Consider the following 115343-nt stretch of genomic DNA (forward strand, 5'->3'; position numbering starts at 1 on the left):
AGTAGCGGGTTAACCTATGACCGTATTTTTATGGTGACCGAACCTGACGGAACCTTTATTACGGCGCGTCAGTTTCCGGAGATGGTGCAGTTCACGCCGGCGATTACGCCAGACGGTCTGTTCTTACAGGCCCCCGACGGGAGCCAGTCACTCATTCGTTTTGCCGACTTTACCCATGCTGAGCAGCCCACGGAGGTCTGGGGCAATACGTTTACCTCACGAATCGCCCCCGAGACGATCAACCAGTGGCTGAGTGCGTTCTTTCCACGACCGGTGCAGCTACGCTGGGTCGGACCGCAGCCTTCACGCCGCGTCAAACGTTTTACCGATGTGCCACTGGGCTTTGCCGATGGATATCCCTACCTGCTCGTGAACAGTGCTTCGCTGCAGGATTTACAGCAGCGCTGTCCCGCCAGCGTGCGAATCGAACAATTCAGGCCAAACCTGGTCGTGAGTGGCGCACCTGCGTGGGATGAAGACAGCTGGGCGGAGATCGCTATCGGTCAGGTTAATTTCGCCGTTCCAAAACCCTGTAGCCGCTGTGTTTTTACCACGATTGGCGTGGAAAGTGGTCAGAAGCATCCTGAGGGGCAACCTTTGACCACGCTGCAGGGCTTTCGGACAGCGCAGGACGGCAGCGGGGACATTGATTTTGGCCTGAATCTGATCGCGCTCAACAGCGGTATTATTCGCGCTGGCGACGCCGTCAGGATACTGAAACGCCAGTCGCCGCGCGCCTATGGTCCAGGAGAGGTGACTGAAACACTGAAACCGCAACGGCAACCCGCCGCGCAGGTAACCATCACCTGGCAGGGCCAGCGTTTCAGCGGTGATAATCAGCAGGTCTTACTTGAGCAGCTTGAAGCCCAGGGCTTTCGCATCCCCTATTCGTGTCGGGCGGGTCTGTGCGGCAGTTGTAAAATAACGCTGGTTGCGGGAAAGGTGAACGCCTTAAAGCAAAGCGCCATCCGTCACGATGGCACTATATTGAGTTGCAGCTGTATTCCTGCAAGCGATATCGAGGTGCTCTGAATTACACCGCGCGCGCATAGCGCGTGGTTTTTTCCTGCTGGTGCGGTTGTAGCCGATCGTTCATCACTTTAATCGCATCGCCGAGCACCATCCCCTTGCCCGCCAGCGTCAGAGCGGGCTGTGCCAGTAAGCAGAGTGCGGCATTATCACCGTTTTCAACCACCAGCAGACGCGCCTGCTCGCCGCTGTCCGCCAGCGTCACCGCCACCATCTCACCCACCGCAGGCTGCATAGGCTGGCGGTGCGCGGAGAAATGCCAGCTTTTCGGCATCAGTGGCTTGAGGAAACGTGCGGCAACCAGCGCATTTAAAACCAGCTCGGCACGCTGGTCGCTGCTTAGCGGGCTTTGACGACACTTCTCTTCGAACGTGAAATAAAGAGCCGCATCGTCAACACAGAATCCGGATTCGGTGAAAGCATCAGGGGTTAGCATTTTACGTGCATAGCGGGAACGAAAAAGCATACCGTCAGCCAGATCGAGCATCATACGGTCGTGCTCTGCGTCGTAGAACCAACGCCATTTGTCATCGGGTTTAATTTTCATCATGTGCCCTGTATTTACCGCTGCGCTAAAGCTAAAAATCCATAAAATAAAAATGCATGCTGAAAAATCGTGCAACAGGACAAAATATAAACGAGCCGGAGGGATAAATAAACCCCCCAGCGCATTATTATGGCGAATGTCTTAGATATGGGTCACGATATCTTTAATTAAACTGGGCCCTTTATAAATAAAGCCAGAATAAATTTGAACCAACGTCGCGCCCGCTGCTATTTTTTCACGCGCAGCAGTAAGCGAATCAATACCGCCTACGCCAATAATGGGCAATCTTCCCTGTAACTCCTGCGACAGTCGCTGGATGACGGCGGTACTGCGCGACTGTACCGGACGACCACTTAATCCACCGATTTCTTCGCCATATTTCAGGCCCTTTACCAGAGAACGATCGAGCGTGGTATTGGTCGCAATGACACCATCAATTTGGTGACGTATTAAACTGTCGGCAACCTGGATCAATTCGTCTTCAGAAAGATCCGGCGCGATCTTAACAGCCACCGGCACATATTTGAGATGCCGTTTTTCCAGATCTTTCTGTTTGGCTTTTATGGAAATGAGCAGATCGTCCAGCGCCTCACCATATTGTAACGAGCGTAAACCCGGCGTATTGGGTGATGAAATATTGATCGCGATATAACCGGCGTGCGCGTACACCTTCTCCATACAGATCAGATAATCGTCTTTTCCCTGCTCCACGGGTGTGTCTTTATTTTTGCCAATATTGATCCCGAGTACGCCTTTAAAGCGGGATTTTTTTACGTTTTCAACCAGGTTATCAACGCCGAGATTATTAAATCCCATGCGGTTAATAATCCCTTCGGCTTCCACTAAGCGAAACATGCGTGGCTTGTCATTGCCCGCCTGCGCGCGCGGCGTGACTGTTCCGACCTCCACAAAGCCGAACCCCATTGCCCCAAATGCATCAATACACTCGGCGTTTTTATCCAGGCCCGCCGCCAGGCCAAGAGCATTGTCGAAGGTCAGCCCCATGCAGGTAACCGGACGCGAGGGTAAATGCTGGCGAATGATCATTTCCAGCGGCGTGCCGCTCATAAAGCGTAATTGCTGAAAGGTGAGATGGTGCGCACGTTCAGGATCGAGCCTGAACAACGCCGGTCGGACAATTGAGTAAAACATGCACTCTCCTGGAAGACGGAAGCGATGGTGAAAATCAGTGCACGGGAAATTGTGCGCCAGAATGGTAAGGTGCTCTGGCGCAAAAGTAAATCGCGGGGCGCTAAGTCGGAAGACTGTTTAAAGTCGTTTTGATCTTACACAACGGAATCGTTTGCTGTACGGGAATTCAGCCTGTCCGGGAAAGCATAGTCGCGCCAGATGTTATGCCGCACCATAATGCCGAAGATACCAATACAGACCAGCACCTCGGCCAGCACCATCGACCAGGCCGCACCGATGGCCCCAAACTTCCATGCCAGCAGACAGCACACCGGGACGTTAACCACCCCCGCAACCATCATTACCATCATACGTTGCCGCGCCAGTCCATGCGGAATCAAAATCTGCAGGCCCGCCGGATAGGCAATATTGCCAAACAGGAAGCAGAGTACAAAGACGCGCAGCACATCCGCTGACGGCAGGAAGTCTTTCCCTAACAGCAGTGCGACAACCTCATCGGCAAACAGCCAGGTGAAGATCACGATAGACAGGCTCAACGCAAACGACAGCATCAGGCTTTTGCGCGTCGCCGCCACTGCAGCGGCTTTATCACGCCCAAATAAGTGGCTTACGCGGGGGAAAAACGCGCTGCCAATCTGCTCCGGCACCGAGTTGGCGGCCTTGCGCAGCCTGTCCGCACCGTTATAGATCCCCACCATATAGTGCGAGGTAAACGACGCCAGAATCACGACGTTTACGCTGTTAAACAGATTGGCACCTGCGATGGCAATAAAGACATCGGCACTGTCGGTAATGCGCTGTTTGATTTCGCGTGGTTCAAAGCGATACGCGCCAATCACCTTCATTTCCAGCACAAACTTCAGCGTAATGATGGCATTGATGATCGATACCGCGCCCGGTATCAACGCAGCCAGCCAGGTATCGTCCGGCGTTTTAACCAGTAGGAACGTGAGGGGAATGGCACAAAAGTTACCAAAAGTGGCAATCACTGCGGTTTTGCCCAGCTTTTCGAAGCCCTGCATTAACCAACCAAACGAAAACAGTGAGCCGATTAAGGTGGTGCAGTTGGCCAGAATAATAAAGAACAGCGAATGCCAGGACGGATTAAACCACGTCGCAGTGAGTAACGTACCGCTGGTAACCAGTAACAGCATCAGCTTGGCGTTAAAGGTGGACCAAAAAAGCTGGGTAACACGTGCCTTATCGTCACGGTGATGGGCAATGTCCTTAGTGGTAAAAACATTGAATCCCCAGTCGGAGATGGTACTGCAGTAAAGGACGCAGGCAATCGCCAGCGCCAGAATCCCCATATGGTCCACCCCCAGCACGCGCGCCAGATAGGGGAGCGTCGCCAGCGGAAACAGGAACGAGGCTCCCCGGTACGCCAGCAAAGATAAGATATTCACTACTAAACTTTTATCGAGCACTTTTGCCATGTCGCAACAACCTTATACACATTGCATGTCTCACCTTCTCATTTCGCTCAGGTGCAAACAACATCAGGTCCCATTTTTAGGAATTACGGAACGCGTTTGAGTTCTTTCTTCACTTTATGGCTTTGCAATAAAATGAAGGTTTCCGGACGGTTAAGCAGCAGCCATTCTTTGAGGCTGCCGGCTTTAATTCGGCGCCCCAGATATCGAATCGCATTGAGCACATATTCCGGTACAGGCGTTTGATTGTAGAGCGACAGATAGATCATTAAACGGAAGGAGTGAATAAGGTAAGCTTTTTCCAGCGCCTTTTTTAATTCACTTTGGGTCTGCGCACAACATAAGGTGTCATAGGTAGCAATAAACGCATTGTAACGTTGGGCGAAAAAAGAAGGACTTTTACTGCTGTTAGTCAGTGATCCAACGCGGATACGCTGTTTGTAATACGTCTGGCGAGTGACCCATGCCTGTTGGCAATGCATAAATACCGATAAGGTAAATTTGTGATCTTCATGCACGCGATCGACGAAGCGCAAATGATGCTGCTGGATAACGGTTTTTCTTACCACATAATTCCAGGCCGCCGACGTATAGGAGCCATTATGCAGCAAACTTAGCAGGACATCCTGTGGCTTCTGAATGCCGGTCAGGTTATGCCTGACTTTAGGCCACGTCACGTCCGGTTTGTCTTCGCGGTAAGCGCTGGAATTAAAACAAAATAAATCGGTATCGGGATAATTGTCGACAACCTGGGCCAGTTCATTGACGAATCCTTCCAGCACCACATCATCCGGGTCGCAAAAGAAAACGAACTGCCCTTCAGCGACCTCAACGCCTTTATCACGCGCATTACCTGCGCCACCGTTGGCAATAGTGATCAGTTTCACCTGAGGAAGATGGCCATAGTGCTGTTCAATTAATGCCACGGTTCCATCGGTAGAACTGTCGTTAACAATGATAATTTCGTTTGGCGCGCTAATTTGTCTTAATAATGAATCCACACATTCGACAATATATTTTTCAACATTGTAAGTGGGAATAATGACCGATAACAGGATGTCAGACATACAGGTTTTCTCTGCTGTTAGAAAAGGACAAATAAATCCACCAGCCCGAGACAGGCACTGACCAAAGGCGAATAGTAATTTTAAAATAACAGGCGCTTACATTGAGCAGAGACATTTTACTGCCTGAATGACTAAAATGCCTGCCTCAATCTCAACAGGGTCCGAATGTGACAAAAACCATGGTTAGAAAATCTGAAGAATAGCTCGCTGATAATCATCTCCCCGTTGAGGAACCATTTAGGCACGGCCGTCTGTTCAGGGGGGTTTCAGGCCGGACATCTGTAACTAAAAATGAATTGTTGTTAAAAACTTCGCCAGACTGCTGCACTTAACACGCACCGCCTGATGCAACTATTCCTAATCCCCTCTCGCCATCGCGTTAAATAACGTTGAATTTTAATTCTTTTTTCTTTTTCCTTCCTCCTGTGAATTTAAAAAAGCGAAAGGCGTGTTTTTCGTTTCACCTGAATGTTTCACTTTTCTGATACTCAAGTAACCAAATGTACGGATTTCCAGGTTTAAACGAATTTTATTCACCCGTATTAATGTATCGACTCGCCCGTCCTGGCGTTTTTAAGATTTGTCGCATCAGGTCTTTCTCAGAGACGCGGCGGTCTCGCTTCAGGCCTTTTGCCGGTTTTCACCTTTAGATTGTCAGAAAAATCATTTAAGCCGTGCCGTCGCCTCTGCCAGGATGAAAGCATCAGTTCTCAACAAAAGATAATCAATAACTTTCAGTTATAAGGAGTCGTAATGAGAGTGCTCACCCTGGCAGGTAGTCCGAGATTTCCTTCACGGTCCACATCGTTATTAGCGCTGTGCCAGCGCAAACTGGAAGCATCCGGTGTTGAGGTTATTCCCTGGAATATTCATAACTTTCAGCCTGAGGATCTGATCAACGCCCGCTTCGATTCCCCGGCTATTCTCGCCCTGAGCGAAGACCTGGCTCAGGCTGATGGCCTGGTCATTGCCACGCCGGTTTATAAGGCGTCTTTCTCGGGCGCGCTAAAAACCGTTTTGGATCTGTTACCTGAACGCGCACTGGCCCACAAAGTGGTGCTGCCGTTAGCCAGCGGGGGCAGCGCTGGCCATATGCTGGCCCTGGATTACGCACTCAAACCCGTATTAAACGCCCTGAAAGCCGAAGAAGTGCTTCATGGTGTTTACGCCGAAGATAAACAAATTCATCACTATGATCGCCAGCCGGAACTGGATCCGGTACTGGCTACCCGTCTGGAGGAGGCGGTGCACACGTTCTGGCTGGCGCTGTCACGACGTCATCAGCCCGTTGCCCTGGCTGTGTAAGGAAACAATGATGAAACGAATAATCAGCGCGTGGTTAATGGCAGGGATGTTCGTGGCAGGCGCGCAGGTGAATGCCGCAGAACCCGCCCCTACACAGGTTCGCATCGGCTATCAAAAAGGATCGGTCAGTATGGTGCTGGCCAAGGAGCATCAGCTGCTGGAGAAGCGTTTCCCTGCTACCCGTATTCAATGGATCGAATTCCCGGCCGGACCGCAAATGCTGGAAGCGCTGAACGTTAACAGTATTGATATTGGCAGCACCGGTGACATTCCGCCTATTTTCGCCCAGGCAGCCGGGGCGGATTTGCTGTATATCGGCTCAGAGCCGCCTAAGCCGAAAGCTGAGGTCATCCTGGTCAGCCAGAACAGTCCGTTGAAGTCGGTTGCCGATCTCAAAGGCAAAAAGGTGGCGTTCCAAAAGGGTTCCAGCTCGCACAATCTGCTGTTGCGTGCGCTGGAAGAAGCGGGTCTCAGTATCAAAGATATCCAGCCGGTTTATCTGACGCCAGCCGATGCGCGCGCCGCTTTCCAGCAGGGTAATGTGGACGCCTGGGCAATATGGGACCCCTACTATTCTGCCGTACTGCTTCAGGGCAATGTCCGCGTGTTGAAAGACGGCACCACGCTGAACCAGACGGGGCCGTTCTACCTTGCAACCCGTCATTTTGCGCAGGAACACAATGACTTCGTCTTAGCGACGTTAAAAGCCTTTAGTGATGCCGAAGCCCTGACGCGTAGCGAACGTGACCAGAGTATTCATCTGCTTTCGACATCGATCGGTCTGCCTGAGGCCGTCATTGCCAGCAACCTGGACCACCGTCCACCCAGCCCGGTCAGTCCGGTCAGTGCGCGCACGGTTGCTATGCAGCAGAAAACCGCCGATCTGTTTTATGCCAATCATCTGATTCCCGTAAAAGTATCGATTGCCGAGCGCATCTGGCATCCCCAGGCCGTGACGCAATAAGGAGAGAAAAATGAGTGTTTCTGTATTCTGGTTCCTTCCAACCCATGGTGACGGCCATTATCTTGGCACGGCTGAGGGCGCGCGTCCGGTTGATCATGCCTATTTACAACAGGTTGCCCAGGCTGCCGACCGTCTGGGATTTGGCGGCGTACTGATCCCTACCGGGCGTTCCTGCGAGGATGCCTGGCTGGTGGCGGCATCGCTGATCCCCGTTACGCAGCGTCTGCGCTTCCTTGTCGCGCTGCGTCCTGGCGTGATATCCCCCACCCAGGCGGCGCGTCAGGCTGCAACGCTCGATCGTCTTTCCAACGGACGCGCGTTGTTCAACCTGGTGACCGGGGGCGATCCCGAGGAACTGGCCGGTGATGGCGTCTTTCTTGACCACCGTGAGCGCTATGCAGAATCGGCCGAATTTACCCGCGTCTGGCGCCGCGTGCTGGAAGGCGAAACGGTGGATTACGAAGGCAAGCACGTGCATGTACGAGGTGCGCGTCTGATGTTTAAGCCGGTACAGCAGCCTCGTCCGCCGCTGTGGTTCGGGGGTTCGTCAGAGCCCGCTCAGGATCTGGCTGCCGAACAGGTTGATGTGTACCTCACCTGGGGAGAACCGCCTGCACTGGTGAAAGAAAAAATTGAGCAGGTGCGGGCGAAAGCCACAGCACAGGGCCGAAAAGTCCGGTTTGGCATCCGGCTGCATGTCATCGTGCGAGAAACCAATGAGGAAGCCTGGCAGGCAGCCGATAAGCTGATCGCGAATGTGGATGATGCCACCATCGCCAAAGCGCAAAGTGCCTTTCAGCGCACCGACTCGGTAGGCCAACAGCGCATGGCCGCCCTGCACGGCGGACGCCGCGATAAACTGGAAATCAGCCCCAACCTTTGGGCTGGCGTTGGGCTGGTGCGCAGCGGGGCAGGCACCGCGCTGGTTGGCGATGCGCCTACCGTAGCGGCTCGCATGAAAGAGTACGAAGCCCTGGGCATTGAAACCTTTATTCTCTCTGGTTATCCGCATCTGGAAGAGGCTTATCGCGTCGGCGAGCTGCTGTTCCCCCATCTGGATCTGGCTATTCCCCAGATTCCCCAGCCTCGTGTTGTTCAGGCGCACGGTGAAGCGGTCGCCAATGATTTTACGCCAGAGAAAAAAGCCGCGCGGGCCTGAGGAGATAACGATGACCAGACTACGTCAATCCTTCTCAGCGGCGCTGGTGCCCTGGCTGCTGCCGGTGTTACTGGTGGTGGTCTGGCAAGTTGCGTCACAGACCGGCTGGTTGTCCAGCCGTATCCTGCCAGCGCCGGAAAAGATTGTGACGACCTTTTGGCAGTTGGCTGTCAGCGGAGAGCTCTGGCAGCATCTCGCCATCAGCAGCTGGCGAGCGTTACTTGGCTTCAGCATTGGCGGATCGCTCGGCCTGGTACTGGGATTAATCACCGGCACTTCGCGACTGGGTGAGCGTTTGCTGGATACCTCACTGCAAATGTTACGTAACGTGCCCCATCTTGCGCTGATCCCATTGGTCATTCTGTGGTTTGGCATTGATGAGTCAGCCAAAATTTTTCTGGTAGCGCTGGGTACGCTGTTTCCCATCTACCTGAATACCTATCACGGTATTCGTAATGTGGATCGTGGGCTGGTTGAGATGGCCCGTAGCTACGGCTTATCCGGCTGGAGCCTGTTTGTTCAGGTGATCTTACCGGGTGCGTTACCGAGCATCATGGTGGGCGTCCGCTTTGCTTTGGGGTTGATGTGGCTGACCCTGATCGTCGCCGAGACAATTTCGGCTAACGCAGGAATTGGCTATCTGGCCATGAATGCCCGTGAATTTCTGCAAACCGATGTGGTGATGGTCGCCATTATTCTTTATGCCCTGCTGGGAAAACTGGCTGATGTCAGCGCACTGCTGCTGGAACGCGTCTGGTTACGCTGGCATCCGGCCTATCAACGTCAGGAGAAAACAGCATGATAAACTCCGCCAGCCCGGCGCGTCTGAATGCGGGTACCCCCGTAGGTGTGAAGGGCGTCAGTAAAAAATACGGTGAGCGCACCATTCTGAATCATATTGATCTGCATATTCCTTCCGGCCAGTTTGTTGCCGTAGTGGGCCGCAGCGGCTGCGGTAAAAGCACCCTGTTGCGTCTGCTGGCCGGTCTGGAAAGCACGACCCAGGGCGAGTTGCTGGCAGGCAATGCGCCGCTGCAGACCGCACGTGAAGAAACCCGGTTAATGTTCCAGGATGCGCGACTGCTGCCGTGGAAAAAAGTGATTGATAACGTCGCTCTCGGCCTGCGTGGCAAGGCATGGCGTAAAGCCGCCCTGGAGGCGCTGGAAGCGGTAGGCCTGGCGGACAGAGCGCAAGACTGGCCTGCCGCTTTATCCGGTGGGCAGAAACAGCGCGTGGCACTGGCCCGGGCGTTAATTCACCGTCCCGGCCTGCTGCTGCTGGATGAGCCTCTGGGTGCGCTGGACGCCTTAACGCGAATCGAGATGCAGGAGCTCATCGAATCGCTGTGGCAGCAGTACCACTTCACGGTTCTGTTGGTCACGCACGATGTCAGTGAAGCGGTCGCGATGGCTGATCGGGTATTACTGATAGAGGAAGGCCAGATAGGACTGGATTTGCAGGTCGATTTGCCCCGGCCACGGCGACGAGGCTCGGCGCGTCTGGCAGAGCTGGAAGCCAAAGTGCTGGATCGGGTGATGCGCCGCGGCGCGGCAGAAAAGCCTCCCCGCTACGCGCAACAGCGTTAAAGAAACGGCGGGCATTTGCCCGCCGTTTCTTATCAGGCATTCAGTGCCTTGGTGATTTTCTCGTACAGATCGCCTGACAGTTTATCCAGTCCTTGTAACTGTTCCAGCGCCTGGCGCATCAGCGCCTGACGGTGGGCATCGTAACGTTTCAGACGAATTAATGGCTCAATCATACGCGAAGCCACCTGCGGATTGCGGGTGTTCAGATCCGTCAGCATCTCCACCAGGAAACGATATCCGCTGCCGTCTTCGGCGTGGAAGGCGGAAGGATTACCCGAAGCAAAAGCGCCAATCAGTGAACGGATGCGATTCGGGTTACCCATACTGAAGGAACGATGTGACAGTAAACGGCGCACGTTGAGTAAGGCATTCTGCGCCGGGCTGGTAGCCTGCAACATAAACCATTTGTCCATGACCAGGCCATCCTTGTGCCAGCGCTCATCATAGTCGGCTAACAGCGCATCACGGCAGGGTAACTGTGCCGCCACCGCAGCGGAGAGTGCCGCCAGGGAATCCGTCATGTTATTGGCATGGTGGTATTGCGCCTGCACCAGTTTATCCGCCAGATCCATATCACCAAACGCCAGATAGTACAGACAGATGTTCTTCAGCGAACGTTTGCCGATTTCCGCATGATCAACGTGGTACTCCGCCTGCTGATTGGCGTTATAAACGGCAAAGAATTCATCTGCCAGTTCCCGCGCCAGGGTACGAACCAGAGCTTCGCGCACCAGTGCAATTGCCTGAGGATCGATAATCTCAAACAGTTCGGCGATTTCGTTTTCGCCAGGCAGCGACAGAATCAGAGCGGTCAGCGCCGGATCGCTGTTGGCATCCAGCAGCACCGTGCGGAAGGCATCAGCGACATGCAACGGCAGCGACAGATGCTGGCCCTGCTGATGGCGCGCGACATTGAGGCGCAGGTAGGTTGCCAACAGACTTTGCGCCGCGTCCCAACGTGAAAAATCGTTGCTTGCATGACGCATCAGGAACGTCAGCTGCGCGTCGCTCCACTTGTAGTCGAGCTTCACCGGCGCGGAAAACTCACGCAGCAGCGATGGCACCGGCTGGAAGTAAACGTTGTCAAAAATAAAGGTCTGGAACTCTTCCGTTACGTTCAACACGTTATGCACCGGATGACCGTTGTGCTGCAACGGAATGACCTTACCCTGTCCGTCATACAGTTCGATGTCCAGCGGGATATGCAGAGGCAGTTTCTCTTTCTGCTCGGCCGTCGGCGGCGTGTGCTGCGTCACGTGAAGCGTGTACTGCTCCAGTTCCGGATTGTAGTCATCACGTACCGAGAGCGTAGGTGTACCTGACTGACTGTACCAGCGACGGAACTGGGAAAGATCAACGTTAGACGCGTCTTCCATGGCCTGAACGAAATCATCACAGGTCGCCGCGCTACCGTCATGACGTTCGAAATAGAGCTGCATGCCCTTCTGGAAATTCGCTTCGCCCAGCAAGGTGTGCATCATACGGATCACTTCTGATCCCTTTTCATACACCGTCAAGGTGTAAAAGTTGTTCATCTCGATAACCTGATCCGGGCGGATCGGGTGCGCCATCGGGCTGGCGTCCTCGGCAAACTGCGCGCCGCGCATAATACGCACATTATCGATTCGGTTTACCGCACGCGATCCCAGGTCGGAACTGAACTCCTGATCGCGAAACACGGTCAGCCCCTCTTTCAGGCTCAGCTGGAACCAGTCGCGACAGGTCACACGGTTACCGGTCCAGTTGTGGAAATATTCATGACCGATGACCGCCTCAATCCCCAGATAATCTTTATCGGTGGCGGTTTCGGCTTTGGCCAGCACGTATTTGGAGTTGAAAACGTTAAGTCCTTTATTCTCCATGGCCCCCATGTTGAAGAAGTCCACCGCAACAATCATAAAGATGTCGAGGTCATACTCCAGGCCGAAACGCTCCTCATCCCACTTCATGCTGTTCTTTAATGACGTCATTGCCCAGTCGGCACGATCCAGATTGCCGCGATCGACGAAGATCTCCAACGCAACATTCCGACCCGAACGCGTAGTAAAGCTGTCACGCAGCACGTCAAAATCGCCCGCGACCAGCGCAAACAAATAACAGGGCTTAGGAAACGGATCCTGCCACTTCACCCAGTTACGGCCCTTGTCGTCCTGACCGCTATCAATGCGATTTCCGTTAGACAGCAGGAAAGGATAACGGCTGCCGTCGGCAATGACGGTGGTCGTGAAGCGTGCCAGCACGTCAGGGCGATCTAAATACCAGGTAATATGCCGAAAGCCTTCGGCTTCACACTGGGTACAGAGCGCTTCACCCGATTTGTATAAGCCTTCAAGGGCACTGTTACGATCGGGATGAATGTCATTGACGATTTTCAGCGTAAAGCTGTCCGGTAACTGGCTGAGCACCAGGCAACCCGCCTCTTCACGCCAGGCCGCCCAGGCCTGTCCATCCACTTCCAGCGAGATCAGCGTCAGATCTTCGCCGTCCAGACGCAGTTCAGCCTGGCTGTCTCCCTGACGCTTAACCTGACTCACCGCCGTCACCCGCGTGGTGCTTTCATCGAGTTCAAAGGTTAAATCGATATCGGTGATGGTGTAGTCTGGTGCACGATAATCGTGTCGATATTTTATTTGTGGCTGCTGCGTCATATTCCGTCCCGCATTAAGTAGTTATTCATCAACGTCTTTGCATTATTCACTCAAGTATAAGCCCTACGCGTCAAACGTCTAAGCATGATGCGCCGAGCTTAGCATGCACAACGTGCACATCAGGTAAAATGGCTACAATTTGTTAACAATGACACATTTCGTCCTCGACTCGCTATCCTGAAATATGCTGTGATCGCTGTCTCTTAGTGATTTATACTTTTGCGTCTTTTACGACGTTTAATACACCGGGCTCTGCGCCACCGAACAGGATGCCGAAACGCGCCATGACAGGACATGCTTCCCCGATACTGACTTCGCTGCTGGATACGGATGCTTATAAGCTCCATATGCAGCAAGCCGTATTCCACCGTTACCATGATGTCACGGTGGCCGCGGAGTTTCGCTGCCGTAGCGACGAATTGCTGGGTTTTTATGCTGACGAGATCCGTACAGCCATTGACGCCATGCAGGCACTGGCGCTGACCGATGCTGAATATGCCTGGTTATCTGATCTGCCCTTCTTTGCTGATGACTACCTTAACTGGCTGCGAAATTTTCGCTACGACCCGCAGCAGGTAGAAGTTCGCAATCATCATGGCAAGCTGGCTATTCGTATCCAGGGCCCCTGGCGGGAAGTGATCATGTGGGAAGTCCCCCTGTTGGCCTTGATCAGTGAAGTGGTCCATCGCCACCGTACACCGGCCATCAGCAGCCAGCAGGCCGTGGATTTTCTGCATCAGAAACTCGCTGCCTTTAAGACTCAGGTTGCCGACACTGACATGTCACGTTTTCGCCTGATGGATTTTGGTACCCGCCGCCGCTATTCCCAGGATGTGCAGGAATCGATCGTCAGCACGCTGAAACAGGATTTTCCCTGGCTGATGGGCACCAGTAACTACGACCTGGCCCGTCGCCTCGCACTCACGCCAGTGGGTACCCAGGCCCACGAGTGGTTCCAGGCTTTTCAGCAAATCAGTCCGGTACTGGCGAACAGTCAGCGCGCTGCCTTACAGGCCTGGCTGGATGAATATGACGACAAGCTGGGCATTGCACTCACGGACTGTATCGCCATGGATGCCTTCCTGCGCGATTTCGGCCCTGTGTTCGCCCGCCGTTACCAGGGGCTGCGTCACGATTCAGGTGACCCGGTTGAGTGGGGCGAAAAAGCGCTGGCCCATTATCAGAAGTTAGGTATTGATCCGCTCACGAAAATGCTGGTGTTCTCAGATAACCTCAATCTGGATAAATCGCTGGCGCTGTATCGCCACTTTGGTCAGCGTACCAACGTCGTCTTCGGCATCGGCACGCGCCTGACTTGTGATATTCCTGGCGTTACGCCGCTCAATATCGTGATTAAGCTGGTGCAATGTAATGGTAAGCCGGTCGCCAAGCTTTCCGACAGCCCAGGTAAAACCATCTGTCAGGATAAAGCGTTCGTTAAGGCTCTGAGAAAAGCCTTTGATTTGCCACTGGTTAAAAAAGCCAGCTAGCGTCTTTGTTATCGGGGCGTTATCGCGCCCCGCCTTCCTGCAATAAATCGGTTATTCCCCTGAATTTTGCTTGTTTCCTGTTGACTCACAAGTAACATAGCTACACCCCAGTCTGGGGAATTCATTCACACACTTCTTCTATATAGAGAGATATTTATGAGCGTAGTGCCTGTAGCGGATGTACTGCACGGTCGCGTCGCGGTTGACAGTGAAGTCACCGTACGTGGTTGGGTGCGTACCCGAAGAGATTCCAAAGCCGGTCTTTCCTTTATCGCTGTCTATGACGGCTCCTGCTTTAATCCCGTTCAGGCTGTCGTCAATAATTCTCTGAATAATTATCAGGACGAAGTGCTGCACCTGACCACCGGCTGTTCCGTCATCGTCACCGGTAAGGTCGTTGCATCTCCGGGTCAGGGTCAGGCATTCGAAATTCAGGCGACAAAGCTGGAGGTCGTGGGCTGGGTAGAAGATCCCGACAGCTACCCAATGGCGGCAAAACGTCACAGTATCGAATACCTGCGTGAGGTGGCCCACCTGCGTCCGCGTACCAACCTGATTGGCGCCGTGGCGCGCGTTCGTCATACCCTCGCCCAGGCGCTGCACCGCTTCTTCCATGAGAACGGCTACTTTTGGGTTTCCACGCCGCTGATCACCGCCTCTGACACTGAAGGGGCCGGTGAGATGTTCCGCGTTTCGACGCTGGACATGGAAAACCTGCCGCGCAACGATCAGGGCAAAGTCGACTATTCGGAGGATTTCTTCGGGAAAGAGGCCTTCCTGACGGTTTCAGGGCAGCTGAACGGTGAAACCTACGCCAGCGCCTTGTCGAAAATCTACACCTTCGGCCCCACGTTCCGTGCGGAAAACTCCAATACCAGCCGCCATCTGGCAGAGTTCTGGATGCTGGAACCGGAAATCGCTTTCGCCTCATTAGACGATGCGGCAGCCCTGGCGGAAGCCATGCTCAAGTATGTCTTCAAAGCCGTGCTGGATGAGCGTGCAGACGATATGGCATTTTTTGCCGAGCGCGTAGACAACGATGCGATTAATCGCCTGGAGCGTTTTGTTACCACCGATTTCGCCCAGGTCGATTATACCGATGCCGTCGATATCCTGATGAACTGCGGGCAGACCTTTGAGAACCCGGTGTCGTGGGGCATCGATCTGTCCTCTGAACATGAACGTTATCTTGCCGAGAAGCATTTTAAAGCGCCGGTGGTGGTGAAAAACTATCCGAAAGATATCAAGGCATTCTATATGCGCCTTAACGACGACGGGAAAACCGTGGCCGCGATGGATGTGTTAGCGCCGGGTATCGGTGAAATTATCGGCGGTTCTCAGCGTGAGGAACGTCTGGATGTGCTGGATGCGCGTCTGGAAGAGATGGGGCTGAAAAAAGAAGATTACTGGTGGTATCGCGATCTGCGTCGCTATGGCACCGTGCCACATTCAGGGTTTGGATTAGGTTTCGAACGTTTGATCGCCTATGTCACCGGCGTACAAAATGTAAGAGATGTTATCCCCTTCCCACGGACGCCACGCAACGCGAGCTTCTGATTTTCAGAATTAAATATAAGAAATTCATATATATAAAGAGGTCGGCATCGCCGGCCTTTTTTTATTTTTGTAAATTTTGATATGACTCACAAAGTTCCGTTATTTTTACATTTTGTAATACATTTTTTATATCTGAAACAAGATTACGACTTTTGTAGCATTTTCGCAGTAGAATTACCCGATGGGGGATGGAAAGATGCGTGCAGACACAGGAGACACCAAACTTCTTTCAAGGTTCACGTAAAGTTTTCTTGACGGCAGTGGCAGGTGTCCAAATAACTCCAATGAGGGTAATAAATAATGATGAAGCGCAACATTCTGGCAGTGGTTATCCCTGCTCTGCTCGCCGCCGGCGCAGCCAACGCAGCAGAAGTTTATAACAAAGACGGCAATAAGCTGGACCTGTACGGTAAAGTGGATGCGCGTCACCAGTTCTCTGATAACGCAGGTGATGACGGCGATCAGACTTATATTCGCTTCGGCTTCAAAGGCGAAACCAAGATTAATGACCAGATGACCGGTTACGGTCAGTGGGAATACAACATTCAGGGCAATAACTCTGAAGGTTCTGATGCGCAAACTGACAACAAAACCCGTCTGGGCTTCGCTGGTCTGAAATTCGGTGATGCAGGTTCAATCGACTACGGCCGTAACTACGGTGTGGTTTATGATGCAATCGGCTGGACCGATATGCTGCCAGTATTCGGTGGTGACTCAGGTAACTCAGACAACTTCATGAATGGCCGTAGCGGCGGTCTGTTGACCTATCGCAACAGCAACTTCTTTGGTCTGGTTGATGGTTGGAACTTCGCGCTTCAGTACCAGGGCAAAAATGAGAATTCAAACCGCGCCGATCGTAGAGCAAATGGCGATGGCTGGGGTGCATCAACATCTTACACCTCACCTATCGGTGTAGGCATTGTGGGTGCATATAGCAGCAGCGATCGTACTGACTCGCAGGCTCAGGGTGTTGCAGCCAACGGTAATATCGTTGGTGCTGGCAAACATGCTGAAAGCTGGGCAACCGCTCTGAAATATGATGCTAACAATATTTATCTGGCAGCGATGTATGGTGAAATGCGTAATGCAGCACCAATTTCAATCGTTACTGGCCCAACAACTACCGCACCTGCCTTTGCAAACAAAGCTCAAATCATTGAGATGGTTGCTCAGTATCAATTTGATTTTGGTCTGCGTCCTTCACTGGCCTACGTTCAGTCTAAAGGCAAAGACATCGAAGGTATCGGCGATGCTGATATCTACAAATACTTCGATGTGGGCGCCACCTACTACTTCAACAAAAACATGGCCACCTACGTTGATTACAAAATCAACCAGCTGGACAAAAACAACCCACTCGGCATTCCTAACGATGACGTAGTTGGTGTTGGTGTGGTTTACCAGTTCTAAGTTTGTTGATGCAGTACAAAAAACGGAGCTTCGGCTCCGTTTTTTATTGCCGTTTCCTCGCACTCAGCCCCGCGCTATCCCACTGTTAACATTAGAACGGGTAATTCTGTCGCACAGACGATGAATTTTATCGCAAACGGTTGGCATTTCGCCGTGCTGACGTTAACCTGATGGTTCATTTGCTAAAGTTCACGCTACTGGACCCGACTCATGTTTGAATCGATCTCTGCTGCACCCGCTGACCCCATTCTTGGCCTGGCCGATCTCTTTCGTGCCGACGACCGCCCCAATAAAATCAATCTCGGTATTGGTGTTTACAAAGATGAAACCGGAAAAACCCCGGTGCTCACCAGCGTTAAGAAAGCAGAGCAGTACCTGCTTGAACACGAAACCAGCAAAAATTACCTGAGCATTGACGGTCTGCCAGATTTCGCGCACTGCACGCAGGAATTGTTATTTGGTCAAGGCAATGCCCTGATCGCGGCGGGCAGAGCCCGCACGGCACAGACGCCGGGCGGTACAGGTGCACTGCGCGTCGCCGCGGATTTCCTGTCTACTCAGACGTCCGTTAAGCGCGTGTGGGTGAGCAACCCGAGCTGGCCGAACCACAAAAACGTGTTTAATGCCGCCGGGCTTGAGGTATGCGAATACCAGTACTATGACGCAGCAAACCATACCCTGGATTTTGACGGCATGCTGGCCTCACTGAAAGAGGTGAAAGCCGGTGATGTGGTGCTGTTCCATGGCTGCTGCCATAACCCGACCGGTATCGATCCTACTGCAGAGCAGTGGCAACAGCTGGCACAGCTCTCTCTGGCTAACGGCTGGCTGCCCCTGTTTGACTTTGCCTACCAGGGCTTTGCCCGTGGTCTGGAAGAGGATGCTGAAGGTCTGCGCATTTTTGCGGCCAGCCATCAGGAACTGATTGTCGCCAGTTCTTATTCCAAGAACTTCGGCCTGTATAACGAACGTGTGGGTGCGATTACGCTGGTTGCGGGCGATGCCGCGACGGCCGACACCGCATTCAGCCAGGTGAAATACACCATCCGCGCCAACTATTCTAACCCGCCGTCACACGGTGCGGCCGTGGTGGCCACGATTCTGGGCAACGACGCGCTCCGCACTATCTGGCAGCAAGAGCTGTCTGATATGCGTCAGCGTATCCAGCGCATGCGCCAACTGTTTGTGAACACCCTGGCGGATAAAGGCGCGCAGCAGGACTTCAGCTTTATCATTAAGCAGAATGGCATGTTCTCGTTCAGTGGGCTGACCAAAGATCAGGTCATTCGCCTGCGCGAGGAGTTTGGGGTTTATGCCGTTAATTCAGGCCGCGTAAACGTTGCCGGTATGACACCAGATAATATGTCTGCACTGTGCGAGGCGATTGTCGCCGTACTTTAAGCGCATCGCGTATAAAAAAATGGGCCACTCTGGCCCATTTTTTATTGCAGGAAAGGATTGGTCAGACGTTCACGCCCCAGCGTTGACACAGGCCCGTGACCGGGTAAAAACGTCACATCGTCGCCGAGCGGCAGCAGCTTATTATTTATCGCATCGATGAGATGTTGATGATTACCCTGCGGGAAGTCGGTACGCCCGACGCCGCCGCTAAAGATCACATCACCTGAGACCAGTAAGCGGCCTTTGGCATCAAAAAATACAATGTGCCCCGGCGTATGTCCGGGACAGTGCAGCACATCAAGCGTGACCTGACCAACCTGAACGGTATCCCCCTCCTCCAGCCAGCGATCCGGCGTCAACGGGGCACAATATTCCAGCCCAAACATTTGGCTTTGAGTAGGTAAGGATTCCAGCCAGAAAGCATCCTGCTTTTGCGGGCCGACCAGCGGCACCTGCCAGAATGCAGCCAGTTCTGCCGCTGCCCCAACATGATCGAGGTGACCATGCGTAAGCAGAATCTGTGCAGGCTTCAAATCAAGCTGCGCCAGCGTTTGCCTGATGGTATCGGCATCGCCACCCGGGTCCACCAGGGCCGATTCACGCGTGGTTTCGCACCAGATAACCGAACAGTTCTGGGCGAAGGCGGTGACGGGGATAATGTGATAATTCATAACGCTCCATGGTCGGCACCCGCAGCGTTGCCGACGTTACTACCAGTGCCTGACGGGACCGGTATCAATATGTACAAAGTTGCTGCTGGGATAATATCCTACACCACCGGCACGCATTTTTAATGCGGCTTTGCGAACATTCGCCAGCGTCACCCCTTCAATGTGGAAATCCATCGCCTGGCCTTTGGTGTGATAACTGTGTTTTGCCACACCGGGCCCGGATTCCCGCAGCATATTGTTCGTCGCCAGTGAGCGATAGCCGGAGACGAGCTGGACGGGTTTGCGCGTTTCTAACAGCGCCTGAAGGCGATAGAGCTGGTCAAATAAGTGGGGATCGATACTTTTGGTTTTATTGGCACGGTAGTCGCGGAAAAAGTGGTTCAGGCGTGACAATTCACTTTTGTCGTAACTTTTACCGTTAAAGAATTCCGTTTTAAGGGTTTCACCAGTGTGAAGATTATTGAGCGTTAATATCCGCGGGCGTGAAGTGGAGAGTGAAGCCATCGCGGTCTCTGGCAGTAAGGCCAGGCCGGCAGCGGCACTTCCGCAAAGCAGCAGTTTGCGACGTAAAGAATCGATTGTAGACATGGAGCGGTTTACCTGAAAGCAGAGTCAAAGACATGTGCAAAAAACGTACTGGCGAACCATAACTTTATGGCGGTAGCACGTCAACCCATTATGGGCAAGTTTGGAAGGCGGCTCCGGATAAAGCCGCCTGAATGACAGGACTGAATAACGGACATACCGTACGACTAACGATTGAAAATCAACTATTAGAGTAATAACTGCTGCGCACGGCTTAAGACCTGGCTCGCCGAACGCGCCGTATTATCATAATTGTAAATATCTGTACGGAACTGCGTTTTGCCGTCATCCGCAACCCAGGCCGTTAAATAATACAAGTTAACCGGGATGCGATGCCGAATGGGTACATAGCGCGTATCGCCCTGCTTGAGCGTGTCAGAGATACGCGCGTCATTCCAGCCGACATCCTGCAACAAAATACCGGCCAGTTCCGAAGCTTTATTCACGCGCACGCAGCCCGAGCTGAGCGCACGAATATCGCGCTGAAACAGATTGTGGTTCGGCGTGTCATGCAGATAAATCGCATCCGAGCTTGGCATATTAAACTTATAGCGACCGAGTGAATTGGTTTGCCCCGGTGCCTGACGTATGCGGTAAGGGAAGGATGAGGCTGACACCATACTCCAGTCAATCATGCTGGGATCGATGACTTCGGAATCGGCGCTCCAGCCAGACAGCAGCGTGTATCCATGTTTATACAGATAGGTTGGGTCCTGTTTCACCTTAGGAATAATGTCCTGACGCACCAAATTGGTCGGCACATTCCAGGGCGGATTCAACACCACATTATTTAGTGCGCTTCGCATCAACGGCGTTTTACGATCTGGTCGTCCCACGATGACCCGGGAGGACAGCACTTTAGTGCCGTTGTTGTAATAATTCAGCGAATAGTTGGGGATGTTCACCATAATGCCGTTGTGCATATCATCCGGCAGCAAACGCAGTCGCTGGATATTCAGCGCCAGCAAGGCCGCACGCTGTTGGGGAGAGACATTCAGCCATTCCCGTGTACGCAGGCCAATCGCCCCATCGGCATCCAGCCCCTGCCACTGTTGAAAGCGTTTTACCGCCGCGACTAGCTCATCGTTATAAACATTCACACTGCCGGGCGCAGCGGGAGCATTCTGGACGTTACCCTGAACACCGGGTGCCGCAGCAGGTATATCGTTAACCGTGACGGCCGAAGGGCTGACGGCGACAGGCTGCTCACTGTGGCTGACGGCAACAGGTGCGGTGGGAACGGCATCCTCATTGGGCGCGGGTGCGGTTACCTGTGCACTCAGCATGCCGCTGCGGCGAAGAATTTCCCGCAACGCCGGCACATCGTCACTGACCTGTCCAGGTCGTAACGTGTCGCGATTTTTAATTTGTGGCCAGGGTTGTTTATCTTCAAGCAGGCTTTTCAGGGCCTTATGCATGAGTGGATACTGCGGATGCTGCGGCACCAATGAATTAACAAACGCCGCCGAACTGCCCGCATTGACGGCATTTTGCCAGGCATTGATCACGGATACAGAAGGCACAGCCAGCTTGTAGGGCGTGGTGCTGTACAGCCAGATTTCTCCCTGAGCAGGCACCGAGGAGACAAACTGCAAATAGCCCAGCATCGCATCAGACAACGTGACATCACGGGCAAAGCCTGTGATGTCAGGATCGGTCAGGCGATCGACCCAGCGGGTAAACTGCGGCTGCACGCCGGAGAGGGCAACCTCCGCCAGCTGCTGCTGAAATTTCTGTACGGCTTCATGATCCTGCCAGATCGGCTGCATGTTACGCGCGGCGTAGAGCGCGGCCAGAGAAGCTCCGTAAAAAGGCTGGCTGTCGCCTGAAAACGCCTGGCGAATCTTCTGCTGACTCTCACTGACGGATGTGGTGGCGTACGCCGCGTGCGTACCGGGCATCGCGGCGATGATCGCAGCCTGAGCCATTGCACAGGGAATGAGCGTGAGCGCTAGCGTCAGCCACGAACTAACCTGATGAATTTTGAAGCGTTTATACAGTAACATCCCTGCCCCCTTCATTGATCTACCGCGCAGCCTGTCAGGAAACAACTGCGATCGGGCTGTTACTCATATTATTGAGTATACAAATAAAAACGGCATTTGCCTCCTGTGACAAATGCCGTTACCAGATTAACTAATGGCGCTGTTTTTGACTATCTCTGCATCGTGAATATTATGTCGTGGTTTCACTCGCCGGATCGGCTTCGCTGCTGCGTTTCACGGGCAGTGGATCGGCCGCGAAGCCCCGCAATCCTACCACGTGAACGTGCTCGGTGTTGTTAAACACTTTACGCATCAGTTTATAGGTGGTGCCCTTCTCCGGACTGATATTTTCTGGCGCCGCGATCACCAGCTGCATCTCCAGTCGCTCACAGAGTTCAAACAGGGTCGCGATTGAGCGCGCATCCAGACGTGCGGCTTCATCCAGGAACAGCAGACGGCAAGGCGAAATATCTTTACCGCGCAGGCGACGTGATTCCTCTTCCCAGCTCTGCACCACCATGACCAGAATTGACATCCCCGTACCAATGGCCTCACCGGTGGAAAGCGCACCACTTTCGGCACGCAACCAGCCATCTGAACCCCGGTTGACCTCGACTTCCATCTCAAGGTAGTTACGGTAATCCAGTAGCTCTTCACCGATGGTTTGTGGTGTACGCTGCCCCATATCAATATGCGGATTCAGACGCTGGTAGAGTTTAGCCAGCGCTTCCGAGAACGTGAGTCGGTTGCTGTTAAACAGATCTTGATGCTGTTCGTGCTCTTCAGACAAGGTGTCCAGCAGCATGGCATGCGTTTCGCGCACGTTGACGTTTAGCCGGACGCTGCGCACCTGACCAAAGCTTACGGTTTGCAGCCCCTGATTCAGCTGGCGGATACGGTTCTGTTCACGCTGAATCGTTTTACGAATAATATTCGCGACGCTGCGTGAACTGATAGCCAGGGTCTGCTCACGGGCCGTCAGCTCTTCCGTCAGTCGATTGAGTTCAATCTCCATCTGCTCGATGGCTTCAACCGGATCGTCCGTGCGAATGATATCCTGGCGGATACGTTCGCGCAGATGTTGATACACGGCGATAAAAAACTGAATCTTACGTTCCGGGCGTTTCGGATCTTCAGACAAACGCAGCACATCGCGCAGATGTTCGTTATCGGCCACCGCCAGGCGCAGTGCGCCCAGTGCCTTATCCGACATGGAACGCAGTTCATCGCCACTGAGATAAGCCAGTTCACGACGATGCAGACGACGTTCAACACCGTTATCTTTCACCAGACGCAGCACCAGGCACCAGCCCGCCTTAGCACTCACCACCTGTTCACGGTTCTGGTGATAGTTACGTTCAAGCTGGCGCAGTTTTTTCTGCAGGTTGTCCATTTCTGCTTCGCAGAAAGTGAGCTGTTTCTCCAGCTGATTACGGCGGGCGCGGTTGTGACTTAACGCCGTATAAAGTTCATCCCGGCGGATACGCGCGCGTTCTTCCGCGCTGGCATCGGCCTGAACACCGATATCCTGCATTTCCTGCTGCAGCTCTTTCAGCATATCGCGCTTGGCATCGTAGGCGCTTTTAAGCGATGCCAGCACCTGAGAATATTGCGTCAGCTGCGACTGATGGGCGCGCAAACGCTCACGACAGCGGCTGCGCTCGGCTTCTGCCTGCTCCAGCCTTTGACGCAGTTTGTCGCTGAGATCGTTGTTGCCGCCCAGCATGCTGGCAGAGTCGTCATAGCCGAAATGCGCACGGCGCTGCACCACTTCGGTCAGAGCAAACGCCTGCTGACGCGCGTTACGTTGCTGTTGCTGCGCCTGCTGGTAATCCGCCTGCAACTGCTCATGCTGTTCAGGATCGCTTTGCAGTACCGCAAGCATCGGCTCCAGTCTGGCCAGTTTTGCGCCATGTAAATGGAGGAAACGCGCGGCCTCCTGTGCCTCTTCAACCTGCTCGCGAATCTCCTCACAGCGATCCGCCAGCGTCTCATCCCGCAGCAGACTGATGCGCGGCAGCAGGCGATTAAGCTGTGCAACGCCCTCTTTGGCCAGTTCATACTGCTGACGCTGTTGCTGATTATTACTTTCATGCTGATTGAGCGCACGTTCCAGCTCACCGCGACGGGCGCCGAGCTGACGGATTTGCGCTTCTGGGTCATCATCAAAGGCCACCGCAAGATGGCTGCCGATAAAGCGACTAAATGACTGATGCAGACGTTGCGTCTTTTGTACGTCAAACGACAAGGTGGCGTAACGTTCCGCCAGCCGGTCGCGCTCGTTATTGAGTAATTCAAGCTGGTTTTCGCGCGCCGCCCGACCAAACAGCGGGATTTTCGGGAAGCGGGAATAGCGCCACTGACGCTCGGCGACTTTTACCACGACGGCGTTCTGGAGCTCGTCTACGCTAAACACGCTGTCATCAAACGACTGCGGATCCCCTTCGATCAGGTACAGATCTTCCGGGCACTCTTCTAAGCCATCGAGTTGCTCGCGCACCAGCGACAGATCGGGTACGACAATGGCGTGGCGCGATGGGCCGTACAAGGCAGAAAAGTAAGGCGCATCGTCCAGCGTTACGTCATCATAAATTTCCGACAACAGTACGCCGCCAAATCGCTCAGCCAGCTGATTCAGGCGAGGATCTTCGGCACCGCCCGGTTGGCTGAGGCGTTCAATCTGCTGCTCAATTTCACGCTTGCGGGCTGCTACTTCGTCACGCTCAACGGTGGTTTCACGCTCGCGCTCCAGCAGCTGCTGCATGTATTCCGTCACATCCTGGCTGTTGGCCAGGTCCTGACCGGTTTGCTCACTGAGCTGAGTCAGGATTTCTTGCGCGGCCAGCCAGTGCGGCGCGCGCGCGGTCAGCGCGGTGATACGTTCGCGCAGTTGCTCAAGTTCCTGACGCATCATCATGCGCTGTTCGCCCGCGTCTGCCACGCTGCTGTCCAGCTGCTCGATTTGCGCTTCAAGCTCACGCTGAAGGCCTTCCAGCGCGTCAGGATCGTAGTGCTGCCCCTGACGTTTACAGAACTCTGCCAGCAGACGCTCGGCTTCCTGCTGCTCACGTAGGCGCTGTTCGAGTTCATTCAGGCGCAGGCGCAGGGAGGAAAGCTGATCGGCATGGTGACGTTGATTGCTGGCATCGCGCAGCAGATCGCGCCCGACCTGCCAGGCTTCTTTGCGGCTAACCTCACCGGCAATGCTGGTGACCAGTGATAACGCCTGTTCAAACTGGCTGTGGGCGGCTTCTGCTACGCTCAGCTTCTGCTCCAGATTCAGCAGTTGCCCGGTGGCTTCTTCTTCTTTGGCCTGGAAACTGGCCTGCCATTCGGCGGCATTATCGATGGTTAAGTCTGGCAACTGACAAAGCGTGCGGGCGCGTTCCAGCGCCTGTAATGCCTGTTGATACTGAATAGCACGGGTTTGCTGCACATCCAGCGCCTGCTGAAAATCGGCCAACTGGCTCTTCAGCTCATCCACTTCCAGTTCTGCGGCTTCGGCACGGGCCTCATTTTCTTCCTGGATTTCGCGCGCTTCAGCAACGACTTCGCTCTGCTCTTCCAGACGGATCGTAAGATCTTCAATATCGCTGTCATAGCGCGTAATTTTTTCCTGCTGGCGCATCGCCGTCTGCACCAGATTCAGGTGATCGCTCGCCGCCTGATAATCGACTTCGAGATCGTTTTCCGCCCCGCTATGTTCGGCCAGCTCGCGCGCCATCTCTACATGGCGGTACTGTTCAGAAGCCAGCTGTTTGCGACCGCTGAGCAGCTCATTGCGCAGCTGTAAGGCGCTGTCGAGGTGGATGCGTCGCTCGTTGGCATGACGCATATAATCCGCCGACACATAGCTGGTGGCCTCAGAAATAAGGTGCTTAAATAGGTCACGATCCGACTGGGTGACGCGGATCGCTTCCAGCGTCATACGGTTCTCGCGCAGCGCCGCTTCCATGTCCTGAAAGGCTTTACGCACGCCGCTGTTTTCCGGCAACAGATAATCACGTAGCGAGCGGGTAATCGCACTGGAGATACCGCCGTAAAGAGAGGCTTCAATCAGGCGGTAAAACTTGCTGCGATCGCTGGCCGAACGCAGACGACGCGGGACAACGCCGAGATCAAACATCATGGCGTGATAGTCGGTGACCGAGCTGTACTGACGGAACTGCACGCCTTCCAGCGCCTCAACGCGTTCTTTTACCTCATTAAGCGGTAACACGCGCGCCTGACGGCTGTTGAGGATTTCCGTCAGCATATCAGTAGGCAGCGTATCTGTAGGTAAACCATGAATACTGAAAGGTTTGATATCGACTTTCTTATCGCGTCCGGCGATCTGCTGCAGTCTGACGCCCGCCACCACGCGTTGGTGACGTGAATTGACGACGTCCAGCATGGCATAGCAAACACCGGCACGGAGTTTACCGTGCAGGCCTTTATCACGTGAGCCTGAGGTCGCACCCGCTTCGGTCGTGTTACGGAAGTGCAGCAGCGTTAAGTCAGGGATCAGCGCCGTTACAAAGGCCGCCATGGTGGTTGACTTGCCTGCCCCGTTACCGCCCGACAGCGTGGTGACCAGTTCATCGAGATCAAAGGTTCGGGCAAAAAAACCGTTCCAGTTGATCAGCGTTAGCGAACGAAATTTGCCGCGTTCAATCATGCCTGTTCTTCCTCCGCGATATCACCCGCATCGCTGTCATTCTCATCACTGTCATCAGCCTCAGTCGTGGCCGTGGCGTTATCCAGCAACATTGCCTCACCGTCACGAATCAGGCGCAGCTGCGCTTCCCGCGGATCGTCACCGCTGCGCACATCGGCGCCGAAGCGAAAAACGGACTCGATAATACGGAACTTGCTGCTGTCGTTGCCAAAAAACCACACCATGCCAAGACGGCGCAGGCGGCTTAAAGACGCACGCATTTTTTCCTGCAGCTTGGCGCGATCGAGATCCGAGCCGGTTGAGCGCTGGTTAACCAGTTTCAGCAGTTTACTTTCATCCGCCAGAGACAGCAGCTCGTCATAAAGTTCCTGCTGGGTAAAAATGCCTTCATTCGCCAGGCGTTCCGGGCTGAGATAGAGATAGCAAAGGATTTTACCGACCATCATATCCAGCTCAGACAGGACAGAACGGGGAATGAGCGTGGTTGAACGCGGACGCAGATAGAAGAATCCCTCTGGCGCGCGAATCAGCTCAACGTTGTAGCGGGTGTAAAACTCTTCCAGATACTGCTGGTAATCCATCAGAAAAGCGTGATTGTCCAGCTCTTCGATACCAATGTGGCGTCCGGCGCGTAACTGGCTGTCCAGCGCCGGAAAAATCGGATTTGCCAGTGCCTGTGCCAGTTTAACCGGCATCACTTGTTCAATATTTGTCGATGACATGTGCCTGCACCTTGGCTCCGTAATCATTAATGGCTTGCCATTCCACAGGCAAGCCGGCTAAATCGGCTTCCGCTACGCCGAGCCGCACGGCCTGATCCACCACAATACGCGCCAGGTCAAAGTGACGCGCGCGTGGATATTGAGCCAGATAGTCGCGCATCACAGCGGCGAGGTTGAGCGGTTTTTGCTGCGTTTTATAAATCTCTAAGGCTTCTTCAATCATGGCCGCCAGCTGCTCGCGAATTTCATTGAATTCTTCAAACTCCAGCTCGGCCGGCAATTCGCCCATAACTTCGTCATTGCGCAGCGTCAGTTCGTCGTCACGCATATCGTACAGACGTTCGGCGTTGGCATAGGTGAGCGCCCAGGGCGCATCAAAATAGTTCTGCACAGAAACACGCAAACGCTGGGCGAAAACGCGGTTTTTGTCCATATCGATGGCGGTACGAATGAATTTGTGCACGTGGCGATCGTAGCCAATCCAGAGATCGATGGCCTGTTGCCCCCAACTGGTAATGCGATCGAGTTTGCTTTGCAAATCGAAAACCAGTTTGTCGACAAAACCCAGATCCGGGCTGTCCAGCGTGGCATCCTGAATGCGCAGCAGATTTTCCTGCAGCTTATCGCCCGCTGCCTCCAGCGTATCCTGCAGTTCACGCAGCGTACCTGAGGTTTCCGACAGCAACATTTCACAGCTCGAAATCGCGGCTCGCCAGTCTTTGTTCAGCAGTTCGGCAATGTCCGTCTTAACCGCCTGCTGTTGCTCATCCATCAGGCGCTGCGTCATATCGATACTGTCGAAAATTTCGGCCACCGAATATTTCAGCGGCGCGAACACGTTGCGGTGCCAGTGAAATTCATCGCCGTTTTCCTGAGCCGCATCCGCGGCGCGCTTCAGCTCCGCCGCCACGATAGAAAGCTGCATTGACAGGCGCAGCGTGGAGAATTCCCGCTGGCGAATATAGTAATCAGTGATGCCAATGGCCAACGGGGTCAGGCGATAAATCGCATTGCCCTCGGTTAACTCACTGGTAAAGCGGTTTAACAGGCGCTGGCGCACCATATCGTTGATGGCGTTGTTGGCGCGTACCAACACCGTTTCACTGGTTTGCTCAAAGGCTTTGCTGACGTGACGAAACGCATCAATCAGGTCACCTTCGCTCATTTCACCGTCCATGCGTTCGCCATTTAGCGTGGCGATGGCCAGCAAAAAAGCCAGACGTTCAACTGGCAGCGCAAGCGAGAAGTCATTCTTGCGCGCCCAGGATACCAGCTCCGGTACCGTCTGGGAAAATTCACTCATAATTCGTCCTTCTGCCCGGGTTTGCGCGCGGTCACGTGGATGTAACGCCCTAAGCTTAAAAAGGGTTCCTGGCGGCAAAAGCGCCGCTCCATCTCAATAATTTCGTCGTCGCTCTTTGGCTCGCCTTTAGGCGGCTTCATATAATCGCTAAATACGCGAATCCCGGCACGCCGTTCAATCTGAAAACCACAGTTCTCCAGCCAACGATACACGTCATCGGGATCGCGGGGATAGTCCGGTGACAGCGTGCGCTTCTTGCGTTTGGTCAAGTTAGTGCGCAGATAACCAAAGTTGCCCAGCGTCAGGGTGCGTAATGTTAACCCATGCAGGTTGTAAAACATCAACGACAGCACGCCGCCGGGGCGCAGTGTATCAAACAAGGCTTTTAACACCGCTTCAGGTTCCGCAACCCACTCAAGCACAGCGTGAAACAATACCAGATCCACCGGCTTATCCAAATGTTCACCGACCTGCTGCGCGCTAATTTGTTTGAATTGCATGTTGTGGCTCACACCCAGCGCATCCGCATTTTCCTGGGCACGGCGTAACATCTCTCCGGAAAGATCGCACAGCAGTATCTGGTGGCCCCGCCCAGCCAGCCCGCTGGACATCTGACCGATGCCGCCGCCCGCATCCAGTACGTTCAGCGCGGAGGATGACAGGCTGGGAAGAATCGTTTCCAGCTCATCCCATAAGATGGCCTGACGCACCAGGCCTTTGGTTGTGCCGTAAATGTTTTGCGAAAATTTATCCGCGAGATCGTCAAAGTTACGATCCTGCATGGCGTGGGCTCCGGTATGCTGCGGTGAAACATATGCTATTTTGTCACAGGTACGGTAAGAATGAAGCTTTGATACCATTCTTGCGCTCTGGCTGCTGTTTTTTCGGACAACAAGAGGTTTTTTACATGGTTTTTATGCTGAAAAAGGCCGTCGGTAACCTGTTGCTGCCCTTGCCTTTTCTGCTTTTACTGATGGCGGCAGGCATTTTACTGCTTTGGTTCAGCCGCTGGCAGAAAAGCGGCAAAATACTCATCTCGGTGAGCTGGCTGATAATATTACTGATTAGCCTACAGCCTGTGGCAGACCGCCTGTTATTGCCGGTGGAGTCGCACTATTCAACATGGAATGGTAGCCAGAAAGTGGATTACATCGTGGTACTGGGTGGAGGCTATACCTACAATCCTGCCTGGGCACCCAGCTCAAACTTGTTGAATAACAGTTTGCCTCGCGTGACAGAGGGCGTGCGTCAGTGGCTGCGTAACCCGCAGGCAACGATGGTCTTTACCGGTGCTGCTGCAGGGCACAATCCCAAAAGTAATGCGTGGGTGGCCGCACAGGTCGCCGAAAGCCTTGGCGTACCTGACGCTCATATTCATATTCTGGATCAACCCAAGGATACTGAGCAGGAAGCGCGGGCGGTCAGCGCAGTGATCGGGCATCATTCCTTTTTGCTGGTCACATCAGCGAATCATATGCCGCGTGCCATGCGTTTCTTCCAGCAGGCAGGGCTTAACCCGATTGCCGCACCGGCGAACCAGTTGGCAATTACCTCCCCGCTCAACTGGTGGGAGCGGGCTTTTCCTTCTCCGCTGTGGATGGGCCACAGCGAACGCGCCATCTATGAAACGCTCGGCAGTGCATTGCAACGCATTAATCCCCCCGCCGAAACACCCGCTTCGTAACAGCGTTGAAGGATGCGCACGACGCCGCGCGCATCCTTCAATCGGGTAATCAGAAGAGCGGAGAGCCGTAGTCACGCCCTGAACCTGACGGATGACCTCAGCCGCGCATGGCAGCACGCACACGAATCAGGTCCTCTGGCGTATCGACCCCAACGCCCGGCACCGTTTTTGCTACCGCCACGTGAATCTTTTCGCCGTACCACAGCACCCGGAGCTGCTCGAGTAATTCAATCTGCTCAAGGGGACAAGGTGCCCAGTCGATGTAACGGCGAATAAAGCCTGCCCGGTAGGCGTAAATGCCAATGTGCCGGAGCAGCGTATCGCCGATGCGATCGCGTGATTCCGCATAGCGCTCGCGGTCCCAGGGAATGGTCGCACGAGAAAAATACAGCGCATAGCCTTTGGCATCCATAACGACTTTCACGGCGTTAGGATTAAAGGCTTCTTCTGCATCGGTAATGGGCACGGCCAGCGTCGCCATACCGGCCTCAGACTGCGCCAGATTATTCGCCACCTGGTGCACGATTTCGGCCGGGATCATAGGCTCATCGCCCTGAACATTGACGATAATTTGATCGTCTGCGAACTGATACTTCTCAATCACTTCGGCAAGGCGTTCTGTGCCTGAATGATGATCGGCGCGCGTCATGCAGACTTCGCCTCCCGACGCTTCCACTGCGCTGGCCACATCCGGGTGATCGGTCGCCACGATAACCCGGCTGGCACCGGATTCGCGCGCGCGTTCCATCACATGTACCACCATCGGCTTGCCATGAATATCGACCAAGGGTTTACCGGGTAGACGGGTTGAGGCATAACGAGCAGGAATGATGGCAATAAAACTCATGGATGGATCTCTTCAACCGACAACGTACGGGCTTCGTTTTCCAACAGGACCGGAATGCCATCGCGCACCGGAAAAGCCAGTGCATCGGGCTTGCAGATCAGTTCTTGCTGTTCGTTGTTGTAATACAGCTTGCCATTGCAAACCGGGCAGGCAACGATTTCGAGTAAACGGTGATCCATATATCCTCCATCACGGACCGATAGCGTAAGCGCTAAAGCATATCACAGCGTTGATAAGAGCGGGTAAACCACACCGGTTGTGGCATCACGAATTATCCAGAGACCATAACCGCGACCAGTGTGCCAGTAACGCCGGAGGAGCCTGCTGTAACACGACCGTCTCTGCACCCTGCCAGCGCGCGAAACGGGTAATTGCCCGTTGTGCATCCTGGAGAAAGGAGGTGGTGACAGAGACGTCGTGCTCCAGCCAGATATTTTTGATCTCCAACTGACGTGACGCGCGAATCATTCGTGCATCCAGCCGGGCTTTAAGCTGACCACGATGCAGCAAAGGTAAAACGAAGTAACCGTACCTGCGCTTTTCGGCAGGCGTGTAGCATTCGATACGGTAGTCAAAGTCAAACAGTTCTCGCGCCCGCTTTCGATCCCAGACTACGGGATCAAATGGGGATAACAGCGCGGTATGCGTCGCTTTCAAAGGCGTCGTTAATCCGGGCAGCGCGCTCTGGTGCAGCCACATCGCGCCCATTTCCTTGACCTCGACCGGAATAATGTCTCCCGCAGCCTGCGCCGATTGGATAAAGGCTTTGATCGGTGCCTGTTTCAGTCGGTAATAATCGGCCAGCCATTCACTGCGAAAAATCCCCAGGCTGCGCGCACTGTTCATCAACATCAATCGGATCGCTTCATCCTCGCCGATCGCGTGGATCGCATCCTGCCAGTCCGGCATCACCCGGGCGCGTAAATCGTAGACTCGCTGAAAATTTCGGCGCTCTGCTACCATCAATTCACCTGCGCTAAACAGATTTTCGAGATGTCGCTTGTGCGGTTTCCACGCCCACCATCCCGGTTTATGATTTTTTTCGGTGGCAAAATCGGCCGATCTGACGGGGCCGTTATCGCGGATGTAGGTCAGTAAATCGGCCATCTCCTGCTGATACTCGGCAGCCCATTGCGCACTGTATTTCCAGCCCAGGCGTTCGGGCGAGAGCATGCGATGTCGCAGTAATTTGTAATCGTTGCGCGGAATAAAGCAGGCTTCGTGGGCCCAGTACTCAAAAATGTCCCCCTGAGCCAGGGATGTATCCAGCCAGGATTGAGGGTAATCCCCTAAACGACTAAACAGCACCAGATAAGGGCTTCGGGCAACCACATTGATGGTGTCGATTTGTAGTAAGGCCATTCGGGTAATACAGTCTGGAATGTCCTGCTGACGCGCCCGGCGGGCTGCCGGACGGAGCAGCCCCTGAGCTGCGAGGTGGATGTTACGTGCCTGCTGTCGCGAAAGTGAATGTATGCTCATTCTCTTCCTTATCAGATGGGGAGGTTAGTACTTTGCCCGGTGTGCAGACGTACAGCAAAGGTTTTCTATATCCTCTAACAGCAAGGTGGCTGCCTCGGCGTGCAGTTGTGCATCAACCGGCAGATACCACCACGAGGGTTGTGCGAATGCCCGGCACTTTACCGCATCTTTTTCGGTCATCAACAGCATCTGCTCAGGCTGCAGCAGACGTGAAAGTTCTTCTTCGCTGTAAGCATGGTGGTCGGCAAAAGCGATTTCCGCTACAGGCGTTAACCCTTGCTGCTTTAAGGTATTAAAGAAGCGTGGCGGATGACCAATTCCCGCCATAGCAACAACGTTATGAAAGGTGCTGAGCGGGCGTTGTTCGCCGCTCAGCAGATGCGTCGCCTTGCCCGGGCGCAGTTGCATCGCAATTTCACCTGCCTGCGGTTCGCCGCCGTTGACGATAACGGCATCCACCGTTTTGAGACGTGAAGCGCGTTCGCGCATTGGGCCAGCAGGTAACCACCAGCCGTTGCCGAAACGGCGCACGCCATCCACCACGACAATCTCCCGATCGCGCTGCAAGGCGTAATGCTGCAGACCATCGTCAGTCACAATCAGATCCAGCTCGTGATGCTTCAGGAGAAGGTCAATGGCCTCACGGCGGCGCGGCGCAACGGCCACGGGCGCAGCCGTGCGCTGGGCGATCAGAACGGGTTCGTCACCCGCCTGTTCAGTGGCGGTTGCGGCAGTGACCTGCAATGGATAATGGTCTGCTTTACCGCCATAGCCTCGTGAAATCACGCCAACACGCAGGCCGCGTTGTTGCAGGGCCTCTACCAGCCAAATCACCACCGGCGTTTTGCCGTTCCCGCCTGCGGTTAAATTCCCGACCACCACGACAGGCACGGGCGCACGCCAGCTTTTGCGCCAGCCGCGTTGAAAACTGAAGCGGATCAATGCCGTAATCGCCCCGTATAGCACACTAAGTGGCCATAACAGTACCCATAAAGGCGATCGCCCGCTCCAGATGCGCTCAATCATTGGCCAAATTGCATTTTATGAAGTTGGGCATAGGCGCCTTTTTCCGCAAGGAGCACGGCATGCGTGCCGCGCTCGATAATTTTGCCCTCTTCCACGACCACAATTTCATCCGCTTTTTCGATAGTCGACAGGCGGTGTGCAATCACCAGGGAAGTACGGTTTTTCTGCAACTCATCCAGGGCTGACTGAATAGCACGCTCAGATTCCGTATCCAGCGCCGAAGTGGCCTCGTCAAGAATCAGGATAGGACAGTCGCGCAGTAACGCACGCGCAATGGCGATACGTTGACGCTGACCGCCAGACAACAGGACGCCGTTTTCGCCGATAACCGTATCCAGCCCTTTATCCATTTTATTGATAAAATCCATGGCATGAGCCATGGTCGCCGCTTTTTCAATCTCCTCACGGCTGTACTGCTCGCTGCGCGCATAGGCAATGTTATTGGCGACGGTATCATTAAACAGGTGCACATTTTGCGACACCAGCGCGACCTGATTACGCAATGACGATAAGGTGTACTCGCGCAAATCGTAGCCATCCAGCAAAATGTTGCCCTGCTGAATATCATAAAAACGGGTCAGCAGGCTTGCCATGGTCGATTTACCCGAGCCTGAACGCCCCACCAGGGCTACCGTTTTGCCTGCCGGCAGCGCCAGATTAATGTCTTTCAAGGCAGGCGTTTCACGGCCCGGATAGGTAAATGTCACATTACGGAACTCGACATCCCCTTTTGCGCGGGTAATTTCACGCTTACCGTTGTCAATTTCCTGCTCGCTGTCCAGAATGGAGAACAGCGTCTGGCAGGCCGCCATACCACGCTGGAACTGAGCATTCACGTTGGTCAGTGACTTCAGCGGGCGCATCAGCGCAATCATGGATGAGAACACCACAGTGATCGTACCGGCGGTCAAGGTATCCATCACGCTGGGGAAACTCGCCGCATAAAGCACAAACGCCAGCGCCAGCGAGGCAATCAGCTGAATAACCGGATCGGAGATCGAGGACGCTGACACCAGCTTCATACCCTGCTGGCGCATACGGTTGCTGACCTTGGCAAAACGCGCCGATTCGATTTCCTGTCCGCCAAAAATCAGCACTTCTTTATGCCCTTTCAGCATCTGCTCGGCACTGGTTGTCACCTGCCCCATGGTGTTTTGCATGGATTTGCTGATGTTGCGGAAACGCTTCGACACCATACGAATGGCAAAGGAAACAATGGGGGCGAGCACGATGAGAATCAGCGACAGCTGCCAGCTGTAATAGAACATCATGATAAACAGGCCGATGATGGACGCGCCTTCGCGCACGACCGTGACCAGTGCGCCTGATGAAGACGATGCAACCTGCTCCGAGTCATAGGTGATACGCGAGAGGAGCGTACCCGTAGACTGCTGATCGAAGAAGGCCACCGGCATGCCCATCATATGACTGAACAGACGCCGACGCATGTTCATGACCACATTCCCGGATACCCAGGAAATGCAGTAGCTGGAAATATAGCTACTTACGCCGCGAACCAGCATCAAGCCAATAACTGCCAACGGCATCCACAGCATCACGGACCTGTCCGCTTTACCAAAGCCGTCATCCAGCAAAGGCTTCAACAGGGAGAGCATTAACGTATCGCCTGCGGCATTAATAATCAGGGCCGTAGCCGCCACAATTAAGCCAGCTTTGTTGGGTGCGATCATCGGCCAGAGTCGACGGAATGTCTGCCACGTTGAGAGATCTTTATCTTGATGCATTATTTATTCACGTTGTTGGAAATAGCCGGCCATTCTACCTGGATTCGCGTTTGACGCCAAACCACTGATGATACCAACGGGGCATTAATTGTTCTCTGAGGGTAAAAACCTGCATTTTACCTTTACCAACTCTGATGCTTATCTGTCCAGATTGCCCTGTATCGAGCCAGTTATAGCCATATTCATGGTAATTACGTACTACAGGTTTAGCCGGCATTCGCCATGCATTGTAGCGCGCCAGAGAGGCAATCGCGGTGTGTCCGGCCACGCTACGAAGCAGTAATCGGGAGGATGACGTGCGGCTGCCATGATGGGGAACCTGCAAAATATCGGCTTTTAGCTGCTGCTTCTCCAGCCTGACCAACTGCTGCTCAGCCAGTTTTTCCAGATCGCCGGTCAGCAACAGCCGGACATTTCCGTCATCAACGCTCACCACGCAGGAGTCGTTATTTTCACCTTTATTGGGTGAACTGAGTGGCCAGAGCACGCTGAAATTTAGCTGCTTCCAACGCCATGTTGCTCCCCGAACGCAGGCCAAATGGTGCGTTCCCTCCAGGCTGCTGCGCACCTTTATCCCAGGCCAGCGTTGCAGAATGGCAGCGAGCCCGCCGGTATGATCGAGATGTCTGTGGCTCAGGATAACCTCCTGCAGTACCAGACCTTTATGTTGTAACCAGGGCGTAATCACGCGTGTTCCTGCATCACTGTGTTGCCAGCGTGGCCCCGTATCGTACAACACGGCCTCACGGCCCTGACTGATGACCACGCTCAAGCCATGCCCGACATCCAGCATATCAATGCGCCATTCCCTTTCCGGTTTATAGTGGCGGGAAAACACCATGGCCAGTGCGATAGCGCTGCAGCTCCACGGCAGGCTGAACAGTGCACCAGTGCGCCAGACCAGCAAGCCGCCCCACACCATGAGCATAAAAAAGGCTGCCCCCTGCAATGGCCACCAGCCCGGCGGCAACAGCGCCAGGCTGGTTAACAGAAAACGAAGAGAGCCATCTGCCGCCAGCCAAAACCAGGTGGAGAGTGCCGGCACCGGTAGCAGCATCGCAACCAGTATTAACGGCACCGTGACAAATGACACCACCGGGATGGCCAGCAGATTGGCTATCAGCGCCGTTATACTAATGCCGTTGAACAAGCCCGCCTGTAACGGCAGCATCAAAATCATCATGCCTGACTGCAGGTGGAGAAGCTGTATCGGTAACCAGCGGCGTGCGTGCCGAAAGCGCGCCGCCAGTGGGAACCAGTGGTACCAGATCAACAGCATGCCCACCGCCAACACAGAAAGCCAGAAGCTGTCAGAGAGTACCGTAAGCGGATCGACGGCAAGCAGTAAACCCACACACAGCGTCCAGACTTGCCAGCTACTCAACTGCACGCCAACGAAACGTGTTACAGCCCAAAGTGTCAGTGCCAGTAATGCCCGCTGCGCAGGTGCATGCGCCCCGGAAAGCCAGGTATACAGCGCGGCAAAAAGCCAGCCCATAATGACAGGATACAGATAGCTGACAGCGCGGGCCGGAAACAGAATCTGGCTTCCTCGTGCCAGTAACCACCCTGTCCCTGCTGCCAAAGCAATGTGCATGCCTGAAATTGCCATAAGGTGCGCGGTACCGGTCTCCCTTAACAGCTGTCGGGTCGCCTCGCTGAGGTTGTCCCGGATGCCAAAGGCTAACGCTTCAAGCGTGGCTGAGGCAGGCAAGTGGCCGTTTTGCTGACGATGGTGAGTGATAAATCGCCAGCGCACGCTGCAGGAGGCGTGCGTGATGGTCTGGGAAACAATACGGCCCTGCACGGGTGCATGATTCGCCATGGCGAAGCGCTGCGCATCAAACGCCCCTTCGTTGAGCCTGGCATGCACCGCTCTCAGCCTGAGCATCATCTTTCCACGCTGACCGGGGCAATACTCACTGGCGTTATCCGGCAACGAAAGCCACGCAAAGCGCGGCGGAAAGAGAATGTGATCGTCCACTTTTAGCAATCTGACTCTGATGCGCGAATGCGTCTGATGGACGTCCTCAATTTGCACATCAAACTTCCCCGGGGCAGCAATCATCATTTCGGTGTCTTTTACCAGTGATTGTGCATTAAAAAGCCCCCAGGCCGTGAACAGGAGCGCCACGCCGGCGATGCGGATCCTGCGATGAGACAAGGCAATCACGCAGACACCACTCAACAGCAGCACCAATATGGTGAAAGGGGAAGGAAGCCCGGGTAACACCAGTAAGGGTAACGTCGTGATCGCGGCGATTCTTGCCAGTAAAATCCATGTCAACATAATGCATCCCGCTCCTGTCGTGCCACAAGTATGCCGCACGACTTCTCAGGATAAAGCGCATTCGTTGTTCACCAGGTGAAGGATCGCAGTAAAAATCGGCCGTTGCAGCGAAGAGACATTTTTCTGGAAGAGAGATCCATCGCAGGTGACAGGCAAAAAAAAACGACATCCGGAGATGTCGTTTAGGCGGTTCGGTATCGGCTTAGCCGTAAATGTTTGCACGGTCACGCAGTTCTTTGCCCGGCTTGAAGTGGGGAACGTATTTACCTTCCAGATCCACTTTGTCACCCGTTTTCGGGTTACGACCGGTGCGCGGAGCGCGATAATGCAACGAAAAGCTGCCGAATCCCCGGATTTCAATGCGTTCGCCCTGTGCCAGCGTCGTGGCCATGTGCTCCAGCATTTCTTTGACTGCATCCTCAACGACTTTCGCCGGTATATGAGTATGCTGTCCCGCCAGCCTTTCAATCAGTTCTGACTTGGTCATGTAACCTCCGGTTAATCCCTACAGGAATGTATGACAGCTTTTACCGAAACCGGGCGAATAAATCCGCCCGGTGCAAGGTCGATTACTCGCCTTTAGCCGCTTTGAACGCTTCAGCCATAGCGCTAGAGAAGTTGCCTTCTTCCTGTTTGGTGTTAACAGTATTGATGGCTTCTTTCTCGTCAGCCTGGTCTTTCGCACGAACAGACAGGCTAACAACGCGGTTTTTACGGTCAACGCCGGTGAATTTAGCTTCAACGTCGTCGCCTACGTTCAGAACCAGCGTAGCGTCTTCGATGCGGTCCAGTGAAGCTTCAGAAGCGCGCAGGTAACCTTCAACGCCGTCTGCTAATTCAACTGTAGCACCTTTAGCATCAACTGCAGTCACTTTACCGGTGACGATGGCACCTTTCTTGTTCAAAGTGATGTAGTTGTTGAACGGATCTTCTGCCAGCTGTTTAACGCCCAGAGAGATACGCTCGCGCTCTGCATCAACCTGCAGTACAACGGCAGCGATTTCGTCACCTTTTTTGTACTCACGAACGGCTTCTTCGCCAGTCGCGTTCCAGGAGATGTCAGACAGGTGAACCAGACCGTCGATGCCGCCGTCCAGGCCGATGAAGATACCGAAGTCAGTGATTGACTTGATTTTACCTTCAACGCGATCGCCTTTATTGTGAGTCTCGGCGAACTGCTGCCATGGGTTAGATTTACACTGCTTCAGACCCAGGGAGATACGACGACGCTCTTCATCGATGTCCAGAACCATTACTTCAACCACATCGCCTACGTTAACAACTTTAGACGGATGGATGTTTTTGTTGGTCCAGTCCATTTCTGAAACGTGTACCAGACCTTCAACGCCTTCTTCGATTTCTACGAAGCAGCCGTAATCAGTCAGGTTGGTCACACGACCAGTCAGCTTGGTGCCTTCTGGATAGCGCTTAGCGATAGCCACCCATGGATCTTCGCCCAGCTGCTTCAGACCCAGAGATACACGGGTACGCTCGCGGTCGAATTTCAGGACTTTAACGTTGATTTCATCGCCAACATTCACGATCTCGCTTGGATGCTTAACGCGCTTCCAGGCCATATCAGTGATGTGCAGCAGGCCGTCAACGCCGCCCAGATCAACGAACGCACCGTAGTCAGTCAGGTTCTTAACGATACCTTTGACTTCCATGCCTTCCTGCAGGTTTTCCAGCAGCTGATCGCGCTCTGCACTGTTCTCAGATTCGATAACCGCACGACGTGAAACCACGACGTTGTTGCGTTTCTGATCCAGCTTGATCACTTTGAATTCAAGCTCTTTGCCTTCCAGGTGCAGCGTGTCACGCACTGGACGCACATCTACCAGTGAACCTGGCAGGAACGCACGGATACCGTTCAGCTCAACTGTGAAGCCACCTTTGACTTTGCCGTTGATAATACCGGTAACAGTTTCAGCTTCTTCGTAAGCTTTTTCCAGCGTGATCCAAGCTTCATGACGCTTAGCTTTCTCACGGGACAGCAGAGTTTCACCGAAGCCGTCTTCCACTGCGTCCAGAGCAACGTCAACTTCGTCACCAACCTGGATTTCCAGTTCGCCGGCTGCGTTTTTGAACTGCTCTGCAGGAATTGCAGATTCAGATTTCAGGCCCGCATCAACCAGAACGACGTCTTTGTCGATAGAGACAACGACGCCACGAACGATGGAACCCGGGCGGGTTTCGATTTCTTTCAGGGATTCTTCAAATAGTTGAGCAAAAGATTCAGTCATATTGATAATCTTAGGATTCTTCAATTTAACGTCCATCTGACTTCATGTCGGATGGGGTTGTTTCACATGCCCTGCACCGGATCCCTGGCACAGGGTTAATACAATTCGTTTAAACCAAAATGTTAAATGCCCAGCGTTTTGCGGGCATAATCTAACGCTTTATCAATAACTTGCTCGATAGACATCTGTGTTGAATCCAACACTAACGCATCTTCAGCAGGCACTAATGGCGCTATAGCGCGGTTACGATCGCGGTCGTCGCGCTCTTTTATCTCGGCTAAAAGGCGATCAAAGTTAACATTAAAGCCCTTGTCCTGCAACTGTAGCATACGTCGTTCTGCACGGACTTCCGGGCTGGCATCAAGGAAAATCTTCACAGGCGCGTCGGGGAAAACAACGGTTCCCATATCACGCCCATCGGCAATCAGGCCGGGAGCCTCGCGAAAGGCGCGCTGGCGGCGTAACAGGGCTTCACGCACGCGAGGAAATGCCGCAACGCGCGACGCGGTATTGCTCACTTCCTGGGTGCGAATTTCGCTGGTGACTTCTTCGCCTTCAAGGATGACCTGCATCTCACCGTTCTGTGAGATGAAGCGCACATCAAGGTGAGCGGCAATCGGCACCAGTCCTTCTTCAGATTCGATATCAACCTGGTGATGTAATGCAGCTAACGCCAGAACACGGTAAATCGCGCCAGAGTCCAGTAAATGCCACTGCAATGCTTCCGCCATCGCTTTGCACAGGGTGCCCTTTCCCGCACCACTTGGCCCATCAATAGTTATGACCGGGGCAGTTGCTGTCATTATTCCCTCCTGTTGCTGCGCGCATTTTGGCCAGTTGGCCATCACAAATGTCGGGCATTATACGCTGCCCTGCGACACGGCGTTACCCTTAAGAGAGAAGGTTAGGCGAAATTTCGTCTGAAAAAGGGCTTTTTGACGCGAGAAATGAGACAGGGAAAACGGCCCGGTGAAATACTCACCGGGCACAGGACTCAGGCGTTATGGCTAATTTTTGCCAGTTGCTCAAAATAGTCAGGGAAGGTTTTAGCAGTACAGCCCGGGTCAAGAATTGTTACGGGCGTATCTGATAACGCCACCAGCGAAAAACACATAGCCATACGATGGTCGTTATAAGTTCCGATGTCAGCATGCATCAGCTTAGCCGGCGGGGTAACACGGATAAAGTCGTGCCCTTCTTCGACGTCAGCCCCAACTTTACGGAGTTCTGTTGCCATCGCCGTCAGGCGATCGGTTTCTTTAACCCGCCAGTTGTAGATATTGCGCAGTTGGGTCGTGCCTTCAGCAAACAGCGCAGCAGTGGCAATTGTCATCGCGGCATCGGGAATATGGTTCATATCCATATCAATAGCCTGCAGCTTGCCCGCCGTACAGGCAATGAAATCGTCACCCCACTCGATGGTGGCACCCATTTTTTCCAGCACGTCGGCAAAACGAATATCGCCTTGCACGCTATGACGACCGATACCGGTCACGCGCACAGTGCCGCCTTTAATCGCGGCCGCCGCCAGGAAATAGGACGCAGAAGACGCATCGCCCTCCACCAGATACTCCCCCGGTGACTGATACTGCTGTTTTCCCTGGATCAGGAAATGCTGGTAGTGCTGATTTTCAACCTCCACGCCAAAACAGCGCATCAGGTGCAGGGTAATGTCGATGTAGGGTTTCGAGACCAGATCGCCTTTAATCGTGATTCGCGTGTCTTCCTGAGCTAACGGCGCCGTCATCAGCAACGCGGTCAAAAACTGACTGGATACGCTACCGTCAACGGTGACCTCTCCGCCCGTAAAGCCGCCACGCAGACGAACAGGTGGATAATCCGTATTCTCAAGGTAATCGATTTGGGCGCCGCCCTGACGTAGCGCGTCAACCAGATGCCCTATCGGCCGCTCTTTCATCCGCGGTTCGCCCGTCAGTACCACATCCTGCTCGCCAAGGCACAGCGCCGCAGCCAGCGGACGCATAGCCGTACCAGCATTGCCCAGGAAGAGTTCAACGGGTTGTGACGCCTGAAGCGGTCCGCCCTTTCCGGTAACGTCGCAAACGGTACGATCGCTGGAAAGCGTGAAATCGACGCCCAGAGCCTTAAGCGCATTAAGCATGTGCTTAACATCATCACTGTCCAGCAGATTAGTGAGTCGGGTTTTGCCGTTCGCCAATGCGGCCAGCAGCAGCGCGCGGTTTGAAACACTCTTGGAGCCGGGCAAATTAACCGTGCCATTTACGCGAGCAATGGGCTGAAGGGTCAGGGAATCTTGCATGTGAAACTCTATCCTCAAAAAAACGACAACTCCGCCGTATGGCGGAGTCAGGTGTCAGCAATCCCACTGACTGGGGAATAATCAGCCGTGGCGGCGTTCGAAATCGATCATGAAGTCTGTGAGGGCTTTAACACCTTCCAGCGGCATCGCATTGTAGATGGATGCACGCATGCCGCCAACAACGCGATGGCCTTTCAAGGCATGCAAACCTGCTTTAAATGACTCTTCCAGGAACAGGCTGTCGAGTGACGCATCCGCAAGTTGGAAAGGAATATTCATTCGCGAACGGTTCAGCAGAGCGACATCGTTACGGTAGAAATCACTCTTATCAATGAGGTCGTAAAGCAAGCCCGCTTTTGCCTGATTAATTTTTTCAATTTCACCGACGCCGCCTTTCTGCTTCAGCCACTTGAATACCAGACCGCTCAGGTACCAGGCGAACGTTGGCGGCGTGTTGAACATGGAGTCGTTTTCCGCCAGAACACTGTAATCCAGAATGGAAGGTACACTTTGATGCGCTTTACCTAACAGATCGTCCCGGACGATGACCAGGGTAATGCCCGCCGGACCAATATTTTTCTGGGCGCCCGCATAAATCACGCCATAGCGGCTGACATCAATAGAGCGGGATAAAATCGTGGAAGAGAGATCGGCAACGACGACCTTGTCGCCAAAATCAGGTTCTTCATCAATGGCAACGCCGTCAATGGTTTCATTCGGGCAGAAGTGCAAATAGGCTGCCGCATCGCTGACGTCCCACTCACGCATAGGCAGAATGGCGCGTTTTCCCTCAAGGGTCGTTTTGACATCCAGCGTGCGGGGCGAACAATATTTTGCCGCTTCTTTAATGGCGCTGTGCGCCCAGTAGCCGCCGTCGGCATAATCCGCACTGGTGGCGCTGCCCAGCAGGTTACCCGGTACCGCAGCAAACTGCGCACGTGCGCCGCCGTGGCAGAATAAAACTTTGTAATTAGAGGGGATTTTTAGCAGATCACGGAAGTCCGCTTCCGCTTCCTCGGCCACCTGAATAAACTCTTTACTGCGGTGACTGATCTCCATTACTGAAGTCCCCAGACCATGCCAGTTTGTCAATTCTTGTTCTGCACGGCGGAGCACTTCGCTCGGCAGCATCGCTGGCCCAGAGCTAAAATTATAAATTTGCGTCATTTCCCTCACCACTGTCATATCGAACGGTTATGAATAACGATTCGGTTTTATCACTGCATTCTGGTGGCTGCAATCATAAATCTAACACCGGTCACATTTTTTCAGCACGGCGCACCGGAGGTTATGTTACCAATGCAAGCCAACACAAAATATTGTGAGGGACGTTCCTTTCACTCGCTGCCGGTATTGGCAGACAAACCCTGACATGAGAAAACGTCCAGTAAAATTGCAGCGACTTGATAGCGAACAGGCGGTAAAAAACGTATCATTGCGCGCTTTAGGCACCCTATTCACAGAGAGAGCGGCACCATGACGCAAACTTTTATCCCGGGCAAAGATGCCGCCCTGGAAGACTCCATTACGCGTTTCCAGACCAAACTGCAGGATCTGGGCTTTAATATAGAAGAAGCTTCCTGGCTTAATCCCGTTCCACACGTCTGGTCTGTGCATATTCGCGACCGCGACTGTCCACTCTGCTTTACCAATGGCAAAGGTGCCAGCAAGAAAGCCGCCCTGGCTTCCGCATTGGGTGAATATTTTGAGCGCCTGTCCACGAACTACTTTTTTGCCGATTTCTGGCTGGGTAACCGCATCGCTCAAGGCGATTTTGTTCATTACCCCAATGAAAAATGGTTTGCGCTTCCGGAAGATGACAGCCTGCCAGAGGGGATCCTGGACTCACGCCTGCGTGCCTTTTACGATCATGAAAATGCGGTGGCCGCATCAGACCTGATCGATCTCCAGTCGGGTAACAGCGAGCGCGGTATTTGCGCCCTGCCTTTTACCCGCCAGTCCGATCAGCAAACCGTCTATATCCCGATGAACATCATTGGCAACCTTTACGTATCGAACGGCATGTCGGCCGGCAATACGGCCAATGAAGCGCGGGTGCAGGGATTATCCGAGGTCTTTGAGCGCTATATTAAGAACCGTATCATTGCCGAATCGATCAGCCTCCCAGCCATCCCTGAGTCAGTGATGGCGCGCTACCCTTCCGTGGTCGAGGCCATTGCGCGCCTGGAAGCTGAAGGCTTCCCAATCTTTGCGTATGACGCGTCGCTGGGAGGTAAATATCCGGTTATCTGTGTGGTCCTGTTTAACCCTGCCAATGGCACCTGTTTCGCGTCCTTCGGTGCGCATCCGGACTTTGGCGTTGCGCTGGAGCGCACCGTTACTGAACTGCTCCAGGGCCGCAGCCTCAAGGATTTGGACGTCTTTACCCCACCCACCTTTGATGATGAAGAAGTGGCAGAGCACGCCAATCTGGAAACCCACTTTATTGATTCAAGCGGCCTGATTTCCTGGGATATGTTTAAAGAAACGGCCGATTATCCGTTTGTTGACTGGACGTTTGCTGGCACTACCGAGCAAGAGTTCAGCACGCTGATGGCCATTTTTGCTGCCGAAGATCAGGAAGTTTATATCGCGGACTACGAGCACTTAGGCGTTTATGCCTGCCGCATTATTGTGCCGGGCATGTCCGATATCTATCCGGCCGAAGACCTGCTGCTGGCAAATAACAGCATGGGCGCAGGCATTCGTGACACGCTGCTTGCCCTGCCCGGCAGCAACTGGAATCCAGAAGAGTACCTTGATCTCATTTCGCAGTTGGATGAAGAAGGTTTTGATGACTTCACCCGCGTCCGTGAGTTGCTTGGCCTGGCAACGGGTAAAGATAATGGCTGGTATACCTTACGCATCGGGGAGCTTAAAGCCATGCTTGCGCTGGCCGGCGGCGATCTGGATCAGGCATTGATCTGGACAGAATGGACCATGGAATTCAACGGCTCCGTGTTCAGCCCAGCGCGGGCAAATTATTATCGTTGCCTGCAAACTCTGCTACTTCTGGCCATGGAAGACGAGCGTAATCCACTGGAATATCACGCCGCCTTTGTCCGTATGTATGGCGCAGAGGCGGTAGAAGCGGCATCCGCAGCCATCAGTGGTGAAGCAGCCTTCAACGGTCTTCAGTCGGTAGACAGCGACCTGACCGCTTTCCCTGCTCATCAGGCGCTACTGGCGGCTTATGAAAAATTGCAGCGTGCCAAACGCCGCTACTGGGAAAATGCCTAAGCTGGCGTTGAACATTCACGCGGGTTAGCCTGACAATCATGCCTGAGGCACTGAACCTGTTCAGTGCCTTTTTATTGATCCTTATGTATTCCTGCCATTAATAGATTAATGTCATTATTTTTCTGCTAAATAGCGACACCAACAACCTATCTTATTAACAAATCTACAATATTTCAGCCTTGATTACGCCCTCTCGTTAAACAAAACCTGTATTATTTAAAATAAATTTATTCATTATTTTTCATGACGTTAGTTCCAAAAACCACCTTTCTTGTTAAACCTTTACCGTTGTTGCTCTGCTGGACATGATCTATATCAACTTTAATCACAGGTGCATTTGTTATTATTTTTTTCAGACAACTTTTGGAGTGAGTTAGTGTGAAAGCTGACAATCCTTTTAATCTGTTATTACCCGCCGCGATGGCAAAAGTGGCTGAAGACGCTGGCGTCTACAAAGCCACCAAGCATCCGCTGACGACAACCTTTCTCGCGTTTACCGCAGGCATGTTTATCTCCATCGCTTTCGTGTTTTACATCACAGCCACCACCGGCAGCGGTGAAATGGCTTACGGCATGGCTAAGCTCGTCGGGGGGATATGTTTCTCACTCGGGTTGATACTCGTTGTGGTATGTGGTGCCGACCTGTTTACCTCCACCGTGCTGATCGTCGTTGCGAAAGCGAGTGGCCGCATCACCTGGGGGCAACTGGCACGTAACTGGATCAACGTTTATGTTGGTAATCTGGTCGGTGCGCTGTTTTTTGTCGCGCTGATGTGGTTTTCCGGTGAGCATACGGTGGCCAACGGCGCATGGGGTTTAAACGTGTTGCAGACTGCCGACCATAAAATGCATCACACGTTTGTTGAAGCGGTCTCTCTGGGTATTCTGGCTAATTTGATGGTCTGTCTGGCGGTCTGGATGAGCTATTCAGGACGGACCTTAATGGATAAAAGCCTGATTATGATTTTGCCGGTGGCGATGTTTGTTGCCTGTGGTTTTGAACACAGTATCGCAAATATGTTTTTAATTCCTTTCGCCATCGTCATTCGCGATTTTTCTGGCCCGGAATTTTGGCATGCTGCGGGCGCGACGGCAGCACAGTTTCCGGCCCTTTCTGTGAAAAACTTTATTTTCGACAATCTGATTCCAGTCACGCTCGGCAACATTATCGGCGGTGGAGTGCTGGTCGGATTGACCTACTGGGTAATTTACTTACGCGGTGGACACGAAGCGCACTAATCCAGCCTCGAGGGTTCATCCCAACCGGATCGACCCAAGAGCAAAAGTCTCCTTAAATAAGGCAGGTATAATATGACCGAACTTAACGCAAAACTGGCCTCAGCCTGGCAGGGTTTTACTGAAGGCGAATGGCAGAACAGCGTCAACGTACGCGACTTCATCCAGAAAAACTATACGCCGTATGAAGGCGATGAATCTTTCCTCGCTGGCGCCACCGAAGCCACCACTAAACTGTGGGAAAGCGTGCTGGAAGGCATTAAAGTTGAAAACCGTACCCACGCACCCGTCGATTTTGATACCGATCTTGCTTCTACCATCACCTCGCACGATGCCGGCTATATCAATAAATCACTGGAAAAAGTTGTTGGCCTGCAAACGGAAGCGCCGCTGAAACGCGCCATTATTCCTTTTGGCGGCATTAAGATGGTCGAGGGTTCATGTAAAGTTTACGGGCGCGAACTCGATGCTTCACTGAAAAAAATCTTCACCGACTATCGTAAAACGCACAATCAGGGCGTGTTTGATGTTTATACCCCTGACATTTTACGCTGCCGTAAATCAGGTATATTAACCGGCCTGCCTGATGCCTATGGTCGTGGACGCATCATTGGTGACTACCGTCGTATCGCCTTATACGGCATTGACTACCTGATGGCCGATAAGTTTGCTCAGTTTGCGTCTCTGCAAAGCTATCTGGAAAATGGCGTCAACCTGGAAGCCACCATTCGTCTACGCGAAGAAATTGCTGACCAGCATCGGGCGCTTGGACAAATCAAAGAGATGGCAGCCAAATATGGTCACGATATCTCAGGTCCGGCGACCAATGCAGTCGAAGCCGTTCAGTGGACCTATTACGGCTATCTTGCCGCAGTAAAATCACAGAACGGTGCAGCCATGTCCTTTGGCCGTGTTTCAACCTTCCTGGACGTGTTCATTGAGCGCGATCTCAACGCCGGTAAGCTGAACGAAGCGCAGGCGCAGGAACTGATTGACCACCTGGTGATGAAACTGCGCATGGTCCGCTTCCTGCGCACGCCTGAGTACGATGAACTGTTCTCTGGCGACCCCATCTGGGCAACGGAATCGCTGGCCGGTATGGGCGTTGATGGACGTACGCTGGTGAGTAAAACCACCTTCCGTTTCCTCAATACACTGTACACCATGGGCCCTTCACCTGAGCCTAATATGACCATTCTGTGGTCTGAGAAGCTGCCGGTTAACTTTAAAAAGTATGCGGCGAAAGTGTCTATTGATACGTCATCACTGCAGTATGAAAACGACGACCTGATGCGTCCCGATTTCGACAACGATGACTATGCAATTGCCTGCTGCGTCAGCCCAATGATCGTCGGTAAGCAAATGCAGTTCTTCGGTGCCCGCGCCAACCTGGCGAAAACCCTGCTCTACGCAATCAATGGCGGCGTGGACGAAAAACTGAAAATGCAGGTCGGACCAAAAGAAGCCAAGATTACCGATGAGGTGCTTGATTTTGACGTGGTAATGGCGCGTCTGGATCACTTTATGGACTGGCTGGCGAAACAGTACGTCACTGCACTGAACATCATCCACTTCATGCACGATAAATACAGCTATGAAGCCGCGCTGATGGCACTGCACGATCGTGACGTTTACCGCACCATGGCATGCGGTATTGCCGGACTCTCTGTCGCGGCCGACTCGCTGTCTGCCATCAAATACGCGAAGGTGAAACCGGTGCGTGATGAAGATGGCCTGGCCATCGATTTCGACATCGAAGGAGAGTATCCGCAGTTCGGGAATAACGATCCCCGCGTTGACGATCTGGCCTGCGACCTTGTTGAACGCTTTATGAAAAAGATTCAGCAACTCGAAACCTATCGCAACGCTGTACCGACCCAGTCTGTGCTGACCATTACCTCTAACGTGGTTTACGGCAAGAAAACCGGTAATACGCCAGACGGTCGCCGTGCAGGCGCGCCTTTTGGTCCGGGCGCTAACCCGATGCACGGTCGCGATCAGAAAGGTGCCGTGGCCTCGCTGACCTCGGTGGCGAAACTGCCCTTTGCTTACGCAAAAGACGGTATCTCCTACACTTTCTCTATCGTGCCTAATGCGTTAGGCAAAGATGACAACGTGCGTAAAACCAATCTGGCAGGCTTGATGGACGGTTACTTCCATCATGAGACCAGTATTGAAGGCGGTCAGCATCTTAATGTGAACGTAATGAACCGGGAGATGTTAATGGACGCGATGGATAATCCTGAAAAATATCCTCAGTTAACCATTCGCGTCTCCGGCTACGCCGTTCGCTTTAATTCGCTGACAAAAGAGCAGCAGCAGGACGTGATCACCCGTACCTTTACACAATCGCTGTAAGCGCTGTCGCCATCAGCCCTTTCTGAGGCTCCTTCATGGAGCCTCATATTCAAAGTCTGCTTTGGTCGTTGTCTGAGATACGGATAACCACCAAAATTGATTTCCTGTTCAGAGCACACCAGAGAGTGTGCCACCTGCTCCGCAGGCTTACCTGGAGAAACATCGCAATGTCAGCCATAGGTCGCATCCACTCATTCGAATCATGCGGAACCGTAGACGGTCCCGGCATCCGGTTTATTACCTTTTTCCAGGGTTGCCTGATGCGTTGCCTTTACTGCCACAACCGCGATACCTGGGACACGCACGCCGGTAAAGAAATCACCGTTGAGGCGCTGATGGCGGACGTTCTGTCCTACCGTCACTTTATGAATGCCTCTGGCGGTGGCGTCACCGCATCGGGTGGCGAAGCCATTCTTCAGGCTGAGTTTGTGCGTGACTGGTTTCGTGCCTGCAAAGCAGAAGGCATACATACCTGTCTGGATACCAATGGTTTTGTTCGCCGCTACGATCCGGTCATTGATGAGTTACTGGACGCAACAGATTTAGTGATGCTGGACCTTAAACAGATGAATGACGAGGTTCACCAGATTCTGGTTGGCGTATCTAACCATCGCACGCTTGATTTCGCTCGCTACCTACAGAAAAAAGGCAAACGGACATGGATCCGTTTTGTCGTCGTGCCTGGCTACTCAGATGACGACGATACCGTTCATCGCCTGGGAGCGTTTACCCAGGATATGGCGAACGTTGAAAAGATCGAGCTTCTGCCTTATCACGAACTGGGTAAACATAAGTGGATCGCGATGGGCGAAGAGTACAAGCTTGATGGCGTGAAACCGCCCACTAAAGAGACGATGGAACGGGTAAAAAACATTCTTCTCCGCTACGGACATGAAGTCATGTATTGAAAACGGGGCGGAGATCTCTACCGCCCCACAGGAACCTTTCAGGAAGGCGCACTGACCACCATGCAACAACGAGACACAGTGCTGCCCTCTGCAGAAGGCATTCAGGCATGCGCCACGGGCGTGGCATGATGATCGGCTTTACGCAACAGCATCACCAGGTAAACCAGCGCCACTGCCGCAATCATAACGAACAGTAAACGGTCTGAGTAACTCTGCATCAGCATTGCTGTCATGCTCGGCCCCGCCAGACTGCCCAGCGTATAGCTCAGTAACAGCGCCTGATTCATGGCCACCAGTTCGTGATGCGCCACGGTTTCGCAGGCCCACGACATCGCCACAGGGTAAAGCGTAAAACCCGCCAGCCCCAGAACAAACAAGGCAGGTGCCATCGCGGCATTGGTTAGCATCGCAATCGCGCCCAGGATTACCACAAATACCTGCACACGCAACACCATCATGCGGCCAAAGCGATCGGCAAGGCGCCCAATCGGCCACTGCCCGACAATACCTGAACTAACGAGTAACGCCATCCAGTAACCTACGTTTGCATCGCTCATGCCCTGATGGGAAAGATAGAGCGGCATCAAGCCATATAACGAACCTAAAACAATCCCGGAGATGATGCAGCCGTTGATGCCCAGGCGCGAACTGCGGCGGCGTAGCATGGGTAAGATACGGCCACCCGGCAAGGCTTCAGCCGGATCACGGCTGGCAGCAACCTGTGTGAAGATCAGCGGTAAAATGGCACAAATCACCGTCGCGGTTACCCAGGGGATCACACTTAACAGCTCTGTGGAAAGTTTGCTCACCAGTAGCTGCCCGGCAACCGTTCCCAGATAATAGACAATCATATAGGCAGCCAGGAGCTGCCCACGGTTACGCACCGTGCCGCTGCACAATAAAGCGCTTTCAACCACGACCCAGACTAAGGCGCAGCCGACACCCGCGCTAAAACGCAACAGCGTCCATGACCAGAAGCCTGCCAGCACCATCATACATAGGGTTGCCACCGCAAACAGGCCGGTTGCCAGATAATAACTACGGTTAAATCCATACTGTTTAATCAGCCAGCCCGCCAGCAACGTGCCAAGCAGATTGCCGGTGTAATACGACGAACTCACCACGCCCACCTGCCAGGTAGCCAGAGCATCATGCGTCAGCCAGAGAGGCACTAACGTATTCAGCACAGCAATTGAAACTGTCATTAACAGCAGGCCGCAAAGCAGCAGTATCACAGGACGTGACCAGGTCGACATAGGGAATTAAAACCAAAAGAAATGAAGGAAATTGCGCGCAGTTTGCCACTGCGTTATTTAAAGTCAACGGGGCCAAACGCACCGCAGCACATTTTGCTGCCCGACAATTTAATTTATTTATCTTCAGTAAGTTAGCGGCATATTTTACGTCAGGGAAAATAAAGCTATCTTACTGATAATGTAGATTTTTACGCTTTCGGCATCGGGATATATCGATGACGTTTATTTGTGATAAATTCTGATACCGTCCTTTGGCATCGATCCGTCTTTCGGACCAAAAAAAAACCCAGCAGCCGCTGGGTTTTTCAGAGAATAACGGGCGATTAACCAATAAATTCCAGGCCCTTCATATAAGGACGTAATACTTCAGGCACGGCGATGCGGCCATCCTGCTGCTGGTAGTTTTCCAGCACCGCCACCAGCGTGCGTCCCACGGCCAGACCGGAACCATTTAATGTATGGACCAGACGCGGCTTTTTATCCTGCTTACCGCGGGTCCTTGCCTGCATACGGCGAGCCTGGAAATCACCCATGTTTGAACAAGAGGAGATTTCACGGTACGTATTCTGCGCCGGTAACCACACTTCTAAATCGTAGGTTTTGGTCGCACCAAAGCCCATATCGCCGGTGCACAACAGCACTTTACGATAAGGCAGATTCAGCAGCTGTAAGACTTTTTCGGCGTGGCCGACCAGCTCTTCCAGGGCATCCATTGAGGTTTCAGGCGCCACTATCTGTACCATCTCGACTTTATCGAACTGGTGCATACGGATAAGCCCGCGCGTGTCACGGCCATAGGAACCCGCTTCAGAGCGGAAGCATGGCGTGTGAGCCGTCAGCTTAAGCGGCAGGTTTTCTTCCTCGACGATTTCATCGCGTACCAGATTGGTCAGCGGCACTTCGGCAGTAGGAATCAACGCATAGTGGCTGCTTTCTGACTCTTCTTCCAGCGGCCGGGTGTGAAACAGATCTTCACCAAACTTTGGCAACTGTCCTGTTCCGTACAGGGTCGCATGGTTGACCAGATAAGGCACATAGGTTTCCAGATAGCCATGCTGCTCGGTATGCAAGTCAATCATAAACTGGCTGAGCGCCCGGTGCAGGCGGGCAATCTGGCCCTGCATCACGACAAAGCGTGAACCGGTGAGTTTGACCGCCGCAGCAAAATCCAGGCCTTTCGCGGCTTCGCCCAGCTCAACATGATCTTTCACCTGAAAATCAAACTGACGCGGCTCACCCCAGCGGCTGATTTCCAGGTTCTCGGTATCGTCTTTACCCAGCGGTACAACATCTGCAGGCAGATTCGGCAGCGCCAGGCTGAAGTCACGAATCTGATTTTGCAGTTCATCCAGTTCTGCTTTGGCAGCATCCAGGCGTTCGCCCAGGCTGTTCACTTCCTGACGCAGTGGCTCGATGTCTTCCCCACGTGCTTTGGCCTGACCGATGGATTTGGATCGGGAGTTACGCTCGGCCTGCAGATTTTCAGTTTCTACCTGCAAGACTTTGCGACGCTCTTCGAGCGAACGCAGCATTTCCACATCCAGTTTGAATCCTCGGCGTGCCAGTTTTTCTGCGACTGCGTCTGGCTCATTACGCAGCAGATTGGGATCGAGCATGCTTATCCTGTGTATTTATGAGTTGAAAGAAGGGACGCATTCCAGCTGGAATGCGTTGAAAACATTGACCACATTACCGCAACGTCTGTTTTAGCGGTAGCGTTTTGTCTGGCTATTTTGATCGAGTTCAGTAAGCCAGGCCAGCTTTTCGCCAATTTTGCCTTCAAGACCGCGTTGGGTGGGATGATAGTAACGTGTTTGTGCCATTTCCGGAGGGAAATAGACCTCACCAGCCGCATAGGCGTTGGCTTCATCATGGGCATAGCGATAGCTTTCACCCAGGCCCATTTCTTTCATCAGCTTAGTGGGGGCATTGCGCAGATGATCGGGAACATCAAAATCAGGGTGGTCGCGCGCATCGCGCATCGCCGCTTTAAAGGCGGTATAAACGGCATTACTTTTTGGCGCACAGGCGAGATACACGATGGCCTGAGCAATCGCCCGCTCCCCTTCTGCCGGACCCACGCGGGTGAAACAGTCCCACGCCGATATCGCCACCTGCATGCCGCGCGGATCGGCATTGCCCACGTCTTCAGAGGCAATGGCCAACAGACGACGCGCGACATACAGCGGATCGCCACCTGCGGTAATAATACGGGCGTACCAGTAGAGGGCAGCATCGGGTGCTGAACCGCGAACAGACTTATGTAACGCAGAAATAAGGTCGTAAAAGCGGTCACCCTTGTTATCAAACCGTGCAGATCGCTCCCCGGCAACTTCAGTCAGCAGTTGTGGCGTCAGTTCTCTTTTGCCTTGCGCGTTGGTTTCGGCCATATCGGCCATCATTTCCAGCGTGTTAAGCGCACGGCGCGCATCGCCGCTCACCAGCTCAGCGATCATGCGGCGCGTATTATTCGGTAACAGGATATCGCTGTTGCCATAGCCGCGATCGGCATCTTGCATGGCCTGGTCAAGCACCTGCTCAATGTCTTCTGTGGTCAGGGATTTCAGTAGATAAACGCGGGCGCGTGACAGCAGTGCGGAATTAAGCTCGAAACTGGGATTTTCAGTGGTGGCGCCAATGAAGGTAATGCTGCCGTCTTCAATATGGGGCAAGAAGGCATCCTGCTGACTTTTATTGAAACGGTGCACCTCATCCACGAAAAGGATGGTGCGCCGGCCGGCCTGCTTGCTCAAGCGCGCACGCTCTATCGCTTCACGAATTTCTTTGACGCCGGAGGTGACGGCAGAGATGCGTTCAACGTCCGCGTTACCGTAGTGCGCGATAATCTCGGCCAGCGTGGTTTTGCCTGTTCCCGGCGGCCCCCAGAGAATCATGGAATGCAAATGGCCAGCCTCAATGGCGCGCGGCAGCGGTTTCCCCGCAGCCAGCAGGTGCTGCTGACCAATATAGTGCTTCAGGGTTTCTGGCCGCATACGCGCGGCCAGAGGTTTAAAATCTTCGCTGGAGAAATCCAGAGACAGGTTGCCCACTACCACCTCACTGACGTTGATCATCCACCGTGACGCCTTTCGGCGGGGTGAAAGTGAATTTATCCGGGCTGATAGGGCCGTTTTTCTGGCTCTTCAGCTGGTAGTTACTGCGCTGTCCATCCTGCTCTACGGCGCTGAACTGATTAATCGTGCCATCTGGCGTTACGTCGATAGTGAACTGCTTGAGGTTGCCGTCGCTTTTCTTCGGGGTCAGTTCAAATTTATCGCCCTGCTGCTTAACGTTGTATTGCTGCCAGTCGCTGGACTGATTGCGGGCAATTAACATAAACGGCGTATTGCTGGTAGCATTCTTTAACAGACTTACCGTAGCCTGCTCTACAAACGGGTTGTAGAACCATAACGATTTTCCGTCAGAGACAATGACGCTCTCGTCAGGCGCGGTCATGTGCCAGTTAAACAGGCTTGGGCGCTTGACCCACAGTTCACCTTCTCCATCCTGCACGTTAGCACCGCTGCCATCGGTCACCTTTTGCGTAAAGCTGGCGTGGAAGCTGTTTACTTTATTCAAACGCTGTTGCAGGTCACTTGATGCATCAGCGAAAGCGCTGGCTGAACCCAAAGCGGCCAACAGGCCTAAGGCAATTACGCGTAATTTCATCTGCTTAAATCCTTATTAAATCGTTTCCCGTTGATAACGCTACTAAGCCTGGTCGCTGTCCTGCGTTTAATACAGGAGAAAAAACCGAAAGCCTAATCAACTATGGGGGTAAACGGCTAAAAAACAATGAGCCAGCAAGAACTGGCTCATTGATTTATGTTTCAAAGCTTATCGTTCAGGCTCTACATATCGTGGGGAGGCGGTGACAGCACTTCGCGGTTACCGTTATGTCCCGGTGCCGAAACGATGCCCTGGGCTTCCATCTGCTCAATGATGCGCGCGGCGCGGTTATAGCCAATACGGAACTGACGCTGAACGCCTGAAATCGAGGCGCGGCGCTTGTCCACCACGAAACCCACCGCCTGATCGAACAACGGATCCAGTTCTTCATCGCTGTCGATGCCGCCCGCACCTTCGCTCTCTTCGCCCGCTGTAATGCTTTCAATGTATTGCGGACGTCCACGCGCTTTCCAGTCCTGGACCACCGCATGCACTTCCTGATCGCGTACAAAGGCACCGTGAACACGAACCGGCATGGAGGAGTTTGGCGGCATATAGAGCATGTCACCCATGCCCAGCAACGACTCCGCGCCGCCCTGGTCGAGAATAGTACGCGAGTCAATTTTACTTGATACGGTAAAGGCGATACGGGTCGGGATGTTGGCCTTGATCAGGCCGGTAATCACATCCACCGAGGGACGCTGGGTGGCCAGCACCAGGTGGATACCGGCCGCACGCGCTTTCTGCGCCAGGCGGGCAATCAGCTCTTCCACTTTTTTACCCACGGCCATCATCAGGTCGGCGAACTCATCCACCATCACCACAATGTAAGGCAGTTTTTCCAGCACCGGCGGCGTCATGTCCATACTGTCGCCCGGTTTCCAGAACGGATCGGGGATTGGACGGCCCATCGCCTCAGCCTGCTCAACTTTCTCGTTGTAGCCCGCAAGATTACGCACGCCAAGTGCCGACATCAGTTTATAGCGGCGCTCCATCTCACCGACGCTCCAGCGCAGCGCATTCGCCGCATCTTTCATATCGGTGACGACTTCGGTGAGTAGATGCGGAATGCCTTCATAGACCGACAGCTCAAGCATTTTCGGGTCGATCATAATAAAGCGCACTTCTTCCGGCGTGGCTTTATACAACATGCTGAGAATCATGGCGTTTACGCCGACTGACTTACCCGAACCGGTGGTACCGGCAACCAGTAAGTGTGGCATCTTCGCCAAATCGGCCACTACCGGCTGACCGGCAATGTCTTTACCCAGTACCACGGCCAGAGGTGAAGGATTGTCACGGAATTTTGGACAATCCAGCACTTCACGTAAGTAAACGGTCTGACGGTGCTTATTTGGTAATTCCAGTCCGACATAGGGCTTACCCGGAATCACTTCAACAACGCGCACCGCCGTGGTGGACAGTGAACGGGCCAGATCGCGCGACAGGTTAGAAATACGCGCCGCTTTCACGCCCGGCGCCAGATCCAGTTCAAAGCGGGTAATGACCGGGCCGGGAGAGATGCCGACGACCTCGGCCTTAACACGATAATCGCCCAGGCGTGATTCAACCAGGCGCGCCGTCTGCTCAAGGGCAAACATGTCAACCGGCTCTTCTTCTGCAGGCGGTGCGGTTAACAGATCCAGAGAAGGCAACGGCGTAGAGGGTTTTTCCAGCGGCTGTTCATGACGCATCAGGAAAGGATGAATCAGGCTGTCATGCAACGACGGCTTCGCCTCTTCCACAGGTTCGGGCTGCTCGACAGGTGCCGCGAAGATATCCGACGCAACGTTCTGCGTCGGCATGCTTCTCTGCGCGTCCGCATGCGTCGGCGCAGCCTGTACTTGCTGCCACGGCTCATGTTTGGCCGCGACCTCATCCGTTTCCGGCGTTGCCGCAATGGTGAACAGCGGCTCAACCGGGCCGTCGTCAACCAGATCTTTCATCGGTGAGAAATCAAAGGCCGCAGACGTGTCCAGGTTGAATACCGGCGCATTGTTGGCAGGTTCGGTCTCATAACGCTGTTGCTGCTGCTCGGCGAACTGACGGGCCAGGGATGCCTGCTCTAGAGCCAGTTCATCGTCTTCACTCTGTTCATCCTGTTGCCAGCTCTCGCCATAACGCTGTTGCTGCTCAGACTGAAACGCCTGACGTAACTCAGCCTGTTGCAGAGCATCCTGCTCCTCCGCTGACCAGTCTGGATTATGCGGCTGATCGGCAGCCTGTGGAGCCGCCGGGGCTTCAGACAGTCTGGCTTTCTCTTCTGCCATGCGCTGGGAAGGAAGTTTAATTCCGTAAGAAGCCAGTTCGCGTCGGGTCGGTAATTTAACCGGGTTTGGCCGCGGTAACGCCGGACCTATCCCCTGCTTCACCTGTGGATTCGCCTGATTTTCAGGCACAGGTTCAAACAGCGGCGACATCGAGGCCGCGGCTTTTCCTGCCGCGCCTGCCGTTACCGCACTGCTCAGGGTTGCGGCAGAGGCTGCCCCGCGCCAGTTGCCCATCTTCGGCGCATCATCCTCATAGGCCGTAAAGGGTGCTGAGGATGCGGGTGTTTCATCCGGCATTTCAAACCGGTACAGAGGCGGTTCACTGACCGGTTTATCCTGCTGAACAGGTTCACGCGGTGCAAAATGACGCTCTGGAGCAGGATGAGGTACAGCCGCTTCCTGGGCGGGCGCGGCGACAGAATGCACGGGTGCAACCGCAGGCTGGGCTGCAGATGGGGCTGACGGCGGCACGGTAGCCGTGGTAAAGGTTGACGCCACGCTGGCTGCAGGTTGCTGGACGGGTGCCACCGGCATTTCAGCAGCGTCGGTGGTTGCCGCGACGGCAGCGCGGGTCGCTGTTGCCGCCTTAGCCAGCAGCGGATCGTGCTCGTCCAGATCGGGCTGCGCCTTACGGGGCGCAGAAAGCAGAACGTCATCGTCGTCATGGGGCTGCGCGTGAAGAACAGGCGCATCATCTTCATGATGTTCGGCCTCGTCCTCTTCCTGCCAGGGTTCGTCGTGACGTGAACGGTTGCTGGCAAATGTCAGCACGCCCATGACCACGCCACCGATTCGTTCTGCAATGGTCAACCACGACCAACCGGTATACAGCGTAATGCCCGCTGCCCAGATGCAAAGCAGAGTGAGGGTGCCACCAGCAGGACTAAACCAGGGTGAAATCGCATTGCTGACGAGGCTGCCGATCACGCCGCCTGAAGCAAAGTACCAGATGTCGTCAGCATTCAGTGCAGCCATGCCGCAGGTCGTCACGACCAGGGCCAGTACGCCAATTAAGCGCAAACCTACGGCGAAATAGTCGAAGTAGTCCTGATTATCGCGCTGGCGAAAGGCTATCCAGCACAATCCAAGGATCACCGGTGGAATGGCGTAAGCCATCACGCCAAAGATGAACAACAGCGTGTCAGCCAGCCATGCCCCTACCGTACCGCCGATATTATGGATAGGCTCGTGCCAGGCCGTCTGCGACCAGCTCGGGTCGGAAGGATTAAAACTGACCAGGGAAACCATCAGGTAGACGGCAAACAACGCCACCAGAATGAGCAACGCTTCCAGCAGACGGCGTCCACTGCTCAGCGACTGTAACGAAACGTCTTTATCTTCTGTGTATTCCTGGCTCAAGAGAACTCTCCAGGTGCCTGTAAAGTAAGAAACAACAGCGTCGGGCTCACCCGACGCTGGTCCTGTATGTATTCACAGGAGTGTACCGAAATTTCACAGGCTTTGCACCTGCCACGCATCAGCGCGTTTTGATCACCAGACGGTTACTCTGTTTGACCTCTTCCATCACCACGTAAGTACGCGTGTCGTTTACACCCGGCAGGCGCAGCAGGGTTTCCCCCAGCAGCTTGCGGTAGGCGGACATATCGGGCACGCGTGTTTTCAGCAGGTAGTCGAAATCACCAGAAACCAGGTGACACTCTTGAGTTTCCTCAAGTTTTTGCACAGCGGCGTTAAATTGCTCAAACACATCTGGTGCGCCACGATTCAGAGTAATCTCAACGAATACCAGTAATGAGGCGTCCAGGTAGTGAGGGTTAAGTTGCGCAGTGTAACCAAGGATGAATCCCTGGCGTTCAAGACGACGTACACGCTCAAGACAAGGTGTAGGCGATAATCCTACACGTTTGGAAAGTTCCACGTTTGAGATACGACCGTCTTTCTGCAATTCATTCAGAATATTTCTGTCGATCCTGTCGAGGTCTTTACCGGGGCGTTTCTTATTATCTACCATTATTATTGTCTCTCTTAATTCCTTCCCTTTACCTGCCATCCCCTGAAAACGCTCATTGTTCGGGGCATTTTTTGAAGTGAAATAACGGCGTCTCAGTGCGGTCGCACCTATGTGTATGACGCATGTTGTCTGTCCACATCATGCGTCATGACTCATATCAGACGACAAAATTCGTTCGGCACATTGCCCAAAACCCGGCGGCAAAACCCGTTTTGTTCCGAAGATGTCATTCGCTTCTCACACTGTTTTCGCAAATGCGCAGGCGATTGTCAAAGTAAAATGTCTAAATTCAGGACAAGATGCCAGACACATCGCTGGGTCCCTGTTTTTAAATGAGTATTTTCGGGCGATAAGGTGCAACAACGTGAATTTTTGCCCCCTTTTGGCGCAAACCGCAGGCAAAAAGTGCAATCATCGTCTACGCCGTTTGCAGTAATCGTTAACAAACGCGCGCAAGTGTTGTCAATGACACGGCTTATTCCCTACAATCGCAGGCTATGTCAGGCGAATGAAACTGAGGAACGCATGAGTACGGCTAAACACAGTAAGTTGCTCATTCTGGGCTCTGGTCCAGCAGGTTATACCGCAGCCGTTTATGCTGCACGCGCGAATCTGAATCCGGTGTTGATTACCGGTCTGGAAAAAGGCGGACAGCTGACGACCACGACGGAAGTGGAAAACTGGCCGGGCGACCCGCACGATCTGACAGGTCCATCGTTAATGGAACGCATGCATGAGCATGCCGAGAAATTTAACACTGAGATCATTTTTGACCACATCCATTCCGTGGATCTGCAGAATCGTCCGTTCCGTTTAACCGGTGACAGCGGCGAATACACCGCAGATGCCCTGATTATTGCCACAGGTGCATCGGCACGCTACCTCGGCCTGCCGTCAGAAGACGCGTTTAAAGGCAAAGGCGTTTCGGCCTGCGCTACCTGTGATGGTTTCTTTTACCGTAATCAGAAAGTCGCCGTGATCGGGGGCGGTAATACGGCGGTAGAAGAAGCACTTTATCTGGCCAATATCGCCGCTGAAGTGCATTTAATTCACCGTCGCGACAGCTTCCGCGCCGAGAAAATTTTGATCGATCGCCTGATGGAAAAAGTCAGCAACGGCAACATTGTGCTGCATACCCACCGTACGCTGGAAGAAGTGGTTGGCGATCAGATGGGCGTGACCGGACTGACGCTGCGTTCAACGCTGGACGACAAAACCGAGTCGCTGGAAGTCGCTGGCCTGTTTGTGGCGATTGGCCACAGCCCAAACACAGCGATTTTCGACGGCCAGTTAGCGCTGGAAAATGGCTATATCAAGGTTCAGTCTGGCCTGCACGGCAATGCAACCCAGACCAGCATTCCGGGTGTGTTTGCTGCAGGTGATGTGATGGACCATATCTATCGCCAGGCCATTACCTCTGCGGGCACCGGCTGCATGGCTGCTCTGGATGCAGAACGTTATCTTGATGGTCTGGTTAAGAACGATAAGTAAGTTGTTAATAACCTGATCTTAATTGTTTGAGGCGACTGTTTTTCAGTCGCCTTTTTTATTATCACCATGCTAAATTCATGCGCCAGGCGGGAGGGGCTCGCCTCTTTTCCTTTGTCTTCGCCACTGTGGGTTTCGCATGAACAAATCGCGGCAGCAGCACCTTACCCGTTGGCTTCGTCAACAGCGGCATCATGCCGGTCCCTGGTTACGGCTCGCCTCACTGTCGGGTTCCGCCAGTGCGTTGCTGATTATCCTGCAGGCCTGGCTGCTGGCGTCGTTGCTTCAGGCGTTGATTGTGGCGCATCAATCGCCCCCGTCGCTTCTTTCACAGTTTATGTTACTGCTGCTGTGCTTCGTGCTGCGGGCGATGCTGAACTATGCGCGCGAGCAGGCAGGATTCCGTGCCGGACAGGCTATTCGCCAGGCGCTGCGCAAACAGATTCTGGACCGTTTATCCGCGCTGGGCCCCGCCTGGATTCAGGGCAAACCGGCCGGCAGTTGGGCAACCTTGCTGCTGGAACAGACAGAAGATATGCAGGCGTACTATGCGCGCTACCTGCCGCAGATGACGCTGGCGACCGTCATCCCCTGCGCCATTTTGATTGCGCTGTTTCCGTTAAACTGGGCCGCCGGATTGATTCTGCTGGCTACGGCACCGTTGATTCCGCTGTTTATGGCGCTGGTGGGCATGGGCGCGGCCGATGCCAATCGGCGCAATTTTCTGGCCCTTGCGCGCCTGAGTGGTGACTTTCTTGATCGCCTGCGCGGCCGGGAGACGCTGAGGCTGTTTCATCGGGCCGAAGCAGAAAAACAGGCCATTGCCGCCACCACCACGGACTTTCGTCAACGCACCATGGACGTCTTACGGCTGGCTTTTCTCTCCTCCTCCGTTCTGGAGTTTTTTGCGTCATTAGCTATTGCTGTGGTCGCGGTTTATTTTGGTTTTTCCTACCTGGGTGAGTTGCACTTTGGCGATTATGGCAAGGGCGTTACGCTGTTTGCTGGTTTTCTGGTGTTGATTCTGGCCCCGGAATTCTTTCAGCCTTTGCGCGATCTCGGCACCTTCTACCATGCTAAAGCGCAGGCCATCGGCGGCGCCGATGCCATTGAGCGCTTTATGCAGGCGACGCCACAGTCAGAAGCGCGCAACGGCACTATCCCGTTTGCCGCCGCCGCACCGCTGGAGCTGGTTGCTGACAACCTGATGGTCTGCGCGCCCGGCGGTAAAATCCTGTGTGGTCCTTTACATTTCACTCTGCGCTCGGGCGGACGCATCGCGCTGGTCGGTAAAAGCGGCGCAGGCAAAACTGCGCTGTTGAATGCGCTGCTGGGGTTTTTACCTTATCAGGGCTCGCTTAAAGCCAATGGGATTGAGTTACGCGATTTGGTTCAACGCGACTGGCATCGGCATGTTGCCTGGGTCGGACAAAATCCCCAGTTACCGGCAGAAACCTTACGTGAAAATATCCTGATGGGCGCGCCCCTCGACGCCGCACGTCTGGATGCCTTAATCGCGGCTTGTGGCATCCACGAGTTTCTCTCACGACTGCCTGACGGGTTGAATACCGCACCGGGCGATGCCAGCAGCGCGCTGTCCGTTGGTCAGGCACAGCGCATTGCGGTTGCGCGGGCGCTGTACAAACCGGCTCAGCTATTGCTCCTTGATGAGCCTGCAGCCAGCCTGGATGCGCTGAGTGAACATCATGTCATGCAGGCACTTCATCAGGCCGCGCGACAGCAAACCACCCTGATGATTACGCATCAGATCGATTCGCTGCGCGACTGGGATGAAATCTGGCTCATGGAGGCGGGAAAACTGGTACAGCAAGGCAGTTGGCAGGCACTGACGGCCCAGCCCGGCCCTTTCCGTGCACTGCTGCAACATCGTCAACAGGAGTGCATCTGATGTCTGCTCTGCGTCCTTTTCTGCGGCTGTGGCTGCGTCATCCCTTCCGGCTGGCGCTGGGGATTATACTGGCGATAGTTACGTTGCTGGCCAGTATTGGCCTACTCACCCTCTCTGGCTGGTTTCTGGCGGCATCGTCCGTTGTTGGCGTCGCGGGCCTGTACAGTTTTAACTATATGCTCCCGGCCGCCGGCGTGCGTGGCGCGGCCATTATACGTACCGCGGCACGTTACTTCGAACGGCTGGTCACGCACGATGCCACGTTCCGGGTGCTGCAGCATTTGCGCGTTTTCACCTTCAGCCGATTGATTTCACTGGCACCGGGTCAGCTTGCGGCCTTTCGCCAGGCGGATCTGTTAAACCGTTTTGTTGGGGATGTGGATACGCTGGATCACCTCTACCTGCGGGTAATATCGCCGCTGCTGGGCGCATTTATCGTTATTGTGGTGGTGACAGCCGGTTTAAGCCTGATTGATCCGCAGCTGGCACTCCTGCTGGGCGGTACCCTGCTTGCCCTGCTCTGTCTTTTTCCTCCCCTGTTTTACCACCTGGGCGCCCCGGCGGGCGTGGCGATAACCCGGCAGCGTTCGCACTGGCGCGTGCAGTTAATGCACTGGCTGGCGGGCCAGGCTGAACTGACGTTGTACGGTAACGCCTCCGCCTGGCGCGCGCGGCTGGACAGCAGCGAACAACAGTGGCAGAACGCGCAGCGCCAGCAGGCACGTTTAGAGGCACTGGCGCAGAGTCTGTTGCTGATGTGCAGCGGTATCACGGTGACCGCCCTGCTCTGGCTCAGCGCCGACAGCATTGCGCAGCAGCATCTTCCCGGTCCCTTTATTGCGCTGGTGGTGTTTTGTGCCCTGGCCGCTTTTGAAGCGCTGGCCCCGGTCGCGGGTGCCTTTCTGCCCCTGTCTCAGGTGATCACCGCCGCCCAGCGCGTCAATGAGATCATCGAGCAAACGCCAGCGATCGTTTTCCCCTCCGCAGCCGCTGTCCCGCCCGGCACGCTCAGCATGAGCGTGCAGGCGCTTGAATTCAGCTATCCCGGTAGGCCGGAAAACGTGTTAAACCAGTTTTCCCTGCACATTAAGGCGGGTGAACATGTCGCGCTACTCGGGCCTACCGGCTGCGGAAAATCCACCCTACTTGGCCTCCTGACGCGCGCCTGGGATGTTGAGCATGGCGAGATAGCGCTGAACAACGTCCCGCTTGCCGAGTGGGATGAAGCGCAACTCCGTCAGCGCATCAGCGTTGTCACCCAGCGCGTTCATCTTTTCAGCCAGACCCTGCGTGATAATTTATTGCTGGCCTGCCCCGATGCCAGTGATGAAACCCTTACCGTGGCATTAATGCAGACCGGCCTGCAGAGTCTGCTGGATAATGAAGAAGGATTAAATGCCTGGCTGGGCGAAGGCGGCCGGCCGCTGTCGGGTGGCGAACTGCGACGCCTGGCGATTGCCCGTGCGCTGCTGCACAACGGCGACCTGTGGTTGCTGGATGAGCCGACAGAAGGGCTGGATGCCGCGACCGAGCAGCATATTCTGTCCCTGTTGCAGCAGCTGACAGCGGGCAAGACCGTGATTATGGTTACCCATCGTCTGACCGGACTGGCGCAGATGGATAAAATTTGCGTTATGGACGGCGGGAAGATCATTGAGCAGGGAAATCATTCCGAATTAGTCGCAAAAGGTGGACGTTACTGGCGTTTCCAGCAACGCTTTGCGTTATAGTTTTGTAAAAGCTGATGGATAACTTAACGCGATGAGACTGGTTCAACTGTCACGGGAATCGTTGCTGTTTCCTCCTCCGGAAACGGCGCTGCGTGAGCCCAATGGCCTGCTGGCTATGGGCGGTGATCTCTCGCCTGCGCGCCTGCTCAACGCCTATCAGCAGGGGATTTTCCCCTGGTTTTCCCCTGGCGATCCGATTCTGTGGTGGTCACCCGACCCTCGCGCGGTGTTACTCCCAGACCGTTTTCACCTCAGCCGCAGTATGAAGCGCTTTCACCAGCAATCACCTTATCGGGTTACGATGAATGAAGCCTTTTCCGACGTGGTCGAAGGCTGTGCGGCCGGTCGGGAAGAAGGGACATGGATTACTTTTGAAGTCAAACGCGCGTGGCTGAAGCTTTATGAGCTTGGTCATGCCCATTCCATTGAAGTCTGGCGCGAGCAAGACCTGGTGGGCGGCATGTATGGCCTGGCGCTGGGCCAGATATTTTGTGGCGAATCCATGTTCAGCCTGCAGACCAACGCCTCGAAAACCGCACTTTGGGTTTTCTGTCAGCATTTTATTAAGCACAAAGGACGCCTGGTGGATTGCCAGATACTGAATCCCCATACGGCTTCACTCGGCGCGGTCGATATTCCCCGCGAAGCTTACCTGGATGCGGTAAAAAACCTGTCCTCGCAGCCCGTTGACAGCGGCTGCTGGCGGAATCAAACCCTTTTTTAATCCGCGCGCAGATGTTTTGCACACATAAACCCGGTTAAGTGATATAATAGCGGCGTTTGGTATGTCGTCCGCGCTTGATTTTCAAGCCGGAATTGCCAGGCTGGGAATCTCATCGCACTCTCGGAACTGTTTCAATCGTGCGCGTGTTACCGGTTGATTCAGATTCTTAGCCCGCTAATCCCCCGCAGACGTCACATAAACACCCGAATTTAACCGACATGCTCGCGTTATAACGCGAAGCACGGCGATGCGTTGGCTTTATTGCCGACGGTTCTTTACATAACTTGTTGAATTGGGCATTATCTTGCCGGTTCAACTGAAAGGTAGTACACCCAGAGGATTCGATGGCCAAAGAAGACAATATTGAAATGCAAGGTACCGTACTGGATACGTTACCTAACACCATGTTCCGCGTAGAACTTGAGAACGGACACGTGGTTACCGCTCATATCTCCGGTAAAATGCGTAAAAACTACATCCGCATCCTGACGGGCGACAAAGTGACTGTCGAGCTGACCCCGTACGACCTGAGCAAAGGCCGCATTGTCTTCCGTAGTCGCTGAGTTGCGTTGATGCCGTTGCCTGCGCCTCGTGTGCGGGCAAACAAAAAAAGGCCGTATATTATCCGGCCTTTTCTCTTTCTGTCATACCGCGCTTAGTGCACGGTGCCTTCCGTTTTACGTTTTTGCGCACTCAGGAAGTGATAGGTCAGTTGCCCCTTCTCTTTATCCAGCGCAACAGAGACCGATCCACCGTCAACCAGCGAACCAAACAGCAGTTCGTTCGCCAGCGGTTTCTTCAGGCTCTCCTGAACGGTACGCGCCATCGGACGAGCGCCCATCGCTTTGTCATAGCCCTTCTCTGCCAGCCAGTCACGCGCTTCGTCACTGACCTCCAGTGAAACACCTTTCGCATCCAGCTGTGCCTGCAGTTCAACAATAAACTTGTCGACGACCTGATGAATAACGTCCGTTGACAGGTGGCTGAACCAGATAATGTTGTCCAGGCGGTTACGGAATTCAGGAGTAAAGATTTTCTTAATCTCTTCCATGGCATCCGTACTGTTGTCCTGATGGATCAGGCCAATCGATTTACGCTCGGTTTCACGCACGCCGGCGTTGGTGGTCATCACCAGCACCACGTTACGGAAGTCGGCCTTGCGGCCGTTGTTATCGGTCAGCATACCGTTGTCCATCACCTGCAGCAGCAGGTTGAACACATCCGGGTGCGCTTTCTCAATCTCATCCAGCAGCACAACGGCGTGAGGATGCTTGATTACCGCATCGGTCAGCAGGCCGCCCTGATCGAAACCCACATAGCCCGGAGGCGCACCGATCAAACGACTGACGGTATGGCGCTCCATGTACTCAGACATGTCGAAGCGCAGCAGCTCAATTCCCAGCGCTTTCGCCAGCTGAACGGTAACTTCGGTTTTACCGACGCCCGTTGGACCAGCAAACAGGAACGATCCCACCGGCTTGCGATCCTGCCCCAGCCCTGCACGGCTCATCTTGATGGCTTCGGTCAGCGCTTCAATGGCGTTATCCTGACCAAACACCAGCATTTTCAGACGGTCGCCCAGGTTCTTGAGCGTATCGCGATCGGTTGCTGAAACACTCTGCTCTGGAATACGGGCAATACGCGCCACCACGGTTTCGATATCAGCCACGTTAACGGTTTTCTTACGTTTGCTCGCGGGCATCAGACGCGCACGGGCACCGGCCTCATCGATCACGTCGATGGCTTTATCCGGCAGATGGCGATCGTTAATGTATTTCACCGCCAGCTCAACGGCCGCACGCACGGCTTTGGCCGTATAGCGAACGTCATGGTGCGCTTCGTATTTGGTTTTCAGGCCGTTAAGAATCTGCACCGTTTCTTCCACCGACGGCTCGGTGATATCGATTTTCTGGAAACGACGCGCCAGCGCACGATCTTTTTCAAAGATGTTGCTGAATTCCTGATAGGTGGTAGAGCCCATCACGCGGATCTTACCGCTGGAGAGCAGCGGTTTGATCAGGTTTGCCGCATCGACCTGCCCACCCGATGCCGCACCCGCACCGATAATGGTATGAATCTCGTCAATAAACAGGATGCTGCTGTTATCCTGCTCCAGCTGTTTTAACAGCGCTTTGAAACGTTTCTCAAAGTCACCCCGGTATTTGGTGCCCGCCAGCAACGAGCCGATATCGAGAGAGTAAATCGTGCAGTCTTTCATCACTTCAGGCACGTCACCCTGCACAATGCGCCAGGCTAAGCCTTCCGCAATGGCGGTTTTCCCGACGCCGGATTCACCCACCAGCAGGGGATTGTTTTTACGGCGACGACACAGGACCTGAATAGTTCGTTCCAGCTCTTTGTCGCGACCGATCAGCGGGTCAATTCCGCCGACGCGAGCAAGCTGATTGAGATTGGTGGTGAAGTTTTCCATACGTTCCTCCCCGCCTGCTTGCTCTTCGTTAACCGGATTTTCAGCACCAGGTGCCTGGCCGGGTTCGTCTTTACGCGTGCCATGAGAGATGAAATTCACCACATCAAGGCGGCTGACTTCGTGTTTGCGCAGCAGATAAGCCGCCTGCGACTCTTGCTCGCTAAAGATGGCAACCAGCACGTTAGCGCCGGTAACTTCACTGCGTCCGGATGACTGAACATGGAAAACCGCACGCTGCAATACACGCTGGAAACTGAGCGTAGGTTGTGTGTCACGCTCTTCTTCGCTGGCTGGCAGCACAGGCGTGGTCTGTTCAATGAAGGCTTCGAGTTCCTGCCTTAGAGCCACAATGTCCACCGTACAGGCTTCCAGTGCCTCTCTGGCCGACGGGTTACTGAGCAACGCCAGTAACAGATGCTCGACGGTCATAAACTCATGACGGTGCTCACGCGCTCTGGCGAAAGCCATGTTTAAACTGAGTTCCAGTTCTTGATTGAGCATTAGGCACCTCCTCCAGTTAATCGCTCTGACCTGCTTCCTGTATGGAGAGAGGCTCAGGCTTTTTCAAGCGTACACAGCAACGGATGATGATTGTCCCGCGCGTAATTATTCACCTGCGCCGCTTTGGTCTCAGCGACCTCTGCGGTAAATACACCACAGATTGCTTTACCGTGGTAGTGAACTTTCAGCATCAGTTGCGTTGCACGTTCAATATCATAAGAAAAGAACTTTTGCAGAACGTCAATAACAAATTCCATAGGTGTATAATCGTCATTATTCAGAATGACTTTATACATGGAAGGCGGCTTTAACCCTTCGCGTACTTTATCGTCAGCTAATTGTTCAAAATTTAGCCAGTCATTTGTGTTTGCCATAGTGTTCCGTTGTGATTCTGTACATCGTCATAAACCCGGTTCATCTGTAGAGTTTAACACGTGTGTCAAGTGCACAGTCGCTAATGAATCATTCCGCTAAAAATGCCACACGCGACCTGTATCACAAAATTTCAAATAGCGTTAACTACCTCAAATTTTGATGATTTTTTCCCCGCCTTGCCGGGTGGTTTGCTTGACGACCACGCCAGTTTCTCTACATTCTACCTTCACAAGCTGATTGAGTTTTAATCAAACCCGACTCACGGCTTCAGTGACCTCACCTACTTATAAAATGTCTTGCGAGGGAAGTAAAAGCATGGAGACAGGTACCGTTAAATGGTTCAATAACGCCAAAGGTTTCGGCTTTATCTGTCCAATCGGGGGCGGAGAAGATATCTTCGCACACTACTCAACGATACAGATGGATGGCTACAGAACGCTAAAGGCGGGCCAGCAGGTCCATTTTGACGTTCATCAGGGCCCTAAGGGCAACCATGCCAGTCTGATAGTACCCGTTGAAGCGCAACAGGCTGTCGCCTGAGATCACCCCAACGTTGGACCGCTCCGTTGAAAATGCCAGCCTGCCGTGCTGGCATTTTTACTTGCGAATCGCTAACCCGCTTTACCCTGCGCCAGTCTGATAACGCGTGCAAACATGTCCCGCAGGCGTTCCGGTATGGCCTCGGTGCCGCGTTCGGCTGCCGCCATCGCGACCATAATGGCCAGTTCAGGTTTAGATGCACGATGAATCGCTTTGGTAATAATACGCCTGGGTTTCATCGGCACGTTTAACGGCAGGTGCGCTGCTTGTTGATAAATATCGCTAAAGCCATGCTGATAAAGGAAGTGCTCTATATCCGCCGCCGGTAGCGCCGTTAAGTGATGCTTCTCAACGTCAGGCGGCAGCAGCTGACTGCGCGCCGTGGCCGCATATTTTTTCCCTGCCATATCGCCGTCAGTCAGCACATGCCAGGCAATGCCCATACGCCGGGCAAATTTTAACAGCGGTTTTAATCCTGACTGGGCGAACTCAATCACCTTTATGCCTTCCGCGGCAAAGTGAAAGCCGCATTGTCGCGCCATCTCGTTAATGATCCAGACTTCGGTTTCGCCTTCAACCAGGAGCCAGCAGCGGGCAAACAGCGCCGAAGGCCGGTTAACTTTAATATGGAAGCCGATTCGCCGGCTCTCTTCAGCACTCAGCCCTTCGGGACCGACGCGCCATGCGGCCACGCGCGCGGGCTCGCGAACCAGCCGGCAAACATGCTCGATCGCGACCTGAGAAAGCAGCTCTCCGGAATTGGTTGTCGCGATCTTCTGCAGCGGCAGCAGCGTCAGCAGATTCCACGCCACGGACAGCATAATGGGATGCAGGCGGGTCTCCGGATCCTCAATCAGCAGCAGCGGCCGTGCGCCCGGCGCCAGAGGTTCGCTTCCCCGTGCCTGCACCAGCAGGGTAAACATGCGCAACAAAATAAGCTGACGGCTGCGAACGTCGGTGGCGGCAATCAGATGATTGAGCTGATCCAGCGAATGCCAGCCCCGGGCACCTTCACGGGACTGCGGCTCAACGCGGTGCGGCTCGCTGCCCCGCTCAGGATGCTGGATCAGGAAATAGTGTTCTACGAGCTGCTGCATCGTCTGCAATCCTTGCCGCAGCATGGCATTACTCATCTGCTGCGGGTGCTGCTCCAGATCTCGCGTGAGGGTATCCAGCTCTTTCGCCAGTTGGTTTAAGGTAGAGAGGCGGGCATCAATACCGCTCTCAACCGGTCGGATGCGGCGGCTGAAGCGGGCATCGCGCAGCCGTAATACCGGGTTCATGCGCAGCAGGTAATCTATCGCCGCCGCGCTTCCCGCTTCCGGTAATACCTGCCCATTCCCGTCGATAAAGCGGCGCGTCGAGGTAATCTGATCGTCACGCCGTCTGGCCTGCACGCTATAGCTCAGGCGGCGCTTTCCCTGCTCGCCGGGTTGCCAGAATGGCTGCAGCAGCTCGCTGGTGTCCGCTTCGTCATCCGCAAAGTGGAAAACAACCGACAACCGATGCACCCGATCCTTAACCTCACCCGGCGTAAAATGAAAATCATCAAGGGAGAACGCATAGTCGCGCGTGCGGGGAGAGAGCAGCAGGCTGAGCGCGTCGAGCAGGCTGGATTTCCCCCAGGCGTTTTCACCAATCAACAGGTTGATGCGCGTCAGCGGTAAAGAGAGTTGATTGATGCCGCGGAATCCCCGGATATCGATATGTTCCAGAATCATAGCGTTTTTATCCTCTTTGCTTTCCGAAGAATGGAGCGGCTTCATCAGGGGGTCAAGAGACTTTATGACAAAGGTTTACTCCCCTACGCTTTTTCGCTAGCGTGTCGTGACTTTCGACATGGACGAACCTTTCATTATGTATTCCGGACTCTTAATTATTCTTCTGCCTCTGCTGGCAGGCTGGCTGTTACCGCTTCGGCACGTTGCGTTCCTGAAGGCCGTAAACCGGCTGCTGGGTTGGATGGTCTACGTCATCCTGTTTTTTATGGGCATCAGCCTGGCCTTTCTCGATAATCTCAGCAGCAATCTGGTGACGGTGTTTTATACCGCCGCCGTGGCAACGGCTTGCATTCTACTGTGTAACCTGCTGGCGCTACGCTGGCTTGAGCATCGCCTGCCCTGGCAGCACAGTCACAAACAACAAAAGCTGCCCTCACGTTTGCATATGGCGCTGGAATCGCTGACGTTATGCGGCGTCGTGATCGCCGGCTTTGTGCTGGGCCTGACCCAGTGGCCCTGGCTGCATCATGCGTCAGCCGCCAGTGAATATGCATTACTCTTTTTGCTTCTGCTGGTGGGGATTCAGCTGCGCGGCAGTGGGATGACGCTGCGGCAGATTGTGTTAAACCGCCGTGGCATGATGGTGGCGGGCGCGGTGCTATTGAGCGCGCTGCTGGGCGGAATGATCGCGGCGCTGATACTGGGGCTGCCGCTGAAAACCGGTCTGGCCTTAGCCAGCGGCTTCGGCTGGTACTCGCTTTCGGGGATTCTGATGACGGAAGCCTTTGGTCCGGTGATCGGCAGCGCGGCATTCTTTAACGATCTGTTGCGAGAGCTTATCGCCATCATGCTGGTGCCCGCGCTGATTGCCCGCCACCGCAGCACAGCGCTGGGCTTATGCGGCGCCACCTCGATGGATTTTACCTTACCGGTATTGCAACGGGCGGGCGGTTCAGAAATCGTTCCGGCTGCGATTGTGCACGGTTTTGTCATGAGCCTGCTTGCGCCGGTCTTGATCGCGCTCTTCTCTGCCTGATGGCTGAATTCAACTTTTGATGCAATTTTTTACGGTTGAGTTGAATCAGCGTCGTCTACGCTTCTTGTGAGCTGTTTGATTCTGCTATCCGGTGGATGGCGACGGATGACCAAGGAGAAGAAGATGAAACAAACCGTAGCGGCGCTGGTGGCCAAAACGCTGGAAAACGCCGGTGTAAAACGTATTTGGGGCGTCACGGGTGACTCATTAAACGGTCTGAGCGACAGCCTGAACCGAATGGGCACCATTGAGTGGATGCCCACCCGCCATGAAGAAGTGGCCGCCTTTTCTGCTGGTGCAGAAGCGCATGTCAGTGGGGAACTGGCAGTATGTGCGGGTTCATGCGGCCCCGGTAACCTGCACTTGATTAACGGCCTTTTTGACTGCCATCGCAATCGCGTGCCGGTCCTGGCGATTGCGGCCCATATTCCTTCCAGCGAAATCGGCAGTGGTTACTTTCAGGAAACCCATCCTCAGGAGCTGTTCCGCGAATGCAGCCACTACTGTGAGCTGGTATCGAACCCCGAGCAGTTGCCGCAGGTGCTGGGCATTGCGATGCGTAAAGCCATCCTGAATCGTGGCGTATCGGTGGTTGTCCTGCCGGGCGATGTCGCGCTGCAGGCCGCACCGGAATCCGCCCGCGCTGACTGGTATCCACCGCAGTTGCCGCTGGTGCTGCCGTCCGCCGATGAGCTGACTACCCTGGCGCAAACCCTGAACGACGCGAAAAATATTACGCTGATGTGCGGCAGCGGCTGCGCAGACGCGCACCGGGAAGTCGTGGAGCTGGCGGCGACGCTGAAAGCGCCGGTGGTCCATGCCCTGCGCGGCAAAGAGCACATTGAATACGATAACCCGTACGATGTGGGCATGACCGGACTGATCGGTTTTTCCTCGGGCTATCATGCCATGATGAATGCCGACACCCTGGTCCTGCTTGGCACCCAGTTCCCCTATCGCGCCTTCTACCCGGAAAAAGCGAAAATTATCCAACTCGACATTAATCCGGGCAGCCTGGGCTCGCACTGCCATGTAGATCAGGCTTATATCGGCGATGTCAAAACCACGCTGCGCGCGCTGCTGCCAAAGCTGCAGGTCAAAACCGAGCAGCGTCACCTGGACAGCGCACTGAAGCATTATGCCGAGGCGCGTAAAGATCTGGATTCGCTGGCAACCGCCAATGATAACCAGCCGATTCATCCGCAATATGTGGCCCAGCAAATCAGTCAACTTGCCGACGACGACGCGATCTTTACCTGCGACGTGGGCACGCCAACCGTCTGGGCGGCTCGCTACCTGAAAATGAACGGTAAACGCCGCCTGCTTGGCTCCTTTAACCACGGTTCAATGGCGAACGCGATGCCGCAGGCCATGGGCGCGCAATCACTCAACCGTGACCGTCAGGTCGTGGCGCTATGCGGCGACGGCGGATTCAGTATGCTGATGGGCGATTTCCTGACCGTCGCCCAGCTGAAGCTGCCGGTAAAACTGGTGATTTTCAACAACAGCTCGCTGGGCTTTGTTGCCATGGAGATGAAGGCCGGCGGTTATCTCACCGACGGCACCGATCTGCACAATCCTGATTTTGCCGCCATTGCTCAGGCCTGTGGTGTTAAAGGCATTCGCGTTGAGAAAGCCTCTGAACTGAATGGCGCGCTGGAACAGGCCTTTGCCCATGATGGCCCGGTCCTGGTCGATGTGATTACCGCAAAAGAAGAACTGGCGATGCCGCCGGAAATTAAGCTGGAACAGGCCAAAGGCTTTAGCCTCTATATGCTACGCGCCGTTATTAATGGCCGCGGTGATGAAGTGCTTGAACTGGCAAAAACCAACTGGCTGCGGTAAAACAGACGGATGTTACAGGCGGGTTCTCCGCCCGCCTGGCATTTTGCTGCCCAGGAGCACAATGTGATTGATCTACGCAGTGATACCGTGACCCGTCCCAGTGCCGCCATGTTAGAGGCGATGATGGCTGCTGAAACCGGGGATGATGTTTATCGGGACGATCCTACCGTTAACGCACTGGAAGCCGAAGCGGCGAGGCTGAGTGGTAAAGCCGCTGCGCTGTTTCTGCCCACTGGCACCCAGGCCAATCTGGTGGCGTTGCTGAGCCACTGTCAGCGTGGTGAAGAGTACATTGTGGGCCAGCAGGCGCATAACTATAAGTACGAAGCAGGCGGCGCGGCGGTACTGGGGAGCATCCAACCCCAGCCGATTCTGGCGGCGGCCGACGGCAGCCTGCCGCTGGATGTGGTGGCCGACTTCATCAAACCTGACGATATTCATTTCGCCCCGACCCGGCTCCTGAGCCTGGAGAATACCCATCATGGCAAAGTCCTGCCCGCGGGCTATCTGGAGCAGGCGTGGCATTTTACCCGCAAGCATAAGCTGGCGCTGCACATTGACGGCGCACGTATTTTTAATGCCGTCGTGGCGCAGCAAACCACGCTGGAAAACCTTGCCCGTTATTGCGATACCTTAACCATCTGCTTGTCAAAAGGACTGGGCGCGCCCGTGGGTTCACTGCTCTGCGGCGATACAGATTATATTGAACGCGCGCGTCGCTGGCGCAAGATGACTGGCGGCGGTATGCGTCAGGCGGGGGTGCTGGCAGCGGCGGGGCTATATGCGTTGCAACACAACGTCGCACGGTTACAGACCGATCACGAGAATGCGGCTTGGCTAGGAGAGGCGCTGCAGAAGATCGGCATTGAGGTCACGGAGCAGCAGACGAATATGCTGTTTGTGCGCGTCCCGGCAGACCAGGTTGACGCGCTGGGTCAGTGGATGAGATCCCATGATGTGCTGATGAGCGTGGGTCCCGTGACCCGAATCGTCACCCATCTGGATGCTGAGCGCCCGGCGCTGGAAAAGGTGCTGTCGCACTGGCGGGCGTTTTTGGCACAGCATCGTCCCGGAGCTCCCGTCACGCCGTCTTCCCTTGCGGCGTCACCTTACGCGAGTCGCTAGATGTTGAGCGCGGTAACCACCGGTTATTGCGCTTCCCCATATTTTTCCAGCAGCGCCTCTGCAATCGCCAGGGTTTCAGCATCCGCTAAGCCCTGATAATTCGCTGGACGGAAATGCATCTGAAAGGCCGCAATCAAATTCTGTTGCTGGTTCGCGCTCATCCCTTCCGTGACCTCATAGCCGTAGCGCTGCAGGCGATCAAGCACTGTGGCAACCGGTACGGCGGCATCTCGATGCTGCCCGGCTAAGTAAAAAGCGACGCGCTGCGGAGCGGGCCAGGCGCCAATGCCCTGCTCAGCCAGCTGCCGCCAAGGGAATCGCGGGCCAGGATCCTGTTTACGCTGAGGGGCGATATCGCTGTGGCCCACGATATTTTCCGGCGCGATACCATACCGGCGGGCGATATCCTTGATGAGCGCGCCGAGCACACGGATTTGTTCGGGAGGAAAAGGCTGCCATTCCAGGCCGGTCAGGGTACGGCGATAGCCGTTGTTCACCAGCTCAATGCCCACTGACGTATCGTTGATACGGGTTGCGCCGCGCCAGAAGCTCGGCCCGGCATGCCAGGCCAGATCCTGCTCCGGTACCAGTTGCCAGATAATGCCCTGCCCCTTGTGCTGCGGCGGCTGGCGAGGAATAAGATAATGGACGCTGACGTCACGATCGGTCAACGTGGCCAGGGAAGAGGAAAAGTCTTCTGCGGTATAGTGAATCACCACCACTTTTACGCGCGGTCGCGCGCCCTGAGCGGGATGACGCAGATCGACCCAATAACCCGGTCGTGATTCAATGCCCGACTGGCAGCCCACCAGCAACCAGAGCGCCAACAGCAGCAGAATACGTTTCAACGAATCACAACCGCCGTGCCGGTCACGCTCACCATCAGCATGCTGCTGTCTTTACCCACGGTTTCGTAATCGATATCAATGCCGACGACCGCATTGGCACCCAGCACGCTGGCCTGCTCTTCCAGCTCTTTAAAGGCAATCTCGCGCGCTTTGCGCAGTTCCTTTTCATACGCGCCCGAGCGGCCACCGACAATATCGCGAATGCCGGCGAAAAAATCGCGGAAGATGTTGGCACCGAGAATGGCTTCCCCGGTGACCACGCCACAGTAATCCGTAATACTGTGTCCTTCCAGGGTTGGCGTCGTCGAAAATTTCATCGTTTTCTCCTGTTACGTAAACCGGCCAAAGGCTCTTTCACCTAAAAGCAGAACTATACTCTATGTTAAAAAGGCACCTTGCCAGAGAACAATAAGGAAATCGAGATGAGAAACAAAGGTTTTGCGCTTTTGCTCCCGGCCGCGCTTCTGCTGAGTGCCTGTACGACAGTAGAGCCGGTAATTAAGGATAACGGCCCACGACTCGCCCCTTGCGTTGAAGGCGGCCCCGACACCGTGGCACAAAAGTTCTACGATATGCGGATCGCACATCCCACCGCCGGTCTGCCTGATACCACCACGCTGGCAAACTATCGTCCTTACCTGAGCGAAGGCCTCTATCACGCCCTTCAGGAAGCAAGCCAAAGCCAGAACGCAACGCAATGGCACAGCGGCGATCTGTTCTCCAGCCTGGCACAGGGGCCAACTCAGGCTGATGTTGCTGATGCGTCGACCATTCCAAACCGGGATGCCCGCAATATCCCGCTGCGGGTAAACATGAGCCGTGACGATAAGCAGTGGCAGGATGAAGTGTTGATGATCCATCAGGGCAGTTGCTGGGTGGTGGACGATGTCCGCTACGTCGCAGACGTGCCTCACCCGGCAGGCGGTTCTCTGAGCCAGATGCTTGAAAAGGCGAAAAAATAAATAACCTTTACCTCCACGTCTGAACGCGCGGGCTTAACCGCCGGACGCGTTCAGACGGCATTCAGCCTGCCTTTCCAGAAATGCCCGCCGTTCGCCTCACAACATCTTGTGCTAATCTTTTGGGTGTTTACCGCTTATTCGTAAATTTTAAGCCACCTTAATTGCATAACTATTTTGGTGACGTTAAAATCCGCAAAACTAATAGCTATTCAAAATTGGCGCATGAGTATTCAACTAAACGCGATTAACTGTTTCTACGGTGCTCATCAGGCGCTGTTTGACATTAACCTGGAATGTCCGCAAGGCGAAACCCTGGTGCTGCTTGGCCCAAGCGGTGCAGGGAAAAGCTCGCTGTTGCGTGTGCTGAATCTGCTTGAGCACCCGCGCTCTGGTCAGTTGCACATTGCAGGTCACGATTTCGACTTCAGCAAAACGCCTTCGACGGCAGCAATACGCGAGCTGCGCCAAAACGTAGGCATGGTTTTTCAGCAGTACAATCTCTGGCCCCATCTGACGGTACTGCAAAACCTGATGGAAGCGCCCTGCCGTGTACTGGGCTTAAGCAAAGCCGATGCCCGGGCCCGAGCCGACAAGCTGCTCGATCGTCTGCGTCTCACCAGCTACAGCGACCGCTTTCCCCTGCACCTCTCTGGCGGACAGCAGCAACGTGTTGCGATTGCCCGCGCGCTGATGATGGAGCCGCAGATCCTGTTATTTGATGAACCGACCGCCGCGCTCGACCCCGAAATCACCGCCCAGATTGTCAGTATCATTCGCGAACTGGCCCAGACCCAGATTACCCAGGTGATCGTGACCCATGAGGTGGAAGTGGCGCGTAAAACGGCCAGCCGTGTGGTGTACATGGAAAACGGTCATATTGTGGAACAGGGCGATGCCAGCCGCTTTACACAGCCGCAAACCGAGGCGTTTGCACATTATCTTTCGCACTAAGTCAGGATGCTAAAAATGAAAAAAGTCGTACTTGCTGCACTGCTTGCCGGATTAAGTCTGAGCGCTTCCGCTGCCGAAACCATTCGTATTGCTACTGAGGCTTCCTATCCTCCTTTTGAATTTGTTGATGCGAATAACAAAATTCAGGGCTTTGATGTCGATCTGGCAAATGCGCTGTGTAAAGAGATGGATGCGACCTGTACATTCACCAACCAGGCCTTTGACAGCCTGATCCCCAGCCTGAAATTCCGCCGCTTTGATGCGGTGATGGCAGGCATGGACATCACCCCTGAACGTGAAAAGCAGGTCCTGTTCAGCAAACCTTACTATGACAACTCGGCGATCTTCGTTGCGCAGAAAGGCAAAGTGGCGAGCGTAGAGGCGCTGAAAGGCAAGCGCGTCGGCGTGCAGAATGGCACCACGCATCAAAAATACCTGACGGACAAGCACGCGGATATTACCGTGGTGCCTTACGACAGCTACCAGAATGCGGTACTGGATCTGAAAAATGGCCGCATCGATGCCGTCTTTGGTGACAGCGCCGTAGTCAACGAGTGGCTGAAGCAGAACGCTAACCTGGCCCCGGTGGGTGAGAAAGTAACGGATAAAGCGTATTTCGGTACCGGTCTGGGCATTGCTGTGCGTCAGGGAAATACCGAGCTGCAAAGCAAATTCAACACGGCACTGGACAAAATCAAAGCCGATGGCACCTACAAAACCATCTACAGCAAATGGTTCCAGCAGTAATTTCTGATGAATGAAATAATCCCGCTTGCAAGCGCCGCCGGCATGACCGTCGGCCTTGCTGTTTGTGCCCTCATCGCTGGCCTGGTGCTGGCGATGATCTTTGCCGGCTGGGAGTCACTGCGACTGAAACCGCTGGCGTGGATCGGAACCACGCTCGTCACGCTGATTCGCGGCCTGCCGGAAATCCTGGTCGTGCTGTTTATCTACTTCGGCGCATCACAGCTGCTGCTGACCTTATCCGACGGCTTTACGCTGAACTTCGGCCTGTTTACGCTGCCGGTTCAGATGCACATTGAAAACTTTGACGTTAGCCCGTTCCTCTGTGGTGTTATTGCTCTGGCCATGCTTTATGCGGCCTATGCTTCTCAAACCCTGCGCGGCGCGCTGAAAGCCGTCCCGATTGGACAGTGGGAATCCGGCCAGGCGCTCGGCATGAAAAAGTCAGCGATTTTTTTCCGTCTGATTATGCCGCAAATGTGGCGCCATGCCTTGCCAGGCCTGGGAAACCAGTGGCTGGTTTTGCTAAAGGATACGGCGCTGGTGTCGCTGATTAGCGTTAACGATCTTATGTTGCAGACGAAAAGTATCGCGACCCGCACCCAGGAGCCTTTCACCTGGTTTTTAGTGGCGGCGGCCATTTATCTGGCGATCACGCTTTTCAGTCAGGCCGTACTGCGCCGAATTGAACTGCGCACCACGCGTTTTGAGCGGGGGAACAGCTGATGCTGAGCTATCTACCCGAACTGCTTAAAGGGCTTAACACCAGCCTGAGCCTGACCGCGGCCTCGCTCGTAACCGCGCTGCTGCTGTCGCTGCTCTTTACCATTGTACTGGCCTTGAAAACCCCGCTGTTTTCTCCGCTGGTAAAAGGCTTTATTACCCTGTTTACCGGCACGCCGCTGCTGGTGCAGATCTTCCTGATCTACTACGGGCCGGGCCAGTTTCCCAGCCTGCAAACGCTGCCCTGGTTATGGCATCTGTTATCACAGCCCTGGCTCTGCGCCATGCTGGCCCTGTCGCTTAACAGCGCGGCCTACACGACTCAGCTGTTTTACGGCGCCGTTCGTGCCATTCCCGCTGGTCAGTGGCAGTCCTGTGAAGCCCTGGGCATGACGCCCCGGCAAACCCTGCGTATTTTGCTGCCTTATGCGTTTAAGCGCGCCCTGTCTTCTTACTCCAACGAAGTGGTGCTGGTGTTTAAGGGCACATCCCTGGCGTTTACCATTACGCTGATGGAGGTCATGGGCCATGGTCAACTGCTGTATGGCCGGACCTATGATGTCACGGTCTACGCGGCTGCCGGGCTGATTTACCTCTGTGTCAACGGGCTGCTCACCATTATGATGCGCCTGATCGAGAAACGCGCCCTGGCGTTCGAACGGCGAAATTAACCCGCAGGCAGGGCAACCTGCCTGATTAATTTTATAATCATATTTATTGCATAAAAATTCATTTACTGGCATCGTGTGGCGCATTCGCTTGCTGTGTTATTGATGGCTAACGGGAGCCTGTAATGAAAAAATGGATGATTGCCGCTGCACTGGTAAGCCTGGCCGTAAGCGCTCAGGCTGCTGAGAAAATTCGCTTCGCGACCTCTGCCACCTACCCACCTTTCGAATCGCTGAACAGCGATAATCAGATTGTCGGTTTCGACATCGATCTGGCGAAAGCGCTGTGCGAACAGATGAAAGCGGAATGCTCGTTTACCAACACGGCCTTTGACAGCCTGATCCCCTCACTTAAGTTCCGCCGCTATGACGCCGTGATTGCCGGTATGGATATCACCGCTGAACGCAGTAAGCAGGTTGACTTCACTCAGCCCTATTACGCGAACTCCGCCATTGTGATTGCGCCTAAAGGGAAATTTACCGCTATTGATGCGCTGAAAGGCAAACGTATCGGCGTTGAGAACGGTACAACGCACCAGAAATATCTGCAGGACAAGCATCCGGAAATCAACGTCGTCGCGTATGACAGCTATCAGAATGCGATTCTGGACATGAAAAACGGACGTCTTGACGGCGTATTTGGCGACAGCGCAGTTGTCAATCAGTGGTTAAAAACCAACAACGATCTGGCCAGCGTCGGTGAACACGTTACGGACCCGGCGTACTTTGGTACCGGCCTGGGGATTGCGGTGCGCAAAGGTAACGCCCCACTGCGGGATAAATTTAATCAGGCGCTGGCGGCCCTGAAAGCCAACGGCAGCTGGCAGAAAATCAATCAGAAATGGTTTCCTGAATAACGCTCATGGGCCAGCGGCGTATCTGCTGATCGGTTCTGCACTCTTCTCCGTTCAGCAGAGGATCAGGCTGGCCCGCCTGACCGTTGACGCGTCAGTAGCGTCAGCACTTCAAAATGCGCCGTGTGCGGAAACATATCGAACAGCTGTACCTGGGTAACCTCGTAATCCTTCAGCCGGGCAATATCCTGTGCCATGGTCTGCGGATTGCAACTTGAATAGAGCACATAGTCAGGCGCCATGGCGCTCAGATAATCACACAGCGCTTCCCCAATCCCGCGACGCGGCGGATTCACCAGCACCAGCTGTGGCACCCTATCCCGCTCAGTGGCAAACGCGGTGGAATCCAGTGCGGCAAAACTGACGTTGTTCAGACCCAGCATCTGCGCAGAGCGCTGCGCGCACTGGATGGCTTCGGGACTGATCTCAATACCGGTAAGCGCTAACGTGGGTGAGGCACAATGCAGGCCAAATCCGCCCACGCCGCAAAACAGATCCCACATGCTGGTCACCGGCAGTTGACGTACCCAGTCGCGCGCCGTCGCGTACAGCGCACTGGCGACCTGAGGATTGGTCTGGAAAAAGCTTTGTGGTCGAATCCACAACGGCACGCCGTTAAACTCGTCCGCCAGCGCCTGAGTGGATGTCAATGCGACCTCCTCGTCCCCTTCCAGAATAGCCATATGCACCGGCTGTATGTTGGCTGAAATGACCTTTAGCTGTGGGAGTTGCTGCTGTAGCCACGGCAGGGCGTTACGCAGCTGTGTCAGTTTGGTGTGCGACCGCAGGACAAAACGCAGCATCATGCCGCCCTGGGTACTTTCGGTGAGCAGCAAATACTTCAGTTCACCGCGCTGACGTTCAATGTTATACGGCGTTAAACCGGCACGCGCGATAAAGGGTTTTAAGGTCGCCAGTACCGGGGAAAAGCTGTCGGGATAGAGCGGACATGCGCAAAGATCTGTCGCCTCGCCGTTGCGCTGCACCATGCCGAAAACCGGACGCTCAACGCTGCCGCTTACCACCATCTTTGCTTTATTGCGGAACCCTTGCTGCGCTGAGGTTACCGGCGGCAGCCACTGTTTAACCAAAAACGCGGCCAGCAGTTGGTTCAGCCGGGCCCCTTTATCATCAAGCTGCTGGGGATAGGGTTTTTCAAGCCACTGGCAAGAGCGGCAACGGTGAGCGTCATAGAGCGCGCAGTGCATGGTAAAGCCTGTATTAACTGTCGGGAAGGTTGGCGGAGCGCGATTGTATCACCGCTTGCGGAAAAATGCGCGGCTGCTGGCGGGCAGAAAAAGCAGTAATAACACCATCAGATCGGGCAGTTTTTGCAGCAGCGTGCGGTGAATAATCTGCAGATTATTTTCACCGGCAATACTGTAGATTTCCGGATAGATCCCGCCTGTGGAGGCCATCAACATATATAACAGCACCACAATTTGCGCCGCCACGAATCCCCAGCGTCCCCGGTTGCTTCCGCGCATCAGCGTGAAGGCACAGCGCAATTCAAATAAGAAAATGACCTGGCTGGCGATGAAGATCAGCGTGGAATCCCATGACTGCGCACTGCGATGGACAAAGTTGGCCAGCTCGGTATAACCCAGTTCATTCGCCAGCATCAACACGCTCAGGCAGCGCGTTGCGATAATCGCCACGCCCGCCACCGTGACGGGGACCGGGGCAGCCGGTAAAACAGCGCCGTGTTTAAGCATTTCCGACATGTCTTTCACTCCACCATGACGATAAAAAGGCTGGATTAACCAGCCCTTCTATAGAATGGCAAAAGTCGGGGATTTCAGCCACGTTTCGCTTTCTGAATATCGCTTAAACGCTGTTTTTCTTCATGTGCCATGACGCGCCAGGCAATAAAGCCCACGATGCCCACAACGAACAGGATCAGGGAAGCCAGCGCGTTGATCTCCGGATTAACGCCACGTCGTACCGTGGCAAAAATCGCCATCGGTAAGGTGGTGGCACCCGGGCCGGTCACAAAGCTGGCAATCACCAGGTCATCCAGTGACAGGGTAAAGGCCAGCAGCCAGCCGGTCACGATGGCCGGCGCAATCATCGGCACCGTGATCACAAAGAAGACCTTCAACGGCGTCGCGCCAAGATCCATTGCGGCTTCCTCAATTGACCGGTCCAACTCGCGCAGGCGCGAATTGATCACCACCGCCACGTAGGCGGTACAGAAGGTCACGTGCGCCAGCCAGATGGTGAGCGTACCGCGTTCTGTCGGCCAGCCCAGCGCATTGCCGAGCCCGACAAACAGCAACAGCAGCGACAGGCCGGTAATCACATCGGGCATGACCAGCGGTGCAGTGAGCATAAAGGCAAAGCCGTTATGGCCGCGAAAACGCCCAAACCGCACGATGATCACCGCCGCCATGGTACCCAGCACCACCGCCATGGTGGCGGAAAGCGCGGCAATGGTGAGGCTCAGCAGCACCGCATCGATCATGGCATCGTCCTGAAAAAGCACCTGATACCAGTGAAATGAAAACCCTTCCCAGACCGTAACCAGTTGGGAACTGTTAAAGGAGTAAACCACCAGCAGCAGCATGGGCGCGTACAGAAACATAAAGCAGCAGGCCAAAATCGCCGTGCGCCAGGGAGAACGGATCGTTGGCAGATTATTCATCCCTTCTCTCCCATTTCTCGGTTTTGATGTTTATGGAACCAGATAATCGGCAGAATCAAAATCAGCAAAATGATCACCGCCAGCGCGGAGGCCACCGGCCAGTCGCGGTTGTTAAAGAACTCCTGCCAGAGAATACGACCAATCATGATGCTGTCCGGTCCGCCCAGCAGTTCGGGAATCACGTACTCGCCGACCGCCGGGATAAACACCAGCATGGAACCGGCAATGATGCCGCCTTTGGTCAGAGGCACGATCACGCTGAAGAAGGTTTTCAGCGGGCGCGCGCCCAGGTCCAGCGAGGCTTCCACCAGCGAGTAATCGATACGCGTCAGCGCGGTATAGATGGGCAAGACCATAAACGGCAGATAGCAGTACACAATCCCGATATAGACCGCCGTATTGGTGTAGAGGATCACCAGTGGATGATCGATCACGCCTGTCCACATCAGAAAACGATTAAGAATACCGTTATTGTTCAGCAGCCCCATCCAGGCGTAAACCCGCACCAGGAACGACGTCCACGACGGCAATATGACCAGCAGCAGCAGGACAGACCGCATCGAGGGCTTACTGTGCGCGACGGCCCAGGCCAGCGGATAACCAATCAGCAGACAGATGACAGTGGAGATCGCGGCCACTTTTAACGACTGCAAATAGGCGTCGATATACAGCGGATCCTCACTGAGCGTGACATAGTTGCCCAGATTCAACACCAGACTCAGCTGATCGTCAGCCCAGGTGACCAACTCGGTGTAAGGCGGAATAGCACGGGCAATATCCGCAAAGCTGATTTTTAAAACAATCAGGAACGGCAACAGAAAAAACAGAATCAGCCACAGGTAAGGCAATGCAATGACGAGCTTGCGCCCGTGCTGCATTTTTATGCGCGTTGCCCAGCGCTGCAACGGTGTACCGAGCAGCTTAGCCGGGGCTTTCGTGCGTTGAAAAATCTGGCTCATCGCGCCTCCTTAAACTGTCAAAACCACGCAGCTGTCACTGTCCCAGCACAGGCGCACCTGGTCGCCCCAGGTCGGCATACCTTTGCGGTAGCGATGTTCATTTTGTAGCTGGGCACTGAGCATCTGACCGCTGTGCAGGCGAACATGGTAAATGGAGAGATCGCCCAGATACGCGATGTGTACCACCTCACCGTCCGCGACGTTACAGCCATCGGCAGGGATCTCTTCACACAGCATCACCTTTTCCGGGCGCAGGGCAACGTGAACCGGCACGTTATCGACGACCGACACATCGGAATCCACTTTCAGAGGATGCTTGAGGCCCGGACTGTCAATCACCAGGCCGTCTTCCTGACGTTCACGCAGCAGACCGTCGAACACGTTGACTGAACCGATAAACTCGGCGCTGTAGCGGCTGGTAGGATGCTCGTAAATCTCTTCCGGCTCACCAATTTGCACGAATTTGCCCCGGTTCATGATGGCAATTCGCCCCGCCATCGTCATGGCCTCTTCCTGATCGTGCGTCACCATCACGCAGGTCGCCCCGACCCGCTCCAGAATATCGACCACTTCCAGTTGCATACGGTCGCGTAGCTTTTTGTCCAGCGCCCCCATGGGTTCATCCAGCAGCAGCAGTTTAGGCCGCTTTGCCAGGCTGCGCGCCAGCGCCACGCGCTGCCGTTGTCCCCCTGAAAGCTGGTGCGGCTTACGTTTGGCAAATTCCTGCATGTGCACCAGTGACAGCATTTCTTCCACGCGGCTGGCGATTTCGCCCTTTGCCAGTTTGTCTTGCTTTAGGCCAAAGGCGATGTTCTGCTCCACCGTCATATGGGGGAACAGCGCATAGCTCTGAAACATCATATTGATCGGCCGCTGATAGGGCGCGACATGGGAGAGATCGTGCCCATCCAGCACAATCTGGCCGCTGGTGGGCTGTTCAAAACCCGCCAGCATGCGTAACAGGGTAGATTTGCCACAGCCGGACGCGCCGAGCAGAGCGAAAATCTCCCCTTTGTAAATGGTCAGGCTGACATCATCCACGGCATGCTGGCCGTCAAACGATTTGGTCAGGTTGCGAATTTCCAGCAGCGGCGTTAACGCTTTTGCGGTTTTATTTTGCGGGCGAGGGATGGCATCGTTCACGAATGTAGTTCTCCGGAGCCAGGCGGAACAACGCGGCAAACAGTGCCGCTAAAAATGGCACAACAGAGGCCTGCACTGCGCCTCTGTTGCTGTCACAAAACATATGCTGTCGAATTACTTACCGCTTTTAACCTTAGTCCATGCACGCGTACGCACACGATCCAGTTTTGGATCCTGGACCTTCAGCACAAACAGTTTGGCCATGGCATCCGGCGTCGGGTAAATACCCGGGTTATTACGGATATCGGCATTAATCAGCGGCAGTGACGCTTTATTGCCGTTGGCGTAATTCATTTTATTGGAGATGTCAGCAATCACTTTCGGATCCATGATGTAGTTCAGCCAGGTGTAAGCGGCATCCACATCTTTCGCGTCTTTTGGAATCGCCATCATATCGAAGAAGGCCAGTGCGCCCTCTTTCGGTACGCTGTAACCAATGTTGACGCCATTCTTTGCTTTCTCCGCACGGTTTTTCGCCTGAAGAATATCGCCTGACCAGCCAATAGCCACACAGATATTGCCGTTCGCCAGATCGTTAATATATTGCGAAGAGTGGAAGTAACGAATATTCGGACGCAGCTTAAGTAGCAGATCCGTCGCGGCGCCAGAATAATCTTTTGCATCGCTGCTGTTAGGATCTTTGCCCAAATAATTAAGTACGGTTGCGAAGATCTCTTCAGGCGCATCCAGGAAAGACACGCCACAGCTTTTCAGTTTTTCCAGGTTTTCCGGCTTCAAGACCAGATCCCAACTGTTTACCGGCGCATCCGCGCCCAGCGCAGCTTTCACTTTTTCGACGTTATAGCCAATGCCGGTGGTGCCCCACAAATAAGGAATCGCATATTTGTTACCCGGATCGTGTTGCGCCACTTTCGCCATTAACGCGGGATCCAGATTTTTATAATTTGGCAGTTTGCTTTTATCCAGCGGCTGAAACACGCCGGACTGAAGCTGACGCGCCAGGAAACTGGAAGAAGGCACCACGACATCGTAACCCGTACTGCCGGCCATCAGTTTGCCTTCCAGCACTTCGTTGGAATCAAACACGTCGTAGACGACTTTAATGCCGGTCTGCTTTTCGAAATTAGGCACGGTATCTGGCGAAATATAATCCGACCAGTTATAAACGTGCAGCGTCTTATCTTCCGCCATGGTACTGGCTGAAGCAGCCATCAGCACCCCAGCAACCACACCTGACAACCATTTTTGACGTTGGTTGAACATGCTTTTAATCCTCCTGAGCGGGTTATAACAACGCTGCACATCAGTGATTCAGTTTTGCGTTTTATGATTAAAATTCAGTGACACAATGAATCATTATTCAGTGGACGTTTAATAGTAAAAACCTATACCTGCGCGGCAATCTAAGGCTTGTCGCCGCCCCGCAAGCATAGCCCCCCCGTTAAGGGTTCACCAGACCTCAGCGTAAAAAACGCCTGAACTCAATATTTTAGGCATGTTTAAGCTATGAGGTTCGGCTTTTATGGCATAAAGAACGTCATAAATCTGGCAATTAAGGGCTTAATGCAGAATAAAACATTACGGTTATAAATTAATCTATGTCGTTCACAATTGATAACATTAAGAATTACGCGTGCCGGAGACAGGGATCTTTGCGGCTGCATCGGCGGGGCGGGAAATAGCGCGGGTCAGCAAGTAGACATTCGCCGGGAATAAAAAAAGCCGTCACGGGTGACGGCTTAATCAGATCCTGTACTTAGTGCAGAACAGAATGGATGCTGCTGCTTGAGACGTGCTCTTCGTCTTCACCTATCATCAGCAGATTATTGGCAAAGGCTTCCATAATGACCATGGAAATTTCTTCTTCGCTCTGCTTCATAAAATGTGCAAACTGCCCGAAGGTTAACCCGGCAGTGGTCATCATTGACTGACAAACAATAAGCTTAGGCAGGTTGTCATCCTGTATATCGATGAACGCCTTCACCGTGAGCGAACTGGCGTTAATTTGCGATAAGTCACCCACCAGCGGAATAAGCGCAGTCGGTTTTACTTCGGCCAGTGCCGAAAACAGAATGACGTTATCGACCAGGTCGATTTTAGCGTCAAACACCCCGTCGAAGTTTTGCATGTGCGGCAAATGAAGTGCCTGACAAGCATCACATTCAAACCAAGTGATATTTTGCTGATCCAGCCAACGACGCAGCAGGTCGATATCCGGAACGACAAGAGAATCCATTGTAAAATCCCATGGGGTGATAAATAAGCGACCTAGCTTACGGAAAAACGTGGTGAGATTCCACGAAAACCACTGAAAAGCGCGGGTCAACCCGTGGTTTTAGGACGGAGCCCGGGGGTAGCATGCCGTTCAATGTGGTCAATCATCATGCCGGCGATGTCAAGACCGCTTGTGGTTTCAATCCCTTCCAGACCTGGTGAAGCATTCACCTCCATCACCAGCGGGCCGCGCGCCGAGCGCAGAATATCCACCCCCGCGACGTCCAGCCCCAGAACCGCGGCGGCTTTGACTGCCATCTCGCGCTCCTGCTCGCTAATGTCAACCGTGCAGGCTTTGCCGCCGCGATGTAAATTCGAGCGAAAATCGCCCTCTTTCGCCTGGCGCTCAATGGCCGCCACGACCCGATCGCCAATGACCAGACAGCGCACATCGCGTCCGCGCGCTTCCTGAATAAACTCCTGCACTAAAATGTGTGCATTCAGCCCACGAAAGGCATCGATAACGCTTTCTGCCGCCTGGCGCGTCTCTGCCAACACCACGCCGATCCCCTGCGTGCCTTCGACCAGTTTCACCACCAGCGGCGCGCCGCCTACCATGGCGATCAGATCCTGCGTGTCGTCAGGAGAAGAGGCAAATCCCGTTACCGGCATATCAATTCCGTCCCGCGCCAGCAGCTGCAGGGAACGCAATTTGTCACGCGCGCGGGTCACGGCGGCGGATTCATTTAAAGGATAACTGCCGCACATTTCGAACTGGCGTAGCACCGCCGTGCCGTAGAAGGTAATCCCGGTGCCAATGCGCGGAATAACGGCATCGAAGTGCCCCAGCGGCTCGCCACGGTAGTGAATACCGGGCGAGGCGGGGTTGATGTTCATGTAACACGAGAGCGGATCGATGATTTGAACAAAATGACCGCGCTGTTCGGCGACGTCACGTAAACGGCGACAGGAATAGAGCGTTCCATCGCGCGACAGAATGGCCATTTTCATCAATCAAAATCCTTGCGTTAAATTAGCGTGTTGCCCAGCCCTGCTGATGCAGGTAATCCAGCATAAACGGGCGCGTCTCTTTGATGATCAGGCGCTGAATCAACTGGCTCCAGGTTTCGCTACGCTGGTTGCTGTCGCGTTGTTCATAGTAGATCGCCGTGCGGCTATCGTAATCAGCCAGCACCGCAGGATCCACTGGTTGATAACGATTTTCGTGCACCAGCATCGACTGCGGGATGCGCGGTTTAACATCCGGTATGGATTCAGGATAGCCAAGACAGAAACCAAACAGCGGCAGCACAAATTTTGGCAGGCCCAGCAGTTCGGTAACCTGAGCGATATTATTACGAATGCCGCCAATAAAGACGCCGCCCAGCCCCAGGGATTCCGCTGCCACCATGGCATTTTGCGCCATCAGCGCCGTATCCACACAGCCCAGCAGCAGCTGTTCTGCCCGGCCTAACTGGGCATCAGGGCAGATTTGCAGGTGACGATTAAAGTCAGCGCAAAATACCCAAAACTCCGCCGCCTCGGCCACCCATGTCTGACCGCCCGTCAGGGTAACCAGTTGGTCACGTAACGCCGGATCGGTGATGCGTACAATAGATGAGCACTGCAAAAAGCTGGATGTGGACGCCGATTGGGCCGCAGCAATAATCGCCTCACGCTGTTCAGCACTCACCTTTTGATCCGTAAAAGAACGGATGGAACGGTGGCTGCATAATAAATCGATAGTCGGTGTCATAAAATCTCCAGCTAATTATCTTTTTTTTCAGAAAGGTTGAACAACTGCGGCGCAAGTGCTTTGGCACAGCGCCACATCAATAGCCAGGCGGCAGGTAACATCAGCAGAATGCCAATAATAAACAGTGCGGTCGCCAGGCGCGTGCTCCCGGCACCGGCAGGCAGTGCGGGTAACCACTGGTTAACGACCAGCAGCGCGCTCGCGATAAGTACGCCGCCCAGCGCCTCCATTGCCAGTATGGTCTTGGGCAATTTTGCGACATTCCGCATGGTTTCCTCCTGCCTCAGGGCTGACTGAGTCTCAATTATGGATAAGATCCTTAAAATTGCCCATCAGCGGTTTCGGAGAGTGCCATTGCAGAGCACCGGGCCCGGCTTTGCGACGTCATAGGATGCGGGCATCAGACTAACAGGTAAATCCTGCTTTCTTTAAGCACGACGAGCGGGCATCATTACCGGCTTTCCAGACTTTGTCGTGTGATCGTCATCACACACTGACCTCGCAAGGAGTTCTCAATGATTGCTGTTATTTTTGGTCGTCCCGGCTGCCCTTACTGTGTTCGGGCGAAAGAACTGGCGGATAAGCTGCAGGCCGGGCGTGACGATTTCAATTACCAGTATGTTGATATTCAGGCGGAAGGCATCACTAAAGCCGATCTGGAAGCCAGTGCAGGTAAACCTGTCAGCACCGTACCGCAGATTTTTCTGGATGAGCAGCATATTGGTGGCTACACCGAATTCGCCGCCTGGACAAAAGAGAATCTGGGATTTGTTGCCTGAGCAACGGATGTATCAGAACTGACGTCCTGAAAAGTGCGCGCTGGCGTGATGCCAGCCGCGCCTTGATGATCGGTCAAGCCAGCCCCGCGTGCGTTAACGCGACAACGGCAGGATGCAGCTCAACACAGTCGCCTAACGCTTTGACGCCGCGATCAGTCGCAGCAACCGCACCAGCAATGCCCCGCATCCCGCCCAGAACATACCGCTCATGCTCCAGACAGCAATATAATTCCAGCTGGCACTCCCGGCAAACACGCTATGTAGCAGCAGCGCAGCCAGCACCGTTCCAGTAAACGCCATCACCAGCGTGCTTTTTAGCGGCGCCTCCCGCTGCATGAGCGCCATGACGGCACCCGGCAGTAAAAAAAGCAGCAATTCAGGCTGGCTGTGTAGCGTCTGCGTGCCTGACAGCCGGAAATCCTGGGTAAACATAAACACGACACAATAAAACACGCCACCTGATACGCAGGTTGCCCAGAAATAATAACGCTGCGGCATAACTCCCCACTCATTAAAAACATGCCAAAACTTCGCCTTTGACCTTGCCGAGCCTGGTGGAAATAAAAAGAAACAGTCGTTTTGAGAACGAATGAAAGTCGCCAATGGCTGAGAATGATTTTTCTGATTAGAATATTGGCCGCGTTACCTTTTCAGACATCAGTGATAGCTGGAGGTAATCTTACGGCCTGCTCAAGATAGCGAAAAACAGGCCTCTCTTCAATAGGTTACAAGTAAACAAGAAGTTAAAATGTTGAATGTTAACATCGCAGAATTGTTAAGAGGTAATGACATTCTGTTATTATTTTTCGTACTGGCACTGGGACTTTGCCTGGGGAAATTACGTTTTGGCTCGATACAACTCGGAAATTCCATTGGCGTATTAGTGGTTTCATTATTATTAGGTCAGCAACACTTCTCGATGAATACGGATGCCCTGAGCCTGGGTTTCATGTTGTTTATTTTCTGCGTCGGCATTGAAGCAGGCCCCAACTTTTTTTCCATTTTCTTTCGGGATGGCAAAAATTATTTCATGCTCGCCATTGTGATGGTGGTCAGCGCCCTGCTGCTGGCCCTGGGATTCGGCAAGCTCTTTGGCTGGGACATCGGCCTGACCGCAGGCGTACTGGCCGGCTCCATGACGTCCACGCCGGTCCTGGTTGGCGCGGGTGATACGCTGCGCCAGAGCATCAGCGATCCCAGACAGCTGGGCATCATGCAGGATCAACTCAGCCTGGGTTATGCTGTAACCTATCTTGTCGGGTTAGTCAGCCTGATTTTCGGCGCACGCTATCTGCCCCGTTTACAACATCAGGACTTACCCACCTGCGCCCAGCAGATTGCGCGCGAACGCGGTCTTGACGCCGACAGCCAGCGCAAAGTGTTTCTGCCGGTGATTCGTGCTTACCGCGTCGGCCCGGAACTGGTGGCGTGGAGCGGCGGCAAAAACTTGCGTGAGCTCGGTATTTACCGGCAAACCGGCTGCTATATCGAACGAATTCGCCGCAATGGCATCCTTGCCAGCCCGGATGGTGATGCGGTGCTGCAACTGGGGGATGATATTTCCCTGGTGGGCTATCCTGATGCCCACGCGCGCCTGGATGCCAGCTTTCGTAACGGCAAAGAAGTTTTTGACCGCGATCTGCTGGATATGCGGATTGTGACGGAAGAGATCGTGGTGAAAAACCACAATGCCGTCAACAAACGGCTAAGCAAACTCAACCTTACCGATCACGGCTGCTTTCTCAACCGCGTGATTCGCAGCCAGATCGAGATGCCTATTGATGACAACATCATGCTGAACAAAGGTGATGTGTTGCAGGTCAGCGGCGAGGCGCGACGGGTGAAGAGCGTAGCGGATCGCATCGGCTTTGTGGCGATTCACAGTCAGATGACCGACCTGCTGGCATTCTGTGCTTTTTTTATCATCGGTCTGATGGTCGGGTTAATTACGTTCCAGTTCAGCAACTTTAGCTTTGGCATCGGTAACGCCGCAGGGTTGTTGTTTGCCGGCATTATGCTGGGCTTCCTGCGCGCTAACCATCCTACCTTTGGCTATATCCCGCAGGGTGCGCTGACGATGGTGAAAGAGTTCGGGCTGATGGTATTCATGGCGGGCGTCGGGCTGAGCGCCGGCAGCGGTATCGACCACGGCATATCGGGTAACGGCGCACTGATGCTCTTATGCGGCCTGCTGGTCAGCCTGTTACCGGTGGTGATTTGCTACCTGTTTGGCGCCTATGTTCTGCGCATGAACCGCGCGCTGCTGTTTGGCGCCATTATGGGTGCACGCACCTGCGCGCCAGCCATGGAGATAATCAGCGACACGGCTCGCAGTAACATCCCGGCACTCGGCTACGCCGGGACCTATGCTATCGCGAACGTTTTGCTGACGCTGGCGGGAACATTAATCGTTATTATCTGGCCGTTATTGCCCTTATAAAATTTTTTTACTGACGTCCAGAACTTTTTTTCCCGACCACAGTCTGAATAAGTGCCACTGCTTTTCTTTGAAATCCCCAAATTGTGGAGCCCGCTGGTCTTTTTCCCAGCGGGTTTTTTTATGCCTTTCTCCTGCCCGCCCTGCCTGGACACTAAAACATCATTAAACTTAAACCGTTTTGCAACCTTAACGCAGATTAAGAACCTTGTGATGGACTCTCTGACCGTCTGCACGCAGGATAGGCAGCTTATTTTGTTAGCAGTATGTGCTAGCAGATGCGACAGACTCAATCCGGTTTCGCCCGTTGACTTAAGCCCTTTTTCCCGGATTGAGAGAATCTGAACATCAGTAAGAGGAACCGATCCCGTAATGGAAGAATTGAACCGCACCCTGTTTATGGCAATTAACGCAACACCGGATTCGCCTCACTGGTTATTGCAGCTTGCCATCTTCATCGCCAGAGACTTAATCGCCATCGTTCCGCTGCTGATTGTGGCACTGTGGCTGTGGGGACCGCGCGATCGGGTTGCCTCACAACGTGTGCTGGTATTAAAAACCGGCATTGCGCTGCTGTACGCGCTCGCCATCTCCTGGTGCGTTGGGCAGCTGTTACCGCATCCGCGCCCTTTCGCGATCAATTTTGGTCATCAGTTTCTTGCGCACGCGGCCGATGACTCCTATCCCAGCGATCACGGCACCACGATTTTCACCTTTGCGCTGGCTTTCCTGTTCTGGCATCGGCTCTGGTCGGGCATCATTCTGATGGTGGTCGCCACCGCAATCGCCTGGTCCCGTGTTTACCTTGGGGTTCACTGGCCAATGGATATGCTGGGCGGTTTTCTGGTGGGAATGCTGGGTTGCCTGGCGTCACACCTTGCCTGGCAACTGTATGGCGAACGCCTGCTCAATATCATCAACCCGCTCTATCGGGCGCTGTTCGCTTTACCGATTCGTAAAGGCTGGACACAAGGTTAAAAAAAGGGACGCCGCGGCGTCCCCTGTTTTTAGCTGAACCACTTTCCGAACCAGCCATTAAACTTCATCATCACAAAATCAATGATGCGGCTGAAGAAGCCGCCTTCCGGCACATCCTGCAGCACCACCAGCGGACGCTGTTCAATCGTTTTGCCGTCCAGTTGAAAATCAATAGTGCCCACGACCTGGTTTTTCTTCAACGGCGCCTCTAGCTGCGGCGATGTCAGGCTGTAGCTGGCTTTCAGGTTTTTCATCTGCCCTTTGGGAATGGTCAGCGCCGCGTCTTTTTCCACACCCAGGTTGACCTGATTATGTTCGCCAAACCAGACGCGCTGCTGGGCAAAAGGCGCACCTGCTTTAATTGGGGTCACGGTTTCAAAGAAGCGGAAGCCCCACGTCAGTAATTTTTCACTTTCCCGGAAGCGAATGGCATCGCTGGCGGTGCCCAGCACAACCGAGATCAGTCGCATATCGCCTTCGGTGGCTGAAGCGACCAGGTTATTTCCCGCGCCAGAAGTGTGGCCGGTTTTAATCCCATCCACCTTCAGATTGCTGCTCCAGAGCAGACGGTTGCGGTTCATCTGACGAATATTGTTAAAGGTAAACTCTTTTTCCTTGTTCAGGGCGTACTCTTCCGGCACATCCCGAATCAGTGCCTGACCAATCAGCGCCATGTCCCGCGCGGTGCTGTACTGTCCGTCGGCATCCAGACCATGCACCGTCATAAAGTGGGTGTTTTTCAGGCCAAGCGCTTTCACATAGTTATTCATCAGACCGATAAAGGAATCCTGACTGCCGGCAACATAGTCCGCCAGCGCGATGCAGGCATCGTTCCCGGACTGGATCACAATCCCTTTGTTCAGCTCATGCACCGGGATACGATCGCCGGGCTTCAGAAACATCAGAGAAGAGCCCCGCAGTTTAGGATTGCCGGTAGCCCAGGCATCCTGCCCCACTGTTACCATATCGTCAGGTTTAATTTTGCCGGATTTGATTGCCTGGCCAACCACGTAGCTGGTCATCATTTTTGTCAGGCTGGCGGGATCGAGTCGCTGATCGGCATTGGATTCGGTCAGCACTTTGCCGCTGGCGTAGTCAATTAAAATCCAGGCTTTGGCGTCAATTTGAGGGGCGGCCGGTGCCTGTTCCGCGAAAACAGCCATCGGCGCAACGAGTAGCAAAGAGGTTGCAGCAATACGCCGCAGGTGAGATGAAAAGCAAGTATTTGTCATGAGCTTGGCCGGATTGTCCTTAGTAAAACGAGAGTCAAAGGCTTAACACCTTCTGTGAGAACGCTACCCGCTGGCGTCAATGAAAAAAACCGCTTAATCGTAAAGTTTTATAGATTTTAGTAGATTAACCCTGGCAAGCGTGCCGCGCGCGTGCCATTTTCCCTCACGAATGTCGCACATAAAAATGCGCTAAATTCTGATTTTTTAATCAGAAAGTTAAGGCCGTCACAAAACTGGGTTACCCTGACTTTATTCAATTGAGGAGAACCCCTATGGATCTAGCCCTGTTTGATCTGGACGAAACGCTGATTAGTGAGGACAGTACCGGCCTGTGGCTACGCTGGCTGGTCTCACAAGGCTTTGCCTCCAGTGACCTGATTGATGAAGAACAGGAATTAATGCGTCAATATTATGCCGGGACGCTGTCGATTGATGAGTACATGCATAAAACCCTTTCCCCGCTGACCGGCATGGCGACGATGACGGTGGAAGGATGGGTTCGACGCTTTATCCACCGTGATATCATGCCGCGCGTTTACCCGGAAGCCCGGGCGCGGCTTGACTGGCATCAGGCGCGCGGTGACAGAATTATCGTGATCTCCGCCAGCGGCGAACATCTGGTGAATCCTATCGCCAGCCAGCTCGGTGCCTGCGGGGCCCTGGCCATTGGTGTCGAAGTGGTGGACGAACGTTACAGCGGCAACACCTACGGCACCCTGACGTTTCAGCATGGCAAAGTGAAGCGGGTAGAAGAATGGAAAGCCGCGCGCCCTGCCGAAACCTACGCGCACACCTGGGCTTACAGTGATTCCATGAACGACCTGCCCATGCTGGCGCAGGCCGACTATGCACACGTGATTAATCCGGCGGAACCGCTGTTACAGGAAGCTGAAAAGCGCGGCTGGCAGGTCTGCCACTGGGCTCGCTGAGTTAACCGCGGGACGCGCTGGCGTCCTGCGTCAACCCAACCCTGAGCAATTTACCGTTAGCCTCATCCGTCAGTAGATAGAGATAGCCATCGGGCCCCTGACGGACATCGCGGATGCGCTCATTGCGCCCGTCCAGCAACCGTTGTTCTTCGACGACCTTCTCGCCGTTGATATGCAACCGAATCAGGTTCTTCTCTTTCAGCGCGCCAATAAACAGCGAATTTTTCCACTGTGGAAAACGTGCGCTGTTATAAAACGCCATACCGCTGATCGCTGGCGAGACTTTCCAGTAAAACGCCGGCTGTTCCGTGCCTGCCACATGCGTGCCTTTGGATTCCGGCACCTTACTGCCGTTGTAATCAATGCCGTAGGTTGCCAGCGGCCAGCCGTAATTTTTGCCCTTCTGAATAATATTTACCTCATCGCCACCGCGGGGACCATGCTCACTTTCCCACATCACCTGAGTCCAGGGATTCAGTGCCAGCCCCTGAGGATTGCGTAAACCATAGGCCCAGATTTCGGGGCGCGCGCCGGGTTTATTGACGAAGGGATTATCGTTTGGCACGCTGCCGTCCGCGTTCAAACGCAGCAGCTTGCCCTGAAGTTTATCGAGGTCCTGTGCGGCACTGCTGACAAAGTTGTCGCCAAAGGCAATCCATAAAAAGCCCTGACGATCGAAGGCCAGCCGGGTGCCGATATTATTGCCACTTGAGAGGCGCGGCGTTTGCTGAATCACCTCATGAAAATCGGTTAACTGGCGGTTATCAGGGCTGAGTTTGCCGTAGCCTACCACGGCGCCCGCCTTGACGTTGCTGTCCGCTTCGGTATAGCTGAGCCAGACGCGGCGGCTCTGGGCAAAATCGGGGGCCAGCACCACATCCAGCAGTCCGCTCTGACGCTGCGCCCAGACCTTTGGCACGCCCTGAATCGGTTCGGACAAGCCGCTGTCAGGCCGCCAGCTGCGCAGTTGGCCGGATCGTTCAGTAATCAGCAACGTCTGATTATCGGGCAAAAATGCCACAGACCAGGGGTGATCCAGCTTATCCTGAAGCACCTCAACCTTAAGGTCACTCGCCCACAGCGGGCTGGAAAAGAGTAATGCGCCACTCAATAACAACGGGGTCGGAATACGAACCATAGTCTTCTCCTGACAGCGTGCAGTGCTGTTAAGCGTAGTCAGACCGTCTGGAATGCAGTAAAGGATTTACAAAAGATTAAACAAGGCGTTGGCAGCAGGATGGCTAATGGCATGCGCTGGGAAATCCGACCGAAAAGGGATCGTGAAGAGAAGAGACCGCCCGCAGTAAGATAGCGGGCGGAAGCGGTTATTCGAAACAGGTATCCGGGTTTTCCGCCAGTGAGATAAACTCTTTACCGCCTGGCGTCAGCGCCAGAATCGTACCGCTTTCAATATCGTACACCCAGCCGTGCAGGCGCAGCTTGCCCTGACGTAACCCGACCGAGACTGACGGGTGGGTTTTCATGTTGTTCAGCTGGGCAATCACGTTTTCCTGCACCATTTCGTTGAGCTTCTTCTCAGGCGAATCGTATTCACGCTGCTCAACCACCGCTTTTGCCGCATCGGCATAACGCAGCCAGTGCTCGACGGCTGGCATAGAATCCATACAGGCACAGGAGGCGATAGCGTTCATCGCGCCACAGTTTGAGTGACCACAGATAATGATGTCAGAAACCCCCAGCGCCATTACGGCATACTCAATTGTCGCTGACACGCCGCCCGGTTCCGGACCAAAAGAGGGCACAATGTTGCCCGCATTACGGATGACGAACAGCTGTCCGGGTTCCTGCTGAGTAACGAGTTCCGGCACCAGACGGCTGTCTGAGCAAGAGATAAACAGCGCTTTTGGATTCTGATTAGATGCCAGACTTTTAAAAAGCGCCTTTCTTTCGGGAAAGACTGTCTGCTGAAAACTCAGAAACCCGTTGATGATCTCTTTCATTATTTTGCTCTCACATTGTCCACGTCATGATCTGAAGAAACGACGCCTTCAGTACTGGTTAAGCGATTCATTATTAATGAAAACAAGCAAATATCAACTTAGAATGTGACCAAAATCGCTGTCGTAAAGTTAAAGATGTTTAATATTTATCCACCTGATTATTCGGTGTTTATTAGAAATTCTTTTACACAACGGTGAGTTACTGACTTTCGGTTGCCCTCGTGTTCTGCCGTCCGACCCCGGGCGATGGGTGCAGACCTTTACGGGTTTTTGCGTTACTTTACGCTTAACTAATCCCTTACAGATAACGCTACAATTTTCATCACAACACAGGTAAAATCGCGCGCCATTGCTGTGCTGAACCGGAAACCACCTTATGTCCACTACCAATACACTGCCGCCGCGCGTCGGATTTGTCTCGCTCGGCTGTCCAAAAAACCTTGTTGACTCAGAGCGCATCCTGACGGAACTGCGCACCGAGGGTTATGAGGTGGTACCACGCTATGACGATGCTGAAATCGTTATTGTTAACACCTGCGGATTTATCGACAGCGCCGTCCAGGAATCTCTGGAAGCGATCGGTGAAGCCCTGAACGAAAACGGTAAGGTCATCGTGACCGGCTGTCTGGGCGCCAAAGTCGATCAAATTCGTGAGGTGCATCCGAAGGTGCTGGAGATTACGGGTCCACACAGCTATGAACAGGTGCTGTCGCATGTGCATCGCTACGTGCCTAAGCCGCAGCACAACCCGTTCCTGAGCCTGGTGCCGGAACAGGGCGTGAAGCTGACGCCGCGCCATTACGCCTACCTGAAGATTTCTGAAGGCTGTAACCATCGCTGCACCTTCTGCATTATTCCTTCGATGCGTGGCGATCTCGACAGCCGTGCCATTGGTGAAGTACTGGATGAAGCGAAACGTCTGGTTGAAGCTGGAGTGAAAGAGTTGCTGGTGATTTCACAGGATACCTCGGCCTATGGCGTGGACGTGAAGCACCGGACGGGCTTCTGGAACGGTGCGCCGGTAAAAACCAGCATGGTCAGCCTGTGTGAGCAGTTAGCCAAACTCGGCGTCTGGGTCCGCCTGCATTACGTCTATCCGTATCCCCACGTTGATGACGTTATTCCGCTGATGGCTGAAGGCAAAATTCTGCCGTATCTGGATATTCCGTTACAGCATGCCAGCCCACGCATTCTTAAACTGATGAAACGTCCTGGCGCAGTAGAACGGACGCTGGAGCGCATTAAGCGCTGGCGTGAAATCTGCCCTGAGTTAACCCTGCGCTCAACCTTTATCGTTGGCTTCCCCGGTGAAACCGAAGAAGACTTCCAGATGCTGCTGGATTTCATTAAAGAAGCCCGTCTGGATCGCGTAGGCTGTTTCCAGTACAGCCCGGTCGAAGGCGCGACGGCGAACCAGTTGCCCGATCCGGTTGATGAAGCTGTTAAGCAAGAGCGTTACGACCGCTTTATGCAGTTGCAGCAGCAGATCTCTGCTGAACGCCTGCAGGAAAAAGTGGGACGCGAGATTATGGTCATCATTGATGAGGTCGATGAAGAAGGTGCGATTGGTCGTAGCATGGCTGATGCGCCGGAAATCGACGGCGCCGTTTACCTGAACGGCGAGAGCAACGTTAAGCCGGGTGATGTCCTGCGCGTGAAGGTGGAACACGCAGACGAATACGATTTGTGGGCCAGCCGCGCTTAACCGTACTTCTGCTGGTGCGCTTTTTTGCGCGCCAGGTAGTCATCATCAGCACGTAGCTTGTCCCAGTATGCTTTGAAAATGGCCGCCGCAGCGGCCTTTTCTTCGTCCCTGCCCCAAGGCAATTCCTTGCCCTGGGCATCGTATTTCCGTCCGCCCTTGTGGTTGCTGTAGCGACGCGCGCGGGTATAACCCATCTGGATAAATTTGCGTGCCATGTCCATGCCGACAAAATCATCCTGCTGGCGATAGGCTTCGAACAGCGCCATGATTTCTTCTGCCGAAGCTTTGGCAACCTCAACGGTACGAAAACGCCAGTGCGGTAAGATCTCGCCCTTATAAGGCTGGACCATGAGCACGCCCTGCTCTCCGCGCCCCACCTGGTAACGCTCAGGCTGCTTGCGAAAATCGATGGTGCTGAAGTCCTGGTCATAATCAAAAGGTTTCATGTCTTAAGTTTAGGATCAAGTGCGTCACGTAGCCCGTCGCCAAGCAAATTAAAGGCTAAAACCGTAAAAAAAATGGCCAGCGCCGGAAAAATCGCCACATGCGGCGCAATGACCATATCGGCCCGCGCTTCGTTGAGCATGGCACCCCACTCCGGCGTGGGCGGTTGCGCGCCCAGTCCCAAAAATGACAGGCTTGCCGCCGTGATAATCGAGGTACCGATGCGCATAGTGAAGTACACCACAATGGACGATACCGTCCCTGGCAACAGGTGGCGCAGGATAATCGTCCAGTCGGATGCCCCGATGCTGCGTGCAGACTCGATATAGGTTTGATGTTTCAGCACCAGCGTATTGCCGCGCACCAGACGGGCAAACGCCGGAATACTGAAGATCGCCACGGCGATAATCACGTTGCTGATACCGGTGCCCATAATGGCCACCACGGCAATGGCGAGCAGAATACCGGGAAAGGCAAACAGGACGTCACAAACGCGCATGGTTATCCTGTCCCACCAGCCTTCGTAGTAGCCCGCCAGCAGGCCCGCCAGGGTGCCGATAAACGCGCCTATTGCCACGGAGACAAAACCGGCAATCAGCGAAATTCGGGTGCCCACGAGTACGCGGCTGAAAATATCGCGGCCCAGTGAGTCCACGCCAAACCAGTGCATCAGGGAAGGCCCGTCATTCAGGCGGTCATAGTCAAAATAATTTTCAGCGTCGAACGGCGCAATGGCCGGTGCCGTGAATGCCAACACAATCAGCACCAGCACGAAGAGACCGGCCAGCAACGCCACGGGCTGATGGCGAAAGCGCCGCCAGAACTCGCGCCACGGTGTTCTAACCCGGTTGCCGTTTAACAGCGGCATACTTTTTAATGCCGCTTCCCGTCGCCAGTTTTTCATCAGGTGTCCTTAAAGCGAATCGCCGGGTTAATGACGGCATATAACATATCGACAAACAGGTTAATCAGGATAAACTCCAGCGAAAACAGCAGCACCTCCGCCTGAATGACCGGATAGTCACGCATCTGCACTGAATCCACCAGCAGACGCCCCAACCCCGGCCAGTTGAACACCACCTCCACCACAATCGACCCGCCCAGCAGGAAACCAAACTGCAGGCCCATCATGGTCACTACCGGGATCATGGCATTCCGTAATCCGTGTTTAATCACCACGCCGGATTCACGCACCCCTTTCGCGCGCGCGGTGCGCATGTAATCTTCCTGCATCACCTCAACAAAAGAGGCCCGGGTAAAACGCGCCATGACGGCGGCGACGGCCGCCCCCAGGGTAACGGAAGGCAAAATGTAGTGCTGCCAGCTATCGGCTCCCACCGTGGGTAGCCAGCCCAGCTGGACAGAAAACACCTGCATCAGCAGCATGCCAAGGGCAAACGCCGGAAAGGAAATGCCCGAAACCGCCAGCGTCATGCCCAGGCGGTCCGGCCAGCGATTGCGCCACACCGCAGAAACAATGCCAATCGCCATTCCCAGGATCACCGCCCATACCATACTAACTAAGGTCAGCCACAAGGTTGGCATAAAGCGGGTGGCGATTTCCTGTGAAACCGGCCGCCTCGACACCAGCGACTGGCCAAAATCCCCCTGTAGGGCATTGACGACAAAGTGCCAGAACTGCAGTGGCAGCGGTTGATCCAGCCCCAACTCCTGGCGTACCAGCGCGACGACGGAGGCATCGGCTTCCTGGCCGGCAATCAGGCGTGCGGGATCCCCCGGCAGTAAGTGCACAAACATAAACACCAGCACCGCCACGATAAACAGCGTGGGAATCAGGCCCAGCAGTCGTTTCAGAAAATAGTTAAACATGTCAGATCCTACACAGCCGCCAGCCGTCGCGGCTGGCCTGCCCGCCCGCTTCAGCACACACGGCAAAAGCGGGCATTACACGAACCGCCCAGGTTTAGCTGTGGGCTGTGCCCCCTCGCGTCAACCTGAACGGGTCCGCCGGGTTACTTCAGCTCGGCATCGTCAAAACTAAATGAGGTATCCGGCATCATATAAAAGCCACTCAGGTTTTTGCTGTGGGCTGAAACCAACTGCTCCACCACCAGTGGAATCCAGGGATGATCGTTCCAGATCGTATCCTGCGCATCTTTGTAGAGTTCGGCTTTTTGCTTGCTGTCGGTGGTTTTCAACGCATCGGCCAGATCCTTATCGACTTTCGGATTGCTGTAGAAGGCAGTATTAAAGATCGCTGGCGGCCAGGCGGTCGTGGCAAACAGCGGCGTTAATGCCCAGTCAGCTTCCCCGGTGGAGGCAGACCAGCCGGTATAAAACATGCGTACGCCGCTCTCTTTCTGACCTTTGCCCTCCACTTCCGCCGCGCGCTGTCCCGCATCCATGGCGGTAACCTTCACCTTAACGCCCACCTGTGCCAGCTGCTGCTGCACAAACTGCAGAACTTTCTGTGCCGTACTGTGGTTGTGAGAGGACCAGAGCGTGGTTTCAAACCCGTTCGGATAGCCGGCTTCTTTCAGCAAGGCTTTTGCTTTTGCAGGATCATAGGGAATGGGCGGATAGGTTTGAGCGTACTCAATCGATGGCGGCACAATACCCGTAGCCGGTGTGGCATAACCGGCAAACGCGACTTTGACCAGGGCCTGACGATTAATCGCGTATTCCAGCGCCTCACGCACCTTGGGATTATCGAAAGGCTTTTGTGTCACGTTCAGGCTGATATAGCGCTGCATGATCGAGGGCGAGACCACCACGTCAAGCTTGCTGTTTTTCTCCAACAGTTTGGCCTGCTCGTAGGGCACCGGGAAAGCAAAGTTCGCCTCGCCCGTTTGCAGCATGGCCGCTCGGGTGTTGTTATCCACCACCGGACGCCACGTAATACTGTCGAGTTTTGGATAGCCCTTCTTCCAGTAGCCATCCCATTTTTTTACCTTAACGAAGTCGGTCTGGTTCCAGGTGACGAATTCAAACGGCCCGGTTCCCACCGGATGGAACCCAATCTCCTTACCATATTTTTTCAACGCAGCGGGCGAGATCATCGCGGCGGCCGGGTGCGCCAGAATGTTGATAAAGGCCGAGAAAGGCTGTTTGAGCGTGATTTTCACCGTCACAGGATCGACGGCTTCCGTGCTGGCGATATATTTGAACAGGTTATAGCGTTTCAGATGATTATCGGGATTACTGGCACGGTCGAGGTTGGCCTTCACCGCCTCGGCATTAAAGTCGGTGCCATCCTGAAACTTCACGCCGGAGTGCAGTTTAATCGTATAGGTCAGACCATCCTCGCTCACCTGGTAGCTGTCGGCCAGCACGTTGATGCGCTTCATGTCTTTATCAAAGCCGAACAGCCCCTGATAGAACGACTTTGCGACCGCCTGCGACAGCGTATCGTTGGCGTCGTAGGGATCGAGGGTGGTGAAATTAGAGGCCACGGCAATGACCGCATCCTGTGCGGCCCAGGCGGGTAACGCCATTGCACTGCTGAGTACGCCCGCTGCCAGTAAGCCTTTTCGCATCGTTATCTGCATTGTCTTCTCCTTGTTATCCCTGTCTGATTTGTCGCCGTAGCGACGGCTTAGTTATTCAGGTCGCGCGTTAGCGTGACGTGCCACGAAATGGCCGGGCGCGACTTCCATCAGCGAAACCGTTTCGGGTTCGTCGCCCAGTGAACGAATTGGGCTGGGGATCTCATCGACCAATAAACTGCGCTCGCGCTGCCGCTGCGACGGATCGGCAATCGGCACGGCGGCCATAAGCTTTTTGGTGTAAGGATGCTGCGGGCGTTCAAACACCGCCTGACGCGGCCCCATCTCGACGATTTGTCCAAGATACATCACCGCAACACGATGGCTGATGCGCTCAACGACCGCCATGTCATGGGAAATAAACAAAAATGCGATGCCAAACTCGCGCTGTAAATCCAGCATCAGGTTAATAATCTGTGCCTGAATAGACACATCCAGCGCCGAAACCGACTCATCGGCAATCACCACTTTCGGGTTCAGCGCCAGCGCCCGCGCAATGCAAATACGCTGCCGCTGGCCGCCGGAGAACTCATGGGGATAGCGCCTTGCATGCTCCGGCAATAACCCGACCTTTTCCAGCAACCACGCGACGCGCTGCTCTGCTTCATGGCGCGGCATCACCTTGTGGACCAGCAGTGGCTCCATAACAGAGAAGCCGACGGTCAGGCGAGGGTCCAGCGACGCATAGGGATCCTGAAAAATAAACTGAATATCGCGCCGCAGATGGGCCAGAGCAGGACCGGAGAGATCGTTTATGCGCTGACCGTTAAAGGTGATACTGCCGCCCTGGCTGGCAACCAGCTTTAGCAGGGAGCGTCCGGTGGTGGATTTTCCGCATCCGGACTCCCCTACCAGCGCCAGCGTTTCACCTGCGTAGAGATCAAAACTGACATTCTCGACCGCGTGTACCCGACTTTTCACCCGGTTAAATAACCCTGAGCGGATATCAAACCGCGTGACCAGATTGCGTACCTGTAAAATCGGTGGCCGATCGTGGCGTACGGTATTCTGTGGTACTGCCGGTTCGTCATCGCTGCCAATCAGCGGGAACCTGGCGGGCAGCGGCTGGCCCCGCATGGCACCCAGCGCCGGTACGGCGGCCAGTAGGGCGCGCGTGTAAGCCTGGCAGGGCGCACTGAACAGCTGAGCCGTTTCGGCATTTTCCACCACTTCGCCACGGTACATCACCTGTACCCGGTCAGCCATTTCAGCCACTACGCCCATATCGTGAGTGATAAAAATCACCCCCATCCGCATCTCTTTTTGCAGTTCGCGAATCAGTTGCAGAATCTGCGCCTGAATCGTCACGTCAAGCGCGGTGGTGGGTTCATCTGCAATCAGCAGCGCAGGTTGACATGACAGCGCCATGGCAATCATTACGCGCTGACGCATGCCGCCCGAGAGCTGGTGGGGAAAGCGGCGCAGAATCTTTTGCGCATCGGGAATACGTACCCTGTCGAGCATGCGACGCGCTTCTGCCAGCGCCCCGGCGTGGGATTGGCCCTGATGAAGACGAATGGATTCGGCAATCTGCTCACCAACAGAGAACACCGGATTAAGCGACGTCATGGGTTCCTGGAAGATCATCGCCATATCGGCACCGCGCACCTGCCGCATCTGACCGCGCGGCATGCGCATCAGATCCCGTACCTCGCCGTTACGACCGCGCAACAGGATCTCGCCGCTGACGTCTCCGCCGGCCTGCTCAATCAGGCGCATCAACGCCAGCGAGGTCACTGACTTGCCCGAACCAGATTCGCCCACCAGGGCCAGGGTTTTACCCCGGTAGACGTCAAGGGAAAGATGGCGTACAGCCTGGGTGACTACGCCATCGTTTTCAAAACGCACGTTAAGATCGCGTACGGCCAGCACCTGCTCGTCGGTCAATACTGTTGTGCCAGACAGGCTGTTGTGGAGGGCCTCACGATTAGCTTTCACGGTAAATTGCCACCTCTGCGGCCTCATCTGTGCGGGCATAAGCCCGGTACATGCCTTCGCTGTTGAAAGGCAGCGCGACGTTGCCCTCACGATCAACTGCAATCAGCCCGCCGCTGCCGCCTAACTCCAGCACGCTGTCGTGAATAACATTCACGCTGGCCTGTTGTAACGTGCGTCCACCGTAGCGCATCTGCGCCGCCACATCGTAAGCGGCCAGCGTGCGGATAAACACTTCTCCGGTGCCGGTACAGGACACCGCAACGCTGTCGTTGCTGGCATAGCAACCCGCACCGGGTAAGGGCGAGTCGCCAATGCGGCCAACCTGTTTATTGGTCATCCCGCCGGTAGAGGTGGCGGCGGCGAGATTGCCGTCGTTGTCCAGCGCAACCGCGCCCACCGTGCCGAACTTACGGTCCGGATCAAGGGGATCGCCGCCCTGGGCCGCACCATCATGGTCCAACAGCGCGGTATCGCTGCCGAGCGCGCGCTGCAGTTGCTCCCAACGTTCAGGCGTAGAAAAGAAATCAGGTTCAACCTGCTCAAGGCCTTGTGCCCGGGCAAACGCTTCAGCGCCCTCGCCCGCCAACAACACGTGCGGGCTGTTTTCCAACAGCGCGCGGGCCGCCAGCACCGGATTGCGTATACGCGATACGCCCGCCACTGCGCCGGCCTGTAACGTCCGGCCATCCATGATGCAGGCATCCAGTTCATGGGTGCCCTGCCGCGTAAACACCGCGCCTTTACCTGCATTGAATAACGGGCACTCCTCAAGCCTGCGCACCGCCTCAGTCACCGTATCCAGCGCAGAAGCCCCCTGAGCCAGCATGCTCTGCCCGTGCGTCACAATGTCGTAAAGCGCCTGTCGGTATGCCTGCTCTTTTTCTGCGCTCATGGCGGCACGGGTAATTGCCCCCGCACCGCCATGAATGGCGATCGCTGCTTTAGCCATACTGCGTTACCCTGTGGTTGCATCAGAAGGAAAAACACTGATTTTGAATGGTTTTAACTCGGTTTGGACCATTTTTGAATATAGAAAGCCCGCTATAGGTTGTAAAGCGGAAACTGACAATGCGCTAATAACCTTTCGTTGTGCCTTATGCCGATGTGACTCTGAAGGGAAAAGTCACCATAATAGACAGCCCTTGCAACAGACAAGCTGAGAATAGAATGGAAAGCTTTACTGCCGGACTGATTTCCCTTGAGGACGCGCAACAAAAGATGCTGGCGTCGCTAACGCCCATCACAGACTCGCTTGAGCTGAGCCTGCCAGACGCGGCCGGGCGCATTACTGCCTGCGCGGTCACGTCACCGATCGATGTTCCCCCTTTCAACAACTCGGCGATGGATGGTTACGCCGTCAGGCTGGCTGATATTGAGAGTAACCAGCCTCTACCGGTTGCAGGTAAAGCCTTTGCCGGGGCCCCGTTTAGCGGTGAATGGCCCGCGGGTAGCGTGATCAGAATAATGACGGGTGCCCCTGTACCTGCCGGTTGTGACGCGGTCGTTATGCAGGAGGAAACCCGTCTGCAGGATGAGAAGGTGATTATCACCGCCCCGGTCAACGCCGGACAAAATATCCGGCTGACGGGTGACGATATTCGGGCTGGCCATCAGGTGCTGGCGGCGGGCGTGCGTCTGGGTGCTGCCGAACTGCCCTTACTGGCCTCGCTGGGGATCGCGACCGTGCGGGTGCTGCGTAAACTGCGCGTCGCGATTTTTTCCACCGGCGACGAACTTCAGCCTGTGGGCCAGCCGTTAGCGGCGGGGCAAATCTATGACACCAACCGTTTTGCGATTTCGCTGATGCTGCACAAGCTGGGATGCGAGGTTATCGATCTGGGCATTATCAAAGACGATCCTGCTGCACTGCGTGCGGCCTTTACCGAAGCCGATCGCCAGGCTGATGTAGTCATCAGTACCGGCGGCGTTTCGGTGGGCGAAGCCGATTTCACCAAAACGATGCTGGAAGAACTCGGCGTGATTCGCTTCTGGAAGCTGGCGATGAAACCCGGTAAACCTTTTGCTTTTGGTCGTCTGGCGAACAGCTGGTTCTGCGGCTTACCCGGAAATCCGGTTTCTGCCGTAGTGACCTTCTATCAACTGGTGCAGCCGCTGCTGTCCACCCTGACGGGACAAACGGCTGCCGCGCTGCCGCCCCGCCAGCGCGTACGCACGGCAACCGCGTTGAAAAAATCGCCTGGCCGGCTGGATTTCCAGCGTGGCGTTCTGCGGCAAAACAGCCAGGGTGAACCAGAGGTTGTCAGCACCGGCGCGCAGGGCTCCCATGTCTACAGCTCTTTTTCTCAGGCCAACTGCTTTATTGTGCTGGAACGCGATCGCGGCCCTGTTGAAGCAGGTGAATGGGTGGATGTCGAACCCTTTAATACGCTGCTGGAGGGGTAAATGCTGCCCGAACTGAGCCACGAAGAGATGCTGCGCTACAACCGACAGATTGTATTGCGTGGTTTTGACTTTGACGGTCAGGAACGATTAAAAGCCAGTCATGTGCTGATTGTCGGGCTGGGCGGTTTAGGCTGTGCGGCCTCGCCCTATCTGGCGGCAGCGGGCGTGGGCAATCTTACGCTAGTGGACTTTGATACGGTCTCACTTTCTAATCTGCAGCGACAGATTTTGCATTACGATGCCGATATTGGCCGCGCCAAGGTGGAATCCGCCCGGGAAACGCTGGCCGCCATTAATCCTCACTGCCAGTTACAGGCTGTGCAGGGTCAACTGGACGATGAGGCGCTCAACGCCCTGATTGCCCGGCAGCAGGTGGTGGTGGACTGCACGGACAATGTGGCGGTGCGCGAGCAAATTAACCGGTTATGCTACCAGTTGAAAGTGCCGCTGGTCTCAGGCGCGGCGATTCGTATGGAAGGCCAGCTCAGCGTATTTGACTGGCAACCCGATACGCCCTGTTATCGCTGCATCAGCCGGCTGTTTGGCGCCCAGGTTCTGAGCTGTGTGGAGGCCGGCGTAATGGCACCGCTGGTGGGCGTCGTCGGCGCCATGCAGGCGATGGAAACCCTGAAGCTGCTGACGCACTTCGGCTCACCGGCGCGCTCGCGTTTGCTGATGTACGATGCGCTGAGCGCGGAGTTCCGTACCCTGAAGGTCGCGCAGGATCCCCATTGTGAAGTCTGCGGTCATCATGATTGAGCCGTTAATTGATAGGGTTCATGCGTAAAGCGGAGGGGGCTGCAGGTCAGGTAACGAAAGGACTTTAAGCCGGATCGTCGCAGGCAATCCACCCTGACGCACAGACCCAAACGATAACGGGGTAGCCATCGCTACCCCGTTCTTGTTAGACGATGCCCTGGCTGCGCAGGTAATCTTCGTAATTACCGGTAAAGTCCACAATGCGATCGGCTTTGATTTCCATCACTCGCGTCGCCAGTGAACTGACGAACTCACGGTCATGAGATACAAAAATCAGCGTACCTTCATACATTTCCAGCGCCATGTTTAATGACTCAATGGATTCCATATCAAGGTGGTTTGTCGGCTCATCCATAATCAGGATGTTGGGCTTTTCCATCATCAGCTTGCCAAACAGCATCCGACCTTTTTCCCCACCCGACAGCACCTTAGCCGGTTTTTTAATATCGTCCTGTGAAAACAGGAGGCGGCCAAGAATCCCACGCACGGCCTGTTCATCATCGCCCTGCTGTTTCCACTGGCTCATCCAGTCGAATACCGTCAGGTCATTAGCAAAATCGTCTGCATGATCCTGGGCATAATAACCAATCTTCGCGTTTTCAGACCATTTAACGCTGCCGCTTTCCGGCGTCAGTTCACCGACCAGCGTTTTTAACAGCGTGGATTTACCAATACCGTTAGCGCCGAGGATCGCCAGTTTTTCGCCCACTTCCAGCAACAGATTTAAATTTTTAAACAGCGGACCGTTATCAAACCCTTTCGTCAACGCTTCGACTTCCAGTGCATTACGGAACAGTTTCTTATCCTGTTCGAATCGAATATATGGGTTCTGACGACTGGAGGCTTTTACCTCTTCCAGCTTTATTTTGTCCATCTGTTTCGCACGCGATGTCGCCTGACGTGATTTAGAGGCATTAGCACTAAAACGGCTGACAAAGGATTGCAGATCGGCAATTTGTGCTTTTTTCTTGGCGTTATCGGATAACAGTCGCTCACGCGCCTGGGTGGCAGCGGTCATATATTCATCATAATTACCAGAATAAACACGCAGTTCGCCGTAGTCCAAATCAGCCATGTGGGTACAGACCATATTGAGGAAGTGACGGTCGTGCGAAATGATAATCATGGTGCTGTCGCGTTCGTTGAGGACCTGCTCCAGCCAGCGAATAGTATCGATATCCAGGTTGTTAGTCGGTTCGTCCAGCAGCAAAATATCCGGGTTGGAAAACAATGCCTGAGCCAGGAGAACACGTAATTTAAAACCCGGGGCAATTTCGCTCATTGGGCCATAATGCTGCTCTACCGGAATACCGACGCCCAGTAATAATTCACCGGCGCGCGGTTCAGCGCTGTAGCCATCCATTTCACCATACAGCACTTCAAGGTCGGCGACTTTGTAGCCTTCCTCTTCTGTCATTTCAGGTAAGGAATAAATACGGTCACGTTCCTGCTTCACTTCCCATAATTCATGGTGCCCCATGATGACCGTATCTAACACGCTATATTCTTCGAAGGCGAACTGATCCTGACGTAATTTACCAATACGTTCATTAGGATCGTAAGAGACATTGCCGCCTGATGGCACCAAATCGCCACCCAAAATCTTCATGAAGGTGGATTTTCCGCTGCCGTTCGCACCGATTAAACCGTAACGATTACCGCCGCCAAATTTTACGGAGATATTTTCGAACAGTGGCTTGCTGCCAAACTGCATGGTGATATTGCTGCTAACTAACACGGCGTTGACCTTAGTGAAGAGAGTGGATGGAAAAACGGCGGCTATTATGCCAGATGTGACGTAGCGCACGCCAGTCTCCGGCAAGGATTGCCTGAGTGTCCCTTGAAAACGCGCAACTTTTAATTATCGTCCTGCACGGTTTCCTGCAGCTGGCGCGCAGGTCGCATCGGGTTGCCACGCATGCCACAGACGTTGCCGTCACGCACGACGAGATTAATTAACGTGTGGAGATCGTAAACAGGGAAACGGCACGCAGGGTTTTTTAAATAAAAAAAGCCGGGAACATAAATGCACCCGGCTACCGCTTACAAGGATTGTGTCGATTAATCGATCAGGAAACTGTCCAGGCTTTTACCTTCATCCAGCGCTTTTTTAATAGCTGCTGGGGTGCGGCCCTGGCCGGTCCATGATTTTTTCTCGCCGTTTTCATCGGTGTAAGAATATTTAGCCGGACGCGGCGCACGCTTAGTGCGTTTTTTACCCTGCTCCAGGGCACCTAATAATTCATTAGGATCGATGCCGTCAGCCAGCAACATTTCGCGATATTTAGATAACTTCTCTTCTTTTTCACGATTCTGCTGCTCTTCAGCGTGAGCTTCTTCACGGCGTTCAGTCACAACGACGGTCAATTTCTCAAGAATCTCTTCCAGATCGCTCAGTGGCAGTTCACGAGCCTGGGCACGTAATGTGCGAATGTTGTTTAGAACTTTAAATGCGTCACTCATCACAATATCCTTGATTAAGGGGGTTTAATTAAACTGTAGCGACAAGACTACCTAATTCAAATAAAAAAATAAATTAATTTATTACTACAGATAATTCCGAGTGTTTTTTTAAATGGCCGTGAAGTATTCAGAATCCTTATGTGGAGAGATTATTAACCACGAATTAACACTAAACGCCTGCTATCCTTGCACAATGTAAACGATTTCATTGATTACGCACGCTGCATGAATCCACCCCAAAACTTTATAACGCTCCGGTCGATTATTTTATCGTCTTTAAAGAATTTGCATTAAATTCCCTGCCTTCCCGTCTGTTTTTCTCACCACGGCCGCTCTGCCGCTCACAAAATTAACCTGCATATAACGGCAAAGTTATCCGGTTACCCGGGACAATATCGGGATGCTTTTTTATCATTCCGGCGTTTGTATCGCGCGTTCCTGCGTTTCTCTGACGTAAAAAAATACGCGCGCGTTTACAGACCCGGTGAGTGCTACTTCGGCGAGGACGTGATTCCTTCTCTTAACGTCGGGCGTAAAAGATAAATAGCGGAGCGTCGTTGGGCGGCGAGTTCGACAGAGTAACATGAGGCGTTTGATGATTTTTATTTGACGATAAAACGCATAAATAATAAATCATGGGTATCAGTAGAGCGGATTGTCAGGCCGCGCCCTTTTAACAGGGGGCACGGCCTGAACGCTTAGTTCACCGGCGTGGCGGGACCAAATACATCGTACTGCGGCAACTGCACGTTCTGGTAGGTCTCCCAGCCGCCCCCTAAGGCTTTATACAGGGCGACGAGATCCAGCCCGCTTTGCATGCGCGCCTGGGTCGCCTGTTCCTGCGCCTGCGCCAGCTGGCGCTGTGCATCCAGCACCTCGAGGAAAGTGGATAATCCCTGACGATAACTGTCACTGGCCAGATCGAAGGTACGCTGCAGCGCGCCAGTCGTTTCATCCAGTGCCGTTACCCGTTGCTGATCGGCACGGTAACTGACCAGGGCATTTTCCACATCCTGCAGGGCAGTCAGCACCGTCTGACGATAGTTAAGTGCCGCGCTTGCCTGTTGCGCCCGCGCCAGCCTGACGCTGGAAACCAGCCTTCCTCCCTGGAAGATGGGAATAGATAACGACGGTCCCACGCTGTAGAAATGACTGCTCCAGTTATCAAGATAGCTGACGTCAGTGTTACGCACGCCCAACTGACCGGTCAGCGACAGGCTGGGGAACAGCTGCGCAACAGACACGCCAATCTCGGCGGTCTGTGCATGCAGTGTGGCTTCTGCCTGACGAATATCCGGACGACGTCGCGCCAGTGTGGAAGGAATGCCCACAGAAACAAACGCAGGCAGTGCAGGCAGCGCTTTCGGCTCGCTTAACTCGGCATCCAGCGCGCCCGGCGTTTTGCCCAACAGCACGGCCAGCCCGTTCATCGCCTGGCGCGTTTGTGCCTGATACTGCGGCAACTGCGCCTGCAGACTGCTTAACTGCGCGCGGGCATTTTCGACATTCGTGACTGGCGCTAAGCCGTTGCGCTGTTGGCTTTCCGTCAGTTGCCAGGTCTGATCCGCCACCGCAATCTGTTGTTGTAACGTTTTTACCGTTGCCTGCGCGCCACGCAGCTGTAACCACGCGCGCACCACTTCGGCCTCAAGCGACACCAGCGCGTCGTTGCGCTGCTCAATCGCCGCCTGCTGTTGGGCATTCGCTGACTCGATCTGGCGGCGCACCTTGCCCCACAGATCCAGTTCCCAACTGGCATCGAAACTGCCCTGATACAGCGTGACGGGCTGTGTCAGGCCGTTCAGCTGGCTGGCGACATTACTGTCGAGCTGGTCGGCACCGTTGGCTTTCAGTAGCCCTTCCAGGCCAAGCTGCTGACGGGTGACTTTGGCTGAACCGTTAAGGCTGGGAAACAACCCGCCCTGCGCCTGAGATAACTGCTCGCGCGCCCCGGCAATGCGCAATACTGCCTGTTGTAATGAGAGGTTACCTTCGATGGCGCGCGCAATCAGGCTATCGAGCTGAGGATCCCCGAAATTGCGCCACCAGCGCGAATCCACCGCTGACGTTTGCGGCCTTGAGGTTTCCTGTGAATCCAGCGCGTGATAGCTGCCCGGGAGCTGGGGCTTTGGCGCCTGGTAGTCCGGGCCAACGCTGCAGCCCGTCAGGGCGAACAACAGCATCAGGTTGAGTGGATTCAGGCGATGCGTAGTCATAACTTTCATGTCAGTGTGCTCCTGCACTGCCTTCGCTCTTGACAGGCGACAGCAGCCAACAAAATGGAATCAAAATCAGGGCAACGATACTCAAGCCTGAAAAGACGTCGATATAAGCCAGAATGCGGGACTGGACAATCATCTCTTTGTAGAGCTGACCCGTTGCCAACGTAACGGGATCGCCCACCGCAGAAGTGAAGTCGCGAATCGCCTGTGCCCAGTGCTGAACGGTGATGTTGAACTGTTCGTTCAGCGGCGTCATGTTGTGCACCATATGGGCCGAACGCGCCTGCTCCCGTTCAGTAATCGCCGCGGTGGACAACGAGATACCAATCGAACCCGCTACGTTACGGAACATGGTGAACAGGGCTGAGGCGTCCGCATTCAGGCGCTGGGGAATCGTAATAAAGGCAATGGTGGTCAGCGGCACGAACAGGAAGCCCAGGCCAATTGACTGCGCACTGCGCATCATGACCAGCGTAGTGAAATCGACATCAGGCGTTAAGGACGCCGAATAGAAGAAGGCCAGCGCCAGGCAGCTAAAACCAAAGGCAATAATGTAGCGGGTCTGCACCACCGGCATCAGTTTCAAGACCAGCGGGATGGTCAAGACGATCAACACCGCGCCGGGAGACAGCACCAGTCCCGACCAGGTCGCCGTGTAACCGAGATCCTGCTGCGCCAGCTGGGGCAGAACCACCGAGCTGCCGTAAAGTATCATCGCCATGCCGGCCATTAATAAACCGGCGACCCAGAAATTGCGATCTTTCATGACCAGAATGTCAACGACCGGTTTACGGGCATACATCAGCCAGTAAATGGCCCCCACGATCCCGACCAGCGCCAGCACGGCAAACAGGACGATAAAATGCGAGGCGAACCAGTCTTCATCCTCGCCACGATCCAGCATGACCTGCAAACATCCCAGGCCGAGCGTAATCAGGCTGATGCCGATATAGTCGATCTTGAGTTTGCCCTTGGCCCATTTACGCTCCCACGGCGGATCTTCCAGCAAGGGTAAAATGGCCATGATGGTCAGCACGCCGACCGGGATATTAATAAAGAATACCCAGCGCCAGCTGTAATTATCGGTGATCCAGCCACCCAGCGTCGGGCCAATAACCGGCGCAACGATAATCGCGATGGAAGAAAGGCCAAACGCTTTGCCCCGATCTTCGGGTTTGAAATAGTCGAGCAGCACCGACTGTTGTACCGGCTGCAGCCCGCCGCCAAAAAAGCCCTGCAGGACGCGAAACAGAATAATTTGCCAGAGTTCCGTGGCAATACCGCACAGGAAGGAGCAGATGGTAAACATCACAATGCAGATTAAAAAAAACTGTTTGCGGCCAAACAGACGGCTGAAAAAGGCAGAGATGGGCAACACGATACCGTTCGCTACCAGATACGACGTCAATACCCAGGTTGATTCATCGTAACTGGAAGAGAGTGAACCCGCGATGTGCGGCAGGGCCACGTTAACGATGGTGGTATCCAGGATTTCCATAAATACCGCCAGCGTGACCGTAATGGCCACTAGCCAGGGGTTACTGGCGGGTTTCCAGCTCTGCGATTCGCTCATTCCACGGTTACCTTCGGTTCAACCGATAATCCCAGTGGCAGCGGTCGGTTTGGATCCAGCCCTTTATCAATCACGATTTTCACCGGAACACGCTGGACAATTTTCACGTAGTTACCCGTGGCATTCTCAGACGGGAAGGTGGAGAAACGCGATCCTGTGCCCATCTGAATACTGTCGACATGCCCTTCCAGCTTCATGTCTGGCCAGGCGTCTACGCTGATTGCCACTTTGTCGCCGGGATTCATTCGCTCAAGCTGAGACTCTTTAAAGTTTGCGGTGATCCAGATGTCCGGAGAAACCAGCGAGAACAGAGCACTTCCCGCCTGGACCAGCGTGCCCATCTGGACATTGCGCTTCGTCACAAAGCCATCGTAAGGCGCACGAACCTGAGTGTAAGAGAGATTCAGCTCAGCCACGTTGAGCTGCGCTTTGGCCTGCTCAACCTGCTCCTGACGCGCTTCAACATTGGTTTCCTGCTGACGAATTTGCAGGGCAACCTGCGAGGCCACTTCCACCTGGGCTTTGGCACTTTGCAGCTGTGCCTGCGCAGAACGGAGCTGTGCAGATGCCGAGTCGATGTTTCGCTGACTGGTGGCACGCGGATCGACGCCACGCTGGCGCCGGTAGTCCGCCTGGGCGTTCATGTAGTTGGCTTCGGCTTTCGCCTGGTCGGCCAGCGCCTGATCGCGCTGGGCCGGATACTGAACACGAGAGAGCGCTAACTGCGCCTGCGCCTGATGCAGCTGTGCCGTGGCCAGACCCAACTGGGCTTTAGCCTGAGCACGCTGGGCCTCATTGTCACTCGGATCGATTTCAACCAGCAGATCGCCCTTCCTGACGCGTTGGTTGTCGTTAACCAGCAGTTTAACAACATAGCCGGACGCTTTTGCGGCAATGGTGACCGCATTGCCTTCGGTAAAGGCGTCGTCAGTGGTTTCTTCGTTACGGGTCGTAAACCAGAAGAAAAAGGCCACGATTAGCAT

Annotated in this window: 96 protein-coding genes and 2 pseudogenes (2 of these 98 only partly in view); 38 read left to right on the forward strand and 60 right to left on the reverse strand. The window is 54.2% G+C overall.

The annotated features are described in order from the left end of the window. Nucleotides 1-1032, forward strand: partial view of a YcbX family protein gene (locus P9J57_RS13440; protein WP_064373481.1) — the 3' portion only. The gene continues 78 nt to the left of window position 1, outside the view; the window shows 1032 of its 1110 coding nt (coding positions 79-1110); the start codon falls outside the window, past its left edge; it ends in the stop codon at nt 1030-1032. Nucleotide 1033: 1 nt separating this feature from the next. On the opposite strand, the gene P9J57_RS13445 is transcribed toward P9J57_RS13440, so the two are convergent. The 4 genes from P9J57_RS13445 to P9J57_RS13460 form a co-directional block, all read right to left on the reverse strand. Further along, entirely contained in the window at nt 1034-1576 is a 543-nt protein-coding gene (locus P9J57_RS13445) for a cell division protein ZapC (RefSeq protein ID WP_015700640.1), read from the reverse strand. 141 nt (nt 1577-1717) lie between these two features. Next, the gene (gene pyrD, locus P9J57_RS13450) at nt 1718-2728 is read right to left on the reverse strand and encodes a quinone-dependent dihydroorotate dehydrogenase (RefSeq protein ID WP_013025267.1); all 1011 of its coding nucleotides are present in this window, start codon (nt 2726-2728) and stop codon (nt 1718-1720) included. Between the two features lie 134 nt (nt 2729-2862). Then, nucleotides 2863-4164 (reverse strand): flippase, encoded by a 1302-nt coding sequence (locus tag P9J57_RS13455; RefSeq protein ID WP_013025266.1) that lies wholly within the window; start codon nt 4162-4164, stop codon nt 2863-2865. An 83-nt stretch (nt 4165-4247) separates the two neighbouring features. Continuing rightward, the gene (locus tag P9J57_RS13460) at nt 4248-5228 is read right to left on the reverse strand and encodes a glycosyltransferase (RefSeq protein WP_014593341.1); all 981 of its coding nucleotides are present in this window, start codon (nt 5226-5228) and stop codon (nt 4248-4250) included. A 753-nt stretch (nt 5229-5981) separates the two neighbouring features. Here P9J57_RS13460 and ssuE point away from each other — a divergent pair. The 5 genes from ssuE to ssuB are packed head-to-tail and all read left to right on the forward strand — an operon-like array spanning nt 5982 to nt 10243. Then, entirely contained in the window at nt 5982-6533 is a 552-nt protein-coding gene (ssuE, locus tag P9J57_RS13465; RefSeq protein ID WP_013025264.1) for an NADPH-dependent FMN reductase, read from the forward strand. A gap of 10 nt (nt 6534-6543) precedes the next feature. Next, entirely contained in the window at nt 6544-7497 is a 954-nt protein-coding gene (locus tag P9J57_RS13470; protein WP_105087673.1) for a sulfonate ABC transporter substrate-binding protein, read from the forward strand. A gap of 10 nt (nt 7498-7507) precedes the next feature. Beyond that, the gene (gene ssuD, locus P9J57_RS13475; protein WP_483279257.1) at nt 7508-8656 is read left to right on the forward strand and encodes an FMNH2-dependent alkanesulfonate monooxygenase; all 1149 of its coding nucleotides are present in this window, start codon (nt 7508-7510) and stop codon (nt 8654-8656) included. 10 nt (nt 8657-8666) lie between these two features. Then, nucleotides 8667-9458 (forward strand): aliphatic sulfonate ABC transporter permease SsuC, encoded by a 792-nt coding sequence (gene ssuC / locus P9J57_RS13480; RefSeq protein ID WP_014606182.1) that lies wholly within the window; start codon nt 8667-8669, stop codon nt 9456-9458. Then, nucleotides 9455-10243 carry an aliphatic sulfonates ABC transporter ATP-binding protein gene (gene ssuB / locus P9J57_RS13485; protein ID WP_483279258.1) on the forward strand — a complete coding sequence of 263 codons (789 nt, stop codon included), beginning with the start codon at nt 9455-9457 and terminating at the stop codon, nt 10241-10243. The genes ssuC and ssuB overlap by 4 nt, the downstream gene beginning before the upstream one ends. A gap of 32 nt (nt 10244-10275) precedes the next feature. Here the strand turns inward: ssuB and pepN are convergent, their stop codons facing one another. Then, nucleotides 10276-12891, reverse strand: a complete 2616-nt coding sequence (gene pepN / locus P9J57_RS13490; protein WP_210475843.1) for an aminopeptidase N — start codon at nt 12889-12891, stop codon at nt 10276-10278. Nucleotides 12892-13175: 284 nt separating this feature from the next. Here pepN and pncB point away from each other — a divergent pair, with 284 nt between their 5' ends. From pncB to P9J57_RS13510, 4 genes are all read left to right on the forward strand, one after another. Further along, nucleotides 13176-14381: a nicotinate phosphoribosyltransferase gene (gene pncB, locus P9J57_RS13495; protein ID WP_483279259.1), complete on the forward strand. Its 1206-nt coding sequence runs from the start codon at nt 13176-13178 to the stop codon at nt 14379-14381. A 156-nt stretch (nt 14382-14537) separates the two neighbouring features. Further along, a complete protein-coding gene (gene asnS / locus P9J57_RS13500) occupies nt 14538-15938 on the forward strand; it encodes an asparagine--tRNA ligase (protein WP_014593334.1) in 1401 nt (466 codons plus the stop codon). Nucleotides 15939-16238: 300 nt separating this feature from the next. Further along, nucleotides 16239-17348 carry a porin OmpF gene (ompF, locus tag P9J57_RS13505; protein ID WP_279752329.1) on the forward strand — a complete coding sequence of 370 codons (1110 nt, stop codon included), beginning with the start codon at nt 16239-16241 and terminating at the stop codon, nt 17346-17348. 210 nt (nt 17349-17558) lie between these two features. After that, nucleotides 17559-18749 carry an amino acid aminotransferase gene (locus P9J57_RS13510; RefSeq protein ID WP_013025256.1) on the forward strand — a complete coding sequence of 397 codons (1191 nt, stop codon included), beginning with the start codon at nt 17559-17561 and terminating at the stop codon, nt 18747-18749. 41 nt (nt 18750-18790) lie between these two features. Here the strand turns inward: P9J57_RS13510 and P9J57_RS13515 are convergent, their stop codons facing one another. From P9J57_RS13515 to cmoM, 7 genes are all read right to left on the reverse strand, one after another. Further along, entirely contained in the window at nt 18791-19420 is a 630-nt protein-coding gene (locus tag P9J57_RS13515) for an MBL fold metallo-hydrolase (protein ID WP_014593331.1), read from the reverse strand. Between the two features lie 39 nt (nt 19421-19459). Then, the gene (gene mepK / locus P9J57_RS13520; RefSeq protein WP_013025254.1) at nt 19460-20008 is read right to left on the reverse strand and encodes a peptidoglycan L,D-endopeptidase MepK; all 549 of its coding nucleotides are present in this window, start codon (nt 20006-20008) and stop codon (nt 19460-19462) included. Between the two features lie 185 nt (nt 20009-20193). Then, complete coding sequence (ldtD, locus tag P9J57_RS13525) at nt 20194-22011, reverse strand: L,D-transpeptidase (protein ID WP_014606186.1); 1818 nt, start codon at nt 22009-22011, stop codon at nt 20194-20196. Nucleotides 22012-22180: 169 nt separating this feature from the next. Further along, on the reverse strand, nt 22181-26647 hold the full coding sequence (gene mukB, locus P9J57_RS13530) for a chromosome partition protein MukB (protein ID WP_483279260.1): 4467 nt from the start codon (nt 26645-26647) through the stop codon (nt 22181-22183). Next, nucleotides 26644-27369, reverse strand: coding sequence for a chromosome partition protein MukE (mukE, locus tag P9J57_RS13535; protein ID WP_014606188.1), 726 nt, complete (start codon nt 27367-27369; stop codon nt 26644-26646). The genes mukB and mukE overlap by 4 nt, the downstream gene beginning before the upstream one ends. Beyond that, nucleotides 27350-28672, reverse strand: a complete 1323-nt coding sequence (mukF, locus tag P9J57_RS13540; RefSeq protein ID WP_013025250.1) for a chromosome partition protein MukF — start codon at nt 28670-28672, stop codon at nt 27350-27352. Before mukF ends, mukE begins: the two co-directional genes overlap by 20 nt. Beyond that, nucleotides 28669-29454: a tRNA uridine 5-oxyacetic acid(34) methyltransferase CmoM gene (gene cmoM, locus P9J57_RS13545; RefSeq protein WP_014606189.1), complete on the reverse strand. Its 786-nt coding sequence runs from the start codon at nt 29452-29454 to the stop codon at nt 28669-28671. Before cmoM ends, mukF begins: the two co-directional genes overlap by 4 nt. A gap of 125 nt (nt 29455-29579) precedes the next feature. Here cmoM and elyC point away from each other — a divergent pair, with 125 nt between their 5' ends. Continuing rightward, nucleotides 29580-30356: an envelope biogenesis factor ElyC gene (elyC, locus tag P9J57_RS13550; RefSeq protein WP_019106193.1), complete on the forward strand. Its 777-nt coding sequence runs from the start codon at nt 29580-29582 to the stop codon at nt 30354-30356. Nucleotides 30357-30453: 97 nt separating this feature from the next. On the opposite strand, the gene kdsB is transcribed toward elyC, so the two are convergent. The 11 genes from kdsB to serC form a co-directional block, all read right to left on the reverse strand. Continuing rightward, a complete protein-coding gene (gene kdsB, locus P9J57_RS13555) occupies nt 30454-31203 on the reverse strand; it encodes a 3-deoxy-manno-octulosonate cytidylyltransferase (RefSeq protein ID WP_013025247.1) in 750 nt (249 codons plus the stop codon). Next, entirely contained in the window at nt 31200-31382 is a 183-nt protein-coding gene (locus P9J57_RS13560; protein WP_013025246.1) for a Trm112 family protein, read from the reverse strand. The genes kdsB and P9J57_RS13560 overlap by 4 nt, the downstream gene beginning before the upstream one ends. A gap of 85 nt (nt 31383-31467) precedes the next feature. Beyond that, nucleotides 31468-32685, reverse strand: a complete 1218-nt coding sequence (locus tag P9J57_RS13565; RefSeq protein WP_019106192.1) for a winged helix-turn-helix domain-containing protein — start codon at nt 32683-32685, stop codon at nt 31468-31470. Between the two features lie 24 nt (nt 32686-32709). Continuing rightward, a complete protein-coding gene (gene lpxK / locus P9J57_RS13570; protein ID WP_019106191.1) occupies nt 32710-33711 on the reverse strand; it encodes a tetraacyldisaccharide 4'-kinase in 1002 nt (333 codons plus the stop codon). Beyond that, the gene (gene msbA, locus P9J57_RS13575) at nt 33708-35456 is read right to left on the reverse strand and encodes a lipid A ABC transporter ATP-binding protein/permease MsbA (RefSeq protein ID WP_013025243.1); all 1749 of its coding nucleotides are present in this window, start codon (nt 35454-35456) and stop codon (nt 33708-33710) included. The genes lpxK and msbA overlap by 4 nt, the downstream gene beginning before the upstream one ends. A gap of 34 nt (nt 35457-35490) precedes the next feature. Beyond that, a complete protein-coding gene (locus P9J57_RS13580) occupies nt 35491-37746 on the reverse strand; it encodes a DNA internalization-related competence protein ComEC/Rec2 (protein WP_483279261.1) in 2256 nt (751 codons plus the stop codon). Nucleotides 37747-37948: 202 nt separating this feature from the next. Continuing rightward, a complete protein-coding gene (gene ihfB / locus P9J57_RS13585) occupies nt 37949-38233 on the reverse strand; it encodes an integration host factor subunit beta (RefSeq protein WP_003849360.1) in 285 nt (94 codons plus the stop codon). An 82-nt stretch (nt 38234-38315) separates the two neighbouring features. Beyond that, a complete protein-coding gene (gene rpsA, locus P9J57_RS13590; protein ID WP_026021040.1) occupies nt 38316-39989 on the reverse strand; it encodes a 30S ribosomal protein S1 in 1674 nt (557 codons plus the stop codon). Nucleotides 39990-40111: 122 nt separating this feature from the next. Beyond that, nucleotides 40112-40792, reverse strand: coding sequence for a (d)CMP kinase (gene cmk, locus P9J57_RS13595; RefSeq protein ID WP_014606194.1), 681 nt, complete (start codon nt 40790-40792; stop codon nt 40112-40114). Nucleotides 40793-40983: 191 nt separating this feature from the next. Next, the gene (gene aroA, locus P9J57_RS13600) at nt 40984-42270 is read right to left on the reverse strand and encodes a 3-phosphoshikimate 1-carboxyvinyltransferase (RefSeq protein WP_014593322.1); all 1287 of its coding nucleotides are present in this window, start codon (nt 42268-42270) and stop codon (nt 40984-40986) included. 81 nt (nt 42271-42351) lie between these two features. After that, nucleotides 42352-43437, reverse strand: a complete 1086-nt coding sequence (gene serC / locus P9J57_RS13605) for a 3-phosphoserine/phosphohydroxythreonine transaminase (RefSeq protein WP_015700652.1) — start codon at nt 43435-43437, stop codon at nt 42352-42354. A 309-nt stretch (nt 43438-43746) separates the two neighbouring features. Here serC and ycaO point away from each other — a divergent pair, with 309 nt between their 5' ends. The 4 genes from ycaO to pflA all read left to right on the forward strand — a co-directional run bounded on the left by ycaO (nt 43747) and on the right by pflA (nt 50012). Further along, nucleotides 43747-45510, forward strand: coding sequence for a 30S ribosomal protein S12 methylthiotransferase accessory factor YcaO (gene ycaO / locus P9J57_RS13610; RefSeq protein WP_210484222.1), 1764 nt, complete (start codon nt 43747-43749; stop codon nt 45508-45510). A gap of 378 nt (nt 45511-45888) precedes the next feature. Continuing rightward, a complete protein-coding gene (gene focA, locus P9J57_RS13615) occupies nt 45889-46749 on the forward strand; it encodes a formate transporter FocA (RefSeq protein ID WP_013025235.1) in 861 nt (286 codons plus the stop codon). Nucleotides 46750-46821: 72 nt separating this feature from the next. Beyond that, nucleotides 46822-49104 carry a formate C-acetyltransferase gene (gene pflB, locus P9J57_RS13620; protein WP_483279262.1) on the forward strand — a complete coding sequence of 761 codons (2283 nt, stop codon included), beginning with the start codon at nt 46822-46824 and terminating at the stop codon, nt 49102-49104. 167 nt (nt 49105-49271) lie between these two features. Next, a complete protein-coding gene (gene pflA / locus P9J57_RS13625) occupies nt 49272-50012 on the forward strand; it encodes a pyruvate formate lyase 1-activating protein (protein ID WP_014606197.1) in 741 nt (246 codons plus the stop codon). Nucleotides 50013-50113: 101 nt separating this feature from the next. Here the strand turns inward: pflA and P9J57_RS13630 are convergent, their stop codons facing one another. The 7 genes and pseudogenes from P9J57_RS13630 to lrp all read right to left on the reverse strand — a co-directional run bounded on the left by P9J57_RS13630 (nt 50114) and on the right by lrp (nt 59179). Continuing rightward, nucleotides 50114-51268, reverse strand: coding sequence for an MFS transporter (locus tag P9J57_RS13630; protein ID WP_013025232.1), 1155 nt, complete (start codon nt 51266-51268; stop codon nt 50114-50116). Nucleotides 51269-51591: 323 nt separating this feature from the next. After that, nucleotides 51592-52884: a serine--tRNA ligase gene (gene serS, locus P9J57_RS13635; RefSeq protein ID WP_015700658.1), complete on the reverse strand. Its 1293-nt coding sequence runs from the start codon at nt 52882-52884 to the stop codon at nt 51592-51594. Between the two features lie 90 nt (nt 52885-52974). Then, nucleotides 52975-54318: a replication-associated recombination protein A gene (locus tag P9J57_RS13640; RefSeq protein ID WP_483279509.1), complete on the reverse strand. Its 1344-nt coding sequence runs from the start codon at nt 54316-54318 to the stop codon at nt 52975-52977. 7 nt (nt 54319-54325) lie between these two features. Further along, on the reverse strand, nt 54326-54937 hold the full coding sequence (lolA, locus tag P9J57_RS13645) for an outer membrane lipoprotein periplasmic chaperone LolA (RefSeq protein ID WP_014593314.1): 612 nt from the start codon (nt 54935-54937) through the stop codon (nt 54326-54328). A gap of 182 nt (nt 54938-55119) precedes the next feature. Then, a pseudogene (locus P9J57_RS13650) lies at nt 55120-57639 on the reverse strand (DNA translocase FtsK); the annotation flags it as partial. 414 nt (nt 57640-58053) lie between these two features. After that, nucleotides 58054-58455, reverse strand: a pseudogene (locus P9J57_RS13655) (DNA translocase FtsK 4TM domain-containing protein); the annotation flags it as partial. Between the two features lie 229 nt (nt 58456-58684). Continuing rightward, nucleotides 58685-59179 carry a leucine-responsive transcriptional regulator Lrp gene (lrp, locus tag P9J57_RS13660; RefSeq protein ID WP_006118610.1) on the reverse strand — a complete coding sequence of 165 codons (495 nt, stop codon included), beginning with the start codon at nt 59177-59179 and terminating at the stop codon, nt 58685-58687. Between the two features lie 525 nt (nt 59180-59704). Here lrp and trxB point away from each other — a divergent pair. From trxB to infA, 5 genes are all read left to right on the forward strand, one after another. Next, nucleotides 59705-60670: a thioredoxin-disulfide reductase gene (trxB, locus tag P9J57_RS13665; protein ID WP_014606200.1), complete on the forward strand. Its 966-nt coding sequence runs from the start codon at nt 59705-59707 to the stop codon at nt 60668-60670. Between the two features lie 136 nt (nt 60671-60806). After that, on the forward strand, nt 60807-62576 hold the full coding sequence (gene cydD, locus P9J57_RS13670; protein ID WP_105083073.1) for a heme ABC transporter permease/ATP-binding protein CydD: 1770 nt from the start codon (nt 60807-60809) through the stop codon (nt 62574-62576). Next, nucleotides 62576-64306 carry a heme ABC transporter ATP-binding protein/permease CydC gene (gene cydC, locus P9J57_RS13675; protein WP_105083072.1) on the forward strand — a complete coding sequence of 577 codons (1731 nt, stop codon included), beginning with the start codon at nt 62576-62578 and terminating at the stop codon, nt 64304-64306. The genes cydD and cydC overlap by 1 nt, the downstream gene beginning before the upstream one ends. Nucleotides 64307-64337: 31 nt before the next feature. Next, on the forward strand, nt 64338-65030 hold the full coding sequence (gene aat / locus P9J57_RS13680) for a leucyl/phenylalanyl-tRNA--protein transferase (RefSeq protein ID WP_013025223.1): 693 nt from the start codon (nt 64338-64340) through the stop codon (nt 65028-65030). 344 nt (nt 65031-65374) lie between these two features. Then, nucleotides 65375-65593 (forward strand): translation initiation factor IF-1, encoded by a 219-nt coding sequence (infA, locus tag P9J57_RS13685; RefSeq protein ID WP_002211347.1) that lies wholly within the window; start codon nt 65375-65377, stop codon nt 65591-65593. A gap of 92 nt (nt 65594-65685) precedes the next feature. Here infA and clpA read toward each other — a convergent pair whose 3' ends face one another. Next, entirely contained in the window at nt 65686-67962 is a 2277-nt protein-coding gene (clpA, locus tag P9J57_RS13690; RefSeq protein ID WP_013025222.1) for an ATP-dependent Clp protease ATP-binding subunit ClpA, read from the reverse strand. Nucleotides 67963-68015: 53 nt separating this feature from the next. Beyond that, the gene (clpS, locus tag P9J57_RS13695; RefSeq protein WP_013025221.1) at nt 68016-68336 is read right to left on the reverse strand and encodes an ATP-dependent Clp protease adapter ClpS; all 321 of its coding nucleotides are present in this window, start codon (nt 68334-68336) and stop codon (nt 68016-68018) included. Between the two features lie 316 nt (nt 68337-68652). On the opposite strand from clpS, the gene cspD reads away from it, so the two are divergent. Next, entirely contained in the window at nt 68653-68877 is a 225-nt protein-coding gene (cspD, locus tag P9J57_RS13700; RefSeq protein ID WP_006118603.1) for a cold shock-like protein CspD, read from the forward strand. Between the two features lie 71 nt (nt 68878-68948). On the opposite strand, the gene P9J57_RS13705 is transcribed toward cspD, so the two are convergent. Next, nucleotides 68949-70598 carry an ATP-dependent nuclease gene (locus tag P9J57_RS13705; protein ID WP_015700662.1) on the reverse strand — a complete coding sequence of 550 codons (1650 nt, stop codon included), beginning with the start codon at nt 70596-70598 and terminating at the stop codon, nt 68949-68951. A gap of 136 nt (nt 70599-70734) precedes the next feature. Between P9J57_RS13705 and P9J57_RS13710 the strand changes: the two genes are divergently transcribed. From P9J57_RS13710 to ltaE, 3 genes are all read left to right on the forward strand, one after another. Continuing rightward, entirely contained in the window at nt 70735-71634 is a 900-nt protein-coding gene (locus P9J57_RS13710; RefSeq protein ID WP_024470921.1) for a LysO family transporter, read from the forward strand. Nucleotides 71635-71757: 123 nt separating this feature from the next. Further along, a complete protein-coding gene (gene poxB, locus P9J57_RS13715) occupies nt 71758-73479 on the forward strand; it encodes a ubiquinone-dependent pyruvate dehydrogenase (RefSeq protein ID WP_072137911.1) in 1722 nt (573 codons plus the stop codon). 63 nt (nt 73480-73542) lie between these two features. Beyond that, complete coding sequence (ltaE, locus tag P9J57_RS13720) at nt 73543-74604, forward strand: low-specificity L-threonine aldolase (RefSeq protein ID WP_230957741.1); 1062 nt, start codon at nt 73543-73545, stop codon at nt 74602-74604. Nucleotides 74605-74627: 23 nt separating this feature from the next. Here ltaE and P9J57_RS13725 read toward each other — a convergent pair whose 3' ends face one another. Next, a complete protein-coding gene (locus P9J57_RS13725) occupies nt 74628-75452 on the reverse strand; it encodes an N-acetylmuramoyl-L-alanine amidase (protein WP_014606207.1) in 825 nt (274 codons plus the stop codon). After that, complete coding sequence (locus P9J57_RS13730; protein WP_014606208.1) at nt 75449-75769, reverse strand: heavy metal-binding domain-containing protein; 321 nt, start codon at nt 75767-75769, stop codon at nt 75449-75451. Before P9J57_RS13730 ends, P9J57_RS13725 begins: the two co-directional genes overlap by 4 nt. Before the next feature lie 105 nt (nt 75770-75874). Between P9J57_RS13730 and P9J57_RS13735 the strand changes: the two genes are divergently transcribed. The 6 genes from P9J57_RS13735 (at nt 75875) to artJ (P9J57_RS13760) (ending at nt 80357) form a co-directional block, all read left to right on the forward strand. Then, nucleotides 75875-76414, forward strand: a complete 540-nt coding sequence (locus P9J57_RS13735) for a lipoprotein (RefSeq protein ID WP_014593303.1) — start codon at nt 75875-75877, stop codon at nt 76412-76414. Between the two features lie 222 nt (nt 76415-76636). Further along, entirely contained in the window at nt 76637-77365 is a 729-nt protein-coding gene (artP, locus tag P9J57_RS13740; protein WP_014606209.1) for an arginine ABC transporter ATP-binding protein ArtP, read from the forward strand. A gap of 15 nt (nt 77366-77380) precedes the next feature. After that, the gene (gene artJ / locus P9J57_RS13745; RefSeq protein WP_014606210.1) at nt 77381-78112 is read left to right on the forward strand and encodes an arginine ABC transporter substrate-binding protein; all 732 of its coding nucleotides are present in this window, start codon (nt 77381-77383) and stop codon (nt 78110-78112) included. A gap of 6 nt (nt 78113-78118) precedes the next feature. Continuing rightward, complete coding sequence (gene artQ / locus P9J57_RS13750) at nt 78119-78835, forward strand: arginine ABC transporter permease ArtQ (protein ID WP_015700667.1); 717 nt, start codon at nt 78119-78121, stop codon at nt 78833-78835. Beyond that, nucleotides 78835-79503 (forward strand): arginine ABC transporter permease ArtM, encoded by a 669-nt coding sequence (artM, locus tag P9J57_RS13755; protein ID WP_013025209.1) that lies wholly within the window; start codon nt 78835-78837, stop codon nt 79501-79503. Before artQ ends, artM begins: the two co-directional genes overlap by 1 nt. Nucleotides 79504-79625: 122 nt before the next feature. Next, nucleotides 79626-80357 carry an arginine ABC transporter substrate-binding protein gene (artJ, locus tag P9J57_RS13760; RefSeq protein WP_015700668.1) on the forward strand — a complete coding sequence of 244 codons (732 nt, stop codon included), beginning with the start codon at nt 79626-79628 and terminating at the stop codon, nt 80355-80357. A 62-nt stretch (nt 80358-80419) separates the two neighbouring features. Here the strand turns inward: artJ (P9J57_RS13760) and rlmC are convergent, their stop codons facing one another. The 10 genes from rlmC to P9J57_RS13810 form a co-directional block, all read right to left on the reverse strand. Beyond that, nucleotides 80420-81562 carry a 23S rRNA (uracil(747)-C(5))-methyltransferase RlmC gene (rlmC, locus tag P9J57_RS13765; RefSeq protein ID WP_116584345.1) on the reverse strand — a complete coding sequence of 381 codons (1143 nt, stop codon included), beginning with the start codon at nt 81560-81562 and terminating at the stop codon, nt 80420-80422. A gap of 48 nt (nt 81563-81610) precedes the next feature. Beyond that, the gene (locus tag P9J57_RS13770; RefSeq protein WP_014593297.1) at nt 81611-82078 is read right to left on the reverse strand and encodes a YbjO family protein; all 468 of its coding nucleotides are present in this window, start codon (nt 82076-82078) and stop codon (nt 81611-81613) included. Between the two features lie 74 nt (nt 82079-82152). Then, nucleotides 82153-82998, reverse strand: coding sequence for a putrescine ABC transporter permease PotI (gene potI / locus P9J57_RS13775; protein ID WP_013025205.1), 846 nt, complete (start codon nt 82996-82998; stop codon nt 82153-82155). Further along, nucleotides 82995-83957, reverse strand: coding sequence for a putrescine ABC transporter permease PotH (gene potH / locus P9J57_RS13780; RefSeq protein WP_013025204.1), 963 nt, complete (start codon nt 83955-83957; stop codon nt 82995-82997). Before potH ends, potI begins: the two co-directional genes overlap by 4 nt. 9 nt (nt 83958-83966) lie before the next feature. Further along, entirely contained in the window at nt 83967-85100 is a 1134-nt protein-coding gene (potG, locus tag P9J57_RS13785; RefSeq protein ID WP_014606214.1) for a putrescine ABC transporter ATP-binding subunit PotG, read from the reverse strand. A gap of 114 nt (nt 85101-85214) precedes the next feature. Continuing rightward, nucleotides 85215-86324 carry a spermidine/putrescine ABC transporter substrate-binding protein PotF gene (gene potF / locus P9J57_RS13790; protein ID WP_014593294.1) on the reverse strand — a complete coding sequence of 370 codons (1110 nt, stop codon included), beginning with the start codon at nt 86322-86324 and terminating at the stop codon, nt 85215-85217. A gap of 493 nt (nt 86325-86817) precedes the next feature. Further along, entirely contained in the window at nt 86818-87297 is a 480-nt protein-coding gene (locus P9J57_RS13795) for a type III secretion system chaperone family protein (protein ID WP_014593293.1), read from the reverse strand. Between the two features lie 86 nt (nt 87298-87383). Next, the gene (gene rimK / locus P9J57_RS13800; protein ID WP_014593292.1) at nt 87384-88286 is read right to left on the reverse strand and encodes a 30S ribosomal protein S6--L-glutamate ligase; all 903 of its coding nucleotides are present in this window, start codon (nt 88284-88286) and stop codon (nt 87384-87386) included. 22 nt (nt 88287-88308) lie between these two features. Continuing rightward, the gene (gene nfsA, locus P9J57_RS13805; protein WP_014593291.1) at nt 88309-89031 is read right to left on the reverse strand and encodes an oxygen-insensitive NADPH nitroreductase; all 723 of its coding nucleotides are present in this window, start codon (nt 89029-89031) and stop codon (nt 88309-88311) included. 11 nt (nt 89032-89042) lie between these two features. Next, on the reverse strand, nt 89043-89300 hold the full coding sequence (locus tag P9J57_RS13810) for a DUF1418 family protein (protein ID WP_014593290.1): 258 nt from the start codon (nt 89298-89300) through the stop codon (nt 89043-89045). Between the two features lie 246 nt (nt 89301-89546). On the opposite strand from P9J57_RS13810, the gene P9J57_RS13815 reads away from it, so the two are divergent. Beyond that, nucleotides 89547-89810 carry a GrxA family glutaredoxin gene (locus tag P9J57_RS13815; protein ID WP_013025197.1) on the forward strand — a complete coding sequence of 88 codons (264 nt, stop codon included), beginning with the start codon at nt 89547-89549 and terminating at the stop codon, nt 89808-89810. Nucleotides 89811-89942: 132 nt separating this feature from the next. Here the strand turns inward: P9J57_RS13815 and ybjM are convergent, their stop codons facing one another. Beyond that, complete coding sequence (gene ybjM / locus P9J57_RS13820) at nt 89943-90308, reverse strand: inner membrane protein YbjM (protein ID WP_014606215.1); 366 nt, start codon at nt 90306-90308, stop codon at nt 89943-89945. Nucleotides 90309-90561: 253 nt separating this feature from the next. Between ybjM and P9J57_RS13825 the strand changes: the two genes are divergently transcribed. Together P9J57_RS13825 and ybjG are read left to right on the forward strand one after the other, a co-directional pair. Then, nucleotides 90562-92250 carry an aspartate:alanine antiporter gene (locus tag P9J57_RS13825; RefSeq protein WP_028714974.1) on the forward strand — a complete coding sequence of 563 codons (1689 nt, stop codon included), beginning with the start codon at nt 90562-90564 and terminating at the stop codon, nt 92248-92250. 369 nt (nt 92251-92619) lie between these two features. After that, entirely contained in the window at nt 92620-93225 is a 606-nt protein-coding gene (gene ybjG, locus P9J57_RS13830; RefSeq protein WP_013025194.1) for an undecaprenyl-diphosphate phosphatase, read from the forward strand. A 29-nt stretch (nt 93226-93254) separates the two neighbouring features. Here the strand turns inward: ybjG and P9J57_RS13835 are convergent, their stop codons facing one another. Further along, nucleotides 93255-94457: a serine hydrolase gene (locus P9J57_RS13835; RefSeq protein ID WP_013025193.1), complete on the reverse strand. Its 1203-nt coding sequence runs from the start codon at nt 94455-94457 to the stop codon at nt 93255-93257. 272 nt (nt 94458-94729) lie between these two features. Between P9J57_RS13835 and P9J57_RS13840 the strand changes: the two genes are divergently transcribed. Then, nucleotides 94730-95386, forward strand: a complete 657-nt coding sequence (locus tag P9J57_RS13840) for an HAD family hydrolase (protein ID WP_014593287.1) — start codon at nt 94730-94732, stop codon at nt 95384-95386. A gap of 1 nt (nt 95387) precedes the next feature. On the opposite strand, the gene P9J57_RS13845 is transcribed toward P9J57_RS13840, so the two are convergent. After that, a complete protein-coding gene (locus tag P9J57_RS13845) occupies nt 95388-96524 on the reverse strand; it encodes a PQQ-dependent sugar dehydrogenase (RefSeq protein ID WP_019106174.1) in 1137 nt (378 codons plus the stop codon). A gap of 187 nt (nt 96525-96711) precedes the next feature. Then, a complete protein-coding gene (locus P9J57_RS13850; protein ID WP_013025190.1) occupies nt 96712-97347 on the reverse strand; it encodes a carbonic anhydrase in 636 nt (211 codons plus the stop codon). 376 nt (nt 97348-97723) lie between these two features. On the opposite strand from P9J57_RS13850, the gene rimO reads away from it, so the two are divergent. Then, nucleotides 97724-99052 (forward strand): 30S ribosomal protein S12 methylthiotransferase RimO, encoded by a 1329-nt coding sequence (gene rimO, locus P9J57_RS13855; protein WP_013025189.1) that lies wholly within the window; start codon nt 97724-97726, stop codon nt 99050-99052. Here the strand turns inward: rimO and P9J57_RS13860 are convergent. The 6 genes from P9J57_RS13860 to P9J57_RS13885 form a co-directional block, all read right to left on the reverse strand. After that, nucleotides 99049-99498: a DUF4385 domain-containing protein gene (locus P9J57_RS13860; protein ID WP_014593286.1), complete on the reverse strand. Its 450-nt coding sequence runs from the start codon at nt 99496-99498 to the stop codon at nt 99049-99051. The genes rimO and P9J57_RS13860 overlap by 4 nt on opposite strands. Further along, nucleotides 99495-100400: a glutathione ABC transporter permease GsiD gene (gene gsiD / locus P9J57_RS13865; RefSeq protein ID WP_013025187.1), complete on the reverse strand. Its 906-nt coding sequence runs from the start codon at nt 100398-100400 to the stop codon at nt 99495-99497. The genes P9J57_RS13860 and gsiD overlap by 4 nt, the downstream gene beginning before the upstream one ends. Beyond that, the gene (gsiC, locus tag P9J57_RS13870; RefSeq protein ID WP_014606229.1) at nt 100400-101326 is read right to left on the reverse strand and encodes a glutathione ABC transporter permease GsiC; all 927 of its coding nucleotides are present in this window, start codon (nt 101324-101326) and stop codon (nt 100400-100402) included. Before gsiC ends, gsiD begins: the two co-directional genes overlap by 1 nt. A 143-nt stretch (nt 101327-101469) precedes the next feature. Next, nucleotides 101470-103005, reverse strand: coding sequence for a glutathione ABC transporter substrate-binding protein GsiB (gene gsiB, locus P9J57_RS13875; RefSeq protein WP_013025185.1), 1536 nt, complete (start codon nt 103003-103005; stop codon nt 101470-101472). Nucleotides 103006-103056: 51 nt separating this feature from the next. After that, a complete protein-coding gene (locus tag P9J57_RS13880; RefSeq protein ID WP_233266591.1) occupies nt 103057-104979 on the reverse strand; it encodes a dipeptide ABC transporter ATP-binding protein in 1923 nt (640 codons plus the stop codon). Continuing rightward, entirely contained in the window at nt 104930-105889 is a 960-nt protein-coding gene (locus P9J57_RS13885; protein WP_013025183.1) for an isoaspartyl peptidase/L-asparaginase family protein, read from the reverse strand. The genes P9J57_RS13880 and P9J57_RS13885 overlap by 50 nt, the downstream gene beginning before the upstream one ends. A 218-nt stretch (nt 105890-106107) precedes the next feature. Between P9J57_RS13885 and moeA the strand changes: the two genes are divergently transcribed. After that, nucleotides 106108-107343: a molybdopterin molybdotransferase MoeA gene (gene moeA, locus P9J57_RS13890; RefSeq protein ID WP_014606232.1), complete on the forward strand. Its 1236-nt coding sequence runs from the start codon at nt 106108-106110 to the stop codon at nt 107341-107343. Continuing rightward, on the forward strand, nt 107344-108102 hold the full coding sequence (gene moeB / locus P9J57_RS13895; RefSeq protein ID WP_013025181.1) for a molybdopterin-synthase adenylyltransferase MoeB: 759 nt from the start codon (nt 107344-107346) through the stop codon (nt 108100-108102). Nucleotides 108103-108247: 145 nt separating this feature from the next. Here moeB and P9J57_RS13900 read toward each other — a convergent pair whose 3' ends face one another. Next, on the reverse strand, nt 108248-109840 hold the full coding sequence (locus tag P9J57_RS13900) for an ABC-F family ATPase (RefSeq protein ID WP_014606233.1): 1593 nt from the start codon (nt 109838-109840) through the stop codon (nt 108248-108250). A gap of 95 nt (nt 109841-109935) precedes the next feature. On the opposite strand from P9J57_RS13900, the gene P9J57_RS13905 reads away from it, so the two are divergent. Further along, nucleotides 109936-110061, forward strand: coding sequence for a hypothetical protein (locus P9J57_RS13905; RefSeq protein ID WP_015700682.1), 126 nt, complete (start codon nt 109936-109938; stop codon nt 110059-110061). Nucleotides 110062-110163: 102 nt separating this feature from the next. Here P9J57_RS13905 and P9J57_RS13910 read toward each other — a convergent pair whose 3' ends face one another. The 4 genes from P9J57_RS13910 to P9J57_RS13925 all read right to left on the reverse strand — a co-directional run. Beyond that, a complete protein-coding gene (locus P9J57_RS13910; protein ID WP_014606234.1) occupies nt 110164-110565 on the reverse strand; it encodes an H-NS family histone-like protein in 402 nt (133 codons plus the stop codon). Between the two features lie 698 nt (nt 110566-111263). Beyond that, the gene (locus P9J57_RS13915; RefSeq protein WP_015700684.1) at nt 111264-112790 is read right to left on the reverse strand and encodes an efflux transporter outer membrane subunit; all 1527 of its coding nucleotides are present in this window, start codon (nt 112788-112790) and stop codon (nt 111264-111266) included. A gap of 1 nt (nt 112791) precedes the next feature. Continuing rightward, on the reverse strand, nt 112792-114360 hold the full coding sequence (locus P9J57_RS13920; RefSeq protein ID WP_013025177.1) for a DHA2 family efflux MFS transporter permease subunit: 1569 nt from the start codon (nt 114358-114360) through the stop codon (nt 112792-112794). Continuing rightward, a protein-coding gene (locus P9J57_RS13925) for an HlyD family secretion protein (protein WP_015700686.1) crosses the window boundary here: on the reverse strand, nt 114357-115343 show its 3' portion. The gene runs 159 nt beyond the window's last position; only the last 987 of its 1146 coding nucleotides appear in the window; its start codon lies off the right edge, out of view; the stop codon is at nt 114357-114359. Before P9J57_RS13925 ends, P9J57_RS13920 begins: the two co-directional genes overlap by 4 nt.

It is taken from the genome of Pantoea sp. nfd-35, from assembly GCF_056892255.1.

Bases quoted from the DNA above. Each gene is read 5' to 3' on its own strand.
- P9J57_RS13445 (WP_015700640.1), bottom strand. From the start codon at position 1,576: ATGAAAATTAAACCCGATGACAAATGGCGTTGGTTCTACGACGCAGAG.
- pyrD (WP_013025267.1), bottom strand. From the start codon at position 2,728: ATGTTTTACTCAATTGTCCGACCGGCGTTGTTCAGGCTCGATCCTGAA.
- P9J57_RS13455 (WP_013025266.1), bottom strand. From the start codon at position 4,164: ATGGCAAAAGTGCTCGATAAAAGTTTAGTAGTGAATATCTTATCTTTG.
- P9J57_RS13460 (WP_014593341.1), bottom strand. From the start codon at position 5,228: ATGTCTGACATCCTGTTATCGGTCATTATTCCCACTTACAATGTTGAA.
- ssuE (WP_013025264.1), top strand. From the start codon at position 5,982: ATGAGAGTGCTCACCCTGGCAGGTAGTCCGAGATTTCCTTCACGGTCC.
- P9J57_RS13470 (WP_105087673.1), top strand. From the start codon at position 6,544: ATGAAACGAATAATCAGCGCGTGGTTAATGGCAGGGATGTTCGTGGCA.
- ssuD (WP_483279257.1), top strand. From the start codon at position 7,508: ATGAGTGTTTCTGTATTCTGGTTCCTTCCAACCCATGGTGACGGCCAT.
- ssuC (WP_014606182.1), top strand. From the start codon at position 8,667: ATGACCAGACTACGTCAATCCTTCTCAGCGGCGCTGGTGCCCTGGCTG.
- ssuB (WP_483279258.1), top strand. From the start codon at position 9,455: ATGATAAACTCCGCCAGCCCGGCGCGTCTGAATGCGGGTACCCCCGTA.
- pepN (WP_210475843.1), bottom strand. From the start codon at position 12,891: ATGACGCAGCAGCCACAAATAAAATATCGACACGATTATCGTGCACCA.
- pncB (WP_483279259.1), top strand. From the start codon at position 13,176: ATGACAGGACATGCTTCCCCGATACTGACTTCGCTGCTGGATACGGAT.
- asnS (WP_014593334.1), top strand. From the start codon at position 14,538: ATGAGCGTAGTGCCTGTAGCGGATGTACTGCACGGTCGCGTCGCGGTT.
- ompF (WP_279752329.1), top strand. From the start codon at position 16,239: ATGATGAAGCGCAACATTCTGGCAGTGGTTATCCCTGCTCTGCTCGCC.
- P9J57_RS13510 (WP_013025256.1), top strand. From the start codon at position 17,559: ATGTTTGAATCGATCTCTGCTGCACCCGCTGACCCCATTCTTGGCCTG.
- P9J57_RS13515 (WP_014593331.1), bottom strand. From the start codon at position 19,420: ATGAATTATCACATTATCCCCGTCACCGCCTTCGCCCAGAACTGTTCG.
- mepK (WP_013025254.1), bottom strand. From the start codon at position 20,008: ATGTCTACAATCGATTCTTTACGTCGCAAACTGCTGCTTTGCGGAAGT.
- ldtD (WP_014606186.1), bottom strand. From the start codon at position 22,011: ATGTTACTGTATAAACGCTTCAAAATTCATCAGGTTAGTTCGTGGCTG.
- mukB (WP_483279260.1), bottom strand. From the start codon at position 26,647: ATGATTGAACGCGGCAAATTTCGTTCGCTAACGCTGATCAACTGGAAC.
- mukE (WP_014606188.1), bottom strand. From the start codon at position 27,369: ATGTCATCGACAAATATTGAACAAGTGATGCCGGTTAAACTGGCACAG.
- mukF (WP_013025250.1), bottom strand. From the start codon at position 28,672: ATGAGTGAATTTTCCCAGACGGTACCGGAGCTGGTATCCTGGGCGCGC.
- cmoM (WP_014606189.1), bottom strand. From the start codon at position 29,454: ATGCAGGATCGTAACTTTGACGATCTCGCGGATAAATTTTCGCAAAAC.
- elyC (WP_019106193.1), top strand. From the start codon at position 29,580: ATGGTTTTTATGCTGAAAAAGGCCGTCGGTAACCTGTTGCTGCCCTTG.
- kdsB (WP_013025247.1), bottom strand. From the start codon at position 31,203: ATGAGTTTTATTGCCATCATTCCTGCTCGTTATGCCTCAACCCGTCTA.
- P9J57_RS13560 (WP_013025246.1), bottom strand. From the start codon at position 31,382: ATGGATCACCGTTTACTCGAAATCGTTGCCTGCCCGGTTTGCAATGGC.
- P9J57_RS13565 (WP_019106192.1), bottom strand. From the start codon at position 32,685: ATGAGCATACATTCACTTTCGCGACAGCAGGCACGTAACATCCACCTC.
- lpxK (WP_019106191.1), bottom strand. From the start codon at position 33,711: ATGATTGAGCGCATCTGGAGCGGGCGATCGCCTTTATGGGTACTGTTA.
- msbA (WP_013025243.1), bottom strand. From the start codon at position 35,456: ATGCATCAAGATAAAGATCTCTCAACGTGGCAGACATTCCGTCGACTC.
- P9J57_RS13580 (WP_483279261.1), bottom strand. From the start codon at position 37,746: ATGTTGACATGGATTTTACTGGCAAGAATCGCCGCGATCACGACGTTA.
- ihfB (WP_003849360.1), bottom strand. From the start codon at position 38,233: ATGACCAAGTCAGAACTGATTGAAAGGCTGGCGGGACAGCATACTCAT.
- rpsA (WP_026021040.1), bottom strand. From the start codon at position 39,989: ATGACTGAATCTTTTGCTCAACTATTTGAAGAATCCCTGAAAGAAATC.
- cmk (WP_014606194.1), bottom strand. From the start codon at position 40,792: ATGACAGCAACTGCCCCGGTCATAACTATTGATGGGCCAAGTGGTGCG.
- aroA (WP_014593322.1), bottom strand. From the start codon at position 42,270: ATGCAAGATTCCCTGACCCTTCAGCCCATTGCTCGCGTAAATGGCACG.
- serC (WP_015700652.1), bottom strand. From the start codon at position 43,437: ATGACGCAAATTTATAATTTTAGCTCTGGGCCAGCGATGCTGCCGAGC.
- ycaO (WP_210484222.1), top strand. From the start codon at position 43,747: ATGACGCAAACTTTTATCCCGGGCAAAGATGCCGCCCTGGAAGACTCC.
- pflB (WP_483279262.1), top strand. From the start codon at position 46,822: ATGACCGAACTTAACGCAAAACTGGCCTCAGCCTGGCAGGGTTTTACT.
- pflA (WP_014606197.1), top strand. From the start codon at position 49,272: ATGTCAGCCATAGGTCGCATCCACTCATTCGAATCATGCGGAACCGTA.
- P9J57_RS13630 (WP_013025232.1), bottom strand. From the start codon at position 51,268: ATGTCGACCTGGTCACGTCCTGTGATACTGCTGCTTTGCGGCCTGCTG.
- serS (WP_015700658.1), bottom strand. From the start codon at position 52,884: ATGCTCGATCCCAATCTGCTGCGTAATGAGCCAGACGCAGTCGCAGAA.
- lolA (WP_014593314.1), bottom strand. From the start codon at position 54,937: ATGAAATTACGCGTAATTGCCTTAGGCCTGTTGGCCGCTTTGGGTTCA.
- lrp (WP_006118610.1), bottom strand. From the start codon at position 59,179: ATGGTAGATAATAAGAAACGCCCCGGTAAAGACCTCGACAGGATCGAC.
- trxB (WP_014606200.1), top strand. From the start codon at position 59,705: ATGAGTACGGCTAAACACAGTAAGTTGCTCATTCTGGGCTCTGGTCCA.
- cydD (WP_105083073.1), top strand. From the start codon at position 60,807: ATGAACAAATCGCGGCAGCAGCACCTTACCCGTTGGCTTCGTCAACAG.
- cydC (WP_105083072.1), top strand. From the start codon at position 62,576: ATGTCTGCTCTGCGTCCTTTTCTGCGGCTGTGGCTGCGTCATCCCTTC.
- aat (WP_013025223.1), top strand. From the start codon at position 64,338: ATGAGACTGGTTCAACTGTCACGGGAATCGTTGCTGTTTCCTCCTCCG.
- infA (WP_002211347.1), top strand. From the start codon at position 65,375: ATGGCCAAAGAAGACAATATTGAAATGCAAGGTACCGTACTGGATACG.
- clpA (WP_013025222.1), bottom strand. From the start codon at position 67,962: ATGCTCAATCAAGAACTGGAACTCAGTTTAAACATGGCTTTCGCCAGA.
- clpS (WP_013025221.1), bottom strand. From the start codon at position 68,336: ATGGCAAACACAAATGACTGGCTAAATTTTGAACAATTAGCTGACGAT.
- cspD (WP_006118603.1), top strand. From the start codon at position 68,653: ATGGAGACAGGTACCGTTAAATGGTTCAATAACGCCAAAGGTTTCGGC.
- P9J57_RS13705 (WP_015700662.1), bottom strand. From the start codon at position 70,598: ATGATTCTGGAACATATCGATATCCGGGGATTCCGCGGCATCAATCAA.
- P9J57_RS13710 (WP_024470921.1), top strand. From the start codon at position 70,735: ATGTATTCCGGACTCTTAATTATTCTTCTGCCTCTGCTGGCAGGCTGG.
- poxB (WP_072137911.1), top strand. From the start codon at position 71,758: ATGAAACAAACCGTAGCGGCGCTGGTGGCCAAAACGCTGGAAAACGCC.
- P9J57_RS13730 (WP_014606208.1), bottom strand. From the start codon at position 75,769: ATGAAATTTTCGACGACGCCAACCCTGGAAGGACACAGTATTACGGAT.
- P9J57_RS13735 (WP_014593303.1), top strand. From the start codon at position 75,875: ATGAGAAACAAAGGTTTTGCGCTTTTGCTCCCGGCCGCGCTTCTGCTG.
- artP (WP_014606209.1), top strand. From the start codon at position 76,637: ATGAGTATTCAACTAAACGCGATTAACTGTTTCTACGGTGCTCATCAG.
- artJ (WP_014606210.1), top strand. From the start codon at position 77,381: ATGAAAAAAGTCGTACTTGCTGCACTGCTTGCCGGATTAAGTCTGAGC.
- artQ (WP_015700667.1), top strand. From the start codon at position 78,119: ATGAATGAAATAATCCCGCTTGCAAGCGCCGCCGGCATGACCGTCGGC.
- artM (WP_013025209.1), top strand. From the start codon at position 78,835: ATGCTGAGCTATCTACCCGAACTGCTTAAAGGGCTTAACACCAGCCTG.
- artJ (WP_015700668.1), top strand. From the start codon at position 79,626: ATGAAAAAATGGATGATTGCCGCTGCACTGGTAAGCCTGGCCGTAAGC.
- rlmC (WP_116584345.1), bottom strand. From the start codon at position 81,562: ATGCACTGCGCGCTCTATGACGCTCACCGTTGCCGCTCTTGCCAGTGG.
- P9J57_RS13770 (WP_014593297.1), bottom strand. From the start codon at position 82,078: ATGTCGGAAATGCTTAAACACGGCGCTGTTTTACCGGCTGCCCCGGTC.
- potI (WP_013025205.1), bottom strand. From the start codon at position 82,998: ATGAATAATCTGCCAACGATCCGTTCTCCCTGGCGCACGGCGATTTTG.
- potH (WP_013025204.1), bottom strand. From the start codon at position 83,957: ATGAGCCAGATTTTTCAACGCACGAAAGCCCCGGCTAAGCTGCTCGGT.
- potF (WP_014593294.1), bottom strand. From the start codon at position 86,324: ATGTTCAACCAACGTCAAAAATGGTTGTCAGGTGTGGTTGCTGGGGTG.
- P9J57_RS13795 (WP_014593293.1), bottom strand. From the start codon at position 87,297: ATGGATTCTCTTGTCGTTCCGGATATCGACCTGCTGCGTCGTTGGCTG.
- rimK (WP_014593292.1), bottom strand. From the start codon at position 88,286: ATGAAAATGGCCATTCTGTCGCGCGATGGAACGCTCTATTCCTGTCGC.
- nfsA (WP_014593291.1), bottom strand. From the start codon at position 89,031: ATGACACCGACTATCGATTTATTATGCAGCCACCGTTCCATCCGTTCT.
- P9J57_RS13810 (WP_014593290.1), bottom strand. From the start codon at position 89,300: ATGCGGAATGTCGCAAAATTGCCCAAGACCATACTGGCAATGGAGGCG.
- P9J57_RS13815 (WP_013025197.1), top strand. From the start codon at position 89,547: ATGATTGCTGTTATTTTTGGTCGTCCCGGCTGCCCTTACTGTGTTCGG.
- ybjM (WP_014606215.1), bottom strand. From the start codon at position 90,308: ATGCCGCAGCGTTATTATTTCTGGGCAACCTGCGTATCAGGTGGCGTG.
- ybjG (WP_013025194.1), top strand. From the start codon at position 92,620: ATGGAAGAATTGAACCGCACCCTGTTTATGGCAATTAACGCAACACCG.
- P9J57_RS13835 (WP_013025193.1), bottom strand. From the start codon at position 94,457: ATGACAAATACTTGCTTTTCATCTCACCTGCGGCGTATTGCTGCAACC.
- P9J57_RS13840 (WP_014593287.1), top strand. From the start codon at position 94,730: ATGGATCTAGCCCTGTTTGATCTGGACGAAACGCTGATTAGTGAGGAC.
- P9J57_RS13845 (WP_019106174.1), bottom strand. From the start codon at position 96,524: ATGGTTCGTATTCCGACCCCGTTGTTATTGAGTGGCGCATTACTCTTT.
- P9J57_RS13850 (WP_013025190.1), bottom strand. From the start codon at position 97,347: ATGAAAGAGATCATCAACGGGTTTCTGAGTTTTCAGCAGACAGTCTTT.
- rimO (WP_013025189.1), top strand. From the start codon at position 97,724: ATGTCCACTACCAATACACTGCCGCCGCGCGTCGGATTTGTCTCGCTC.
- P9J57_RS13860 (WP_014593286.1), bottom strand. From the start codon at position 99,498: ATGAAACCTTTTGATTATGACCAGGACTTCAGCACCATCGATTTTCGC.
- gsiD (WP_013025187.1), bottom strand. From the start codon at position 100,400: ATGAAAAACTGGCGACGGGAAGCGGCATTAAAAAGTATGCCGCTGTTA.
- gsiC (WP_014606229.1), bottom strand. From the start codon at position 101,326: ATGTTTAACTATTTTCTGAAACGACTGCTGGGCCTGATTCCCACGCTG.
- gsiB (WP_013025185.1), bottom strand. From the start codon at position 103,005: ATGCAGATAACGATGCGAAAAGGCTTACTGGCAGCGGGCGTACTCAGC.
- P9J57_RS13880 (WP_233266591.1), bottom strand. From the start codon at position 104,979: ATGCCCGCACAGATGAGGCCGCAGAGGTGGCAATTTACCGTGAAAGCT.
- P9J57_RS13885 (WP_013025183.1), bottom strand. From the start codon at position 105,889: ATGGCTAAAGCAGCGATCGCCATTCATGGCGGTGCGGGGGCAATTACC.
- moeA (WP_014606232.1), top strand. From the start codon at position 106,108: ATGGAAAGCTTTACTGCCGGACTGATTTCCCTTGAGGACGCGCAACAA.
- moeB (WP_013025181.1), top strand. From the start codon at position 107,344: ATGCTGCCCGAACTGAGCCACGAAGAGATGCTGCGCTACAACCGACAG.
- P9J57_RS13910 (WP_014606234.1), bottom strand. From the start codon at position 110,565: ATGAGTGACGCATTTAAAGTTCTAAACAACATTCGCACATTACGTGCC.
- P9J57_RS13915 (WP_015700684.1), bottom strand. From the start codon at position 112,790: ATGAAAGTTATGACTACGCATCGCCTGAATCCACTCAACCTGATGCTG.
- P9J57_RS13920 (WP_013025177.1), bottom strand. From the start codon at position 114,360: ATGAGCGAATCGCAGAGCTGGAAACCCGCCAGTAACCCCTGGCTAGTG.